The sequence below is a fragment of the Microtetraspora niveoalba genome (genome assembly GCF_001570405.1).
Lineage (GTDB): Bacteria > Actinomycetota > Actinomycetes > Streptosporangiales > Streptosporangiaceae > Microtetraspora > Microtetraspora niveoalba.
Window position 1 is genome coordinate 1 of the sequence record NZ_BBYM01000033.1, and the last position, 114960, is coordinate 114960.

Here is a 114960-nt window from a genome sequence, read left to right on the forward strand (position 1 = left end):
CGTCGCCGGCCTGCCGCCCGGCGTGGCGCCTCGCCGCCAGGGCCCGCCGCCGCCCGCCTCCCAGTCGCCCGTCGCGCACCTGCCGCAGGGGCCGGCCGGCCCGGCCGGCGGCGGTCTGGGCACCGACCTGTTCGCCATGCACAACACGCCGGCACCCGACCGGGGCGGGCGGATCCGCGTGCTCCTTCTGATGGGGCTCGCGGTCGTCGCGTTCCTTGTCCTGGTCGTCGTCGCCATGACGGCGCTGCGCGGCTGACCAGGGAGTGTCCGGCAGCCGCCGACCGGGGTGTCGTCCCCGGCCGGCGGGTCGAGGGCCGGGGCGGCCCGTGACAGGCGGCACCATCCGGGCCGCGTCGCCGTGGAACGCGGACCCGCCGTTCAAGCCGAACCGCGTGGCCCGTCGGGCTCGTAGGGGGAACCGGATCAGCGGCGTGGCGGAGGCGAGGTCCGCCGCGTGGCGGAGACATATCCGTCTCATCTCACCGTTTCCGGGGATATCAATATCTCGCCGATCTCGTACCTTTACGCTGTAGTCCTGCGGAGAGACCGGAGACTCGAGTGACGATCAGGCTGGTCATCGCGGACGATCAGGCGATGATCCGTGCCGGACTGCGGCTCGTCGTCGAGACCGCGCCCGGCATCGAGGTCGTCGGGGAGGCGGCCGACGGCCGCGAGGTTCTCGGCATGGCCCGTCTACTGCGGCCCGACGTCCTGCTGATGGACATCGCCATGCCGGGACTGGACGGGCTGAGCGCCGCCCGGCGGCTCCTTCAAGACCCCGAACCACCCAAGATCATCATGTTGACCACCTTCAACACGGACGACAACCTGCACGCCGCGCTGCGCGCGCGGGTTCACGGCTTCGTCCTCAAGAGCTCGCCCGCCGAGCAGCTGATCGAGGCCGTACGCGCGGCGGCGGCCGGAGGAGCGATCATCGACCCCGCGGTCGCCCCACGCGTGATCGACTCGTTCGCGGCCCAGCCCCGGCCGGCCCCGGCGCCCGAGCTGGCCACGCTGACCTCGCGCGAACTGGAGGTGCTGCGGCTGCTCGCGGACGGGATGTCCAACCCCGAGATAGCGCAGGAGCTGCGCATCGGCGAGGCGACCGTGCGCACGCATGTCGCCCACATCCTGCACAAACTCAGGTTGCGCGACCGCGTCCACGCGGTCGTGTTCGCCTACGAGGCCGGGATCGTACGGCCCGGGCAGCGGCTGCGAGAGGGCCCACGGGACGGTGTGCGGGACGAACCATGCTGACGCGGCTGTTCCGCGACTGGCGGCCCACCTGGCCGGACCTGCTGCTCTCCCTCGCCGTGACCGTCGCCGGGCTCGTGGAGTCCATCGGCCGCCAGGGGGTCGGGGACGACCAGATCGAGAACCCGACGCCGATGATCGCGGGAGCGATCCTCTCCGGGACGCTGCTGCTCTTCCGGCGCAGATTCCCGATGACCGCTCTTCTGCTGCTGACCGGGCTCGGTTTCGCTGTGCAGAGGATGACGAACGCGGAGTACTACGCCGCATGGCATTTCTACTCGACCCTGATCCTGCTGCACAACGTGGCGAGCGCGGCCGACCTGCGCAGCCGCCGCGGGATCGCCGGAATCGGCTGCCTGCTGATCGCGTACGGCCACCTGCAGACCCTGCGACACATCGACATCCCCGAAATCCTGATAACCGCCATCTTCGTGGGGGTGGCGTACACCAGCGGCGTCCTGCTGCGCCGGCAGATACAGCGGACGGCCCGGCTGGCCGAGCACGCCACCCGCCTGGAGATGGAACGCGAGGAGCGGGCCCGCTGGGCGGTGGCCGCGGAGCGGGCGCGGATCGCCCGCGAGCTGCACGACATCGTCTCCCACAACGTGAGCCTGATGACCCTGCACGTGGGCGGGGTGCGCAGGATGCTCGGCGACGGTCCCGAACAGGAACGCGAACGCGTGTTGCTGTCCGGCGTCGAACAGGCCGGCCGGGAGGCCATCGGCGAGCTCAGGCTCATGCTGGGGATGCTGCGGTCCTCGGGCGACGGGGACTCCCCCGTCTCCCAGCCCGGCCTGGACCGTCTGGACGAGCTGATCGCGCAGATCCGGGAGGCGGGGCCGCAGGTCGACCTGCGGGTCATCGGCACCCCGACCCCCCTGTCGTCCGGGCTCGATCTTTCCGCCTACCGCCTGATCCAGGAGGCTCTGACCAACGTGCTGAAACACGCGCGCGCCTCCGGGGTCGACATCACCATCGCGTACGGCCCCGCCGAGCTGAGCATCGTGGTGATCAACGACGGAGCGGGACCGGACGAAGGCGCCGCCGAGCGCACACCGGACGGCGGGCACGGCCTGATCGGGATGCGGGAGCGGACCGAGATGCACGGCGGTGAGTTGACCGCCGGCCCCATCGCCGGCGGGGGTTACCGGGTGTTCGCGAGGTTCCCGCTCGGCGACCCGGTCGAGGTCGGCTGAGCCGTGGGCTGGACCGGCTCGCCCGACCACTCGTCGTCGCTCATACGCAGCATCCTGAGCCCGATCACCCCGGCGCCGGCCAGATAGAGCGCCCCGCCCCCGATCGTGCCGAACGGGAAGATCGGCCCCACCAGGATGCCGGCCAGCATCGCGAAGGGAGCCCACCACGGCCCGCGCCGGGCGTAGGCCAGGGCCAGGCCGAGCAGGAACAGTCCGAGCAGCCCGATGAAACCCGGGATCTGGAAGCCGAACCGGGCCCCGGGGTCGGCGAACGCCTGATCCGCCAGAGCGGCACCCTCAGCGGCGGGGAGGGCTCGTTCGAGGCGTGAGTAGAAGAAGTCGCCGAGCATCAGCCCGGAGAAGTTCACGATGCCGAGGAAGGCCAGCCCTCCGGCGATGTGCCCGAAGATGACGCCACGCCCCCGAATCAGGTGGATCATCCCGATGATGCCGGGGAGCAGCAACACCCAGCTCCAGTGGAGCACCGAGGCGCTGACCGAGACCTGCTCCGGAAACTCGCCGTAGACACCGACGGTGTCATCGCCCCGTCCCTGTCTGAGCGCCGGGTCGAAAAGGATGCCCGCCACATAGACGAGCGGCGCGATGATCAGGCAGAGTCCGGCTGCCGTTCGACGAAATGTACGCGGATCCGCGAGCACCGACATTGATCTTTCCCTTCCATGGAGTCCGCCACGAACCGGGCGGTCGGGTTGGGAAGGTAGGTGTCGGCGCCGCGGCGCGTCGTCCCCCGGAGGACTGGTCGGCGCTCCTCGGTCGAGCGGAGCCGGGCCCCGGCCGGGTCGTCGTTCCACCGTAGACGGCCTCCACCCGACTGCCGGGGCGTTCCGTCGCCGTCGCCGCCGAGCCGGCGCCTCCGTCCGGCCGTCGACCAGGCGATCTAGCCCCGTGCCGTGGCCGCGGCGACCTCGCGCTCGAAGAAGTCCGTCAGCTCCTCGCCCCGGTCGAAGAGCGAGGACACCACGTCCCGCGCGCACTCCACCACGCCGGGGTCGGTGATGCGCCGCGCGCCCGTGTGCACTCCTCCCTCGTCGTAGAGGACCTCGTACATCCGGTCCGGCCGGAGGATCACCAACTCGGGCAGCGGGCCAGAACGTTCCATATCCGCCACGTCGGGGCCGGGGAGCACCCTGATCCGCTCCCCCGCCGCCACCCGCTCGACGAACGCGTGCAACTCCCACCGCATGTACGGCGTCAGCGGGCTGTCGACGATCCGCACCCGCCGGAACTCCGCGTGCCGGCGGTAGTACTCGACGAGCGGCTCCCGAGTCTCTCTCAGGAGCGCGAGGGAGCGGTTCCAGTCGCCCTCCAGGAACGCGACCCAGCTCGGGAAGTCCTCCTCGTCGAAATGCTGGGCCCGCTCCAGCTTGAGCGCCGGCTCCGTCAGCGACGCGTAGACCTCGGCGAACTCGGCCTGGTATTCCTCGACGGGAAGCGTCAGCGCCGGCGCGTTCCGCACAGTGTCGACGAAATCCATGTCTCCCTTTCAGGTCGGCGGCTCAGCGTCCCGGCCGGCCGTCCCGTCGCCGCGCCGCGTCCGGCGCTCGGCACGGCGCTCGGTGCGGCGGTCCGTCTCCGCGCCTCGATCCGGTCGAGCACGCGGTCGGGATCACGCACCTCGCGCCGGCCTCCCGCAGGTCCTGGAGGTCGGGGACGACGTCGTCCGGGCGGCCTTTCTCTGGGATGTGGTCAAGAGTCACGATCAACAAATTCCACAAACCAGTCAAGAACGAGTTCCGGCGGCGGGCGCGGGCGGTGGGCGGACCGAGTCCCGGACGGCGAACGAGCCGGGGCACAGGCGGGCGCGGGACGCAGGCGAGGCCGGGGCCGGTGGGCGGGCGGAGACCGGAGCACGGGCGGGTGGGCCCGAAATCAGGGACGGGCGCGGGGGTCGGGCGGGCGGAGGCGGCCCGACGCGTTCTTGATAGGACTGGAGCATGGACGACTTCCGGATCGAGCACGACTCCATGGGTGAGGTTCGGGTGCCCGCCTCGGCCAAGTGGGGGGCGCAGACGCAGCGGGCGGTGGAGAACTTCCCCGTCTCCGGGCGGGGCCTCGAACCCGCCCACATCTCGGCACTCGGGCGCATCAAGGCCGCCTGCGCCACCGTCAACGCCCGGTACGGCGTGCTCGAACAGGACATGGCGCGGGCCGTGCGCGAGGCGGCGGACGAGGTCGCGGCCGGGCGATGGGACGACCAGTTCCCCGTGGACGTGTTCCAGACCGGCTCGGGCACGTCGTCGAACATGAACGCCAACGAGGTGATCGCCACGCTGGCGTCGGAGCGGCTGGGCCGCCCGGTCCACCCCAACGATCACGTCAACGCCGCGCAGTCGTCCAACGACGTGTTCCCGTCGTCGATCCACGTCGCCGCGACCCAGGCGGTCACCCACGACCTGACCCCCGCGCTGGAGCACCTGGCGACCGCGCTTGAGGAGAAGTCGGTCGAGTTCGCCGACGTCGTGAAGTCCGGGCGCACCCACCTGATGGACGCCACGCCGGTCACGCTCGGCCAGGAGTTCCGCGGGTACGCCACGCAGATGGAGCTCGGCATCGAGCGGATCCAGGCGGTGCTCCCCCGGCTCGCCGAGTTGCCGCTGGGCGGCACCGCCGTCGGCACCGGCATCAACACCCCCGCCCTCGGCTGGGCCGCGGCCGTGATCGAGGAGCTGAGCCGTACGACCGGCCTGCCGTTCACGGAGGCCAGGGACCACTTCGAGGCGCAGGGAGCGCGGGACGCCCTGGTCGAGCTGTCGGGCGCGCTCAAGGTCGTCGCCGTCTCCCTCAACAAGATCGCCAACGATCTGCGCTGGATGGGCTCCGGCCCGCGCGCCGGACTCGGCGAGATCAACCTGCCCGACCTCCAGCCCGGCTCGTCGATCATGCCGGGCAAGGTGAACCCGGTGATCCCCGAGGCGGTCACCATGGTCGCCGCGCAGGTCGTCGGCAACGACGCGACCGTCACGATGGCGGGCGCGTCCGGCTCCTTCGAGCTCAACGTGATGCTTCCGGTGATCGCCCGCAACGTGCTGGAGTCGATCCGGCTGCTCGCGAACGTCTCGCGGCTGCTCGCCGAACGCTGCGTACGCGGGATCACCGCCAACGTGGACCGGCTCAGGGAGTACGCCGAGTCCTCGCCGTCGATCGTCACCCCGCTCAACCGCTACGTGGGCTACGAGGAGGCGGCCAGGATCGCCAAGCAGGCGCTCGCCGAGCGCAAGACCATCCGGCAGGTGGTCGTCGAGCGCGGGCACGTCGCGAACGGCACGATCAGCGCGCAGCGGCTGGACGAGGTCCTCGACGTCCTGTCCATGACGCGGCCCGAGCAGCCGGCGGACGACCCGACCCGCGATCGGGATTAGGAGGCTTCCGGGAATCACCGCCGTCGACGAACACCGACGGGAACGCCGGCGCGGCCGACGGCACGGGTGAGGGGAAGCCCGCGTCGCCTGCGGCCCCGGGCGGTGGGCGCGACGGAGCCACATAGAAAGGGCCGCATATATGTCCACGGCCACCATGGGCCGGTCGCCCCGCGATTCCTAGGGTTGGTCGGCATGACGAGCCTTGAGGGGCGGACGGCCCTGGTCACGGGTGGGGGCAGTGGCATCGGCAGGGCGTGCGCGCTCCGGCTCGCCGCGGCGGGGGCGCACGTGGTGGTCGCCGACATGAACGCCGAGAGCGCCGCCGCGGTGGCCGCCGAGACGGGCGGCGTCGCGGTCGCGGTGGACCTGTCCGACCCCGGTTTCCCGGACGCCTGGGCCGACGCCGTGCCGGACGTCTCGGCGGACATCGTCGTGAACAACGCCGGGTTCCAGCACGTCGCGCCGATCGAGGAGTTCCCGCCCGAGATCTTCGCCAAGATCCTCAAGGTGATGGTCGAGGCGCCGTTCCTGATCGCCCGCGCCGTCCTGCCCGGCATGTACGAACGCGGCTGGGGGAGGTTCGTCAACATCTCCTCCGTCCACGGACTGCGCGCCTCGCCGTACAAGTCCGCGTACGTGACGGCCAAGCACGCCCTGGAGGGGCTGTCCAAGGTCATCGCGCTCGAAGGCGCGCCCCACGGGGTCACCTCCAACTGCGTCAACCCCGCGTACGTGCGGACCCCGCTGGTGGAGAACCAGATCGCGGCGCAGGCGCGGACGCACGGCATCGGCCCGGACGAGGTGGTCGAGCGGATCATGCTGGCACCGGCGGCGATCAAGCGGCTGGTGGAGCCGGACGAGGTCGCCGAGCTCGTGGCCTATCTTTGCGGTCCACAGGGCTCGTTCATCACCGGAGCCTCGATCCCGCTCGACGGAGGATGGAGCGCGCACTAAGTGAACCCCTATCTCGAACTCCTCGCCCGTGAGGCCTCGGCCGTGGAGTTCGAGGGCCCGGTCCTCCAGGCCCGCGCGGCCGGCCTCGACACGGCTGAGCTCGAAGAGGACAAGGTCGCGGCCCTGAAGGTGCGGGCCATGCTGCGCAGGAGGGCCAGGCGGGAGGCCGAGCTGTCGGCCCTCTTCGACACCGCGGGCGACCTGGCCGGGCTGACCGACCTCGACGCCGTGCTGGCGGCGATCGTGCAGCGCGCCAGGCGGCTGCTGTCCACCGACATCGCCTACATGACGTTGCACGACGCCGAGCGCGGCGACACCTACATGCGGGTCACCGACGGCTCGATCTCGGCGCGTTTCCGGCGGCTGCGGCTCGCCATGGGCGCGGGGCTCGGCGGGCTGGTCGCCCAGTCGGGCACGCCGTACAACACCGCGGACTACTTCGCGGACGAGCGGCTGCGGCACACGAACACCATCGACGAGGCCGTGCACGAGGAGGGCCTGGTGGCCATCCTCGGCGTGCCGCTGCGGCTCGGCACCCAGGTCATCGGCGTGCTGTTCGCGGCGAACCGCAGCGCGCGCCCCTTCGTCCAGGAGGAGGTGGCGCTGCTCTGCTCGCTGGCCGCGCACGCCGCCGTCGCGATCGACACCGCGCGGCTGCTCCAGGAGACCCGGGCCGCGCTCGCCGAGCTGAGCGAGGCCAACGGCGTGATCAGCGCGCACAGCGAGGCGATCGAGCGCGCCGCCGACGCCCACGACCGGATGACCGGCCTGGTGCTGCGCGGCGGCGGCGTCGAGGACGTCGCCGCGGTCGTCACGGAGGTCCTCGGCGGCACGGTCACCGTGCTCGACGACGAGGGGCGCCCTCTCGTGGGCCGGGCCGCCGACGTCGACGCGGGCGTGTCCGACGCCGCCCGGTCCTCACGCGCGCTCGGCCGTACGGTGAAACGCGACGGCGCGTACGTCGCCTCGGTGGACGTGGGGGCGGCGCCGGTCTGCACGCTGGTGCTGCGCACCGGGCAGCAGGTCGCCGCCGCCGACCAGCGCATCCTGGAACGCGCGGCGATCGTCACCGCGCTGCTGCTGCTCTTCCGGCGCAGCGTGGCCGAGGCCGAGGGACGGGTGCGCGGCGAGCTGCTCGACGACCTGATCTCCCGCCCCGACCTGGCCGGGCTCGGGGAGCGGGCGCGCAGGCTGGGCGTGGACCTCGACCTGCCGCACGTGCTCGTCGTCGCCCGCCACGAGGGGCAGCGGGAGCGCGCCGCCTTCTGGGCGTCGTCGCACGCCGCGCTCGCCCACGGCCTGGCGGCCGCGCGCGGGGACGACGTCGTACTGCTGCTGCCGGGAGACGGACCGGGCGCGGTCGCGCGCCGCGTCGCCCGGGAGCTGAGCGTGTCGCTCGGCCGCCCCGCCACCGCCGGGGCCGCCCGGGCCGCCGCCTCCGGAATCGCCACCGGGACCGCCGCCTCGGGGGTGCCCGACGCGTACCGCGAGGCGCAGCGCTGCGCCGACGCGCTGCTCGCGCTCGGACGGGCCGGTGACGGCGCGAGCGCGGACGAACTCGGCTTCGTCGGCCTGCTGATGGGCGAGGGGCGGGACGTCTCGGGCTTCCTCACCTCCGCGCTCGGCCCGGTCCTGGACTACGACGGGCGGCGCGGCACGGCGCTGATCAGGACGCTGACCGCCTATTTCGGCGCGGGCGGCTCCCTGTCCCGTACGGCCGACGCCCTGCACATCCACGTGAACACGGTCACCCAGCGGCTCGACCGGGTGGCCCAGCTCCTCGGGGCCGACTGGCAGGAGCCGGAACGCGCCCTGGAGATCCAGCTCGCCCTGCGGCTGCACCGCCTGCGGAGCCACACAACCGACGCCTGAGGTATGTGCGAAGCGGCCATAGGAGTGATATTCGTCACAGCATATGTTGGCCGGACCCCCCAACCTAGGAGTTCCCCGTGGCCAACGAAACACGGACCCCGATCGGCAAGGTGGTCGGCGCCAGCCTGATCGGCACCACGATCGAGTGGTACGACTTCTTCCTCTACGGCTCGGCCGCCGCGCTCGTGTTCAACAAGCTCTTCTTCCCGGCCGAGACCGCACTGACCGGCACGCTGCTCGCGTTCCTCACGTACGCCGTGGGCTTCGTCGCACGGCCGCTCGGCGGTCTGGTCTTCGGGCACTACGGCGACCGGCTGGGCCGCAAGCGGCTGCTCGTGGTCAGCCTCCTGATGATGGGCGGCGCGACCGTCCTGATCGGCTGCCTGCCGACGTACGCCACGCTCGGCGCCGCGGCGCCGCTGCTGCTCACCGCGCTGCGGCTGGTGCAGGGCTTCGCCCTCGGCGGCGAGTGGGGCGGCGCGGTCCTGCTGGTCTCCGAGCACGGCGATCCCGCGCGGCGCGGCCTGTGGGCCTCCTGGCCGCAGGCGGGCGCGCCGGGCGGGAACCTGCTGGCGACCGCGGTGCTCGCGCTGCTCGCGGCGATCCAGTCCGACGAGACGTTCCTCGCCTGGGGCTGGCGCATCCCGTTCCTGCTCTCCGGCCTGCTGGTGCTGGTCGGGCTCTGGATCCGGCTCACCGTCACCGAGTCGCCCGTGTTCAAAGAGGCGCTGGCCAACCAGCCTCCCTCGCAGAAGGCCCCGATCCGCGAGGTGCTGCGCCATCACCGCCGCGACGTCCTGGTGGCGATCGGCGCGCGGCTCGCCGAGAACGTCTCGTACTACGTGATCACGGCGTTCGTCCTCGTCTACGCCACCACCGCCGCGGGCATGACCAAGGAGACGGCGCTCAACGCGGTGCTGATCGGCTCCGCGGTCCACTTCGTCACCATCCCGATGTGGGGCGCGCTCTCCGATCGGCTGGGCCGCCGCCCCGTGTACCTGATCGGCGCGGCGGGCATCGGCCTCTGGGCGTTCGCGTTCTTCCCGCTCGTCGACAGCGCGTCGTTCGCCCTGGCGACGGTGGCGGTCACCGTCGGCCTGCTCTTCCACGGAGCGATGTACGGTCCGCAGGCCGCGTTCTTCTCCGAGCTGTTCGCCACGAGGATGCGCTACTCCGGCGTGTCGGCCGGCTACCAGCTCGCCTCGATCGTGGCCGGCGCTCCCGCCCCTATCATCGCGGTCGCGCTGCTCCAGGGGTTCGACTCCGGAGTCCCGATCGCCCTCTACGTCGCCGTCTCGGCAGTGATCACGGTGATCGCGGTCGTCGCCGCCAAGGAGACCCGCGATCGCGATCTGACCGCCATCGAGCCGACCTCCGGTCCCCGCGACGCGTCCACGACCGACGCCGTCCAGGAGTCCTGAGGAACACGACGATCCGACCCTCCGACCCCATCCACCTGGAGCCGCACCATGATCTCAGCCGAGCGGATCGGCACCGCGCGTACGACGCTCAACGTCCTCTCCGTGCCGGGAACGACCGGCGACCCCGTGCTGTTCGTCCACGGGAACGTCTCGTCGAGCGCCTTCTGGCGCCCGACCATGCTGGCGCTCGCGGAGTCGCCGGACGCCGCCGGCCTGCGCCCGCTCGCCGTCGACCTGCGCGGGTTCGGCGACTCCGACCCGGCGCCGGTGGACGCGACGCGGGGCCTGCGCGACTACTCCGACGACGTCCTCGCGCTCCTCGACCTGATCGGCCCCGCCCACCTGGTGGGCTGGAGCATGGGCGGCGGCGTCGTCCTCCAGGCGCTCCGCGACCGGCCGGGGGCGGTCAGGAGCGCCACTCTGGTCAACCCGGTCTCGCCGTACGGGTTCGGCGGCACGACCGGGCCGGACGGCGTCCTGACGCACCCGGACGGCACCGGCGCCGGAGGCGGGACGGCCAACGCCGACTTCGTGGCCGCGCTCCGGGCCGGCGACCGGTCGGCGGACTCGCCGGTGTCGCCGCGCAACGTGCTCCGCACCGCGTACGTGGTGCCGGGGACCGATCTCGGCGAGGACGAGGACGCCTACGTCGAGTCGATGTTGTCCACCCGGCTGGGCGAGGACCACTACCCGGGCGACACCGCGACGGCGGCGGCCTGGCCGGGCGTCGCGCCGGGCGAGAGGGGCGTGCTCAACACGATGGCGCCGACCCGCTTCCGGATCGACGACCTGCACACGATCGAGCCCAAGCCGCCCATCCTGTGGATCAGGGGCGAGGCGGACGTGATCGTCTCCGACACGTCCCTGTTCGACCTGGCGCATCTGGGGGCGATCGGCACGGTGCCCGGATGGGACGGCACGCCCGCCCAGCCGATGGTCACCCAGACGCGCGCCGCGCTCGAACGCTACGGGAACTTTCACGAGGTCGCGCTCCCCGGCTGCGGCCACAGTCCCCACATCGAGAAGCCGGCCGAGTTCCGCGCGGCGCTCATCGCCCACCTCGCGAAGGCGTAGCCCCGCCGCCGGGGTCCCGCTCAGCTCAGCGCGGCGTAGCCCGGGATCCTGGCGGCGATCCTCCGCAGCAGCGACGGCGTGGCACGCGTGCCGGCCGGCCGCACCCGGACGTGCCCCCGCAGGCCCACCTCCAGCGTGAAGCGGAGATCGACGTCCCTGCCCTCGGTGCGCAGCCCCGGCCGCCACGCGCCGGGGCCGAGGCAGCCGTCGCCGCCCATTCGCCGTACGGGCACCTTGGCGACGAGCTGGCCGGCCACCCGGCCGGGGACGCCGGGCTCGACGATCGCGGGGACGGCCATGCCCCTGCCCCTGCCGTCGAGCCGGCGCAGCACCAGCTCGACCGCCGGGCCCCCGCTCGGCGGCACGTACGGCACCGGCATGACGACGTAGACGTCGTCGTCGCTGTGGGTGACCGACGCCCGGGGCGACACCAGCGCGATCGACTCGGAGAAGGACCTCGGCTCCACGCACACGCTGAGCTCGCCCCGGCCGGACCAGCACGGCACGACCAGCCGCCGGGGATAGTCGGCGAGGACGCCCGCGCAGTTCATCGGCGACTGGGCCCGCGCCACCCGGGTGCGGGCCGGGTGCACGCCGCGCATCCGCACGTGGACCTCCCACACGCCGGGGCGCAGCGGCCGTCCGAGCGCGGCGGAGCCGACGTCGAGCCGGGCCTGGCCCGCGGCCCACACCCGGACGCCGTCGCCGTCACGGGCGTGCTGGACGGTGCTGGTCACCGGCAGGAAGTAGGCGACGCCCGACTGCGCGTCGCGGACGTAGACCTCCATGCGCGCCCGGCGGGCCGCCTCCGTCACGTCGGCCATCTCCGGGGGGAGCAGGCCCTCGATCGGGGTCGGCGGCCGCCAGTACAGGCGGCCGTTCTCGGCGTTGAACCGCAGCGGCGCCCCGCCCGCGTCGACGATCTCGACGGCCAGGTCCATGGTGAGCACGCTCTGGTCCCAGCGCACCTCCTGCAGCTCGGCGCTCAGCCGGGTCCCGCGCGAGGCGGCGACGAGCCGGGCCAGGTCCTCCCGCCGGCCGGCGCGCAGCAGCGCCGCACGCGCCCGCAGGTGGACCGGCAGGTACGCGTCGAGCCGGGCGGGCAGCCGTTCGGCGGCGAGCTCCCTCAGCCGGGTGAACAGGACGGCCCGGCGGTGCTCCCCCTCCGCCTCCGACCGGGCGCCACCCAGGCGGCGCAGCCCGAGCACCCGGAACCAGTGCGCCTGGATGCGGTCGCGCCGCTGCCCCGGCCGCGTGTACGCCTCGACGATGTCGAGGATGGTCCGCAGCCCGGCGACCAGAGCGGCCGGGTCCTCCGGCGCCTCCTCGCGGGGGGTGGCGACGCGGCAGCAGATCTGTCCGGCGTGGATGGCGATGGCGCCCGCGGCGAGGTAGGCGTGGGTGACGAACGCCTGTTCGGCCAGCGGCCGGTCGGGGAACCTGATCCCGTGCTCGGCGAGGAACCCGGTCCGGAACAGCTTGTGCGCGGTCGGCAGCGCCAGCAGGCGGTCGCGGATGACGTCCGCGCGCTCCCGGCTCCCGGTGAACGCGGAGAGCGGCGTGCCCTCTCCCACCAGCCGCCCGACGAGCACGTCCGCCCCGGCCCGTACGGCCATGCCGTACATGTTCTGCAGGGCGCTGTGCTCCAGCCGGTCGTACTGGTTCACGAAGTAGACGTAGTCGCCGCGGGCGAGGGACAGGGCGACGTTGCGGCCGCGTGTGGGGCTGCCGCTGTGGTCGAGGTGCAGCACGCGGACGTTGGACCGCGTGGCGGCCACGGCGTCCAGCCGCTCGCGGGTCCCGTCCGTGGACCCGTCGTCCGCGAAGATCACTTCGTACTGCTCGGCGGGCAGCGACTGCTCCGTCAGGGAGCGCACGCTCGCGTCGAAGGCGTCGTCCGCCGGTCCGGCGTCGCACACGGAGACCACAACACTGACCTTCACACCCATGTCGCCAAGGGTGCCCGGCCGATGCGACGCTCTTCCCCGACTTGCCGAAAGGTCGACCAAACCTGACCCGGTCTAGGGGTGTCCGCCCCGCTCAGGGGGCGGCCCGGTCAGTACCAGCCGACGGACTGGGAGTGGCCCCACGCCCCGCAGGGGGTCTTGTAGCGGCCGGCGATGTAGCCGAGCCCCCACTTGATCTGGGTGGCCGGGTTGGTCTGCCAGTCGCCGCCCGCGCTGGCCATCTTGCTGCCCGGCAACGACTGGGGGATGCCGTACGCGCCGCTGTAGCGGTTCATGGCCCGCTCGTTCCAGTGGCTTTCCTTGTCCCAGAGGCGTTCGAGGCAGCCCCACTCGGAGTCGCCCCAGCCGCGTGCGGCGGCCATCTCCCTGCCTATGGCCTTGTTGCTCCCCGGGTCGGGCTTCGAGCCGGGCGGGAAGTCGGCGGGGTTGAACCCGCCGCCGCCGGGCGCCTCGCGCACGATCTTGACGGGGTCGAGATCCCCCGGCTTGAGGCCGTCGCGGGCCTCCTTCAGCTTGTCGGCCTTGAGCGACTGCGCGGCCTGCGCCTTCATCGCGTCGAGCGCCGGGTCGGCGAAGGAGGGGTCGGCGGCGAGGAGATCGGGAAGCGCCAGCGGCGCGGGCGGCGCCTTCGCGTTCTCGATGGCCGTACGGACGACATAGGTGGTGCCGGCGCCGACCAGGACCAGGGAGACGCCGAGGATGATGACGCGCTTGGGGGTCAGCAGTCTCGGACCCGACCGGCGCTTGGAACGGGAGCGCGACGGGCGCTCCTGCAGCTGCTGACCTGACCTCACGACCTATGAGCTTGCCGTGTCCCATGGGGTACCGCGCAACCGGAACAAGGAAGTCCGTTGGCGAATTCTTTGCCCTAACCGCCCGGAAATGGGCTTTCCTCCGTTGTGTGATTTTGCTCACAGGGTCCGCCCCTCGGACCCCCGCACCGAAGGGAGGACCCCTCGCGAGCATGCACAGGCTTTCGTCGTGGCCAGGTGCGTGCCGCGTCACGGTTTCATGACACCCAAAGAAATTCCCGACATTCAGTCCATAATGTCCGCGTGGCTGGCATCCTCCTGGTCGAAGACGACCCCTCCGTCCGTACGGGGCTCGAACTCGCGCTCACCCGGCAGGGCCACTCCGTGACCGCGTACGCGACCGGAGAGGAGGCCCTGGCGCACGTACGCGCGCGACGTCCCGAGATCGTGATCCTCGACGTGATGCTGCCCGGCATCGACGGGGTCGAGGTGTGCCGCCGCATCCGCAAGCTGGACTCGCTGCCGGTCATCCTGCTCACCGCGCGCGGCGACGACCTCGACGTGGTCGTCGGCCTGGAGGCGGGCGCGGACGACTACGTGGTCAAGCCGGTCGAGCCGCGGGTGCTCGACGCGCGCATCCGCGCGGTCCTGCGGCGGATGGAGTCCGCCTCGTCCGACCGGATCAGCTTCGGTGACCTGCTCGTGGACCGGGGCGCGCTGAAGGTGACGCTCAAGGGACGCGAGATCCACCTCACCCCGACGGAGCTGCGCCTCCTGCTCGAACTGGTGCGCCACCCCGGCCAGGTGCTCAACCGCCGCTATCTGCTGCGCACCGTCTGGGACCACTCCCACGTGGCCGACTCGCGCCTCGTCGACGCGTGCGTCCAGCGGATCAGGGCCAAGATCGAGCCGGTGCCGGCCGAGCCGGTCTTCATCCACACCGTCCGCGGCTTCGGGTACCGCTTCAGCCCCCCATGAGCTGGGTTCCCACCGGCCTGCGCGGCCGGCTGGTGGTCACCTTCCTGCTGGTGGCGATCACCGCCTCGGCGGCCGTGGCCGGGCTCGGCTACCAGCTCGTACGCAGGGAGCTGCTGGACAGGGTGGAACGCATCTCGGTCTCGGACGTGCGCGAGACGCTGTCACGGGTCACCCTCCCGGCCGGCGCGAGCGACGTCGTGTGGCCCAGCGACTCCACCGTCACGGACGAGGACCTCGGCGACCTCGTCAACACGCTCAACGGGCCCGACCGCGTGGTGATCGTCGCCTACGGGGGCCACAGCCAGGCCAGCCGGGGCGCGCCCTTCACCATGGACGACGTGCCCGACCAGCTCCGCTGGCAGGCCACGCGACGCCTGGTCGCGCAGCGGCTCCGGCTGAAGGACCGTCCGTGGCTGCTGGTCGCCACCCAGATCCACCGCGCCAACCAGAACGGCGTCGTACGCGGCACCGGGCTGAACGCCTACGTCTTCGTCTCCCTGAGCGACGAGGAGGGCGTGCTCAACCGGCTGCGCGGCTCGCTCCTCCAGGCGGCCGGGATCACGCTGGCCATCGCGCTCACCGTAGCGCTGCTGTCGGCCTGGCGGGTCCTGCTGCCGGTGCGCAGGCTCGGGACGGCCGCGCGGATGCTCGGCGCGGGCGAGCTGCACATCCGGCTCCCCGTACGCGGGAAGGACGAGCTGGCCGAGCTCACCGCCATCTTCAACGAGACCGCGGAGGCCCTTGAGGAGAAGGTGTCGGAGCTGCGCACGCTGGAGGCGATGTCCCGGCGGTTCGTCGCCGACGTCTCGCACGAGCTGCGCACCCCGCTCACCGCGATGACGGCGGTCACCGACATGTTGTCGGAGGAGGCGGAGGGCCTGCCGGAGGACGCGGGCGAGGCGGTGCGCATCGTGCTGCGCGAGATCGACCGGCTCAAGATCCTGGTGGAGCACCTCATCGAGGTCAGCCGCTTCGACTCCGGCGCCGCCGTCCTGCGCCGCGAGAACGTGGACGTGGGCGACACGCTGGCGGACTGCCTGGAGGTGCGCGGCTGGAGCGACCGGGTGAAGCTCACCGTCCCGATCGGGCTGACGTTCTCCCTCGACCCGCGGCGCTTCGACGTGATCGTGGCGAACCTCGTCGGCAACGCGCTGCACCACGGGGCCCCGCCGGTGCTGGTGAGCGCCAGGGTGCGCCCCAGCGGCCTCCAGGTGACCGTACGCGACCACGGGGAGGGCATCCCCGAGCGATCCCTCCCCCACGTCTTCGAGCGCTTCTACAAGGCGGGTGCGGGCCGGGCGCGCAGCGTCGGCAGCGGCCTGGGCCTCGCCATCGCCAAGGCGAACGCCGAGCTGCACCGCGGCACCATCGAGGTCAGGCGGTGCGAGCCCGGCACCCTCTTCACGCTGTGGATCCCGGCACCATGACCCGCACCCTCTCTCCGCACCCGCTCACCCGCGCCGTGGCGGCCGTCCTGCTGGTCGCCGCGATGGCGGCATGCGGGGTGGACCCGACCAGGGTCAACGACAAGGGACCGCCCCCGGTCATCAGCGGGAACTCGACGCTCGTGCGCGTCTACCTCGTCCGGTCCGGACGGCTGGAGCCGGTCAGCGTGGCCGCGGCGTCCAACCGCGTCAACGACGTGCTCTCGGCGCTCTTCGGCGCCGGCCGGCGCCCGCCGAGGGGCATCGGCACGTCCCTCTCCCGGATGCGGCTGGCCCAGGTGCAGCTCGTGCGGTACACGCCGGACCCGAGCACGCGCAACGACCCCGACAGCGCCGGGCTGCGGCTGCGGGTGTTCGTCAGCGGGCCGCGGATGTCCAGGATCGCGATGGCCCAGATCACCTGTACGGCACGGCTGCGCCCGGAGATCTGGGCCGTGGAGATCGCCCAGGGCGACGGCGGCACGCTGAAGATCCACACCTGCCGGGAGTACTGGGACCTCGCCCCGCGCAACGGCCACCTCCCGCCCTGACCCGCCGGGGAGGCGGGCGGCCTCCCCGGCGAGAGCGGGTGTCAGAAGGTGATGTCCTCCAGCATCTCGGTCACCAGCGCGGCGATCTGCGACCGCTCGGACCTGGTGAGCGTGATGTGGGCGAACAGCGGGTGCCCCTTGAGCTTCTCGACCACCGCGACCACGCCGTCGTGCCGTCCCACGCGCAGGTTGTCACGCTGGGCGATGTCGTGGGTGAGCACCACCCGCGAGTTGGCGCCGATGCGCGACAGCACGGTGAGGAGCACCCCGCGCTCCAGCGACTGGGCCTCGTCCACGATGACGAACGCGTCGTGCAGCGACCGGCCGCGGATGTGGGTGAGCGGGAGGACCTCCAGCATCCCCCGGTCCAGGACCTCCTCGATCACCTCGGGCGTGGTCACCGCGCCGAGGGTGTCGTAGACGGCCTGGGCCCAGGGCCCCATCTTCTCGTTCTCCGAGCCCGGGAGGTAGCCGAGCTCCTGGCCGCCCACCGCGTACAGCGGGCGGAAGACGATGACCTTGCGGTGCTGGCGGCGCTCCAGGACGGCCTCCAGGCCCGCGCAGAGGGCCAGGGCCGACTTGCCGGTGCCCGCGCGTCCCCCCATGGAGACGATGCCCACCTCGGGGTCCATGAGGATGTCGAGGGCGATGCGCTGCTCGGCCGACCGGCCGTGCAGCCCGAACACCTCGCGGTCGCCGCGGACCAGCCGTACGGACTTGTCCGGCATGACGCGGCCGAGCGCGGAGCCGCGGCTGGAGAGCAGCCGCAGGCCGGTGTGGCAGGGGAGGTCGCGCGCCTCCTCCAGGTCGGCGCCGCCGCTCTCGAAGAGAACCTCGACGTCCTCGTCGGTCACCTGGAGCTCGGCCATGCCGGTCCAGCCGGACTCGACGACCATGCCGGCGCGGTACTCCTCGGCGGCGAGGCCGATCGCGGCGGCCTTGACGCGCATCGGCAGGTCCTTCGAGACGAGCACCACGTCGCAGCCCTCGGCCGCCAGGTTCTGGGCGACCGTGAGGATGCGGGTGTCGTTGTCGCCGAGCCGGAACCCCGCGGGGAGCACCGACGGGTCGCTGTGGTTGAGCTCGACCCGGATGGTGCCGTCACCTATCGGCATGGGCTCGTCGAGACGCCCGTGCCGCACCCTGAGGTCGTCGAGGAAGCGCAGCGCCTCGCGGGCGAAGTAGCCGAGTTCGGGATGGTGCCGCTTGGCCTCCAACTCCGTGACGACGACGACCGGGATGACGACCTCGTGCTCCGCGAAGCGGCTCATCGCCGCCGGGTCTGCGAGCAGGACGGAGGTGTCAAGGATGTAGGTGCGGGATGGGTTACTCGAGGACTGTGCCACGCGTTCTCCCCCGGGCGCCTGGGAGGGGCGCCCTGCCGTGAATGGTGGTGAACGGACCGGACCCGTGCCCCGCGGAAGCGGACCGGGCTCCCGGCCCCCCTCACGATCAAGGACAGGCCCTCTCCCATTACGGTACGTAACGTTCCCTTTGATCCCAAGAGTGAAACTGTGACCGAAAGGGAGCGTTCATGTGCCGTTTCAGGAACCGTACCGACGATGCCGCGCGGCGTACGAGCGGAGCGCCCGCAGGAAGTCGACTCTGCGGAAGTCAGGCCAGTAGGCCTCGCAGAAGTAGAACTCGGAGTGGGCGCTCTGCCAGAGCAGGAATCCGGAGAGCCGCAGCTCTCCCGACGTCCGGATGACGAGGTCCGGGTCGGGCAGTCCGCGCGTGTAGAGATGCTCCGCGATGTGCTCGACGTCGAGGACCTCGACGAGGTCCTCGATGCTCGCGCCCTTGCTTGCGTGCTCCTGGAGGAGAGAGCGCACCGCATCAGCGATCTCACGTCTTCCTCCATACCCAACGGCCACGTTCACAATCAGGCCAGGGCGGTGCGATGTGGCTTCTTTTGCATCTTTCAGGACACGAGCGGTGTGATCGGGCAGCAGGTCGAGCGAGCCCATGGGATTGACGTGCCATCCCTGCTCGACGAGGTCCCGCACCAGGCCCTCGATCACCTGGAGCAGCGGCTGGAGCTCGGCCTGGTCCCGTGACAGGTTGTCGGTGGAGAGCAGCCAGAGCGTCACGTACTCGACGCCCGCCTCCCGGCACCACCCCAGGAGCTCGCTGATCTTGTCGGCGCCCTTCTGGTGCCCGCGGTTCACGTCCCGCAGGCCCATGGCCCTGGCCCAGCGCCGGTTGCCGTCGACGATGACGCCGACGTGCCGGGGGATCTGCGCCGTACTGCCGGGTCCGGAGAGCTTACGCTCGAGCCTGCGCTCGTACAGCTTGTACACGAGATCGCGCACGCCCATGCAAGCCCTCTTCCTTAGCGACCCGGTGGCTCCGGTCAATTATCGGGGCCGCGAGACCCTGACCGCTCCGTTCACGAGGTTGCTGTTGGGTTCCATCTCGAACCCGGAGCCCAGCCGCTCCTCCGCGTCGCCGACCAAACCCTCGACGAACGCGGACAGACGGCCCGAGGTCAGCTCGGCGCGCATGCCGACGCCGCTCGTGCCCCACGCCTCGAGGAAGGCGCGGCGCACCACGCGCCACTCGCCCAGCGGGGGACGGCCGCCGCGCCGCCGGCGCGCGGGGATCCACGACGGCAGGGTGCGCACCTGGCAGCGCAGCTCACCGCCGCCGGCCACGTCACCCCTGCCGCGATGGCGGAAGGCGAAGAGCTCGCCCTCGCCTCCGGGGAAGCGGTCCTCCGGATCCGGCCAGGCGACGGCCTGGGGACCGGCGTCCGCTCTCGCGTCCGCGATCACCCTGGCCAGTCTGGCCAGAAACCAGCCGCACCGCTCCCCGACCGTCCCGTACGGCAGGCCGTCCCGGTACAGCTCCAGCGTCACCTCGTACGGGACGCCGAGCCTGTCTCGGCATGGCACCGGATTAACGGTAAGGTATGATCCGTCCACGCACCGTAGCCCCTGCACGTTTCACACGCTATCCGCGACGCCCCGCCGCTAACATCCCAAAACGGGCAATTCAGAGTTAGCCGAGGCGCGCGACGAGGGCGCGGTACTCGTCCCAGAGCTCCTTGGGCATGTGGTCGCCGAAGGTCTCGAAGAAGCCCGGCACCAGCGCGGCCTCCTCACGCCAGACCTCCGGGTCGACGCTGAGCAGCTCCGCCATGTCGCTCTCGGAGACGTCCAGGCCCTCGGTGTCCAGCGCGGCGGGCAGGTTGCCGATCGGGCTCGGCACCGCCTCCTCCTCGCCGTTCAGCCGGCCGACGATCCACTTGAGCACCCGGCTGTTCTCGCCGAACCCCGGCCACAGGAAGCGGCCGCCGGCGTCCTTGCGGAACCAGTTGACGTAGTAGATGCGCGGAAGCTGCGCTCCCGCCCGCTTGCCGATCTCGATCCAGTGGGCGAAGTAGTCGCCCATGTTGTAACCGCAGAACGGCAGCATCGCGAACGGGTCGCGGCGCAGCTCGCCGACCTTGCCCTCCGCCGCCGCCGTCTTCTCCGAGGCCACGTTGGCCCCGAGGAAGACGCCCTGCTGCCAGCTCAGCGACTCGGTGACGAGCGGCACGGCCGTCGCCCGGCGCCCGCCGAACAGGATGGCCGAGATCGGCACACCCGCCGGGTCCTGCCACTCCGGCGCGATGGTCGGGCACTGCCCGGCCGGGGTGGTGAAGCGCGCGTTCGGGTGCGCGGCCGGCTCGCCCGACTCGGGCGTCCACGAGCGGCCCTTCCAGTCCGTGAGGTGGGCCGGCGGCTCGTCGGTCAGGCCCTCCCACCACACGTCGCCGTCGTCGGTCAGCGCGACGTTCGTGAAGATGCTGTTGCCCCAGAGCGTCTGGACCGCGTTGGCGTTGGTGGTCTCACCGGTCCCGGGCGCGACGCCGAAGAACCCGGCCTCCGGGTTGATCGCGTACAGCCGGCCGTCGGGGCCGAACCGCATCCAGGCGATGTCGTCGCCGATCGTCTCGACCTTCCAGCCGGGGATCGTCGGCTGGAGCATCGCGAGGTTGGTCTTGCCGCACGCCGAGGGGAAGGCCGCCGCGACGTACCGCGCCTCGCCCTTCGGCGGCGTGAGCTTGAGGATGAGCATGTGCTCGGCCAGCCAGCCCTCGTCCCTGGCCATCACGCTGGCGATGCGCAGGGCGTAGCACTTCTTGCCCAGCAGCGCGTTGCCGCCGTAGCCGGAGCCGTACGACCAGATCTCCCGGGCCTCCGGGAAGTGGCTGATGTACTTGGTGTCGCTGCACGGCCAGGGCACGTCCTCCTGGCCGGCGGCCAGCGGGGCGCCCACGGAGTGGACGGCCTTGACGAAGTCGCCGCGCTCCTCGATCAGGCGCAGCGCCTCCTCGCCCATGCGCGTCATGATCCGCATCGAGACCGCCACGTACGGCGAGTCGGTGATCTCCACGCCGAGCTGGGAGATGTTGCCGCCCAGGGGGCCCATGCAGAACGGCACGACGTACATCGTGCGACCGCGCATGCAGCCCTTGAAGAGCTCGCCGAACGTGCGGCGCATCTCGTCGGGGGCGATCCAGTTGTTCGTCGGTCCCGCGTCCTCGGGCCGCTCCGAGCAGATGAACGTGCGGTCCTCGACCCGGGCGACGTCGCCGGGGTCGGAGGTCGCGAGGAAGCTGTTGGGCCGTTTGGCCAGCCGCGTGAGAGTGCCCTGTTTCACGAGCAGGTTCGTCAGGCGAGTCCACTCGGCCTCGGAACCGTCACACCATTCGACCCTGTCGGGCTGGGTCAGCTCGGCGATCTCCCTCACCCAGGCGGCCAGCTCGGCGTGAGTCGTCGGGACGCGTACCTCTGCTGATACGGACACGGAACCGGCTCCTTTTTCTCGAAGGACCAAATCATCATTGACGACGAATGGCCGCGGAATCCAATTGGCATAGACCACGGTCCATAAGCGGCGGCATTCAGGTCCTCACAGCCCCGGAATGGATGTTTGTCCAGGCAGGGGCCGTGACGGTTCGTGGAGCCTACCCACATGGGAGCACATTAAAGAAACAAGTTCCGGGCCCTCGATCAACTCCGTCGGGCGATATTGGTATAGGCCACGGGGAGTGGTCCAGACCATTTCCGTTATTGGTTTAGTCCACGCGATCCGGCCCGGCGGCGCGGACCCGGTCCACATGCCGGAGGGCATCCCGCAGGTCAGCGAGCCAGGTGTCCGTGTGCCGTCCCACGAGACGGACGCACCAGGCCAGCGCGTCGCTGCGGCTGCGGGCGACTCCCGCGGCGACCAGAGTGTCGAGGACCTGCCGCTCAGGCTGCCGCAGGCGGGTCATGACGGGCACCGACAACGTGGTGAACATCACTCTCCTGCCCTCGGCGACGACCCCCCAGGAGACCTTCCGCCGGAACCGGTTCTCGGCCTCCCGGGCGATCTCGATCCGGCGCTCCCTCGTCTCCTCGCGGAACCGCTCGATGTAGCCCTCCACCGCGGCGGTGCGCTCCGGCTCGGGCAGGCCGCCGGCGCCGGTCAGCGGCGGCACCGCGCCGACGACGGCGATCTCCTCGCGGTCGAGCACCACCTCGGGCGCTCCGGTGAACCAGCCCTCGGGCAGCCGCCCGGCGAACCAGCCTCGTACCTGCTCATCCGTATCCATGTAATCGAGATTACATGGGCATCCATCAGAGGGCGAGAGATTGACAGTTCCCCTCAAATGAGAGTTACTTTCAATTCATGGCGACTTTCACTTCCGCGCGCTGGTGGGCCCTCGGCGCGCTCGTACTCAGCGTCCTGGTCCTCGGACTGGACGCGACGATCCTCAACGTGGCCCTGCCGACGCTGGCCACCGAGCTGCGCGCCACGACCGGCGAGCTGCAGTGGATCATCGACGCGTACATGGTGCCGTTCGCGGCGCTGATGCTCCCCGCGGGCGCGTTGGGCGACCGGTTCGGCCGCAAGCGCGTCCTTCTCGTCGGCCTCGCCGCGTTCGGCGTCGCGTCCGTGCTCGCGACGTCCGCGGAGGGCACCGGCGCGCTCATCGCCGCGCGGGCGCTCATGGGGGCGGGCGCGGCCCTGATCATGCCCCTGTCGATGTCGATCCTGCCGAGCGTCTTCGGGCCCGAGGAGCGCGGCAGGGCGATCGCCGTGTGGAGCGCCGCCATGGCGCTCGGGCTGCCGCTCGGCCCCGTCGTCGGCGGCTATCTGCTCGACCACTACTGGTGGGGCTCGATCTTCCTGGTCAACATCCCCGTCGTGCTGGTCAGCCTGGTCGCGGCGGCCGTCCTCCTCCCGGAGTCCCGCGGCCCGTCCGGCTCACGGCTCGACCTCCCCGGGGCGCTGCTCTCCGTCGCCGGCCTCGCCGCCCTCGTGTACGGCGTCATCCAGGCGCCGGTCGACGGCTGGAGCGACCCGGCGGTGCTGGTCAGCCTGACCTCCGGCGCCGTGCTGCTCGCCGTCTTCGTCGCCGTCGAACGCCGTACCGCCGCGCCCATGATGGACCTCGCGTTCTTCCGCAGCCGCGTGTTCCTGTGGGGCGCGATCGGCGCCACCTTGGTCAGCCTCGTCATGTCCGGCCTGCTCTTCGTGGTGCCGCAGCACCTCCAGGCCGTCCTGGGACACGACGCGTTCGGCACCGGCGTACGGCTCATCCCCATGGTGGCCGGGCTGATGGCCGGCGGCCTGGCCGGGGAGCGCCTGGTCGAGCGCCTCGGGCTGCGGACCGTCATGACCGCCGGCCTGCTGCTCCTCGCGGCCGGTTTCGCCGCCGGAGCCACCACCTCGACCGCCTCGTCGTACGGCTTCGCCGCCACCTGGCTGACGGTGGTCGGCGCCGGGATCGGGCTCACGATGGTCCCCGCGATGGACGGCGTGCTCGCCACACTGCCCGAGGAGCGTTCCGGCTCCGGCTCGGCCACGCTCCAGACGATGCGCCAGGTCGGCGGGACCATGGGCGTCGCGGCGCTCGGCAGCCTCCTCTCCGCCGTGTACGCGGGCGGCCTGCCGTCCGGGGCCCCGGCGGCGGCCCGGGACTCGGTCACGGCGGCGGTGGCGCTCGGCGACCCGGTTCTCCTGCGCGCCGCTCGCGAGGCGTTCGTCTCCGGCATGGACGTCGTGATCCTGCTGTGCGGCGCCGGCTCCCTCGTCGTGGCCCTGCTGGTGATGATCTTCCTTCCCGGGGCCCGCCGGAAGACGGCAAAATCAGTGCATGAGCTCACCTCAGCGCGCTGACCGGGCCGCGGACTCGCCGGAGCGGGCCGTCCCGAGCCTGCGCGAGCGCAAGAAGGCCAAGACCCGCCGGGCGATCCAGGAGCACGCCCTCCGACTGTTCGCCGAACAGGGATACGAGGCCACCACCGTCGAGCAGATCGCGGAAGCGGCCGAGGTGTCCCCCAGCACGTTCTTCCGGTACTTCCCGTCCAAGGAAGACCTGATCATCCAGGACGACTACGACCCCCTGCTGATGGCGGCGGTGCGCGCGCAGCCCCCGGAGCTGCCCCCGCTCGCCGCGATCCGCAGGGGCGTACGCGCGGCCTTCGCGCAGGTTCCCGAGGCGGAGGTGGAGGAGGTCCGGGTGCGGATCGGCCTGATGATGAGCATCCCCGCCGTACGCGCCCGCAGCCTGGACAACCTGCTGACCACGGTGGACCTGCTGGCCCAGGTGATCGCGGAGCGCACCGGCCGGGACCGCACCTCGCCCGCCGTGCGGACCCTCGCCGGCGCGGTGCTCGGCGCGCTGCTCCCGGCGCTTTACAGCTGGGGCACCGCGGACGGCCCGCGATCCCTGCCCGACGTGGTGGACGAGGCCCTGGCGCTCCTCGAAAGCGGCCTCCCCGTCTGACTCCCCCGCCCGAGCCCCCTGTCCGAGTCGCCCTGTCCGAGCTGTCCGATTCGCACCGCCGGAACCGCCCCTCGCCCGAGTCGCGCTCTCCGAGTCTCGCTCGCTCGAACGAGCGCGTCGGAACGCAGCCTCCGAACCGCGATCCCACCCACCAATTACGAAACTTGAGTTGCGCAATTGGCTCGCGAGGCGTAGCTTTTATTTCGCTACACGGGTTTCGAAATAGGGGGGGTCGCCATGGCGCCTCGCGGACGACCACGCGACACGCAGGTGGACGAGCGAGTGCTGCGGATCGCCGCCGCACTGATCTTCGAACGCGGCTACGCCGGCCTGTCCATCGACGAGGTGGCCGAGCGGGCGGGAGTGGCCAAGACCACGCTGTACCGCCGCTGGCCGACCAAGGACCACCTGGCCGTCGCGGTGGTGGCCCGGCTGCAGGCCGACGACGAGATCACCGACACCGGCGACATCCGGACCGACCTCGTCGACTACATGGACAAGATCGCCGCGGGCCTCAACCGCATGCGCGCGGCAGGCGGCCGCGAAGGCCCGTCCGCAGGGGCCGTCGGCGAACTCGTGGCGGCCGCGGCCAGGCACGAGGACATCGGCCGGATGACCCGTCAGCAGTACGTCGAACGCAACACCATCGCGCTGGCCCTGATCGAGCGCGCGCGTGTACGCGGCGAGCTGCGCGCCGACCTTGACGCCGAGGCGCTGTTCGACCAGCTGGCCGGCGCCCTCTACTACCGAGTAATGATCACAGGCGCACCGGTCGACCGAGCCTACGCAGAGCGGCTCGTGTCCTCCGCGCTCGAAGGGAGCCTGGCATGTCACTGATCACGGAAACGGCCATCGTCCGCGAGGTCGACGCCGAGACCATCATCTCGCCCACGGCCACGGGGCGGCTGCTGCTCGACTCCAGCGACACCGGCGGCGCGCTGAGCACCGTCAGGATGACGCTCGCCGAAGGCGCGGACGGCGCCGTGCCCCACCACCACGCCACGTCGACCGAGCTCTTCTACATCTTGGAGGGCAAGGCCCGCATCCTGTCGGGCGAGGAGATCGTGACGCTGACGGCGGGCGATGTGGCGGCCGTGCCCCCGCTGACACCTCACGCTTTCGCCGCCGCCCCCGGCCACACCGCCGACCTCCTCATCGTCGTCGCCCCCGGCATTCAGCGCTTTGAGTACTTCCGCCTGCTCGACCGCCTCCGCAGGGGCGAGGCCACCCTCGAGGAACTGCTGGCCGCCCAGGGCGTCTACGACAACCACTTCCTCGACAGCCCTGCCTGGACACGCGACCGCCAGGCGTCCTGATCCCCACTGGCCTTGATCTTTCCTGCCCCCGGCGTTCCAGTCCGGCGGGGGCGGCGGCCCGCCCGCCCGTCCCGGGCCCCCGCCCGAACAAGCGCGTGCGAACGTGGCTCCCGCCCCGAGATCCGGCGACATCGTGACTCGCCGGATCGTGACCAAGTCGCGCCCATTGTCAGGAGCAGGGATCCGCTTCCCGCCCCTAATGTGATCTACCGGTTTTGGACCGGAATTTCACCATTGGAGGCCAGAAATGTCTCGTCGGAGACTCGCCGCCGTCGCGGCCCTCACCCTGCTCCCCGGCGCGGCCCTGGCCGGCACGGCGCGGGCCGACAACGCCACGGAGATCGTCGTCGGAACCTGCCAGCCGTACGACGTCTCGAACGTCGGCACCGTGGACGCCTGCGGCTCCGAACCGCTGGACGCGCTCTTCACCGGTCTGACCGAGTACGTGCCCGGCACGTCCCGGTCCCGTTACGCGGTCGCCACGTCGATCATCACGAAGGACAACCGGGTCTACCACGTCACCCTGCGTAAGGGCTGGAAGTTCCACGACGGGACCGAGGTCAAGGCGCGCAACTTCGTCGAGGCATGGAACCAGGCCGCCTCGACGAAGACGGACAGTTCCTTCCTCTTCGAGGAGATCGAGGGGTACGGCAAGCGGAAGATGTCCGGACTCAAGGTGACGGGCGACCACACGTTCACCATCACCCTGTCCGCGCCGCTCGGCGTCTTCGTGAAGCGGCTCAGCCTGCCGGCCTTCTCCCCGCTGCCGGACTCGATCCTCAAGAGCCCGGCGAGCTTCCGGAAGAAGCCCGTCGGCAACGGCCCGTTCCGGGTCGTCTCGTGGTCGCCCTCGTCGGAGAGCGTGGTGGAGCGGTTCGACGGCTACCCCGGGGCCAAGCCGGCCGTCCAGAGAATCGTCTACCGGGCCTACCGCGACGAGGACGTGCTCTACGCCGACCTGCGCTCCGGCGACGTCGACTTCACCACCCTGATCCCCTCGACGAAGATCGCGACGTTCAGGAAGGATCTGGGCGGGCGGGTGATCAGCCGCGCGGGTCACGTGAACCAGGTGGTCACCTTCCCCGCGAAGGTCGCGGCGAACAGCGACTTCCGCAAGGCGCTCTCGATGGCGATCGACCGGGAGACGATCACCAGGGAGGTGTTCGGCGGGGGTCGCGTCCCGGCCCGGTCCTTCGTCCCGCCCACCGCCGAAGGCAGCAGGCGCGACTCCTGCGGGCAGGTGTGCACGTACAACCCGGCCATGGCGCGCAAGCATCTGGCGAAGGCCCTGGCGTCGGGCTTCCGGCCGCCGGCCGTGCTCCCGCTGTACTACAACGCCGACAGCGCGCACGGCGACTGGGTCAAGCGCGTCGCGGCGAGCGTGAACAAGACGCTCGGCGGCAAGGTGAAGGTCGTCGCCAAGTCGCTGCCGACCTTCAGCGCCTTCCGGGACGCCGTGACCGGCGGACGGCTGGACGGCATGTTCCGGGCGGGCTGGCAGCTCGACTACCCGCACATCCAGAACGTGCTCGCCCCCATGTACTCCTCGGGCGGCGTGTCCAACGACGGCGACTACCGCAACCCCCGGTTCGACGCGCTGCTGCGCTCGGCCGACCGGCAGCGGTCCTCGGCAAAGGCGATCAGGCTCTACCAGCAGGCCGAGGCGCTGCTGGTCAGGGATCTGCCCGCCATCCCGCTCTGGAACTACGGCCAGCAGGCAGGATTCTCCGAGCGCATCGCCAAGGCCGGGCTCACCCCGACCGGCTGGCTCGACCCGCTGACCGTCAAGCTCGCCTGACGCGTTCCCCGGCCGGGTTTCCGTGAACGGCCGGGGTCACGGCGTGGGGCGGCCGCCGGTGGCCGCACGGGCGCATCGCACCACCGCCACCGGGTCCGTCGACGGCCCGGGTCAGCGGACCCGCGCGGCGACCCAGGGACTGACCCGGACCACCCCGGCCAGGTTCCGGGTGTAGATCGGAGCGATCTTGACGACGTCCCCCGTACGCGGCGCGTGCAACATCTTGCCGTTGCCCCAGTAGATCGCGACGTGCGAGATGTAGTTGGGGTTGGTCGGGTCGTTCCGCCAGAACAGCAGGTCGCCCGGCTGGGCCTGGGACAGGGGCACCTGCGGCCCGGTCGCCCACTGCTGATGCGTGACCCGCGGCATCCGCACCCCGGCCTGCCCGTACGCCCACTGGACCAGGCCCGAGCAGTCGAAGCTGTTCGGCCCCTCCGCGCCCCACACGTACGGGCGGCCCAGCTTGCCGACCGCGGCCTGGAGCGCGACCTTGAGCTGGTCGACCGACATGAACGCCGTCACCGGCCACGTCTTCTGCGACCTGGTCCGGCCCGGCGGCAGGACGACGACCGGGTTGATCGTCGCCACCTGGCTGCCCTTCGGCAGGACCTTCAGCAGCTTCTTGCGCAGCTTGCCCGAGTCGACCTTGGGAGCGCTGACGACGAGGGCGTTGCCCTCGGGGATGCCGAGCGACCGCGCGGTCTGCCGCGACACCACCGCCGAGATCGACCCCATGCCCATGGTGGCGTACGCGCCGACCCGCAGCCGCAGCCGCCCTCCCGTGACGGTCGAGCCGAGCTTGATGCCGCCGTCCTGGCCCAGGTCGAAGGAGATCGCGACCTCGCCGGAGGCGACGTTGTTCCACAGGGCGTCCGACCTCGCCGTCGTCTTCGGCGTGAAGGGGCGGAACGTCGACGGGTCCACCCCCAGGGTCTGCACCCGCTTGCCGTCCACCATGACGTCGGCGGCGTCGGTCACCTCGGCCGCCGCCACGCCCTTCACCGCGCGCACCTTCGCCACCGCGTCCGGGGGGAGCGGCTTGCGGGCCACCACGAACAGGTGCGGGTCGCGCAGCTTCTTCAGCGGCGCCACCGACGGCGGCGTCGCCTTGACCTGCTCGGCCGAGGCCACCCGCTGGTCGCGCTCCTCCGCGCCGGCCCGCGCCGCCTCACGCCGTACGGGGGCGGGGGCGGGGTCGCGGCTGAGGACCACCAGGTCGGCGGTGAACACGGAGACGAGGAGCGCCGCGATCACGGGGACGGCGGCGCGGGGCATGCGCCGGCCACGGGACACCCGGGGGCGGTAGGCGAGGTCCTGCCGGGTCTCCGACACGACCCGGGCGACGCTCGTCCGCAACGAGGACCGCGGCCGCCGGTCGAGCACCGTCCCACCCCATCTCCGCCCCGAAGGCCCGCTCCAGGAAGGGATCAGCGAGCCCGATCAACGAGACTGCCGTACGGGGGCGAATACCGCAATCGCCGCACATGCCGAAACCCGCCGGTACGAATACGTACCGGCGGGTCGAAACGCGTGAAAGCGGGACCGTCCTCTAGTTGCCGACGTACGGGACGGCGTCGAGGATCTCCACCTCGTTCTGGCGGCCGTTCGGCAGCGTGTACATCGCCTTGTCGCCGACCTTCTTGCCGTTGATGGCGGAGCCGAGCGGCGAGTTCGGCGAGTAGACGTCGATGGGCGCTCCGCTCTCCTCACGCGAGGCGAGCAGGAAGGTCACCTCTTCGTCGTCACCCACGAACCGGATCGTCACGGTCATACCGGGACCGACGACACCCTCGGCGCGGGGTGCCTCGCCCACCTTGGCGCTGTCCAGGATCTGACGCAGATGGAAGATCCGGGCCTCCATCTTGCCCTGCTCGTCCTTGGCGGCGTGGTAGCCGCCGTTCTCCCGGAGGTCGCCCTCTTCACGGGCGGCTTCGATCTTCTTCGCGATGTCCGTGCGACCCGGGCCGGAAAGGTACTCGTACTCCTCCTTGAGGCGGTCGTACGCCTCTTGCGTCAGCCAGGTGACGTTGTCGTTCTGGGAGACGGCCACGGGCTCTCCTTGATTCCTCTAAGTGACTCGAAAGGCATACAAGTTAACGCCTTCGAACGCTTCCCCAAAGATTCCACTATACGAGATCGCAGTACTGGACGACCACGCTCGTGGCCTGCGCACTCGTCTTCAACCGCTCGGTGAGCGTGAGGTCCGACCGGCCCGCCGGGAGGGCGACCTCCTTGCTGCCGACCTCGGTGTGGTAGACGTCCACCGCCCGCAGCCGGCAGCTCGCCTCGCTGTCGGCGGGCTTGTGGACGGTGAAGGTGACCTCGGCGGAGTCGGACACGCTCGCGTCGTAGGTGATCACATCCGCCCGCACGTCGGGGTTGCCCCGCGCGGCCATCATGACGTACCCCCAGCCGCCCGCCATGACGGTGACGAGCAGGCCGATGACGACGTTCGCCAGGAGCCGGCGGCGCCCCCGCGCGCGCGGCCGCTCCGGGAAGTCGTCGGGCGTGCCGAGGATGGGAGCGGTCACGGGCGCGCCGGCGCCGTCACCGGTGTCGCCGGGCCTGCTGCTGGTTTCGGCGGCCATCGCGGAATCTCCCTGGGGTCATACGGTGTTGTCCGAAACAATTGTCCAACCCGGGGGTCTCGCCCCCTCCAGAAGCTAACCTCTTCGAGGAGCTGACTGGACACATTGAGGAGAGCCGTGAGTGCACCGCTGAGGCTGATGGCCGTTCACGCGCACCCCGACGACGAGTCGAGCAAGGGCGCCGCCACGATGGCCCGCTACGTGCGAGAAGGTGTGGAGGTCCTCGTCGCCACGTGTACCGGCGGCGAACGCGGTTCCGTCCTCAACCCGAAGATGGACCGGCCGGAGATCGTCGAGAACATCGGCGAGGTTCGCCGGCTGGAGATGGAGCGCGCGAGGGAGATCCTCGGCGTGGAGCAGCGTTTCCTCGGCTTCGTCGACTCGGGGCTCCCCGAGGACGAGTCGGAGCCGCTCCCCGACGGGTGCTTCGCCGTGCAGTCGCTGGAGACGGCCGCCGCGCCGCTGGTCGCGCTGGTCCGCGAGTTCCGCCCGCACGTGATCCTGACCTACGACGACAACGGCGGATATCCCCACCCCGACCACATCATGACCAACCGGATCTCCATCGAGGCGTTCGAGGCGGCGGGCGACCCCGACAAGTACCCCGGCGCCGGAGAGCCCTGGCAGCCGCTCAAGCTCTACTACCACATGGGGTTCAGCAAGGAGCGGTTCGAGGCGCTGCACGAGGCGATGAACGAGCGCGGCATGGGCTCGCCGTACGCCGACTGGATCGCCCGCTGGGAGGACCGCCCGCAGAAGTGGGAGGTCACCACCAAGGTGCCCTGCGCCGAGTACTTCGAGATCCGCGACCTCGCGCTGATCGCGCACGCCACCCAGGTCGACCCCGACGGGTTCTGGTTCGTGTGCCCCAGGGAGATCCAGCAGGAGATCTGGCCGACCGAGGACTACCACCTCGCGCGGTCCCTGGTGGACACCACCCTGCCCGAGGACGACCTCTTCACGGGGATCCACGCGGAGGTCACCCCTGCCTGCTCGTAAGCTGGAACCGTGAATCCAACCACCGCAGCCGGCTCCGCGATCGGTCCCGGGCTTCTCGGCTTCATCATCGTCGCCGCCATCGGCTTCGCCCTGTTCTTCCTGGTCAAGTCGATGAACAGGCAGATGTCGAAGATCGAGCTGCCGTACGAGCGCGAGCAGCCCTCCATTCCCGTGCGCGAGGCTTGAAGAGTGTCCGAAGTCGTCGACGATCCGGCGGCCTCCCGGTACGAGCTCCGGCTCGACGGCGAGGTCGTCGGCTTCGCCGAGTACGTCCTGCGTGACGACACGGTCGTCTTCACCCACACCGAGATCCGCGACGAGTACGAGGGCCGGGGCCTCGGCAGTCGTCTCGTCGGGGGCGCCCTCGACCAGGTGCGGGAGGCCGGGCGGACCGTGGAGCCCCGCTGCTCGTTCGTCGCCCGCTACATCGAGCGCCATCCGGAGTACCGCGACCTCCTGGCGGAGTGACCGGCCCGGGACGGGTCAGTCGTCCGACGACCAGGCGCGGTCCAGCGCCTTCGGCAGGCCCCACCAGCCGAGCGGGGTGAACACCTCGGCCTTGTCGACGATGCCGAGGTGCGCCCACAGCGGGGTGACGGCGGTGAACAACATCTCCGTCGCCTCCAGATCCTCGGGCTCGGTCAGGACGTCGTCGACCTCCGCGGCGACGTCCTCGGAGTCCGCGATGAACCGGGCGATCCGCTCGGGCGAGGCCAGCACACCGGGGCCGTACCTCGCCAGCGTGGTGACCGCGGCCAGCCAGTCGGCATGGTTGATCGCGCAGAGCGAGGCGAGGATCGAGTCCTCGTGGCTCAGCTCCCCCTCCATGTCGAAGAACCGCGCGGCGTCCTCCTCGTCGGGCAGATCGGACACCGGCGCGGCGATGCCGGCCGCCACCGCGAGCCACAGGTCCTCGTCGCGGTCCGGGAGCCCGCCGTCGTCGAAACCGGCGCAGGCACGCAGCACGTTGCCCGGGTAGCCGTCCTCGGTCAGCGTGACGCGCAGCCGCAGCGCCGCGGATCGCAGATCCCCCGCGGGCAGCGGCGGCTCGGGCAGCTCGGACAGGACCCGGCGCAGCTCGGCCAGCGCGTACGCCTCCTCCTCGTCCCAGGCGGCGTACAGCTCCTCGTCCTGCTCCTCGGTGACCACCGTGCCCGGCACCCGGCCGTCCGGCAGCGGTGTGCCGAGCCAGCGCTCCTGCAGCTCCTCGTACGCGTGCCGGGCGTCCACGTCACCGGCCGCCAGCGCGTCCACGTCGATCTGCCCGGACGCCACACGCTCTTCGAGGAACGCCACCATGCGGGCGTACATCTCGGTCGCGACCGGCCCGCGCTCGCCCTCATCGGGCCAGACGAAGTAGCTGCGGGTGAGCAGGATCGGCTCGCTGCCCGTCGACTCGAGCCAGCGCTGCACGTCGCCCACGGTCGCGACGCCGGACTCGATGCTCGACAACGTCGCCCTGGCGGACTCCCAGAACGGGGCGGACAGCGGATTGCCCGCGGCCAGCAGCTCGCGCCTCAGATCCGGAATGGCGACGAGGGCCTGTCCGGACGGCACCGCCAGCAGCACCCGCGCCACATCGCGGCGCGTCAACTCGCCCGCCGGCCGGCCCGCGTGCCGGACGGCGAAATCCAAATCCACGCTCACGCCCAGTGAGCCTACGCCGTGCCGCCCCGGGAACACATCCCCCGCTCCTCGCGCGGATCTTCGCGTCGGAGGTCCCGCACGACGGCCTCCCGGCGGGCCGGTGGAACGGCCCGCGGCGCGCCCGGCCATGAACCCGGCGTGCTCGGAGGCTGTTTTACTGGGCAGGAGACGGTCTGGACGCTCAAGCCGGGGAGATGCTCATGAATCGGCTCAAGGACGCCACAAGCCCCTATCTGGCGCAGCATGCCGACAACCCCGTCGACTGGTTCGAGTGGGGCGCCGACGCCTTCGCGGAGGCCCGCGGACGTGATGTCCCCCTGCTGGTCAGCGTGGGCTACTCCGCATGTCACTGGTGCCACGTGATGGCGCACGAGTCGTTCGAGGACCGGGCGACCGCCGCGCTGATGAACGAGCTGTTCGTGAACGTCAAGGTCGATCGGGAGGAGCGGCCCGACGTCGACGCGGTCTACATGACCGCCACACAGGCGATGACGGGTCAGGGCGGCTGGCCGATGACCGTCTTCGCCACTCCGGACGGCCATCCGTTCTACGCCGGGACGTATTTCCCGCGTGCGCAGTTCCAGCGGCTGCTGCACGGCGTCTCACAGGCGTGGCGCAACGACCGCGACGCCGTGGTGCGGCAGGGGTCGAAGATCGTCGAGGCGCTCAACGAGCAGACCTGGCTGCCGTCCGGCCCACTGCCCACGGCGGCGACCCTGGAGCAGGCCGTACGCGACCTGGCGGGCGGCTTCGACCCGCGCCTCGGTGGTTTCGGCGGGGCGCCCAAGTTCCCGCCGTCGATGGTGCTGGAGTTCCTGCTCCGGCACGGGACTCCGGACGCGATGGCCATGGCCGACACGACCATGGAGGCGATGGCCAGGGGCGGCATCTACGACCAGCTCGGCGGGGGCTTCGCGCGATACTCCGTCGACGCCGGATGGGTCGTCCCGCACTTCGAGAAGATGCTGTACGACAACGCCCTCCTGCTGCGCGTGTACACGCACTGGTGGCGGGCGACCGGCGCGCCGCTCGCCCGCCGCGTGGCCCTGGAGACGGCGGAATGGCTGCTCCGCGAGATGCGCACGCCCGAGGGCGGGTTCGCCTCGGCGCTCGACGCGGACAGCGAGGGGCCGGACGGGCGGCACGGTGAGGGCCTCTTCTACGTCTGGACGCCCGACCGGCTCCGAGAGGTGCTCGGGGACGACGACGGCGCCTGGGCGGCGTCCGTCTTCGAGGTCACCGGCACGTTCGAGCACGGCGCCTCCGTCCTCCAGCTCCTCGCGGACCCCGATGACCGGGCCCGCCTCGACCGGGTCCGTACGGCGCTGCTGGAGGCGCGCGAGCGGCGGCCGCGCCCCGGGCGGGACGACAAGGTCGTGGCCGCGTGGAACGGGCTGGCCGTCGCGGCGCTGGCGGAGACGGGGGCGCTGTTCGGGCGGCCCGACCTCGTCGAGGCGGCCGGGGCCGCGGCCGACCTCCTCGCCCGGGTGCACGTGAACGACGGGCGGCTGCTGCGCACGTCGCGGGACGGCCGGGCCGGGCGGAACGCGGGCGTGCTGGAGGACTACGCCGACGTGGCCGAGGGTCTGCTGGCCCTCTACGGGGTGACCGGCGAGACCCGCTGGTTCGGCCTGGCCGGGGAGCTGCTCGAAACGGTGCTCACCCGGTTCGCCGACGGGTCGGGCGGGTTCTTCGACACGGCGGACGACGGCGAGCGGCTCTTCCAGCGCCCGCAGGACCCGACGGACAACGCGGTGCCGTCCGGCCGGTTCGCGGCGGCCGGAGCGCTGCTCTCCTATGCCGCGCTCACCGGTTCGTCCCGGCACAGGGAGGCCGCGGAGGCGGCGCTCGGCACGGTCACCGTCCTCGCCGGAAAGTACGCGAGGTTCGCGGGCTGGGGGCTGGCGGTGGCCGAGGCGGCGCTGCACGGCCCGGCGGAGGTGGCGGTCGTCGGCCCGGCCGGTGACCCGCGTACGGCGGAGCTGCACCGCGCCGCCCTCATGTCCACGGTTCCCGGGCTGGTGGTCGCGCTCGGGGAGCCCGCCGACGGCGGCGCCGCCCGCACGGAGGTTCCGCTGCTGGAGGGGCGGCCGACCGTGGACGGCGCCCCGGCGGCGTACGTGTGCCGCGGGTTCGCCTGCCGCGCGCCCGTCACCACCCCGGCCGAGCTGAAGGCGGAGCTGGCCCGGTGACGCTCACGCCATAGCGCCGCCCCGGCGGACGCTCACTGGACCGGCTGGTCGGGTGGCGCCTCGGTGTCCCCGGTGTTCCCCGGCGGCTCCGTCGTGCCGCCGCCGCCCGTGCCGCCGCCCGTGTCTCCAGTGCCCGGGCCGCCGTCGCCTCCGTTGCCAGGACGATCCGGACGGCCGGGGCCGGTGGTCTCGCCGCCTCCGGGGTTCCCCTCGCCCGGAGGGCGCGGGTCGGTGGCCGACGGCTGGGGGTTCGGCGAGGGGGTGACGCCGTCGCCCCTGTCGAAGCGGTCGCCGTACCCGTTCCCGAAGCGGTCGCCGTATCCGTTGCCGTAGTCGTTGCGGGAGCCCCACGGGTCGTAGGAGTTGTATCCGCCGTAGTAGTACGACGCGGGTCCCGGGAACTCCTTGACGGGCTTGCCGTCCATCGCCTCGCTCATGAAGCGCTTCCAGATCTGCGTCGGCAACGTCCCGCCGTACAGCGCGCCGTATCCGGGGACCTCCACGGGCTTGTTGTCGTCGCGGAACATGTTGACCGCGACGGAGAGCTGCGGGACGTAGCCGGTGAACCAGGCCGCGGCCGACTTGTCGGTGGTGCCGGTCTTCCCGGCGACCGGGCGGTCCGGAAGCTGCGCCGCGGTGCCGGTGCCGCCGCGCACCACCTGCTGCAGCGCGTACGTGGTGTCGGCGGCGGTGTCCTCGCTGAAGGCCCGCCTGCCCGGTGCGCTGATCTTCCGGGTGTTCCCGTCCGCGTCGGTGATCGACCTGATCACGTGGGCGTCGTGGTGGACGCCCTCGGCCGCGAACGTGCCGAACCCGGACGCCTGCTGCACGGCGCTCACCGAGGCGACGCCGAGAGGGAACGTGGCGGCGGCCTCGTGCTGTGCGAGCTGGCTCTCGGGGATGCCCGCCGCCTCCGCCGCCTTGGCCACCTTGGCGAGGCCGACCTGCTGCCCGAGGTCCACGAACGCGGTGTTCACCGAGTTGCGGGTGGCCTGCACCAGGTCGATGGACGAGCCGTACGACTGGCCGCCCGAGTTGGGGATGGTGGCCGAGGCGATGCGCATCGGCGAGTTGCCGTTGACCCGGTTGGTCAGGCCGAAGCCGCTCTCCAGCGCCGCGGCCAGCGTGTACGGCTTGAAGGTCGAGCCGGCCTGGACCTTGGCGGAGAAGGCGTTGTCGTACTGGTTGGAGGCGTAGTCGCCGCCGTAGAACGCGAGGACCTCGCCGGTGCGGGGATCGACGGCGGCGAGACCGGTGCGCACCTTCTTGGGCGTGTTGTCGGGCAGGACGGCCTTCACCGACTCCTCGGCGAGCTTCATCAGCTTCTTGTCGAAGGTCGTGGTGATCTTGAGGCCGCCCTGGTTGATGTCCTCGTCGCTGTAGCCCAGCCGGCGCAGCTCGGCGATGACCTGGTCGACCATGTACCCGTTCTTGTCGTTACGGGTGAGCGGGGCCTTCTGCTTGGCGAGAGTGGGGAAGGTGAGCGCCCCGGCCTGCTCGGCGGTCATCGCCCGGGTCTGCACCATGCCGTCGACGACCGCCTGCCAGCGCGCCTTGGCCGCGTCGAGGTCGTCGCCCTTCGGGTCGGCGAAACGGGACGGCTGCTGGATCACGGCGGCGAGGTAGGCGCCCTCGGCGGGCGTCAGGTCGCGCGTGTCCTTGCCGAAGTACGCCTGGGCGGCGGCCTGGATCCCGTACGCGCCGCGGCCGAAGTAGATCGTGTTGAGGTACTGCTCCAGCACCCAGTCCTTGGACTTGGACCGATCCACTTTCAGGGAGATCATGATCTCTTTGAGCTTGCGCTCGACGGAACGCTCCTGGCTGAGCCCGCTGTAGTAGTTGCGGACGAGCTGCTGGGTGATCGTCGAGCCGCCCTGGATCTGCCGGCCGGTGACGGTCGACCACAACGCCCGGGCGGTGCCCGACAGGGAGACGCCCCTGTCGCTGTAGAAGGTCCGGTTCTCGGCGGCGATGACGGCCTGCCTGACCGGCTCGGGCACCTCGCCGAGCGGGACGTTCTTGCGGTTCGTGCCCTGGGTGGCGAGGACGGTCTTGCCGTTCCGGTAGTAGATCACCGACCCCTGCGCGGTGGCGTCGTCCTGCGTCGAGTCGGGGATCGGCGTCATCACCCAGACGACGGCGAACAGGCCGACCACCGCGGCCACGCAGGCTCCGACGGCGATCAGGGAGATCCGGAGGAGGCGCCGCCTCGGCCGCCCGCGTTCCGGCCCTGACGGGGGCCCGGACGGCGGCTCGGACGGCGGCTCGGACGGCGGCTGGGACCCCGACGCCTTCCCGGGCGCCTTCTCGGGCCCCGGCGGCTGCTCCGGAATCTCCTCGGTCTCCACGTACTACCCCCGGTGGCTCACGCTCTCGCTGCCCTCGCGAGACCTGGGCGAACCATTCAACGGTAAACGAAGAATAACGATGGTGCGGCGCCCGGTTCCTGCGCCTCGGTTCCGGTTCGCGTCGGTTCCGGTTCGCCTCAGTTCCGGTTCGCGTCGGTTCCGGTTCGCGTCGGTTCCGGTTCGCCTCGGTTCCGGTTCGCCTCAGTTCCGGTTCGCGGCCGCGACGAGCGGCAGCGTCCGGTACGGCACGGGCGTGTCCAGCGCGATCACCGACGACGTGCGCACCACCCCGTCCACGTCGACGATGAGATCGATCACACGCTGGAGGTCGGCGTTGCTGCGCGCGACCACCCGGCACAACATGTCGCCGCCGCCGGTGATGGTGTGGACCTCCAGCACCTCGGGCACGAGCGCGAGCCGGTCGGCGACCGGGCTGTGCCCGCTCACCTGCCTGATCTGCAGGGTCACGAAGGCCGTCACCCCGTAGCCGAGCGCGGTGGGGTCGATGTCGGGGCCGTACCCTTTGATCACCCCGCGCGCCACCATGCGGTCGAGCCGGGCCTGGACGGTGCCGCGCGCGACGTTGAGCCGCCTGGAGCATTCGAGCACCCCGATCCGCGGCTCGGCGGTGAGCATGGAGATGAGCCGCACATCGAGCTGATCAATCGTCACGACTTTCTCCCAGAATCGAGGGGAACCGCTGGGCAGATTGTCTATCGATTTTTCCATGTGTTGCACACCTTGACCAGAGGTTCCGAGTGACGACAAGATCCATATGTTCCCCGGCCGCCGGGCGCGAGCAGGCGTCACACGGAAACCTTTGGCGATTTTGCGCGGAACGGGCTTTCGGGTAGACGGCGCCTGGTGACCAAAACGTCATGGAGCCACCGTTTCCGCCTGAGGGCGAACCGCGACCCGAGCCGCGGACTCCGTGGGAGCCGCCGCCCCTCGGGCCGGCGGCTCCCTCGCTCGCCGGCCGCTGGCGCCGCCTGTTCGCCGGCATCTTCGACTTCGTCGTCGTGGCGATCATCTCGTCTCCGGTCGTGTGGACGTCGTGGCGGATCGTCACGCACCCGGGGACCGGCACGGTCACGCTGGTGGACGTCACCCACACCTACCTGGCGAGCATCATCGGCTTTCTCTATTTCTGGCTGTTCACCGCGTTCTGGAACGGCCAGACCCCGGGCAAGAAGATCTTCGGGATGCGCGTGGTCCGCGAGAACGGCGAGCCGGTCCGCGTGGGGCAGGCCGCGATCCGGCAGCTCACGGAGATCGTGCTGGCGTGGCTGTGCTGCCTGTGGATCCTGGACCTCGGCTGGATCCTGTTCGACGGGCGAAAGCAGGCGCTGCACGACAAGACCGCGGGCACCCTGGTCGTGAACGTCTGACGGCCCGCGACGCCGTCGCCGCACACCGGTCACTCCCCGCACTCGCTCCCTCGCATAGGCTGGCTCGATGATGGCCGCACGCCGACTGACCACGATGTTCGCCGCGCTCGCCCTGATCTCGGTGATCGGGTGCGCGCCCTCCGAGGGAGCCGTGGCCCCCGCGAGCCGGGCGTCCGACGGCGGGAGCGCGACCTCGCCGGGACAGGCCGGCTCGGCCTCGCCCGGCTCCCGCCTGGATCGTTCCGACACGACGGGCGCCCCCGGGATCGGCGATCCCGCGTTCCCTCTCGACGGAAACGGCGGGTACGACGTCGGGCACTACACGCTGAAGCTGTCCTACGACCCGGCGTCCAAGCTGCTCGCGGGCAGCGCCGCCATCCAGGCGAAAGCCGTACAGAACCTGTCGCGGTTCGACCTGGACCTGCACGGCTTCACGGTGAGCCGGGTGACCGTGGGCGGCTCGGAGGCCGGGTTCGCCCGCGAGGGCGACGAGCTGGTCGTCACCGCGCCCAAGATGATCGCCAAGGACGCGCCCTTCACCGTCACGGTGGACTACTCCGGCGTGCCCGACCCGGTCCGCAACTCCTCCAACCTCGGCACGTACGGGTTCATCCCCACCACCGACGGGGCGTTCGTGACCTCCGAGCCCAACGGGGCCAAGACGTGGTTCCCGTCCAACGACCACCCCGCCGACAAGGCCACGTACGACTTCGAGATCACCGTGCCGGAGGGCGTGACCGCGATCGCCAACGGCGAGCAGGCGGCCCCGCCGAAGACGAGCGGCGGCAGGACGACGTTCGTCTGGCGCGAGAAGCACCCCATGGCGAGCTACCTCGCGACCATGACCACCGGGAAGTTCGACGTGCGCACCGGCACCTCCCCCGGCGGCATCCCGGTCTACGCGGCGACGGACCCGAAGTACCGCGACGCGCTCGACCTCCTCTACACGAAGAGCGCCGAGATCACCGACTACTGGACGACCGTCTTCGGGCCGTACCCGTTCTCCTCGACCGGCGGCGTGATCGACGACTTCAACGCCGGATACGCCCTGGAGAACCAGACCAAGCCCATCTACGGCGGCTTCGCGCCGGACTCCGGCATCATCGCGCACGAGCTGGCGCACCAGTGGTTCGGCGACAGCCTGACCATCAAGCGCTGGCAGGACCTGTGGCTCAACGAGGGCTTCGCGACGTACGCCGAGTGGCTGTGGTCGGAGCACACGGGCGGCGCGACCGCCGAGCAGATGTTCCGTACGGCCTACGCCGACAAGAACAACACGATGTGGACCTACCCGCCCGGCAAGCCGCAACCCGGCGACCTGTTCAACGACGCGGTCTACACCCGCGGGGCCCTGGCGCTGCACGCGCTGCGCCAGAAGATCGGCGACACCGCGTTCTTCGACCTGATCAAGAAGTGGGCGGCGACCTACAAGTACGGGAACGTCACGACGGACGAGTTCGTCGCGATGGCCGAGCAGACGTCCGGCAAGGAGCTGCGCCCGCTGTTCGACGCCTGGCTCTTCCAGCCCACCCGTCCCGCGCTCAACTGACCCTGGCGTCCCCTCCGGCCGGGGCGGTGAACCACCCGGCCGGGGGCGCGCGGTCCCCTAGCCGAAACTGAGCTTGTAACCGTCGCGGCGCAGGGCGCCGAGGACCTCGTCGCAGTGCGCGGGGCCCCGGGTCTCCACCTGGAGCAGGACCTCGGCCTCGTCGAGGTGCAGGCGCGGCGCGACCCGCTCGTGCACCACGTCGAGCACGTTCGCGCCGAGGTCGGCGAGGCGGGCCAGCAGCGCCGCCAGGGCGCCGGGCCGGTCGGTCAGCCGGATGCGGAACGCGAGATAGCGGCCCGCCGCCGCCAGGCCGTGCCGCAGCACCTTCGCCAGCAGCAGCGGGTCGATGTTGCCGCCCGACAACACCGCGACCACCGGCGGCTCGAACGCGTGCGGGTGGTCGAGCAGGGCGGCCACCCCGGCGACCCCGGCGGGCTCCACGACCAGCTTCGACCGTTCGAGGCAGAGCAGCAGCGCCCGGGAGAGCGACTCCTCCGACACCGTGACGACGCTGTCCACCAGGTAGTGGATCAGCTCGAACGGCAGCTCCCCCGGGCGGCCGACCGCGATGCCGTCGGCCATCGTGGACAGGGGCTCCACCATGACCGGGTGGCCGGCGGCGAGGGACTCGGGGTAGGCCGCCGCCCGCTCCGCCTGCACGCCGACGATCCTGATGCCGGGGCGGAGCGACTTCACCGCGAGCGCCACGCCCGCCGCGAGGCCGCCGCCGCCGATCGGCAGCACGATCGTGCCGACCTCGGGGAACTGCTCGAGGATCTCCAGGCCGATCGTGCCCTGTCCGGCCACCACGTCGGGGTGGTCGAAGGGGTGGATGAACACCGCCCCCGACCGGTCCGCGTCCTCCTTGGCCGCCTGGAGCGCCACGTCCACCGTGTGTCCCGCGAAGACCACGTCCGCGCCGTACGCCCGGGTGGCCTCGACCTTGGGCAGCGGGGCGCCCTCCGGCATGTAGACCACCGACTTCGCCCCGAGCAGCCCCGACGCGAACGCCACCCCCTGGGCGTGGTTTCCCGCGCTGGCCGCGACCACGCCCCTGGCCCGCTCCTCGTCGGTCAGCCGCGCGATCCGCACGTACGCCCCGCGCACCTTGAAGGAGCCGGCGCGCTGGAGGTTCTCGCACTTGAGACGGACCGGGCCGCCGAGCATCTCGGAAAGCACACGGGACTGCACGACCGGGGTCTGCACGATCACCCCGTCGAGGACCTGGCGTGCGGCGACGACGTCGTCGTACGACACCTGTGGGACACCCATGGCGGAAGTCTCCCACTCGGCGGGCCCTCGCATCGCCGCCCACCCTCCGCCATGTCGCGCGGGCGCGCGCGATCAGCTCCCGGGCGGCGGGGTGGCGTCGCCGATCTCGGACGCCCCGGGCTGGTCGACGATCTGGCATGGCTCGGGGGGACCCGCCGACAGCATGCCGCGCATCTGCCAGCTGACCCCGGGGTTGTCCACGGTGGGCTCCACCGGGTTCTCCGCCACGTCGATCACCACGACCTGTCCGGGCTTGATGTACTCCGGATGGATCGTGATGCCGTTCCGAGGCTCGATCGCCTTGTAGGAGATCGAGCTCTCCAACCTCTTCCGCATCCTCGCCTTCACTGCCGGGTCCTTGCTGGCGATCTCCTCCGGCGTGAACGAGAAGTTGTCGCCTTGCACCGGCGTGATCCGGAGATTGCCGCACCACTTGCCCAGGGGCAGGTAGGTGATGTCGGCGGTCACTCCCATGCCGGCCAGGTCCCGCTCGACCTGGTCCGGATCACGGAACTCACGGATCTTGAGGTTGATCGAGCCGTCGGCGTTCTTCGTCAGCGCGTACGCGGGGGTGTCGGCGCCGATCGCCATCGGCACGGCAACCGCCGCGGCGGCCGCGACCCCGAGGACGCCGGCGGCGGCGAAGAGCCGGCGGCCGGTCACCCGGCGCGGAGCGGTGGCGCGGGCGGGCCGGGCGGCCATGTCGGCCTTGAGCGCCGCGAGCAGGCGGTCTTCGAACGTGTCGTTCATCGTTGTCCTTCCATCACGAGGGGCGGCACGACGCCGGGGATCCGCTGGAGCGCGCGGCGCGCGCGGTGGAGCCTGACCCTGGCCGTTCCCTGGCGGATGCCGAGCGCGGCGGCGGCCTCGGCCGGGCTGAGGCCGTCCACGGCCACCAGCTCCATGAGGGCCCGCTCGTTCTCCGGCAATCCGGCCATGGCCTCCATGGCCCGCCTGGCGGGGGACTCCGCGTCGATCCGGTCCTCCAGGCGTGCCACGTCGTCGCTTTCGAGCAGCCGGCGCCCCGCCACCCGGCTGTTCGCGCGCAGTTCCCTGGCCGAGCGGCGCCGCTCGGCCAGCAGCGTGTTGCGCGTCACGCCGTACAGCCAGGCGATCTCGCTGCCCTTGCCGGGCCGGTAGGTGTGCGCGGAGTCGAGCACCGCGAGGAACACCTCGGCCGTGAGATCGGCCACCGCGTGCGGGTCCCCGACCCGCCGCGCGAGGAACCGGGTCACCGCGTCGAAATGGCGCCGGTAGAAGGCTTCGAATGCCTCGGGGTCATCGGCGATGCCCGCCGGCCCCTTCTGTTTCAGGCGCACCAGCGTCGCTCCCTTGGTCGTCCGTCCGAATACACCCTTGCTTGGACGAACCCCAACCGACCGTTACAAGCACTCCCGTTTTCTCGGCGCCGACGCGCTCACGCTGTACGGCAAGGCCCTGCACGCCGCCCGCCGCCTGAACGACCCGGTCGGCGAGGGCCGGGCGCTGACCGATCTGGGCTGGGTCCACCAGGCGCGGGGCGACCACGGGCCGGCCGGCGAGCACTTCGAACAGGCCCTGGCGGCGTGCCGCGCGGCGGGCGACCGGCGCGGCGAGGCGCGCGCCCGCGAGGGCCTCGCCGATCTGGCGCACCACATCTGACCTGTGAGAACGGCAGCCGTCGGCATCGCCATCGCGGGCCCATCGCGAACGCATCGCGACTGTGTCAACGGCACACCCGACGCTGGTCCCAGCTCACCTCACCGGTGGGCAGGCAAGGGAAAGCGAAGATCATGGACTTGCGGTGTGCCATCTCCGGCCCGGTGTACCTTCCCGGGGACACCGGTTTCGCCGAGGCTGCCAAACCCTGGACGACCGGGGTGCGCCAGCCGGTGGTCGCGGTCGTCGAGGCGGACGACGCCGACGACGTGGTGACGCTCGTGCGGTACGCCCGCACCGCCGGCTTGACGATCTCCGCCCAGCCGTACGGCCCTCCGGGGACGTGGCGGGAGCGGTCCTGCTGCGCACCGGCCGCCTGGACCACATCGAGGTGGACCCCGCTCGACGGGTCGCCCGGGTGGGCGCGGGCACGCGGTGGCGGCCGCTGCTGACCCGGGCGGCGAAGCACGGCCTGACCGGGCTCGCGGGGAGCTCCCCCGCGGTCAGCGTGGCCGGCTTCCTGACCGACGGCGGACTGTCCTGGTTCAGCCGCGGGTATGGCTGGGCCGCCGACTCGGTGCGCGCCTTCGAGGTCCCCAGGCTCCGGGAGATCAAGAAAGCACGCGACCCGCACCGGGTGTTCCGCGCCAACTTCCCCGTTCTGGGCTGACAGCCCGATTCACCACAGATGACAGGAGAATCTCCAATGTCGACCGCTTACGTAGTAGTCACGATCCTGGCCGCGGCGTGGGTCGGTTTCTCGGCCCTTTCGGTCTTCATCCGCGCCAAGTGGGTGGTGGGGCCGCTGGCCGAGTACGGCGTACCCCAGGCCGCCTGGCCCTGGCTGGGCGTCGCCAAGGCCGCGGGAGCCGCCGGCCTGGTCGTCGGCCTGGCCGTCCCGCCGATCGGCCTCGCCGCCGGCATCGGCCTGGTGATCTATTTCGCCGGCGCCGTCATCACCGTGCTCCGCGCCCGTTCCTACAAGCACGTCCCCTTCCCACTGCTGTACCTGGCACCGGTCGCCGTCGCCATGGCGCTCGGCGCGTAGCGGCCGGGTGCGGCTAGGAGGAGAAGACCAGGATCGATGCGGTGAAGCCGTGGACGTGGTTCTGCCCGGCGACCGGGCCCAGCTCTCCTGCGGCGAAGAATCCGGCCACGCCGATGGGCCCGAGCGTGTCCCGTACCGCGAGGGCGTCGTGGTCGGCCGAGCCGAACATGGCAGATCCCCGGCCGTTGCAGGAGAACAGCAGAGCCCCGTCCACCCGGCCGCCCGCGTTCACGTGCTCGTCGAGCAGGTGGTAGAGGTCCTCGTCGGCGGTCTCGGCGTCCCTGACCTGGAAGCGGACGGTCCGGCCGATGTCCACCACGTCCCCGATGGCGACGGCCTCCCGCTCGGGGTCGATGCCGAGCACGCCCCTGATGAGGAAGTCTCCGCGTTCGTGGCGTTCGGCGTACTCGTCCATGGCGAGGCCGATCTGCAGCCCGGACGCGACGAGCTCACGGTCCGCCTCGCCGAGCCCGCTCACGATGTCCTCCAGGCGGGCGAGCGCGGGCTGGCCGGCCAGTTCGAGCAGCAGGTTGTCCTCGGCGCGGGTGACGACCATCGTCGGTCCGATCGGGCGGCAGCCCTGGCTCACCACGGTGCTCACCTTCAGCGCCCCGCCGAGGACGACGCCGATGGCGCCCTCCGTGTACGTCTCGCCGTCCGCGAAGAGCCGTACCGAGTCGCGGCCGGCGAGCGCGTTGGCGAGGCCGCCGATGATCGGCAGGTTGCCGAGCACCTCGGAGGAGTGCTCCACGAACGCGTCCGTCGGGAACGTGTACGGGTCGGCGAGCAGGATGGCGACCCTGTCCTCCGGCCCGCGTTCCGGCAGGCCGATGACCACGAAACGATCCTCGGTGCGGAGCGTCTCAAGCGCGAAGGTCGTCACCTCGGCGTCGCCGAGCGTGGCGGCCCAGGCGCTGACCGACGGCCGGAGCTCCACTCCCTGCGCGTCCCCGATCACGCCGGTGGCGCTGCACCCGATCACGTGCGCGTCGGGGGACACCATGGACATGGCGCGCTGCCCGGCGCGCGTGACGTCGTCGGCATCGTCCCCGCAGATGAAGAAGCACACCAGGTCGGGCCGTCCGGACAGCCCGGCGAGGGCCTGCCGGATGGCGGCCTCGGCCGTCTCCACGAGATCCGTGCCCACGGCGAGACCATCGGCGAATCGGCTTGTCAAAACCGCCATCGTCTCGCCTCCTCCTGTCGACCTGCTGGGCCACTGATGTGTCCCGAATTGCCCTCTTGCCCGATTCTCCCCACTAATAGGGGAACGACGCACAATAGCCGTCACGCAATAGTCAAGATCACAATGCGTATCGAGGTGCCGGATCTCCCGGCCTGGACGTAGTCTCGACTGCGTGCACAAATCGCCCGCACCCGCTCTGAGCACTCTGCGCGAGCTGCGCGAGAGTGGACACGTCCATCGGACCGTGAAGGCCGAGATCCGCGAGAACCTCCTCGGCCGGCTGCGCTCGGGAGAGCCCCGGTTCCCCGGCATCGTCGGTTTCGACGACTCCGTGCTCCCGCACCTGGAGCGCGCGCTGATCGCGGGCCACGACCTGGTGCTCCTGGGTGAGCGCGGGCAGGGCAAGACCCGGCTGATCCGCACCGTCGCCGGCCTGCTCGACCAGTGGACGCCCGTCGTCGAGGGCTGCGAGATCAACGACCACCCGTACGCCCCGGTCTGCGTCCGGTGCGTACGGCTGGCCGCCGCGCGGGGCGACGACCTGCCGGTGGCCTGGCGGCACCGCGACGACCGCTACAGCGAGAAGCTCGCCACGCCGGACACCTCCGTGGGCGACCTCATCGGCGACGTGGACCCGATCAAGATCGCCGAGGGCCGCACGCTCGGCGACCCCGAGACCGTCCACTACGGCCTGGTGCCGCGCACCAACCGGGGCGTCTTCTCGGTCAACGAGCTGCCCGACCTCGCCGAACGCATCCAGGTCTCGCTGCTCAACGTGCTGGAGGAGCGCGACATCCAGGTCCGCGGGTACAACCTGCGCCTGCCCCTCGACATCCTGCTGATCGCCAGCGCCAACCCCGAGGACTACACCAACCGCGGCCGCATCATCACACCGCTCAAGGACCGGTTCGGCGCGGAGATCCGCACGCACTATCCGCGCACCGTCGCCGACGAGCTGGTCCTCATCCGGCAGGAGGCCGCGCTGCGCGAGCTCGGCGCCGACCTTCCCGACCACCTCGTCGAGGTCATCGCCCGGTTCACCCGGCTGGTACGCGAGTCCACCGCCGTGGACGGCCGCTCCGGCGTCTCCGCGCGGTTCTCGATCGCCGCCGCCGAGACCGCCGCCGCCTCCGCCGTACGGCGGGCCGCGCTGGCCGGCGAGGAGCGGGCCGTGGCCCGGGTGTGCGACCTGCCCGGCGTCGTCCACACGCTGCGCGGCAAGGTCGAGTTCGAGGTGAGCGAGGAGGGGCGTGAGGTCGAGGTCCTCGCCCACCTCCTGCGCCGGGCGACCGCCGAGACGTTCCGCGGCGCGCTGGGCGGGGCCGACCTGTCCGCGCTGCTCGCGCGGTTCTCCGAGGGCGCCCGGGTGGAGTCCGGCGAGCTGGTGCCGGCGACCGAGCTGCTGCGCCGCGTCGGCCGGGTGGACGGCCTGGCCCGGATCATGTCGAGCCTGGGCATGGGCGAGGGCGACGAGTCGCCCGGTCACGCGGCGGCGGCCCTGGAGTTCACCCTCGAAGGGCTCTATCTCATGCGCCGCCTCTCCAAGGACGAGCTGGCGGGAGGCAGCGTCTACCGGACGTGACCTCCTCTCCCTCCGAAGGCTCCCTCCGAAGGCTCCCTCCGAAGGCTCCTTCCGAAGGCCGGGGCCTCCTCGGACGCGTCCCGATGACCGGATCGTGACCTTCTCCGGACAACCTTTCCGGCGATGGGGACATCTCAACCAGCGCATCGATCGCTACGTGACAGAGGTACCCATCATGATCATCAGAGGTCGCGTCCCGCTCAGCGTCGCCGCCCTGGTCACGGTCGCCCTCGCCGGGGGCGCCCAGGCGGCCCAGGGCGCGACCGCGCAGCGGGCGACGAGCGGGACGGACGCCGCCCGCGCCGCGCAGACGCGCACCGTGTACGGCTTCGCCCGCCCCGACGGCGCGGGCGCGATGATCGTCAGCCCGCGCAAGGCGACGCGCAAGGGCAAGCGGTACCGGCTCACGCCGATCGCCTCCGCCAAGGAGGTCCGGGTGACGTTCGACGCGTCCGTCGACTACCGCCGGGTCACCACCGCCTGCGACCTCAAGGAGACCGAGGGCGCCGTCGCGGTCGACGCCAAGGGCCTCGGCACCACGCGCTGCACGGACGAGGACCTGGAGTTCACGCTCGGACTCGGCCCCGTACCGGTCATGGTGACGTACGACCCGTCCACCGGCGCCGCCACCCGGGCCCGCGAGTTCCTCTACCCGCCGGACGACCCGGTCGCCGCGTTCGGGACGGCCTCCCTGGGAGGGCGGGGCGTGGTCACGTTCACGCCGTACAAGGTGCGGCGGGTCCCGACCATGGGCTACGCCTTCGGCAAGAAGGCGGGCGCCCCGATCACGCTGCCGTACAACGGGAAGGTCGTCTTCTACCGCACCGGGCGGTCCTGCAAGGACAACTCGCAGCAACCCACCAGCGCCGACCGGAACGGCCTCGGCACGCGGCCCTGCACCGCCGCCGACCTCACCCGCGCGCTCCGCGCCATCAAGCCCATGCAGGTGAAGGTGGAGTACCTGACGGCGAGCCGGGAGCTCATGGAGATCCGCGAGGTCTTCCCCTGCCAGGGCGATATCTGCGGGTGACGCCCTCCTCGCCCGGAAGGCCGGAGCCCCGGCCCGCGTTGCGGGTAGCGTTGTGACGTGGCTTACCTGTACGGGGAGTATCACGACGGGCCCGATCCACTGGCTCCGCCGTACGACGTGCGCGCCGCCCTCGACGAGATGGGCGACGCCGTCCTGTCCGGGGCCACGCCCCTGGACGCGCTGCGCGACCTGCTGAGACGCGGCCTGCCCGGCGCCCCGGACCGGCGCGGCCTGGACGACCTGCTCCGGCAGGTACGGCGGCGCCGCCGGGAGCTGCGGTCGGGCACCCGGCTCGACGGGACGCTGGAAGAGGCCCGCGCCCTGCTGGACAAGGCGATCGGGCAGGAGCGGGCCGAGCTGCGGCGGGAGGCGGACGGGCGTCCCGGTGAACCCGGCCCGTCGGACGACGCGCGGTTCCGCGAGTCGCTCCTCGACGCGCTGCCCTCCGACACGTCGCGCGCGATCCGCGAGCTGGCCTCCTACGACTGGCGCTCGGAGCAGGCGCGGCGCACGTTCGAGGAGCTGCGCGACCTGCTGCGCAGGGAGGTCCTCGACAGCCGGTTCCGCGGCATGCGGGACGCCCTCGCGAACCCCGACCCCGCCGCCATGGAGCGGGTCCGCCAGATGATGGCGGACCTCGACGAGATGCTCGAACGGGACGCCCGCGGCGCGCACACCCCCGACGACTTCGCCGACTTCATGCGGAAATACGGGGACATGTTCCCGGAGAACCCGCGCAACCTCGAAGAACTCGTCGACCAGCTCGCCCGCCGGGCCGCGGCGGCGCAGCGGCTGCTGGCGTCGCTGACCCCCGAACAGCGGGCCGAGCTGGCCGGGCTGATCGAGCAGACCCTGGAGCAGGCCGGGCTGGCCGAGCAGATGCGCCGCCTCGGCGAGAGCCTGTACGCCCGGCGGCCCGACCTCGCGTGGGAGACGCCCGAACGGCTCTCCGGCGAGGACCCGACCGGCATGGGCGACGCCGTCACGGCCCTGGAGGAGCTCGCCGACCTCGGCGAGCTGGAGTCCTCCCTCCGGCAGGACTACCCAGGAGCCCGGCTCGACGACATCGACGAGGAGGCCGTACGCCGCGCGCTCGGCCGGTCCGCGGTGGACGACCTGGAGGCGCTCCAGCGCATCGAGCGCGAGCTGGAGTCCCAGGGATACCTCCGCCGCCACCGCGGCAAGCTCGAACTCACCCCCAAGGCCGTACGCCGGCTCGGCGAGACCGCGCTCCGCCGCGCCTTCTCCTCCCTTGAGTCCAGCCGCCGCGGCGACCACGACCAGCGCGACGCCGGAGCGGCGGGCGAGCTGACCGGCTCCACCCGGCCCTGGCGGTTCGGCGACGAGCAGCCGATCGACGTCGTCCGCACGATCGTCAACGCCGTACGGCGCGGCGGCGGAACGCCGATCTCCCTCTCGGTGGACGACTTCGAGATCGTGGAGACCGAGCGCAGGTCGGCGGCGGCGGTCTGCCTGCTGGTGGACCTGTCGTACTCGATGGCCCTGCGGGGCACCTGGGCGGCGGCCAAGCAGACCGCGCTGGCGCTCCAGGCGCTGGTGACCTCGAAGTTCCCGCAGGACGCCGTACAGATCATCGGGTTCTCGAACTACGCGCGGGTGCTGCGGGCCGACGAGCTGGCCGGGCTGGAGTGGGACATGGTCCAGGGCACGAACCTGCACCACGCCCTGCTGATCGCCGGACGCCACCTGGACCGGCACCCCGACTTCGAACCGGTCGTGCTGGTCGTCACCGACGGCGAGCCCACGGCCCACCTGATGCGCAACGGCGTCCCGCGCTTCGACTGGCCGCCGTCGCCGGAGACCCTCGAACTCACCCTCGCCGAGGTGGACAAGATGACCCGGCGGCGGGCGACCATCAACGTGTTCATGCTGGCCGCCGACGAGCGGCTGCGCGACTTCGTCGACGAGCTCGCCCGGCGCAACGGGGGCCGGGTCTTCTCCCCCAGCGCCGAACGCCTCGGCGAGTACGTCGTGAGCGACTTCCTGCGCAGCCGCCGCGCCCGTTAGCGCCGCCGGGCGCGCGACGCCGGCAAGTCAGACGATGATCGGGGCGATACCGGCGAGCGCCCGGGGTGCAATCCACCGGCGAGCGCGGCAGTTCTCCCGTGGGATCAATGAGGGGATAACCTCAGGCGCATGTCGCTTCTCGGCAAGGTGGTGCTGTGGCTCCACATCGGCTTCGCGATCTTCGCCATCGGTCCGCTGACCGCGGTGACCAGCGCCGTCCCGCGCTACATCCGCACGCGGGACGTCGCCGTCCTGCGCTATCTCCAGCGGGCGACCCGGATCTTCGGGGTGCTGACCCTGGGCGTCTTCGCCACCGGGCTGGTCCTCGGCGGCGGCAAGCTCGGCGCGCCGTACCTCTCGGCGTCGATGACGCTGTTCGTCGTCGCCCTCGCGCTCATGGTCTTCATCGAACGCGACGAAGGCGCCGCCATCCGTGCTCTCTCCAGTGAGAGCACGGAGGACGACGCCAGGGTCCAGATCGGCAGGATCGCCGCCATGGGTGGCATCGCCGCCGTGATCTGGCTGGTGATCCTGTTCCTGATGGTCTTCTTCGACCCGACGTCCTGACCCGTCAGCCGAGCGCCTGGGACAGGTCGGCGAGCAGGTCGTCGACCGTCTCGATGCCGACCGACAGGCGGACGAGGTCGCCGGGCACCTCAAGCGGCGACCCGGCCGCCGACGCGTGGGTCATCCGTCCCGGATGCTCGATCAGCGACTCGACGCCGCCGAGCGACTCGCCGAGCGTGAACAGCCGCGTCCGGTCGCAGACGTCCACCGCGGCCTGCTCGCCCCCGGCCACCCGGAACGACACCATCCCGCCGTAACGCCGCATCTGCTTGGCCGCGACCTCGTGCCCCGGGTGCTCGGGCAGCCCCGGATAGAGCACCTGGGTCACCTTCGGATGGGACGCCAGCAACTCGACCACCCGCTCGGCGTTGTCGCAGTGCCGCTCCATCCGTACGGCGAGCGTCTTGAGCCCGCGCAGCGTCAGCCACGCGTCGAAGGGCCCGGCCACCGCGCCCATGGCGTTCTGGTGGTAGGCGAGCCGCTCGCCCAGCTCCGCCGACGCCGCCACCAGCGCGCCGCCGACGACGTCCGAGTGCCCCCCGACGTACTTCGTCGTCGAGTGGACCACCACGTCCGCGCCGAGCGCGATCGGCTGCTGCAGGTACGGCGAGGCGAACGTGTTGTCCACCGCCAGCAGCGCGCCCGCGTCGTGCGCGACCGACGCCAGCGCCGCTATGTCGGCGATGCCGAGCAGCGGGTTGGTGGGCGTCTCGACCCAGATCACCTTCGTCTCGGGGCGCACCGCCGCGCGGACCGCGTCCACGTCGCCGAGCGGCACCGGGTCGTAGGACACGCCCCACCGCTCCAGCACCTTGGCGAACAGCCGGAACGTGCCGCCGTACGCGTCGTCCGGGATCAGCACGTGGTCGCCGGGGGCGCACACCGTACGCAGCAGGGTGTCCTCGGCGGCGAGCCCGGAGGCGAACGCCAGCCCGCGCGCGCCTCCCTCGACGGCGGCGAGGCACTCCTCGAGCGCGGTCCTGGTCGGGTTGGCCGACCGGCTGTACTCGTAGCCCGCGCGGAGCCCGCCCACGCCGTCCTGCTTGTACGTGGACACCGCGTAGATGGGAGGAACGACCGCGCCCGTGTGCGGATCGGCCTCCTGGCCCGCGTGAATGGCCAGCGTCTCGAAACCTTCGTTCATGGCGAACGCAACCTTCCCCAAGTGATTTCGTTCCGGCGTCAGTTCGACGCGAGGAACGCGAGCAGGTCCTGGCGGGTGAGCAGGCCGACCGGCTTGCCGTCGTCGAGGACCACGGCCGCGTCCGCCTTCTCCAGCGCCTCGACCGCGCGCGAGACCGGCTCGCCGAAGCCGATCATCGGCAGCGGCGCGGACATGTGGTCGCCCAGCGGGTCCTCGGCGGCGACCTTCCCCCGGTAGAGGCCCTCGAGCAGGTCGCGCTCGATGATCGAGCCGACCACCTCGGCCGCCATGACCGGCGGCTCCTCCTTCATCACCGGAAGCTGCGAGACGCTGTACTCCCGCATGATCGAGATGGCCGTGCCGACCGACTCGTGCGGGTGGACGTGCACGAACTCGGGCAGGCCCGCGCTCTTGCGGCCCAGCACGTCGCCGACCAGGCCCTCCTCGCTCGACGTGGTGAGGAAGCCGTAGTCGGCCATCCACTCGTCGTTGAAGATCTTGGACAGGTAGCCGCGGCCGCCGTCCGGCAGCAGCACGACCACGACGTCGTCCGGCCCGGCCTCGCGCGCGACCTTCAGCGCGGCCACCACGGCCATGCCGCAGGAGCCGCCGACCAGCAGCGCCTCCTCACGGGCGAGGCGGCGGGTCATCCCGAAGGAGTCCTTGTCCGAGACCGCGATCACCTGGTCGCAGATCGTCGTGTCGTACGCGGCGGGCCAGATGTCCTCGCCCACGCCCTCGACCAGGTACGGCCGCCCGGTGCCGCCGGAGTAGACGGAGCCCTCGGGGTCGGCTCCGATGACCTTGACCCGGCCGCCGGAGACCTCCTTGAGGTAGCGGCCGGTGCCGCTGATCGTGCCGCCCGTGCCGACGCCGGCGACGAAGTGGGTGATCCGCCCCTCGGTCTGCTCCCAGATCTCCGGGCCGGTCGAGTGGTAGTGGCTGGCCGGGTTGTCCGGGTTGGAGTACTGGTCGGGCTTCCAGGCGTTCGGCGTCTCCCGCGCCAGCCGGTCGGACACCGAATAGTAGGAGTCCGGGTGCTCGGGCGAGACGGCCGTCGGGCAGACCACGACCTCGGCGCCGTACGCCCGAAGCACGGCGATCTTGTCCTGGGCGACCTTGTCCGGGCAGACGAAGAGGCACTTGTAGCCCTTCTCCTGCGCCACGATGGCCAGGCCGACGCCGGTGTTGCCGGAGGTCGGCTCGACGATCGTGCCGCCGGGCTTCAGCGCGCCGCTCCTTTCCGCGGCCTCGACCATCCGCAGCGCGATCCGGTCCTTCACCGAGCCGCCGGGGTTGAAATATTCCACTTTGGCGAGCACCTGGGCGGGCAGTCCCGCCGTCACCTTGCGCAGCCGTACGAGCGGCGTGTCACCTATGAGCTCGATCAGGGAATCATGTACGCGCACCGCGAAGACCGCCTTGGTTTACCGAAGCTTTGTCAGCCTGCCTGCAGCCGTCATCCCGAGGGGGTGGCCGGAACTGGGCTAGTTTCTCTACCAAAAGGTACCGTCACAACGGGGAGAGCAGGTGATCTGGACGCCGGGAGCCGCGCGCGCCGCGCGCCGGATCGCCACAGCGGCCGCGATGGGCGGCGGGGGCATCACCGCACTGGGTGTCGCGACGTACGGCCTGCTCATGGCGGAGGCGTTGATCGCCCGCCGCATCGTGGGCAACCCGCACGGCATGGACGGCCCCGACTCCGACGGAGTCTACGGCGACTTCGAGGGTGAGCCGATCCGGATGGTCATGCTGGGGGACTCGACCTCCGTCGGGCTCGGCCTGACGCTTCCCGCGAACACCCCGGCGGTCAACCTCGCCAACGGCCTCGCGGAGGTGGCCGAACGCCCGGTGCGGCTCACCGTCGTCGGCGAGTCGGGCGCCGCCTCCGCCGACCTGGGCCCCCAGGTCGACCGCGCGCTCGCCGCCGAGCCCGACGTCGCGGTCATCTTCATCGGCGCCAACGACGTCACCACCGCCACCCTTCCCGCCCACGCCGTACGGCACCTGCAGAAGGCGGTGCGCCGGCTGCGCGAGGCCGGGGCGGAGGTCGTGGTGGGGACCTGCCCCGACCTGGGCACGATCCGGCCGATCCCGCAGCCTCTGCGCTGGGTCACACGGCGGTGGTCCCGCCAGCTCGCCGCCGCCCAGACCGTGGCCGTGGTCGAGGCGGGCGGCCGCACGGTCGCCTTCGCCGACCTGCTCGGACCCGAGTTCGACACGAACCCTGCCGAGATGTTCGGCCCTGATCGTTATCACCCATCTGCCAGAGGTTACCTACAGGCCGCGTACACAGTGCTACCGTCTGTATGCGCCGCGTTGGGATTGTGGCCCGAGCCCGAGCCCCAGCGCGTCGAAGGTTCGCAATACCTGTTGGCGGCAATGGCCGTGGAAGAACCCGGCACCGAGGTCAGCGCGACCCGGGTCGCCGGCCGGGCGGTCGGCCCCCAGGGACGGTGGGCGGCACTGCTCCGCCGGCGTCCCGGGCCGGTATCCAAGAGCGCCTGAGGCCGGTCACCTTTCGCGACCCGGCCGTCACCCCCAGTAGGAGTGATATGACCCGGCCCCACGCGAAAGTCACCCTCACACTCGCCTCCGCCGCCCTGCTGACCAGCGGGGCCCTGGCCGGCTGCTCCCAAAGCGACGCCGCCGCGAAGAAGTACCCCACCTGGCAGAACACCGAGGTGAACGCGGTCAGCCGCACCACCAACGGCGCGGGCGTCGCCGCGACCACCTCGATGAAGGCCGACGGCACCCTGGAGACCGTCACTCTCGACGAGGCGACGGGAAGGAAGCTCTGGTCGGCCCCCGCGACGATGACCGGCCGCCTGCCCGGCATGGGCGTCCAGCCCCCCGCGGTCGTCGACGCCGGGAGCGGCCAGGCCGTCGTCGCCGCGATCGACCCCGTCAAGCAGGGCCAGTGGAACGCCACCCTGGTCACCAGGGACGCCCACACCGGCCGCCAGAAGTGGACCCGGCCGGTCCACTCGACCTTCGGACCCCAGCGTTGCGGGCCGTACATCTGCCTGTCGGAGCACACCGCGCTGAGCACGGCCAGGCTCGTCGTGCTGGACGCGCTGACCGGCAAGACGATCTGGCGGCTCCCCGGCATCGCCGAGGTGGAGTGGTCGGACCCGACGCGGGTCGTGCTGCTGCGGCTCGCCTCCCACCCGGTGCTCGAGGCGCACGACCTGAAGACCGGCAAGACGCTGTGGCAACTGCCGATCGAGCAGGCGCTCGGTGCCGGGGTCGACATGTCCGGCGGCTGGGCCTTCGGCTCCACCGCCACCAACCTGGTCGGCTACGTCGCTCCGTACACCGACGCGCGCACCAAGAAGACCTCGGCGTTCGGGCTGTTCTCGCTCCGGCTCGCCGACGGCGTCCTCGAATGGATGCGGCCGTCCGTCGTGCGCGTCTACCCCAGCGGCAACCCGGCGCTCGCCCCCGTCGTCCGTCCCGTCGACGAGCAGGGCCAGTACGGCGGCTTCGCCCGGCTGGACGGCGGGTCCGGGCGGGTGGTCGGGCAGATCACGGCGGCGCAGGTGCCCGGCTCCGGCTGGTGGCTCGCCTTTCCCCAGAAGATGGACCGGCTCGACTTCCTCAAGCACAGCGCCTCCGGCACGGCCTTCGACCTGATCAGCGGCCAGCAGGCCGAGGTGAAGGGCGCCAAGGGGTGGTCGTTCTGCGTGACGGACCCGCAGCCGCTGAAGCTCACCGGCGTCTCCCCCGGCTTCTACTCGATCGCGGCGCTGTGCGAGTTCGACCTGGCCACCGGCAAGCGGGTCACCTCCACAGACGCCCCGCCCGCGTGGTTCACCGGCAGCCAGGGCGGCTGGCGGATCTGGCGGGACGAGAAAGGCGCGCTGCACGCGATCAAGGACGGGACCGCCACGTCGCCCGGCATGTACGGCTGACCGTAGAAAGTTCTGTTTTGTGGCCCCCCGGGGATGGCGTCCGCTCTACCCCGGGGTAACCTCCGCAGAAAAGGACTAGGGAGCGTCGGACGAATGCTGCCCGTAGCGCAGCAGGGCGTGATTCGTCCGACGCGACGCAGGCAGGAGAGCCCCATGCCCGAGGCAGTCATCGTCGCGACGGCCCGCTCGCCGATCGGACGCGCTTTCAAGGGATCGCTGAAGGACATCCGTCCCGACGACCTCACCGCCCAGATGACCCGCGCCGCACTGGCCAAGGTGCCCCAGCTCGATCCGAACGACATCGACGACCTGATGCTCGGCTGCGGGCTTCCGGGCGGCGAGCAGGGGTTCAACATGGCACGCGTGGTCTCGACGCTGCTCGGGCTGGACGGCGTGCCGGGCACCACGGTGACCCGCTACTGCTCCTCGTCCCTGCAGACCACGCGGATGGCGATGCACGCGATCAGGGCCGGCGAGGGCGACGTGTTCATCTCCGCCGGCGTCGAGTGCGTGTCCCGGTTCGCCAAGGGCAACTCCGACAGCCTGCCCGACACCCAGAACCCCCTCTTCCAGGACGCGGCCGCCCGTACGGCCAAGCTGGCCGAGGGCGGGCAGGCCTGGCACGACCCCCGCGAGGACGGGGCCCTGCCGGACATCTACATCGCGATGGGCCAGACCGCGGAGAACGTCGCCGGCCTCAAGGGCGTCTCGCGCCAGGAGCAGGACGAGTTCGGCGTCCGCTCGCAGAACCTCGCCGAGAAGGCCCTCGCCAACGGCTTCTGGGAGAAGGACATCACCCCGGTGACCCTGCCGGACGGCACCGTGGTCAGCAAGGACGACGGGCCGCGCCCGGGCACCACGTACGAGGCGGTCTCGCAGCTCAAGCCGGTCTTCCGCCCCGACGGCACCGTCACCGCGGGCAACTGCTGCCCGCTGAACGACGGCGCCGCCGCGGTCGTCATCATGAGCGACACCAAGGCCGCGTCCCTCGGGATCACGCCTCTCGCGCGGATCGTCTCCACCGGCGTGACCGGCCTGTCGCCCGAGATCATGGGCCTCGGCCCGGTCGAGGCGTCCCGGCAGGCGCTCGCCCGGGCCGGGATGTCCATCGACGACGTCGACCTCGTCGAGATCAACGAGGCGTTCGCCGCCCAGGTCATCCCGTCCTACCGCGAGCTCGGCATCGACATCGACCGGCTCAACGTGAACGGCGGCGCGATCGCGGTCGGCCACCCCTTCGGCATGACCGGCGCCCGCATCACCTCCACGCTGCTCAACGGTCTCCGGTTCCACGACAAGACGATCGGGCTGGAGACCATGTGCGTCGGCGGCGGCCAGGGCATGGCCATGATCGTCGAGCGGCTGAGCTAGCGCCCCTCCGGGCACACCGGCTATCCCTGGAAGTCGGGGCCGGCGCGGTCGATCGCGATACGGATGATCACCCGCCGGTCCCGCACCATGGCGGCCCGGTAGTCGTCCCAGTCCGGGTGCTCGCCGCTGATGTCGCGGTAGTAGTCGACCAGCCGCTCCATCGCGTCGGGGAGCGAGATGATCTCGGCGGTGCCCTCGATCTGCACCCATTCGCCGTAGAAGGCATCGGTGGTGACGGTGAGGAACACCTGCGGGTTCCGCCGCAGGTTCCGGGTCTTCACGGCCGTCTCACGGCTGCTGACGATCGCGTACCCGTCGCCGTCGAGGCCGACGGTGACGGGAGACATCTGCGGCCGTCCGTCGGCGTGCCAGGTGAGCATCACCGCGCGGTGGTTGTTCCTGAGGAACGCGCGCGCCTTGTCCAGGTCCATGAACACAATGATGCGCCCGCGCCGGAAGTGGCGCGGGCGCGGGCGAGGTCAGATCAGAAGTTCCGGCCCCTGCGACGCCGCTCGTGCTCCAGGACGATGGCGACCGCGTAGCCGTGCGTGAGCCCGTGCTCGTCGGCGAGCCAGTTGGCACGCTCGTCGCATCGCAGGAACGACGGGCCGTTGTCGATAGTTTGGAACCACTCGGGGAGGGCGCGTCCGGTGATGGTGGGGACGCGGGCGATGAGCTTGGTCTGGGTCTCCGGTGAGTGGTTCAACGTCATGAGCACCTCCACGGATATGGCTCCTGTTGGGCTCGACACTGCCTCACCCGTCCCGGCTTGACAAGACCCCGACGGACATCGTTTCGTTATTAAATCTTGATCATATGGATTAGTCACTGTCCGTGAAGTAGCTGATGAACCTCAGGATCTCCAGGTAGAGCCAGACCAGGCTCAGCGTCAGGCCGAAAGCCATCAGCCAGGAGTACCTCGCCGGGACACCCGCGCGCACCCCGCTCTCGATCTCGTCGAAGTCGAGCAGCAGGAAGAAGCAGCCGAGCAGGATCATCGCGATGCTGAAGATCCAGCCGAGCGGGTTGTCGGCCCGCAGGCCGAGGCCGCCGGGCTCGAAGAAGCCGACGATCCAGTTGACGAGCATGAGCCCGACCGCGGCCAGGGCGGCGCCGACGACGAACTTGGTGAACTTCGGCGTGGGCCGGAAGATCTTCAGCGTGTAGACCGCGAGCGTGCCGCCGAAGGCGAGCATCGTGCCCAGCACGGCCTGCAGTACGACGCCGTGGAAGAGGTCCTCGTACCTGTGGCTGAGAACGCCGATGGCCACGCCGTAGCTGAGGGCGTATCCGAGGATGAGCGCCGGGTTGGTGCTCTGCCGGAACGAGACGATCAGCCCGAGGATCAGGCCGACGATCATCGCGGGGGCGGCGAGGGTCCAGCCGAGGTTCAGCTGCCAGGCCACCGCCGCCGAGAGGACGAGCGTGCCGAGCGTCATGAAACCGCGCACCACGACGTCGTCGACCGTCATCGGACGCTCCGCCGCCGGCGTGTGGGCGGGCGTGTAGGACGGCGCCGTGTACATCTCGTTCAGCTGCTGGACGCTGGGCGTCGGGCCCGCCCAGGCCCGCTGTCCCCCTGGAGCGCCCCGCTGGCTGAATATGGGGTTTCTGCTCTCCACCTCTGCCTCCGACTCTCGATCAGCGTGCGCCGCCAGCATCTCAAGCGGGCGTCACGCCAGTCCACTGGCGTAATCAACGATCGTCTGGCGAGGGGAGTTCCCCACCGGGGTTCCCGGAAAACGGAACCCCGGTGGGCGGCGCCGGCCCGTCTCCCGATCAGCGGGTCGGGCTGAAGGCGCGCAGCTCGGCGGGCCGCTTGCCGAGCACGATCTGCTCGGCGAGCAGCTTCCCGGTCACCGGGCCGAGGGTGACTCCCCACATGCCGTGGCCGCCGGCGATGTAGACGCCGGGCACCCGGCTGGCGCCGATCAGCGGCAGGCCGTCGGGGGTGACGGGACGGGGGCCGACCCAGGTGTCGGTCCGGTGCTCCCAGTCGACGCCGGCGAGCAGCGGCCGGGTGTTCTTGATGATGGAGGCGACTCGGCCGGTGTCCAGCGGGTGGTCCGGCGAACGGAACTCCATGGTCCCGGCCACGCGGAGGTTGCCCTGGTACGGCGTGCAGGCCACGCGGATGGAGGGGAAGTAGATCGGGCACGGGACGGTCTGCTCGACCGGCACGGTGAACGAGTACCCGCGGCCGGCGCGGACGGAGGTCCGGACGCCGAGCGGACGGGCCAGGTCGTCCAGCCACGCGCCGGTCGCGATCACGACCGCGTCCGCGTGCTCCGGCTCCCCCGCGTACGCCTCGACGGTGACGCCGCGCGGGCCGTGGCGCAGGTTCCGCGCGGTGAAGCCGGTGCGGAGCCGGCCGCCGCGGGCGACCACGGCGTCGGCGAGCGACTGGGTGAAGGCACCGGGGTCGATGTAGCGCTGGCCGTCCAGCCGGATCGCCAGCTCGACGTTGGACGAGATCTGCGGGACCTCCGCGGCGATCTTCTCGCCGGGGATCTCGGTGAAGCTGATCTCCTGCCCGGAACGCAGGATCAGCTCCAGCTCGCGGCGCAGGTCGTCCGCCTGGGCGGCCTTCTCGAAGGCGGCCATGATCGGCGCGTCGATCGTGGGGGCCTCGACACCGTTCTTGGTCAGGATGTCGAAGGCGTCCAGGCACTGGGCGTTGATGGGGCGGTAGGCCTGCATGCCGCGCTCCCACTGCCGCATGGTGCAGTGCGTGGCGAACTTGGTGAGGAAGGCCCACAGCCGCGGGTCCGGCTTGGTCGGAATGTACAACGGCGCGTCACGGTCGAGCATCGACCGCATTCCGTACCGGAGAACGCTGGGCTCGGGCAGCGGGATGGTGAGGCCGGGCGACAGCCAACCGGCGTTGCCCCAGGACGCACCGGCGGCCACACCGGCCCGGTCGACCACCGTGACCTCGACTCCCCGCTCCTGGAGGAACCACGCCACCGACAGGCCGACCATTCCGGCCCCCACCACCACGACACTGCGCGGTGACTTCTCCTCCGCCACGACAGCTCTCCCTTTCTTGAGACGACCCTTCGAGCATGTACGCCGCGGAAGAGGTCGGAGCTGCCAAATTCGGACAATGGATCTGCCTGCGGTTGTCCTATCCGGACATGGCCGCGCCGACTTCGAGTGCGATCATCATCGCCAGGCGCTTGCGCGGGTCGTCGAGCTCCAGCCGGGTGGCCTCGGACATCTTCCGCAGCCGGTACCTGACCGTGTTGGGGTGGACCGCGAGCCGCGCGGACGCCTCCCGGAGGTCTCCCTGCGCGCGGAGCAGGGCGCGCAGGGTCGGGACGTACTCGGTGCCGTGCTCGGCGTCGTGGCGGGCCAGGTCCACGACGGGGCCGCTGGTGGGCATCCGGCCGGCCGCCGCCGCGCCGGCGAGGCGGCGCAGCAGGATCCGGTCCCATACGGCGTCGTACGTGACGGGCAGCTCCGCGTCCGGGTCGGACATGTGGACGGCGAGGCTCTCGTCGGCCTCGCTCCGGCTGGCCGGGAGCTGCGAGACGTCGGCGGGACCGCCGACCCCCGCCCACACTCTCGCGTCCGACGGCAGGTCGCGCGCGAGTGAGCGCACCCACTCGCAGGCGGCGTCCGCGTCCTTGCCTCCGGCGAGGACGGTGTACAGCACGTCGCCGACGAGGGCGCTGCGGCCGGGGCGTGACCAGGTGAAGCCGACGGTCGCGTGCCGCGCGGCGAGCAGCACCGCGTCCGCGCCCCCGTCGGCGCGCAGCGCGACGACCCGGAGGTCGGTCGCGGGCAGGCCGAGCCGCAGCAGCGCGGCCGGCGCGTCGGCGGCTCCCTCGATCAGGCTCTGCACCAGGTCGGCCTCGACCCGGCGCTCCAGGTCGGCGCTCGCGCGGGTGGTCAGCAGGTGGGTCGCGGCCACACGGGCGCCGGCCACGAGCGCCGCGTTCTGGCCCGGGGTGAGGGGGCCGTCGACCTCCACCCACACCGAGCCGAGCAGCTCGCGTCCGGCGCGCACGGCCACGACCACGCGCGCGGTCAGCTCGGAGCTCAGCTCGGGCACGAACAGCGGCTCGTCCGACTCGTCCAGATGGGCGAAGACGCCCTGGCTGCGCAGCGCCTCCAGCGTCTCGTCCGGGACGCGGCGGCCGAGGATGGTCCGCAGCCGCGCCTGGTCCACGTCCTGCTGGCGGTGGGAGTAGGCGAGCACGCGCGCCTGGACGTCCTCGATCGTCACCGGTCCGTCGACCGCTCCGGCGATGGTGTCGGCCAGGTCGAACAACCCTCCCGGCGCCGCCGCCTTCGCCGCCGCGCGTTCACCGAACACCAGCGTGTGGATCACCGCGACGAGCTGGCCCCAGGACACGCCCGGATCGACGAGGACGGCCGGGGCGCCGGCCTCGCGCGCCGCGCGGGCGACCCCTTCGTCCAGTGAGAAGGACCCGCGCAGCACCAGGACGGCGGCGTCGGTGCCGGCCAGCAGGCGGGCGGCACGCTCAGCGCTGTCGATCCCGACGCCGAGCATGACCTGGCCGCCCGCCGCGGCCTGGGGCTCGGACGGGTCGTACAGGGCCAGGCCGCGCAGGTTGGCGCCCCGGTCGACCGGTCCCCGGCACTCGCAGGTGCCGAGGGTGCCGAGGATGTCCAGGAGCTGCCCCAGGACCACCATCGTTCACGCTCGCAGAGTCACCGGATGCCGACAATTCCCTCCAACGGTAACCCAGTTCGGACCTTTAACTTGTTTGACAGGTAGATATAATTGCACTGGGCACAGTCCGTACCGGGCTGTGTCTTTGTGTTGTGTGGAGAAGGGAGGCGTGACATGACCAGCACGCAGCGGACATGGCTCACCCAGAACGCGTACGACCGGTTGCGAGAGGAGCTGGCGGGGCTGCTCGCGCACCGCGCGGGCGAAGGCGACGGCGCGCCGCCGCACGACCCCGACAGCAACGAAGAGATCATGGAGCGGGAGCGCCGGCAGGCGCGCATCCACCAGATCGAGGACCTCCTCAAGAACGCGGTGGTCGGCGAGGACCCGCCGGACGACGGCGTCGCCGAGCCGGGCATGGTGCTGACCGTCCGCTACGACGGCGACGAGGAGACCGAGACCTTCCTCATGGGGCTCAGGGACGAGTCCGTGGGAGGCGACATCCCGGTCTACTCCCCCAACTCGCCGCTGGGCCTGGCTCTGACGGGGGCCAGGGAGGGCGAGCAGCGGACGTACGAGTTGCCCAACGGCCGGACGATGCGGGTCACGCTGGTGAAGGCGGTCCCCTACGGGCATCACTCGGCCCACTGAGAAGATCGGTGTCGACGCCCCCGGGCCGCCCACGAAATTGTCGTACCCCGGGGGCAGAATCATGCCCGGCACCGAAACCGACGTCAGGAGGGCAGCCGTGGCCGAGCGCAAGTACGGCAGGCCGGCGGCGCCGACCTCCACCACCGTTCACGGCGCCGACTGGGACAGCGAGGACCTGTCGGGCCACGAGCACGCCCAGGTCCTCTTCGTCGACGTCGACATGACCGAGGCGTTCGGGCACGGCGCCGTCTTCTCCGAGTGCACCTTCCGCAACGTCAAGTTCAACGCGTCCTCGCACACCGACGCGGCGTTCACCAACTGCACGTTCGTCCGGTGCTCGTTCTTCGACACCACCTTCACCGGCTGCAAGATGGTGGGCAGCATGTTCGACGGCTGCTCCTTCGACCTGCTCAAGGTCGAGGGCGGGGACTGGTCGTTCGCCGGGCTCCCGGGCGCCGATCTGCGCGGCGCCGCCTTCACCGACGTACGGCTGCGCGAGGCCGACCTCACCGGCGCGCGGCTCGAAGGGGCGACGTTCCGGAGGGTGGACCTGTCCGGCGCCTGGCTGCGCGCGTGCAATCTCTCCCGGTGCGACCTGCGCGGGAGCGATCTGTCCTCCGTGGACCCGCTCTCCGTCGACCTCAAGGGCGCCGTGATCGACTTTCAACAGGCCGTCGTCCTCGCCACCGCCCTCGGCCTCGACGTGCGCGCCGAGTAACCCGCGCCCGGACGGCTCGTCGTCCGCCGCCCTTTCATCGACACATATCGGGGTCCGCGACGGCACCGGGTGCCTGGATCGCCGTGAAGATCCCGCTGTCGCACCGATGCCGCGACCTCATCCGGCGGCGCCAGGACGAAGCGGCCTCCCGATCACCCCCTCGGAGAAGCGGGGTTCCCCGCAGTGCCCACCGGTAGCCGGACGACCACCTCCCATCCGGTGGCCGTGGGGCCGGCCGCGGCCGACCCGCCGAGTTCTTCGGCGCGATCGGAGATGGAACGCAGACCGAGCCCCGGGCTCCAGGTGTCCGGAGGGACGCCGTCGTCCTGGACGGTCACGACGAGCTCGCGATCGCACGAGACGCTGACCCGGCACCGTGTCGCACGGGAGTGCCGCAGCACGTTGGCGAGCGCCTCGCTGGTGATGCGGTAGGCCGCGAGTTCGACCGCCGCCGAGAGCACGGGAAGCCGTGGGGGCGCCTGGACGTCAATGGCGACGCGCTCGCCGTGGTCGCCGCGCAACGCGGCCACCTGCTGGTTGATCGCGCCGAGGAGACCGAGGTCGTCCAGCTCGATGGGACGCAGGCCGTAGACGACGCGCCGGACATGGTCGAGGGTGGCGCGCAGATCGGCGCGCACCTCACCGAGCAGGCGCACGGCCTCGTCGGGGACGGAGCGGACGAGGTTGGACGCGGCGTCGGCGCGGAAGGTGACGCTGGCCAGCGTGGGCCCGAGCCCGTCGTGAAGCTCCCGCTGCAGCCTGGCCCGTTCCGCCACGGCGGCCTCGACGGTGGCTGTGCGGGCGAGCTGCACCTGCTCCCGCAGGGTTATGGCGTGCAGGGCGACGGCCAGCGGGGTGGCGATGAGCTCCAGCGTCCTGCGGTCGGCCTCGTGAAGCTGTGACTCGCCGCGACGCAACCCCACGACGAGGGTGCCGACGACGTCTCCGCGATACCCGAGGCCGATCTCGGCCGCCGGGCCGCCGTCCGCCGTGCCGGTGGCGGCGAACCGGTCGCCCTGTGGTTCCCGCCGCAGGGCGAGCCACGGCAGGCGCAGCGCGGAGCCCGTCCTCTCCAGCACACCCGCGAGATCGTCGTCGTCTCTGAGCCCCTGTCCGATCCGCCATGCCGTACGCGCCGGGTCGGATCGGGTGCCGTGGAAGGCCCGGTCCACCAGGCGCTGCAGGAACAGCCGCAGCGGCGTGAATCCGATGGCCACGACGATCGCCGCGGCGACCGACGCGCCGCGCAGCGCACCCTCCGGGACGAGCAACGAGAATCCCGCGACGATCCCCGCATACATGGCGATGATCACCGCGATCGTCATGCCATAGAGCAGCGTTCTGGAGAGCGCCAGCCGGATGTCGAACAGCTCGTAACGGACGATCGCGATCCCGATCGCGACCGGGATCAGCACGAACGACAGCAGGAACAGGATCGGCCCGTCACCGGTGATCCAGCGCTGCCCGTTGAGTATCAGCATCGCCAGAACGGCGAGGATCAACCACAGCAGCCGCCGGCGGGTGCCCTCGTCACCGCGTACGTAGCGCAGCACGAGAGAGGCGATCACCAGCAATGTGGTGGCGACGCCGGCGACGGCCACACCGATTTCGACGGACTCGGGGACGACGAGCTCCGCAGAGAGGATCGAGGAGACATCACGCCCATCCCCGAAGGGCGATCCATCGGAGAGCACTCCGGTGCCGAGCTGGTAGACGCCGTTGACCGTGATGAGCCAGGCCACCAGCCGCCAGCGCCGGCTCGGCAGGCGGCCGTCGGGGAAGAGCAGCAGCGCCAGCAGGAAGAGCCACCCGATGCCGACCTGCCACGCCGCCGTGTACACGGTGGACAGGCCGCGCACCAGCGGCGTCGGCGCGCCCGAGCGGATGGCGTACAGCTCGGCCATGCCCGCGGCCGCGGTCGTCAGGTGACCGAGCCCGCTCACCAGGAACAACACCCCGATGACGTTGCGGGGGCGGAACCACGCGACGAACCCGCCCGAAGCCAGGAAGCCGAGCCCGATGGTGAGGTTGGTCAGCGTGTACGACTGAACGAAGATCGGCCAGGTGGTACGCGCGGCCGCGGCGAAGACGGCCGCGCACAGGGTGAGGCCCGTTCCGGCCGCCAGCGCGCCGCCCACGCCCCACCGCGCACGGCGCGGCCCCGTTACGTCCGCGCCGTGGAGATCCGCCACGCCGGACGCGTCCGGCGACGGGGCGTCACCGTCAGGCACGGCGGCCGAGCCCGGCGTCCTTGGCGATCACGATGGCCTCCGCACGGGAGGCGACCCCGAGTTTGAGAAAGATCGCCGAGATGTGGTTGCCGATCGTCTTCGGGGACAGCCCCAGCCGATGGGCGATCGCCCCGTTCGTGGCCCCGGTCGCGATCAGGTCGAGCACCTGCCGCTCACGCGGGGAGAGCGCGGGCAGCGCGGGTTCGTCCCCGCCCGCGGCGATCCTGCCCAGCACCGGCCCCGCCACGGCGCCGCTGAAGATCGCACCGCCCGCGGCGACGGCCCGGATGGCCCGCTCGATCTCGTCCTGCTCCGCCGACTTCAGCAGGTAACCGCGGGCGCCCGCCTTCAGTGCGTCGGCCACCAGCGTGTCCTCCTGGAACATGGTGAGTACGAGGACGGCGGTACCGGGGTACTCCTTGCTGATCCGGCGCGTCGCCTCCACGCCGTCCAGGACGGGCATGCGCAGGTCCATGATGACCACGTCCGGCCGGTTTATCCCGATCTCACGCAGCGCCTCGCGGCCTGTACCAGCCTGGGCGACGACCTCCATGCCCGGGAGGGTGGCCAGCAGCGCGGCGAGGCCGCGCCGGACGACCGGGTGATCGTCGGCGAGGAGCACCCGGATCGACGGGGTCTCGCCGACGGCGGGGGAGGTCATGCACGCATTATCGGCATCGGCCCGGCGCTCCGGTCCAGGGGCGTGACCCTACTGTCGCCGGGAAGTTTTCCCGGCCACCCCTGAGCGAGAAAGGGGGATCGCCTCAAGCGGCGCCGGCGGCCGAGATCGGACAGTGGCACCGGCTGCGATCGCAGCGTACGCGCCCCGATAGAAGGAGCATCCCCATGTCCACCGCCGAAGCCGCCGCACCGACCCGTCGCGCCGGCCTTCCCCTCCGCATCGGCCTCGTGCTGGGCGGACTGCTCGCCGTCGGCGACATCGTCACCTCGATCCCGCAGCTGGCCGACGACCCCGTCGTCCCCGTCGCGTACATCGTGATCAGCGTGGTCGCGCTGGCGCTGACCCCGTTCGCGTGGGGCGGCGCCGCCTGGGCGCGGTTCACCGTCATCGTGACCCGGGTGCTCTCCGCCCTGGGCGCGGTGCCCGCGTTCCTGTATCCGGGCGTGCCCGCGGGCTGGGTCGTCGCGGCCGCGGTCGGGATCGTCTTGGAACTCCTGGTCGTCGTGCTCCTGCTCGCCCGGCCGAGGTCGGCGCGATGAGCGGCCCGGCTCTCGTCGCCCGCAGCGCGGGGCGGGACACGCGTACAGCGACCAGGATCTGCTCCGCCGTCCTCATGCCGGTCGGCCCCGCGTGCGTGGCCGTCATCCGGCTGATCATCCCCGGCGGGTCGGGCGACGTCGGCGCCGAGGTCGCGGCCGACCCCGGCGCCCAGCGGCTCGTGCTGCTCCTCGGCATCCCGGCGCTGTTCACCCTCCTGCCCGGGGCGTTCGCGGCGCTACGCCTGGGGCGAAGGCACCGTCCCACGCTCACCGCGTGGACCGCCGCGTTCCTGATCCCCGGCTACCTGGCCATGACGGTGCTCGCGGCTGGGGACACCGCCGTGCTGGCCGCCACCGACATCGGCCTGGAGCCGGCGACCGTGACCAGGCTGAGCGACGAGATCCTGGGCCTGACGATGTTCGAAGGTCTCGTCTTCGTCGTCGGCCACATCGTCGGAACCGTCCTGCTGGGAATCCTCGCCTGGCGGGCGCGGCTCATGCCCCGCTGGGCCGCCATCCTGCTGCTGGTGTCCCAGCCCACGCATCTCGTGGCCATCGTCGTCGTCAACCCATGGCTCGACCTCGTCGCCTGGGGATGCACCGCGCTGGGGATGCTCTTCCTCGGCGTCCGGACGCTGCGCACCTCGAACGACGAGTGGGATCTTCCGCCGCTGCCCTCCTCGCTCACCGGCGAGCCGGCGGACGCTCGCAGCACGTGAGCCGCGGTCACAGGCGGCCGCGATCATGCTCCCGCAGGTCGTGGGGACACCGCCGAAGGGCCGTCACCCGGAGCAGACAGAAGTGCCCCCGGTGGGACTCGAACCCACACCGGAGCCCTTTTAAGGGGCTTGCCTCTGCCATTGGGCTACGGGGGCGCCGCGATCATACGTCACGGATCGCTCATCTGTAACTGGTTGGACCTTACGCCGCTTCTCCTTCTTCCGGACATGGAACGCCGAACGGCGCGCGTCCCCAGGTGGGGGCGCACGCCGTACGGGAGAGCGGGTTTACTTCTTCTTCGGCATCGTGGCGGCGGCGGCCCTGAAGTCGTCGCGCGGGTGCTCGATCTCGCCGAGCGACACCGTCTCCCTCCGGAAGAAGAGGGACAGGGTCCAGTCGGCCACGACGCGGACCTTCCGGTTCACCGTGGGCACCCGGGACAGGTGGTAGGTGCGGTGCATGAACCACGCGGGGAACCCGCGCAGCTTGACGCCGTAGACGTTGGCCACGCCCCGGTAGAGGCCGAGTCCGGCGACCGATCCGGCGTACCTGTGCCGGTAGTCCTTGAGCTGCCCGCCCCGCAGGTACGCGGTGATGTTGTCGCCGAGGACCTTCGACTGCCGTACGGCGTGCTGGGCGTTCGGGGCGCAGTACTGGCCGGCGTTGGTCATGTCGGGCACACCCGCCACGTCGCCCGCGGCGAAGGCGTCCTTGGTGGCGGCGACCGTCAGCCGGGTGGTCGTCTTGATCCGGCCGCGCTCGTCGACGGGCAGGTCACCGGAGTTGACCACCGGGCTCGGCTTGACACCCGCGGTCCACACGATCGTGGCCGACTCGAACTCGTCGCCGTCCGAGGTCTTGACCAGGCCGCCCTCGCACGACTGGAGGAACGTCTCCAGCTTGAGCTCGATGCCGCGCTCGCGGAGCTGCTCGGCGGTCCACTTGCCCATCTCCGGGCCGACCTCGGGCAGGATCCGGTCCGACGCCTCGATGAGGACCCACCTCAGGTCCTTCTTCTCGATGCTCGGGTAGTACTTGATCGCGTCCTCGGTCATGTCCTCGAGCTCGGCGAGGGCCTCGATGCCCGCGAAACCGCCGCCGACCACGACGAAGGTGAGCGCGCGGCGGCGCACGTCCTCGTCGTCGCTGGTCTCGGCCCGGTCGAGCAGCGCGATCACGCGGTTGCGCAGCGCGATCGCCTCACCGACGGTCTTGAAGCCGATCGCGGCGTCCTCGAGACCGGGGATCGGCAGCGTCCGCGAGATGGAGCCGGCCGCCATGACGATGATGTCGTACTCGATCTCGCGGGACTGGCCAGCGGCGGGCTCGAACGTCACGGTCCTGGCCTCGTGGTGGACCTTGGAGACCAGTCCGTTGAGGATGCGGATCTTGGGCAGGACCCGGCGCAGCGGCGCGACGACGTGGCGGGGGGAGATGTTCCCGGCCGCCGCCTCCGGAAGGAACGGCTGGTAGGTCATGTACGACCGGGGGTCGATGAGCGTGATCCGCACTGTCCCCTCGCGCAGCTCACGACGGAGCGTTCGCTGGAGCCGCAGGCCGGTATAAAGACCCACGTATCCACCGCCGACGATGAGGATGTGCTTTGACTTGCGGTTCACCACGGGTGCCCTTCGTGTGTAGATCGCTTGTGAAAGCATTCACAAGGCTACGTCACGCGGCCCGATCGAGACCAACCCGACCCCCTGATAACTTGTCCAGTTTTTCCGATTTTGAGAAGATCGTCGAGGTCTTCTTCTGGGAAAATCGCGTGAAATTACAGGCGTGACCGAGTTCACATTCGTGAAAGCGTTCACAAGGCCAGAGTGGCCGCCCGTGAGAACACCGCGTCGAGCATCTCGGCCGTGACTCGGCCGGTAAAGGTGTTCTGCTGGCTGGGGTGGTAGCAGCACAGGAGGTGCACCGGGCGCTCGCCGTAGGACACGACGGACTCCTCCCCGTGGCCGAACCGCGGCCTGCTGCGCGGCAGGGCGTACCCGGCCGCGCGCAACGCCGGCCACATCGCCTGCCAGGCGAACCCTCCCAGCGCGACGATCACGCGGGTGGACTCCGCCACCAGCGCCAGCTCCCTGGCCAGCCATGGGGAGCAGGTGTCGCGTTCCTGCGGCGTCGGCTTGTTCGCCGGAGGCGCGCAGCGGACCGCCGCCATCACCCGCGCCCCGATCAGCCGCTGCCCGTCCCCCGCGTGCGTGCTGGTTTCCTGCGCGGCCAGGCCCGTCCGGTGCAGCGAGGCGAACAACCAGTCCCCGCTGCGGTCCCCCGTGAAGATCCGGCCCGTACGGTTCCCCCCGTGCGCGGCCGGGGCCAGCCCGACGATGAGGATCCGGGGCTCGTCGTCGCCCCACCCCGGGACCGGCCGCCCCCAGTAGGTCTGGTCGGCGAAGGACTTGCGCTTGACGTCCGCGACCTCCTCCCGCCACTTCACGAGTGAGGGGCAGGCCCGGCAGACCGACTCCCGCGCCGTCAGCTCCGCGACCGTACGGCTCTCGCCCGCGAGCCGTACGACGTCGGCGGCGTCATGGGCGACCGGCGTGCCGGGCGCCGCCGGGTCGCCCGGCCAGCCGGATCCAGGGGGTACGAAGCTCATGCCATCGATCGTGCCAGCTCCGTGCCCGTGCTCGGGACGTCATCCCCGGTCAGGACCGGTCCGAAGGACGCGCCGACGACTCGGCGGCCTTCTTCGCGGGCTTGCCGGACGGCTCAGGAGACGGGTCCGCCGACGGCTCGGGGGACGAACCGGCAGACGGCACGGGGGAGCCCGACGCAGTGGCGGACGGCTCGGCGACTCCCTCGGGGGACGCCGGCGACGCGGACGGCGACGCCATGGCGGGATCGCAGGACATCGGGCGGCCGTTCCCGTCGTACGCGGTCTCGCCGACGTCCCGCAGCCGCAGCGGATAGGAGTTGGCCATCGGCGGCTCCCCCAAGCAGGGCCGGACGATCCGCCTGCCGTACATCTCCGGTTCGAGGGTGATCGGCCTGCCGTCCTGGTCGTAGAGCCGGACGTCGGTCAGCGCGGTGCCGTCCGCGGCGTACGGCAGGATGTTGTAGATCCCGCCGCCGTCGAACGTCGCCACGTTCCTGACCTCGACCGGCGAAGGTCCGCCCGCGTCGTATCTGACCCTGGTCTCGTACACCCCCGTGTGGTCGGCCGCGGCGACGCCGACGAGCACCGCCCACGCCGCCGCCGCGTTGGCCACGATCAGGGGCGTGCGCCGCCAGCCCGGCCCGACCCCCGCGACGGTGCGCCGGCCGAGCCAGACCGACGCCCAGATCATCAGGAGCGCGAACACCCAGCCCACCGGGTCGCCGGGGACCACGCCGCCCTCGCCGACGGCCGACAGCACGACCAGGGCCAGCGCGTAACCGCGGACCGCCCACCAGGCCGGGCGCAGCTCGGGCAGGAACGTCACGAGCTGCCGGTACGGCGTGAGCCCCAGCAGCCGGCCGTGCGCCGCGCCCAGCGCCGCGCCGGCCCGGCCGGTGAGCGACCTTCGCGTCCGGGCGGGACGGCCCCCGTAGGCGGCCCGCAGCTCGGCCGCGTACGCCTTCGGAGAACCGAGCCGCTCTTCCAGCGGCGTGTCCGACTCCGCCGCCACCTCGGCCAGATGGTCGTCGAGGTCCTCAAGCAGCTCGTCCCTGTCCTTCGCGGGCAGGTCGGCGAGTTCCGCGCGAACGGCGCGGGCGTACTCGTGCGGATCCGTCCGGGGGGTCATCCGGCACCTACCTCCTTGAGCAGGCCGTCCATGGTGGCGGCGAAGGACGTCCAGGTCCTCGCCGAGTCGGAGAGAAGCGTTCGGCCCACGTCGTTCAGGCCGTAGTACTTGCGGTGCGGCCCCTCTTCGGAGGCCACCACGTAGGAGGTGAGGGCCCCGGCCTTGAACAGCCGGCGGAGCGTGCCGTACACCGACGCGTCGCCGACGTCGTCGAGACCGGCCTCGCGCAGGCGGCGCACGACGTCGTATCCGTAGCTGTCACGGCCGTCGAGCACCGCGAGCACGGCCAGATCGAGGACGCCCTTGAGTAGCTGGCTACTGTCCACGCACCGCACAGTACTGTGCAATGCGGAATAGTCGCAACAGCGTCGCCCCGATTCCCGGAAGGGCGGGGGCGGCCGGAAAGAGCCCACGGCGAGACGGGAGCGCCCGGCCGGCCGCCCCACCGCCCCCCGGCCGGGCGAAGAGCTGCCGGGCGCGGCCGGGGTGAAGAGCTGCCGGGCGCGGCCGTTCAGGAAAGCGCGCGAGAGGAAGCGGAGGGGAGGCCCGTGAGAGGAAGCGCGGCGGAGGAATCGCCTGGCAGGAAGAGGCTCAGACGAGCGACCAGGCGATGCCGTCGAGGATGTCGTGCTCGCTCACCACGACCTCGGCGAAGCCGTACCGGCGGACGATGCGGTCCAGGATCAGCGCGCCCGCGCCGATGACGTCCACCCGGCCCGGATGCATCACCGGGATCGCCGCGCGCTCCGCGTGCGTGGAGGCGAGCAGCGCGCCCGAGACCTCGTGCACCCGCGCGGACGGGATCCGCGAGTGGTGGATCACCGTCGAGTCGTACGCGGGAAGGCCGAGGGCGATGCCCGCGACCGTGGTGACCGACCCGGCCAGGCCGACCAGGCTGCGCGCCTCGCGCACCGGCACGGCCTCCTCGACCCGGTCCATCGCCGCCTCGATGTCGGCGATCATCGCCTGTACGGCCGGCTCCTCGGGCGGGTCCCGCCGGATGTGGCGCTCGGTCAGCCGTACACACCCGATGTCGACCGACAGCGCGCCGTCCACGGCCTCCGCACCGACGACGAACTCGGTGGAGCCGCCGCCGATGTCCACGACGAGGTAGGGCGCCTCGGGGCCCAGCGCGGCCAGCCCGCGCGTGGCGCCGGTGAACGACAGACGGGCCTCCTCGGCTCCGGTCACCACCTCGGGGTCGACCCCGAAGATCTCGCGGACGCCGGCGACGAACTCGTCGCGGTTGGACGCGTCCCGCGTCGCGCTGGTCGCCACGACCCGCACCGGCATCACGTCGGCCGGGCGGGCTCCCGGCCCGCCGCCGCCGTGCTCCACGATCAGCTTCGCGTAGCCGCGCATCGCGGCGAACGTGCGCTCCAGCGCCTCGGGCGCGAGCCTGCCGGTGCGGTCCACCCCCTGGCCCAGCCGCACGATCTCCATCAGGCGCTCGACGTCGACCGGCTCCCCCGAGGCGTCCGCGGGCAGGTCGGCGATGAGCAGACGCACGGAGTTCGTGCCGCAGTCGATCGCGGCGACCCGGGTCATGACCCCTCCTCCGCGCACACGCAGGGCCCGTCCGCCCACCAGTCGGGGAGCGCGTCGAGCGCCTCCCGCCCGAACGGGTTGGCCCCCGGCACCGCCAGCTCGTGGCCGACCAGGGCGTGCAGGCACTTGACCCGCTCGGGCATGCCGCCGGCGCTCTGCATGTCGCGGGGAAGCGGCTCCAGGCCCTCCTCCTCCGCCGCCTTGTCCCGGCGCGCGACGTAGTCCTCGTGCGCCGCACGGTACGCGGCGGCCAGATCCGGGTCCTCCGCCAGCCTGGCCTGCATCCGGCGCATCAGCCCCGACGACTCCAGGGTCCCGATCGCGGACGCCGCCCTGGGGCAGGTCAGGTAGAACAGCGTCGGGAACGGCGAACCGTCGGGCAGCCGGGGCGCCGACTCCACGACGTCGGGCAGGCCGCAGGGGCACCGGTGCGCCACCGCCCGGACTCCACGCGGCGGGCGCCCGAGCTGCGCCTCGACGGCCGCCAGATCGGCCGGATCAACCACCCTCGAAACTCCTTCAGGAAGCGGCCTTCTGGCCGTCGCCGGCGTCCGCCGCCTGGACGGACTTCCAGATCGTCTCGTACCACGGGGCGACGCCGGCCTGCTTGCGCTCGGCCTTGGCGGGCGTGGTCCCCTCCTTGCCGTCGAGCAGGACGTAGCACTTGGCGCCGGGCTCGCAGTAGTGCAGCCGCTTCTTGGCGAGCTGCTTGATGTACTCCGGGTCCTCCAGCTTGCGGCGCTGGTCCTCCAGGTTACGCAGGTGCTGGAGCGCCCGCGCCTGCTCCTGCTCCAGCTCGGCGATCTGCCGGCGCTGCGCGATGTACTCCCGGAACGGGTAGGCCAGGCTCATCGCGATCGCGCACACGACGACCGCGAGGATCGCCGCGCGTCCCGTGAGCTGCGGCCGCTTCGCCAACTCCAGCCACCTCCCCGAACGCCCCGGAGGCGGGGCACCGTCCCGACGTGGGCCTCCATGCCGAACGCCGCCCGCCCCGCGCCCGAAACGCGCGTACGGCCGGCGGCGTCCGCCTGGAGACGACCTTAGCCCTGGAACCGGGGGAACGCGCCCCGGCCCGCGTACCGGGCGGCGTCATCGAGCAGCTCCTCGATGCGCAGGAGCTGGTTGTACTTGGCGACCCGGTCGGAGCGGGCGGGCGCGCCGGTCTTGATCTGGCCGCAGTTCGTCGCGACCGCGAGGTCGGCGATCGTGGTGTCCTCGGTCTCGCCGGAACGGTGGCTCATCATGCAGCGGTAGCCGCTGCGGTGGGCCAGCTCGACCGCGTCGAGGGTCTCGGACAGGGTGCCGATCTGGTTGACCTTGACCAGCAGGGCGTTGGCCGCGCTCTCGCGGATGCCGCGCCCGAGCCGCTCGGGGTTGGTGACGAACAGGTCGTCACCGACGAGCTGGACCTTCGAGCCGAGGGCGGCGGTGATGGCCTGCCAGCCGTCCCAGTCCTCCTCGTTCAGCGGGTCCTCGATGGAGACCAGCGGGTACGAGCGGACCAGGTCCTCGTAGAACGAGATCAGCTCGGCGGCCGACAGGCCCTTGCCGTCGATCGTGTAGACGCCGTCCTTGTGGAACTCGGAGGCGGCCACGTCGAGCGCGAGGGCGATGTCCCGGCCCGGGGTGTATCCCGCCTTCTCGATGGCCACGAGGATCAGGTCGAGCGCGTCGCGGTTGGACGGGAGGTTCGGCGCGAAGCCGCCCTCGTCGCCGAGGCCGGTGGCGTAGCCCTTCTCCTTCAGCACGCTCTTGAGCGAGTGGTAGGTCTCGGTGCCCATGCGCAGGGCCTCGGAGAACGTCTCGGCGCCGATCGGCGCGATCATGAACTCCTGGATGTCCACGTTCGTGTCGGCGTGCGCGCCGCCGTTCAGGATGTTCATCATCGGCACGGGCAGGATGTGCGCGTTCGGGCCGCCGACGTACCGGAACAGGGGCAGGTCGGCGCTGTCGGCCGCGGCCTTGGCGACGGCGAGCGAGACGCCGAGGAGGGCGTTGGCGCCGAGGCGGGCCTTGTTGGGCGTGCCGTCCAGGTCGATCATCGTCTGGTCGATCAGCCGCTGCTCCTCGGCGTCGAACCCGATGATCTCGTCGGCGATCTCGTCGGTCACACCGAGGACGGCCTTCTCGACGCCCTTGCCGAGATAACGCCTCTTGTCGCCGTCACGCAGCTCGACGGCCTCGAACTGGCCCGTCGAAGCGCCGCTCGGGACCGCGGCGCGGCCGGTGCTGTGATCGTCGAGAAGGACTTCGACCTCGACCGTGGGGTTGCCACGGGAGTCCAGGATCTCGCGGGCGGTAACGGCCTCGATGGCAGCCACGGATCGCTCCTAGCAAAGTCGCGGGCAGTTTGCCTCACGAGCCTATCGGCCCTTACTACCCGGTACGGCTACCGCCCCTTACGCCCGCTATGCGCGGGTCTCCCACTCCTCCACGCGGGCACGGTACGCCCTGGCCGCCGCGCGCAACTCGGCCTCCGCGTCCAGGCCGCGCTCCCCCGCGAGACGGACCAGGTCGAACAGCCGCGCGCCCAGCTCGGACGGCAGGTCGGCGGCCAGCTCGGCGGGGGCCCCGGCGCGCTCGGCGCGGCGCAGGAGCTGGGCGGCGAGGGAGAGCGCGGGCTGCCCCATCGGCACGCCGGCCACCGCCGACTCGCTGGTCCCCTTCGCCGCGCGCTCGGCGGCCTTGATGACCTCCCAGTTGTCGCTCACGTCCTCGGCCCCGGACACCCGGGTGTCCGCGAAGACGTGCGGGTGGCGGCGGACCAGCTTCTCGACGATGCCCGCCGCGACGTCGTCGATGTCGAAGCCGTCGGCGTCCGGCAGCCGCTCCTGGGCGAGCCGGGAGTGGAACATGACCTGCAGCAGCAGGTCGCCCAGCTCCTCGCGGAGCGCCGCCCGGTCGCCCTCCTCGATCGTCTCCAGGACCTCGTACGACTCCTCGACGAGGTAGGGCACCAACGACTCGTGCGTCTGCTCCCGGTCCCACGGGCACTCGCGGCGCAGCCGGTCCATCACCCGGACCAGGTCGAGCAGCCGCGCCCCGGGCAGGTCGTACGACCCGGGGAGCACCTCGATCACCGGCGGCTCGTCGAGCGCGAGGGCCGCCTGCCCGAGCGCCCGCATGAAGTCCTCCTCGCCGTCCTGCGCGGCCAGCCACACGATCGTGTCCGTACGGCCGTCGCGGGCGAGGGCGGCCGGGTCGGGCGTCACGGTCTCGACGCGGACGCCCGCCTCGGCGAGGAAGGGCAGGTAGGGGTGGTCGGCGGAGGCGGTGCGCACCGGGTGCCGGCCCAGCGCCGCCCACGCCTGCCCGGTCAGCAGCCCCGGGGCGACCCGGGGCGACGTCGTCAGGATGATCAGCGCCATGCGGTGGAGAGCCCCGGTCTACTGCCCGGCGGCGGCGCTCGCGACGGCGCCGAGACGGTCGTCGGCGACGAACCCCCGCTGCGGGTCGAACTTGCCGTACCGCGGGCTGAAGGTGACCGGAACGGCCGCCTCCGCCTCCTGGCTGACCTTGACCAGTGCGGCCTGCACGCTCTGCTCGTCGTTGCCCGCGCCCGCCTGCGCCATCAGCTTCTGCTGGATGATCAGCGCCCGGATGGTGTCGCGGCCCATGGAGAGCGGGACGCCGCCGGACAGCAGCATCTCGTCCACCTTCGCCTGGCCGCCGCGCCCGGCGATGTAGCCGTCGATCTCGCTCTCGGAGGCCGAGACGCCCTTGCGCCGGCCCAGCTCGGCGTACTGCTTCGCGTTGGCCGTGTAGTAGAGGACGACCTGCGGCACCGACATGCCGAGGTTCAGCTGCTCCTCCGCCAGCTTGTGCGCGGCGAGGTCCGCCCGGAAATCGCGCACCTTGGCGTCCAGATCGCTGGAGGAGATGCGCTCCTTGCCGACGATGGCGGCGGCGCCCGCCTGAACGGGCCCGCAGGCGCTCAGGGCGAGGCCCGCGACCGCGAGACCCGCGGCGACGGCGATCCGCACACGATACGACTTCACGTTCCGATCCTCCCGACGTTTGGGATCCTCCCGGCGAGCGGGCCAGGGAATTGTGCCGATTCTCACAGATCCGCGGGTCACTGTACCCGCAGGGGCTCGAGGAACATGGCCTCGACCAGGTCACCGCACCATTTGAGCAGGTCGAGGTCCCGCAACGGCTGCCCGCCGATGGGCTTGGTCTTGGGCACCGGCACCAGCAGCGTCTCCGTCGCCTGCTTGACGATCGACTTGGGGTAGAGGCGCTGGAGCCGCACCTGCTGGGAGTCCTTCAGCGCCACCGGGGCGAACCTGATCTGCTGCCCCTGCAGGGTCACGTCGGTGAGCCCGGCCTTGCGCGCCCGGATCCGGAAGCGCGCCACCTCCAGCAGGTTCTCGACCTCCTGCGGCGGCCGGCCGTACCGGTCGGTGAGCTCGTCGCGCACGGCCGCGATGTCGTCCTCCGAGCCGATCGCGGCGATCCGCTTGTACGCCTCCAGCCGCAACCGCTCGGACGTCACGTACGCGTGCGGCACGTGCGCGTTGATCGGCAGCTCGACCTTGACGTCGGGGCGCTCCTCCGCCTCGGCCTGGCCGGAGAGCTTGGCCCGCTGCTCCTGCACGGCCTCGGCCATCATCCGCACGTACAGGTCGAACCCGACGCCGGCGATGAAGCCGGACTGCTCCGCGCCGAGGATGTTGCCCGCGCCGCGGATCTCCAGGTCCTTCATGGCGACGTACATGCCGGCGCCCATCTCGGTGTGCTGGGCGATCGTCGCCAGGCGCTCGTGGGCGGTCTCGGTCAGCGGCGACTCCGGCGGGTAGAGGAAGTACGCGTACCCGCGCTCGCGGCCCCGGCCGACACGCCCGCGGAGTTGGTGGAGCTGCGACAGGCCGTAGTTGTCGGCCCGGTCCACGATCAGCGTGTTGGCGTTCGGCACGTCCAGCCCGGACTCGACGATCGTGGTGGAGACGAGGACGTCGAAGTTCCGCTCCCAGAAGTCCACCATGATCTTTTCGAGCTGCTGCTCGTTCATCTGGCCGTGGGCGACCGCGATGCGCGCCTCGGGGACCAGCTCGTGCAGCCGCGCCGCGACCTTGTCGATGCTGCGCACCCGGTTGTGGACGAAGAACGTCTGCCCGTCGCGCATCAGCTCGCGCCTGATCGCCGCCGCGATCTGCTTCTCGTCGTACGGCCCGACGAAGGTCAGGATCGGGTGCCGCTCCTCGGGCGGGGTGAGGATCGTGGACATCTCGCGGATGCCGGTGAGGCCCATCTCCAGGGTGCGCGGGATCGGCGTCGCGGACATGGCGAGCACGTCCACCTGCGTGCGCATGTGCTTCATGGCCTCCTTGTGCTCGACGCCGAACCGCTGCTCCTCGTCCACGATGATCAACCCGAGGTCCTTGAACCTGACCTCGGGCGAGAGCAGCCGGTGGGTGCCGATCACGACGTCGACGCCGCCGGCCTTGACCCCTTCGAGGGTCTCCTTGACCTCGGCGTCGGTCTGGAAGCGGGAGATCGGCCGAACGCTGACGGGGAAGCTCGCGAAGCGCTCGCCGAATGTGGACAGGTGCTGCTGGACGAGCAGCGTCGTCGGGACCAGCACCGCCACCTGCTTGCCGTCCTGCACCGCCTTGAACGCGGCGCGCACCGCGATCTCGGTCTTGCCGTAGCCGACGTCGCCGCAGATCAGCCGGTCCATCGGGACCGGGCGCTCCATGTCGCGCTTGACCTCGTCGATCGCCTCGAGCTGGTCGGCGGTCTCGGCGTACGGGAAGGCGTCCTCCATCTCGCGCTGCCACGGGCTGTCGGCGCCGAACGCGTGGCCCGGCGAGGCCATGCGGGCGGAGTAGAGGCGGATCAGCTCGCCCGCGATCTCCTTGACGGCCTTCCTGGCCTTGGTCTTGGCCTTGGCCCAGTCGGCGCCGCCCATGCGGTTGAGCGTGGGCGCCTCGCCGCCGACGTACCGCGTGACCTCGTCGAGCTGGTCGGTCGGCACGTAGAGGCGGTCGCCCTTGGCGTACTCGATCACCAGGTACTCGCGGGTGGCGCCCTGGACTGTCCGCTGGACCATCTCGACGTATCGGCCCACGCCGTGCTGCTCGTGCACGACGTGGTCGCCGACCTTGAGCTGGAGCGGGTCCACCATGTTGCGGCGGCGCGACGGCAGCCGCCGCATGTCCTTGGTCGACGCCTTCTGGCCGACCAGGTCGAGGTGGGTCAGCACGGCCACCTCGTCGGTCACGAACCCGTGCTCGACGCGGCCGGTCGTCACCTGGACGAGGTCGCGTACGGGCGGGCCGTCCAGGGACGGCACCAGGCGGGCCGGGACGTCCACGCCCTTGAGCAGCTCGACCATGCGCTCGGCCGGGCCGTGCCCCTCGCTGAGGAGCACCACCGCCTTGCCGCCGCCGAGCCAGCCCTTGATGTCGGCGAGCGCGCGCTGGGTGTCGCCGCGGTACGCCTCGACGTCCTGGGCGCCGACCACGGCGCCCTCGCCGAAGGGGGCGATGCTCCACCAGGGCTGGCCCAGCTCCCGCGCGTGCTCGTGAACCTCTTCCAAGGTGCGGAACGCCGCGGCCGCGAGGTCGATCGGGGCCTCGCCGCCCGCCGCCGCGTTGACCCAGGACGCCTCAAGGAACTCCTGGCTCGTGTGGACCAGCTCGGCGGCCCGGCCGCGGATGCGCTCGGGATCGCAGACGAACACCGCCGCCCTGACCGGCATGTGGTCGATCAGGAGGTCCATGCCCCCGGCGAGCACCGGGGCGAGCGCCTCCATGCCCTCGACCGGCGTCCCCTCGGCGAGCTGGTCGAGGACGTCCTTCAGCGCCGGATGTTCGTCGGCCAGCTCGCGGGCGCGGGCGCGCACCTCGGGGGTGAGCAGCAGCTCGCGGCAGGGCGGGGCGAACAGGCCGTCCTGCGCCGCCTCCAGCGAGCGCTGGTCGGCCACCCTGAACCAGCGGATCTCCTCGATCGTGTCGCCCCAGAACTCCAGGCGGAGGGGGTGCTCCTCGGTCGGGGGGAAGACGTCGAGCAGGCCGCCGCGCACGGCCACCTCACCGCGCTTCTCCACCATGTCGACGCGGTGGTAGCCGTTCTCCACGAGCCGCGCCACGATGTCGTCCAGCTCGGCGTCGTCCCCGGCGCGCAGCCGCACCGGCGCGAGGTCGCCGAGGCCGGACACGATCGGCTGCAGCAGCGACCTGACCGGCGCCACGACGACGCGCAGCGGCCCCGCCGTCGGGTCGCCCTGCACCGGGTGGGCCAGGCGGCGCAGTACGGCGAGGCGCTGGCCGACGGTGTCGCTGCGCGGCGAGAGCCGCTCGTGCGGGAGGGTCTCCCAGGCGGGGAACACGGCGACCGACGTCTCGTCGAGGAGGCTCGTCAGCCCGGCGGCCAGATCCTCCGCCTCGCGTCCGGTGGCCGTGACCGCGAGCACCGGCCGGGCGCGCGAGAGCGCCGCGACGGCGAACGGCCGCAGCGCGGCGGGCGCGACCAGGTCGGCGCCGAGGTCGGACCGGTCGAGGGCCGCCGCCAGGGTCGGTTCCGCGGCGACCAGGTCGAGCAAGCCGGAAAGTGACATGAAAAGCCCCACGATGACACGGGAACCCCCGGTCGGTGCGAACCGGGGGGCACGTGCTCAAGGCTACGCCCGCCCGGCGACGTGCCCGGACGAACCGCTGAGCCGCACCCGGATCCGCGACCGTCCGAGCAGGCACGATTACTATCTGTGACATGACCGATGTTCGTTCGCCGTCGGCCGGCCAGGACGACGTTTTCAGCAAGAAGATCCGCGAGCAGTGGACCGAGCAGCTCGGGCGGAGGCTCGACATCCTCGTCGCCGGCTGCGGCCGCGCCAGCACCTCGATCTTTGGCGACGGCGACATGGAACGGCTCGGCTCCAAGGTCAGCGGGATCGACGAGGAGCTGCCGGAGCTGCGAGCCCACGCGAAGTCGCGCAAGGACCTGGACTCCTGGACGCTCGGCGACCTGCGGCACGTGCCGATCCCGCCGCGCTCCTACGACGTGATCCTCGTGGACTTCCTGCTCGAACGCATCCGCAACGCGGAGCTCGTGATGGACCGCATGGCCGCCGGACTGCGCCCCGGCGGCCTGCTGCTGATCAGGCTGCGCGACCGCAGCTCGGCGTACGGCTTCTGCGACCGGAAGACACCCGCCTGGCTGCGCCGGAGGTTGTGGAAGCGGTTCGTCCCCGCCGAGACCATCGGCCCGCTGCCCGCCGTCTACGAGCGGATCAGCTCGCGTGAGGGCATCCAGGCGTACTGCCTGATGCGGGGCCTGATGATCACGGAGGACTACGCGGGCACGAGCGGGGCCGCCTGCCGCGGCCCGCGGGCGGCCCTGGCGCGGAAGGTCTGCCGGATCGTGGACCGGCTCTCCAGCGGGCGGCTGCCATCCGGCCACGACGAGGTCATCGTGGTCGTGCGCAAGCCGCAGAACCACTTCGCCCGCCTCATCTGACGGGTCCCGTCGCGGCCGCGGGCCGCGGGCGCGCACGGGACCCGGCTCACCGATCGAAGTGGCCTGCAGCCCGTCCCTCCCGGCGAGCAGCGTGCCGTCGGGTGAGACTCCCGCCTCGGACTCCGTCACCACGTAGTCGGACGGGGCGTCGCGCGGGGGCCCGTCGAGGTCGTAGAAGACCTTGTGCCGGGGGGACAGGTCCCATTCGTAGATCAGCGCGCCGTCGTCGCTCCAGCCGAAGTCAGGCGCCCGTTCCGGTTGTCGACGGAGCCGAGGGGCATCCGGTGGAACTCCCCGGCGGTGGCGGTTGCCACGTCGATCACGTAGAAGCCCGTCCTGCTTCCATCGCCGGCGTCCGCCCCCTTCCCCGGCGCTCCGCGACACCACGCAGGCGGGCGAGCGAGCGGTGCGCCGTGCTGCGCACGGTGCCGACCGAGCAGGTCAGCAGGAAGCCCAATCTCATGAGCGCCGGGGACGACTCCGATACGAACTCGCGGAAACGTCGCTCGTCCGCGGCGTCCACGACCACCTCCAGGGGTTAATGTCACCTTCTTGGACGCCCCGGCAAGGGCTGCGCTATGCCCTGGTCGCGGGATAAGGTAGGTATCCGACTAATTCGATCGGAAATGGAAGCTATGACCGAGTGGATCCCCGACGCGCGTGAGCTCGCCGACCTGGAACTGCTGCTCTCAGGCGCGTACGCGCCGCTCGACGGCTTCCTCTCCGCCGCCGACGTCGCCGAGGTGATCGACCACGGGCGGCTCGCCGACGGCACCCCCTGGCCCGACCCGATCACCATCGCGCTGCCCGACGACATCCCGGTGGGCGCGCGGGTCACGCTCAGGGACCCCGAGGGCGCGGCCGTCGCCGTCATGACGGTGCGCGAGCGGGACGGCCACCACGCCGCCGGTCCGGTCGAGGCGCTCGACGCCCCCGCGTACGGGCCGTTCGCCCGGCTCCGCCGTACGCCGGAGGATGTCCGCAAGGAGCTGCCGGACGGCGAGATCCTCGCGGTCACCATGCGGGGACCGCTCGACGCCGCCACCCTCGACGACATCGCCGCCAATGCCGAGGAGCTGGAGGCGGCCGTGCTGCTGCTCCCCCTCGTGTTCGGCGAGAGCGGCCCGGCGGTGGTCCGCGCCGCGCTCAAGGCGTCCGCCGCGCTGCCCGGCTCGTCCGTGGTCGCGGTGCCGCTCGCGCCGCGCGAGGACGCCGAGATCGACCTGGAGTTGCGCGAGCACGTGGCGCGGAACTACGGCGCGACCGAGCACTACGCGGGTTCCGCCCCGGTCGTCATCCCCGGCCCGCCGCACCGCCGCGGCCTCGTGGTGTTCTTCACCGGCCTGTCCGGCTCCGGCAAGTCCACGATCGCGCGCGGGCTGCGCGACGCCCTGCTGGAGCGGGGCGGCCGCACGGTCACCTATCTGGACGGCGACGTCGTCCGCCGGCTGCTGTCCGCCGGGCTGACCTTCTCGCGCGAGGACCGCGACCACAACATCCGGCGGATCGGCTTCGTCGCCTCCGAGGCGGCCAGGCACGGCGGCCTCGCCATCTGCGCCCCCATCGCGCCGTACGCGGCGACCCGGGACGAGGTGCGGGCCATGGCCGAGGAGGTCGGCGCCGACTTCCTGCTCGTCCACGTGTCCACGCCGCTGGAGGAGTGCGAGCGCCGCGACCGCAAGGGCCTGTACGCCAAGGCCCGCGCGGGGCTCATCCCGGAGTTCACCGGCGTCTCCGATCCGTACGAGGAGCCGGAGGACGCCGATCTGACCCTGGACACCACCGGCATGACCGTCGAGCGGGCGGTGTCCGCCGTGCTGAACGTGCTGACGTCCGGAGGGTGGGTGCGATGAACGTCCACGACCACGCCGAGATGAACGAGGAGCGGTGAGGGACCCATGGAGATCGATCCGGCGCTGGTGGCGGGCTCGTTCCTGGTGGCGATCATCGTCGGGCTGACCGGCATGGGCGGAGGCGCCCTGATGACGCCGATGATGATGCTGTTCTTCAACGTGCCGCCGCTCGCGGCGGTCTCCAGCGATCTCGTCGCGTCCGCGGTCATGAAGCCGGTGGGCGGCCTGGTCCACCTGCGCAACGGCACGGTCAACCTGCGCATGGTGGGCTGGCTGTGCCTCGGATCGGTGCCCATGGCGTTCGCCGGGGTGTTCGCCGCCCGGCTGTTCGGCGAGGGCGAGCAGATGCAGCAGGCCGTCAAGTACGCGCTCGGGGTGGCGTTGCTGCTCGCGCTCACCGGCCTGCTGGCGAAGTCGCTGCTGAGCCTGCGTCAGGGGGTGGGCGCGATCTCCGCGCGGGATGTCGTCGTGCGCCCAATACCGACTGTACTGATCGGTATGGTCGGCGGCCTCGTCGTGGGGGTGACCTCGGTCGGGTCCGGCTCGCTCATCGTCGTCGCGCTGGTGATGGTCTATCCGGCGCTGCGCGCCAACCAGCTCGTCGGCACGGACCTCGTCCAGGCGGTGCCGCTGGTCGCCTCGGCGGCCGTGGGCCACATCCTCTTCGGCGACTTCAAGCTCGATCTCACCGCGTCGCTGCTGCTCGGGTCGGTCCCCGGCGTCTATATCGGGTCCCGGATCTCGGCCTGGGCGCCGGACCAGGTGATCCGGCTGGCGCTGGCCGTCGTGCTGCTCGCCTCGGCGCTCAAGCTCCTCGGCGTGGGGAACGTGCCCCTGCTGGTCGTCGTGGCCTGCTTCGGCGTCGCCGCCGCCGTCACGTGGCGGATGGCCAGGGCGCGCGCCGTGCGGGAGCGGCCGATCAGCGCGTGGGAACCTGCGTCCCACTGAAGTACGGCCCCCCGGCCAGGCTGGAGAACGCCCGGTCCGCGGCGGTGGTCGCGTCGAACCGCGTGTCCCCGCGCGGCGCGGCCGGCGAGTCGAAGTAGACCAGCGCCTTGATCTGCGGGTAGTCGCCGATCTGCCGGGCGACCGAGGCGAAGAACCGCGGCTTGAACTGCGGCATGTGCGGCCGTTCGAAGGCCCCCCACTCCGAAAGCATGATCGGCTTTCCCGGGAAGCGCGACTGGATCCAGCGGTAGAACCCCGGCCACTGCGGATGGTCCGGCCGGGTCTTGTTGACGAGGCTGGCGAAGTCGTGGACCCGCGCGTCGGCGTACGGGTCGAGCCCGATCCAGTCCACCACGTCGTCGCCCGGATACAGCTTGTCGAACCACGGTTTGGTGGCCCAGTTGGGCGCGCCCATGTACGTCATCACGGTGACGGCGTTCGTCACCCCCTTGCTGCGCAGCCGGGAGACGACGTGGCGGAACATCGCGACGTAGTCCTCGGCGGAGTAGCCGCCGTCGAGCCGCACGTCGTTCTCCGGCTCGTGGTGGATCGTGAGGAAGAACCGGCCGGGGAAGGTCCGCCTGATGTACGCCGCGAGCGCGTCGATGCGGTGGTCGACGGCCCCGCTCGCGACCTCGGCCCAGCTCGCGGTCATGGACGGCTTCCAGTTGATCAGCAGCAGCCGCCGCCCGTTGGCGAGCTCGCGCTCGAACGGCGTGGGGAACAACTCCCCGCCCCGGTGGTAGACGTGCACGATGTCGACGCGGCGTCCCATCCGCCGCTCGGCCCGCAGGGTGGCCTCGTCCACCCGCCGGCCGGTGAAGATGTCCGGCGCGATGCCCCACCAGGCCCCGCAGGTCGGGATCAGCTTCGCGGTGACCGTACAGGACATGGCCCCGTGCGTGCCGAGCCTGCTGTCGTGGTCGGTGCGCGCGCCCCGCACCGGCGCTCCGGGCGCGGGCGAGCATCCCGCCAGCAGTGCCGTCAGTCCGATCAGCGCTGTTCGCCGCACGTTTCCCCCTTCGTTTGAACGACTTCGGGTGCTCACCTTGCCATTACTCGAGGGAAGATCGAGGGGAACTTTGTGATATCGCACCATCGGACATGTCGCATCAATGATCGCTATTGCCGGGTAATTCTGCGGAAGAAAATCTTTCAATATCCGATGGGGAAAACCACAACCGCGCCTATAGTTCGTGGGCATGGTGAGATCTTCTTTTCCGCCGCCGCACACCAGGGATCTCGCCGACTACGGTTCGGTTCTCCGCCGCCGTCGGCTGCTCGTCGCGTCATGCCTGATGGCGGGCATCGCGGGCGGCGTCGGGCTGCTGGTCGTCACCCCCAAGGAATACGCGGCGGTCGCGCAGGTCCAGGTGCTTCCGACCGGCGTGCAGGATCAGGTCAACCAGGTCACCTCGCGCCAGCGCGAACCCCTCAATCTTGATACGGAAGCACAAATCGCCCACTCTGCGACAGTTGCCGCCAAAGCCGCTGAAATTTTGAAAAAGACTGATTCGGAGGAATTGCGGGAGCAGGTCACCGTGGACGTGCCGCCCAATTCCGCGATCCTCTCCATCTGGTTCACCGCCGGCGACCCCATCTCGGCCGCCGCCGGCGCGCAGGCGTTCGCCGACGCGTACCTCCAGAACCGCTCTCTGTCCGCCGCCCGCACCCTGGCCGCCCAGATGAAGGCGCTGACCACCCAGCTGCACGAGGTGGACGGCGACCTCGGCAAAGCCGCGGAGAGCGTCGCCACCCTGCCCCGCGGCTCCGCCGCCCGCGTGGTCGCCGAGCACCAGCAGTCCGTGCTCGGCCGCCAGGTCTACAGCCTCACCCTCAAGTACGACGCGCTCAAGACCGTCGCCATCACGCCGGGAGCGGTGATCAGCCAGGCCCGCCCCCCGTCGTCCCCCAGCGCCCCGAGCGCCCCGCTGTACCTCGGCAGCGGCCTCTTCCTCGGCCTCCTCGCCGGCACGGGCGCCGCGTTCGCCCGCGACCGCCTGGACACCCGGCTGCGCGCCCCGGCGGACGTCGAGCGCCTCACCACGCTGCCGCTGCTCGCCGACATCCCGCTGCGCGCCGATCCGGGGGCCTTCCGCTCCCTGGCGGCCGGCGTGGTCGCCGCCCTCGGCGAGGGCTACCACCGCCTGCTGGTCGCCGAGCTCGGCACGGTCGCCGGACCGCCGGTCGCCGAACGCCTCGGCGCCGCGCTCTCCCACCTCGCGCCGGTCACCGTGGTCACCGACCCCGCCGACCGGCCCGGCGCCGCCGTGCTGCTCCTCGGCCTGCGCCGCACCACGTCCACCGAGGTCGCCCAGACCGTACGCCGCCTGAACAGGCAGGGCACGACCGTGCTCGGCGCCGTCACCGTTCCGCCCACCCTGCCCATGCCGCCGCGCTCGATGAAGCAGAACGCATGAGACCGGCGGTGTGGCCGATCGCCGCCCTGCTCGCCGGCTATCCGATCTGGTGGGCGCTCGGCCTGGGCGGGCTGTCGATCGTCGTGGTCGCGATACCGATGGCCGTGGTGCTCTGGCGCAGGCGTCCGATCAAGGTGCCGACGGGCATGGGCCTGTGGATGCTCCTGCTGGCCGGATACGCGGTCAGCGCGCTGGCCCTGGCCGAGAACCCGCCCGGCACGTACGGCGACCTGTCCACCGGCCGGATCCTCGGCTATCTGATGCGCTTCGCCGTCTACCTCGCGCTCGCCGTCATGGTGCTCTACCTGGGCAACCTCACCCTCGACGAGCTTCCCCAGCTCGCCCTGGTCCGGCTGCTCGGCGTGCTGTTCCTCACCACCGTGGCGGGCGGGCTGCTCGGAGTGGTCGCCCCCGGCTTCCACTTCACCGCCCCCGTCGAGATGCTGCTCCCCGACTGGATCGGCGGGAACTCCTTCGTCAGCAACCTCATCCACCCGACCGCCGCCCAGATGCAGCACGTGCTCGGGCACGCCTCACCCCGGCCCGAGGCGCCGTTCGAGTGGGCGAACGCCTGGGGCAGCAACATCTCGGTGCTGCTCGTCTGGTTCGTGGTCGGCTGGTGGACGTACGGCGGGCCGTGGCGGCGGGCGGCGGTCGCCGTGCTGCTGCCGCTGGCCGCGATCCCCATCGTCTACTCGCTCAACCGCGGCCTGTGGATCGGGCTCGGGCTCTCCGCCGCCTACCTCGCCTTCCGCTGGCGGCCCCTCGTCGTCGGCACCGCCGTGGCCCTCGCCGGCGCGGCGCTGCTGCTGTCCCCGCTCGGCGCGATCGTGGGGCAACGGCTGGACAACCCGCACAGCAACGACATCCGCGCCTTCACCGTGGCGTCCACCGTACGCGCCGCCGCCGCCTCCCCCGTGATCGGCTACGGCAGCACCCGCAACGCGTACGGCAACTACTCCACGATCACGACGGGCAAGACCGCGTGGTGCCCGACCTGCGGCCATCCCCCGCTCGGCAGCGACGGCCAGCTCTGGCTCACGCTCATCACGCAGGGCTTCGCCGGCGCGGCGCTGTACGTCGGGTTCTTCCTCGGCGCCGTACGGCGCCACTGGCGCGACAGGTCGCCGATCGGGCAGGCCGGGACGCTCGTCATGATCCTCGTGCTCTTCTACATGTTCGTCTACGACGGCATGGTCAGCGCCCTGAGCCTCTACCTGATCTCCTTCGCCCTGCTGTGGCGCAACGCGGCCCAGCGGCGGCGGACGCCGCTGAACGGGAGGTGGGCGCATGGGTGACGCCGAAGCCCGGTTGCGCTACCTCCACGAGGTCATCGGCCTGCTCTATCCGCCCTCGACGACGGCGACCGCGCGCACGGTCCTCCCGCACCGGCTCGTCCCCCGGCGGCTCGTCCCGCGTACCCGCTGGCACTCCGTCCTGGGGCGCCGCGGGCGGGTGCTGGTGCCCGACGGCCCCGACACGATCGAGACGTACCTGAGCGACGTGTTCGGCCGCCCGGTCCGCACCGTGCTCCGCGTACGGCCGGCCCGCCGCGCCAACCGCAAACCGATCCTCACCGCGCACTCCGCCCCGGACGGCTCGGGACGCGGGCCGGGCGACCTGCTCGGCTTCGTCAAGATCGGCGACTCGCCGCGGGCCGCCGCGCTGGTCCGGCACGAGAGCGACACCCTGCGCATGCTCGCCGACCGCCCGCTGAAGACGGTCTCGGTGCCCGTCATCCTGCACCACGGCCGATGGCACGGCCTGGAGGTGCTGGTCCTCACGCCGCTGCCGGTCACGTCGGCGGCGGTCCCGCCCGGCCTGCTCGACGCGGCCGTCGCCGAGATCGCCTCCCTCGGCGACCACGCCGAGGACGCCCAGACGCGCTCCGGCGGATCGCACGCCTGGCACGGCGACTTCGCCCCGTGGAACATCGCTCCCGGCGCCGACGGGCGGCTCCTCGTCTGGGACTGGGAGCGGTTCGGCACCGGCGTCCCCCTCGGCTTCGACGCGCTCCACCACTTCCTGCACCGAGTGCTCAAACGCATGGGCCCGGTGGACGCCACGCGCGCCTGCCTGGCCCGGGCCGTGCCCCTCCTCGCGCCGTTCGGGCTCTCGGCGGCGGAGGCCAGGCGGACCGCCGCGCACTACCTGATCACGCTCGCCGACCGGCACGACCGAGACGGCCACGAACCACTCGGGCCGGCCGCCACCTGGCTCAACCCACTCGTCGACCATCTGGAGCCCCTGCTGTGAAGTCCACCCTCAAGCGCTCGGCGCACGCCGTCTCCTTGACCACGGGCAGGCTCACCGTGGGAGGCAGGATGTTGCCCTCGTTCCTGATCGTCGGCGCGCAGCGGTGCGGCACCACCTCGCTGTACCGGGCGCTCTCCCGCCACCCGCTGATCATGAAGCCGGTGCTGCGCAAGGGCGTCCACTACTTCGACATGGCCTACGAGAAGGGCCTCACCTGGTACCAGGCGCACTTCCCCCGCAGGGCCGCCGCCCGGCGGCTGGAACGCCGCCACGGCCACCAGGCGCAGGCGTTCGAGTCCTCGCCGTACTACCTGTTCCACCCGCTCGCTCCCGCGCGGATCGCCTGGGACCTGCCGGGAGCCAAGCTGATCGTGCTGGTCAGGGACCCGGTGGAGCGCGCCTACTCCGCGCACGCGCACGAGCTGGCCCGGGGTTTCGAGACCGAGGCGTCCTTCGAGCGCGCCCTGGACCTGGAGCAGGAGCGCCTCGCCGACGAGGCGCACCGCCTCCGCGTCTCCCCCCACTCGGCCAGCCACAGCCACCGCCACCACGCCTACGTCGCGCGCGGCCGGTACGCCGAGCAGCTCGCGCGCCTCGAACTGCTCGTCGGACGCGACCAGGTGCTCGTCCTGGACAGCGGGCAGTTCTTCCGCGACCCCCGGCCCGTCTACGACCGGGTCGTCGACTTCCTCGGCCTGCCCCGGCTCGGCGACCCGCTCTTCGAACGGCACAACGCCCAGCCGCGCGCCGCCGACATGCCCCCGTCCGTACGGCGCCGCCTGTCCGAGCACTTCGCCCCGTGGGACGCCCTGCTCACCCCCTGGCTCGGCGCCGAGCCGTCCTGGCGGTCCGGCCGGGACGCGCTCCGGTGACCCGGCGGCGGGACCTCCCGCTGGCCCGCAAGAGCGCGGCCGGGCTGCTGTGGGCCGCGACCGGCGCGGCGGCACAGTTCCTTCTCGCCCTGGTGGTGACCCGGTCGCTCTCCCCCGCCCACGCGGGGGCGTTCTTCGCCGCCACGGCGCTGTGCCTGATGCTGGCCGGGATCGTCCGCCTGGACACGGGGAACGGCCTCGTCTACTTCCTCGCCGGGCAGGCCGACGACCCCGCGCCCGCCGGCCGCCCGGTGCTGCTGGTCGCGCTCGCCCCCGTCGTGGCCCTCTCGCTCGTCGTCGCCGTGGCCGTCGCCGCCTTCGGCGGCCTGCTCGCCCCGCTCGTCGGCGTCCCGGCGGGCGTGTGGCCGGTGCTCGCGGCGGCGCTGCCCGCGGTCGCCGTCGCCGACGTCCTGATCGCCGCCACCCGCGGGCTCGGCAGCATGCGCCCCACCCTGTTCCTGAGCGGCGTCGCGCAGCCGCTCGGCCAGGTGGCGCTGCTCTCCGGCGGGCTGCTCGCCGGGGCGCCCGTACCCGTCCTGACCGCCGCGTGGGCGTTGCCCGCCCTCCCGGTCGGCGCGGTCGCCGCCCGCCGGCTCAGGGGGCGCACCATGACCGTCCGCTGGGGCCGCTTCTGGCGGTACACCGGGCCGCGCTCGGCCGCCGCCGCGATCCAGGCCGTCTTCCAGCGGCTCGACGTCGTGATCGTCGCCGCGCTCGCCGGGCCCGCCCCCGCCGCCGTGTACACGGCCGCCACCCGGTTCAAGGTGGTCGGCCAGCTCGCCGGGCAGGGGCTCGCGCAGGCCGTGCAGCCGGGGCTGGTCCGGGCCCTCTCCCAGGGCGACCTCGACCGGGCCAGGCAGCTCTACCAGACGGCCACGATGTGGCTGGTCATGGTCACCTGGCCGGTCTGGCTCGGCTACGCGGCGCTCGCCCCGTGGCTGCTGCGGATCTTCGGCACGTCGTACGCCCGGGGCACGTCGGTGGCGCTCGTGCTCTCCGCGACCATGATGATCGCCAGCGCGTGCGGCATGGTCGACGTCATGCTGATCGCCTCGGGGCACACCACGGCCAGCCTGGTCAACACCGCCTGCGCGGTCAGCGTGACCGTCGTCCTCGACGTGCTCCTCGTCCCCGGGCACGGCGCCCTCGGAGCCGCCCTCGGCTGGTCCGGCGGCGTCCTGGTGAAGAACCTGCTGCCGCTCGCCCAGATCTCCGTCCGCTACGGGCTGCGCCCGTTCGGCCGGCACAGCCTGGCGGCCTTCGGCCTGCGGGTGGCCGCGTGACCGGGGACGGACCGCCGCTGCTCGTGACCGGGCTGCCCCGCAGCGGCACGAGCTGGGCCGGGAAGATGCTCGCCGCGAGCGGCCGCCTCGTCTACGTCAACGAGCCCCTCAACCCCGAGCACCCGCCGGGACGCTGCCCGGGCGTGCTCGACGCGTCCGTGACCCACCGCTTCCAGTACATCTGCCCGGACGACGAGTCGCCCTGGCTTGCGGCGTTCTCCCGCACGGTGGGGCTGCGGTACGGCCTCCTCGCCGAGCTGCGGCGCAACCACCGCCCCCGCGACCTCGCCCGCACGGCCAAGTACGGCACGGCCTTCCTGGCCGGCCGCCTTCTGGGACGGCGCGCCCTCCTGGACGACCCGTTCGCGCTGTTCTCCGCCGCCTGGTTCTCCCGGCGGCTCGGCTGCCGGGTCGTCGTCATGGTCAGGGACCCGGTGTCGTTCGTCGGGAGCTGGCGGCGGCTCGGCTGGTCGGTCGACTTCCACGAGCTGCTCGAACAGCCGCTCCTCGTCCGCGACCACCCCTGCGTCGAGGAGCTGCGCCCGCTCGTCGGCTCGCGGGACCCCCTGGCCAAGGCGGCGGCGCTGTGGCGGGTGGCCCGACGGGTGACGGCCGACCTGACCGCCGCCGATCCCGGCGTCCGCGTCGTCGGTTACGAGTCGCTCGCCTCCGCTCCGCTGGACGGCTTCCGCGACCTCTACACCTGGTGCGGCCTGCCCTGGTCGGAACGGGCGGCCCGGCGCGTGGCCGCGGCCTGTACGGCTCCCGCCGCCGCTCCGGCCTCCGGCTTCGCCTGGACCGGCCTGTCCAGGACCGCGTTCCGCCCCATGGACTCGCGGGCGGCGCTCGGGACGTACCGGGAGCGGCTCACCCCCGGCGAGGTGTCCCGGATCCGCGAGCTGACGTCGGCTCCGCTCTGACCGCGCTCCACTCCGGCCCCGGACCGAGGCCCCCGCGCGTGAGCACCGCGCGCCTGTGGACCGTGCGCTCGTCGGCCGGGCGCTTGTGTGCTGTGCGCTTGTGTGCTGTGCGCTTGTCGACCGGGCGCTCGTCGACCGGGCGCCTGTGGACCGCGCGCCGCAGCAGGCACCCGGCGAGCAGCCGCGACGCGAAGGGCACGTCGTCCACGAGATAGCGGCGGCCCAGCCGGGCCGGCTCGGACAGCAGCCGGAACAACCACTCCAGGCCCGCGCCGCGCATCCACTCCGGCGCACGCCGTACGGCGCCGGCGGCGAAGGCGACCGCGGATCCGCAGCCGACGAACCACGCGCCCGGCAGATCGGCGCGCAGCGCCTCGATCAGCCGGTCCTGCTTGGGGAACCCCAGCCCGACGAAGACCAGGCCCGGCGCCGCCGCCCGCAGGGCGTCCCCGATCGCCGCCACGCCTCCCGGCGCGGTCTCGAACCCGTACGGCGGGGCGTCAGTCCCGGCGACGACGAGGCGCGGGCAGCGCGCCCGCAGCGCCACCGCCGCCGCCTCCGCCACGCCGGGTGGGCCGCCCAGCAGGTAGACGGGGACGCCGTGACGCGCCGCGGCCTCCGACAGCGCCCAGATCAGATCGGCGCCGGTCACCCGCCCGGGGAGCGGTGTGCCGAGCAGCCGCGCCGCCCACACCAGCGGCATGCCGTCCGCGACGGCGATGTCCGCCCGCCGGACCAGAGCGCGCAGCCCGGGGTCGCGCGCCGCCTGCCGGCAGATGTCCACATTGGGAGTGAGCAGGTGGCCGCCCCGGCCACGACGCAACTCCTCGAACACCCGCGTCACGACCTCGTCCTCGGTGAGCGGGTCCAGCTCCACCCCGGCGACGCGCACCCGCGTGGGCGGCATCAGATGCCCCGGCCGCGGGTGTGCAGCAGGCCGAGCACGACCCGCGCGGGCACCAGCCCGGTGGCGACCGCCAGCGCCACGGCGGCGCGCGGCTCGCGGCGGTGCGCCGAGAACGCCTTCCACGCCCAGCGGCCGGCATCCCTGCGGCGGCCGAGCGCGGCGTGGTGGAACGCCATCTGGCCGTAGATCCGGGCCGCGCCCCGCGGGTCCGCCTCCAGGTCGGCGTGCCGGGCCAGCATCCACTCCAGCCCCGCGATCCGATCCGCCCATCTGGCGACATATCCGGATCTGCCCCAGCGCACCCGGACGAGCGGCCGGTCCACATGCACGATCGGGTGCCGGGCCGCCGCGCGCAGCGCGAGATCCCAGTCCTCGTTCTGCCCTCCGGGGGCGCTCTCGTCCGCCCGGTACCCCGCCGACGCGCGGAACAGGAACGTCGAGGAGTGCACCATCACCATCCGCGACCGTGCCAGCTCCGCCCGGGTGACCCGCTCGGTCCCCGCCTGCCGGGGCACCAGGCGCGAGCCGTACTCGACCTCGATCGAGCAGCTCGCGAAGTCGGCCTCCGGCTCGCGCTCCAGCGCCTCCACCTGCGCGGCGAGCTTGCCGGGCAGCCACAGATCGTCGTCGTCGCAGAACGCCACCAGATCGGTGTCCAGCTCGTCGATGCCGGTGTTGCGGGCCCCCGGCAGCCCGGCGCCGCGCCGGTTCGCGACCACCCGGACGTTCCCCCGGGCCGCCGCCACCACATCCGCCACCTGCTCGGCCGGGCCCATCACGTCACCGCCGCCGTCGACCACCACGACCACCCGGAGCCGCCGGCCGTACTCCTGGTCGAGCACCCCCGCGACCGCCGCAGCGAGCAGCTCCGGCCGCTCTCCCCGCGTCGGGATCACCACGCCCACGGACGGCTTCACGCCGCGGCCCCCGCCCGCGCCGCCGGGCGATAGCCGTACCGCAGGAGCAGCGGCCAGGTCAGCGCGGTGACCAGCAGCCGGTGGGCGGGCGGCAGGGCGACCCGGCGCTCGCTGAACCGCACCCGCCCGACCGCGAACCGCATGGGGTTGCCGGACACGGTGTGCGCCACCCCGAGGAGCGCCTCTCTGCCGTCGAGGAACGGCAGCGCGCCGGGCGGCAGCGGCAGCCCCAGCTCGGCGGCCAGCTCCCGCAGCGTCTCGGCCGGGCGGAGCAGCAGGTCCTCGTACCGGATCCGGACGACGGGCACGCCCCTCCGGCGCAGCAGCTCGAACGCGAGGTTCTGGGCGAGCCAGTGGACCGCCGTGCGCCCCGGCGCCCAGCGGGCCATCGGGCGTCCGTCCTCGGGCCGGGTCACGTCGCTGCGCCACGACGCGGCCACCGCCCGCGGATCGCGTACGACGTGGACGACCCGCAGCCGGGCCCGCGTCCCGCCGGCGGCGGCCAGGCAGCACGCCAGGGAGGCGTGCTTGCTGGAGTCGATCACCCAGTCGCCGTCGGCGACCTCGGCCGCCGCGGCGTAGATCGAGGCATAGGCCGACACGTACGCGCGCAGCTCGGCCGCCCGGCGGCCCCTCCCGAAGGCCGGGAACCCGCCGAGGGCGAGCAGCGGGAGACGGCGGGTGCGGTCCACGCCGGCCCGCAGGCGGAGCACACGGTCGGCCTCGCCCGCCGTCCAGCGCCCGAACGCCAGGTCACCCACCTTGCCCCAGAAGGGGCAGCGCGAGAAGGGCTCTCCGCACCCGCACGGCTCGTCGGCGTGGACGCCGCGCGCCCAGAGATGGACGACCTCTCCGAGCGGCACGGCCCCGGGGAGCTCGCCCAGCAGCCGCTCCAGCAACGTGGTGCCGCTGCGGCCGAGCCCACCCACGAAGATCACCGGCTGAGCCTCAGTCACGAGCCCCTCCACCATGTGGATACGGAACGTGACGACCCTAGCGCTTCAGGTAATCAGCCGTTCATGGAACGGCCGAGGATCTACCGCGCGTCGACGATCATCCCGGCGCCGACCGTGCCGTTCGTGGCCTCGTCGATGAGGATGAACCCGCCGGTGAGCCGGTTACGGGCGTAGTCGTCCACGAACAGCGGCTGCGTGACCCGCAGCGACACCCGGCCGATCTCGTTGAGGCCGAGCGACGTCGCCGCCTCGTCCCGGTGCAGCGTGTTGACGTCCAGCCGGTACTGCAGGTCCCTGACCAGGGCCCGAGCCGTACGCGTCGTGTGCTTGATGATCAGCTTGGACCGGGGCTGCAGCTTGACCGAGTCGGCCATCCAGCACACCATCGCGTCGATCTCCTGAGCGGCGGCGGGCTGGTTGTGCGGCCGGCAGATCAGGTCTCCGCGCGAGATGTCGATGTCGTCCTCCAGCCGGAGGGTGACCGACATCGGCGGGAACGCCTCCTCGACCGGGCCGTCGAACGTGTCGATCGCCGCGATCCGCGTCGTCAGCCCGGACGGCAGGTGGGTCACCTCGTCGCCCGGCTTCAGCACGCCGCCGGCCACCTGGCCCGCGTACCCCCGGTAGTCGTGCAGCTCCTGGCTGGTCGCGTTGTGCGGCCGGATCACGTACTGGACGGGGAAGCGCACGTCCACCAGGTTCCGGTCGGAGGCGATGTGCACGTTCTCCAGGTGGTGCAGCAGCGACGACCCCTGGTACCACGGCATGTTCTCCGACCGGGAGACCACGTTGTCGCCGTGCAGCGCCGAGATCGGGATGAACGTGAGGTCCGCCGCGTTCAGCTTGGACGCGAAGGAGGTGAACTCCTCCCGGATCTCCTCGAACCGCTCCTCGGCGTAGTCGACCAGGTCCATCTTGTTCACCGCGAGGACCAGGTGCGGCACCCGCAGCAGCGTCGTCAGGAACGCGTGCCGCCGCGACTGCTCGAGCACGCCCTTGCGCGCGTCGATCAGGATGATCGCCAGGTCGGCGGTCGAGGCGCCGGTGACCATGTTCCGGGTGTACTGGATGTGGCCCGGGGTGTCGGCGATGATGAACTTCCGCTTCGGCGTGGCGAAATAGCGGTACGCCACGTCGATCGTGATGCCCTGCTCCCGCTCGGCGCGCAGGCCGTCGGTGAGCAGCGACAGGTCGGTGTACTCGGTGCCGCGGTCGCGCGAGGTCCGCTCGACCGCCTCCAGCTGGTCCTCGAAGATCGCCTTGGAGTCGAACAGCAGCCGCCCGATCAGCGTGGACTTGCCGTCGTCGACCGAACCCGCGGTGGCGAAACGAAGGATGTCCATTAGAAGTAGCCTTCCTTCTTGCGGTCCTCCATCGCGGCCTCCGATGCCCGGTCGTCGGCGCGTGTCGCGCCGCGCTCGGTGAGCCGCGTCACCGCGATCTCCTCGATGATCTGCTCGACGGTCACCGCGGTGGACGCCACCGCGCCGGTGCACGTCATGTCACCGACGGTGCGATAGCGGACGGTGGCCTCGTACAGCGGCTCGTCCTCGCCGCGGCGCACCACCTCCGCGTCCGGGAGCAGCATGCCGTCCCGCTCGAACACCTTGCGCGTGTGCGCGAAGTAGATGGACGGGATCTCGATCCCCTCGCGCCGGATGTAGTCCCAGATGTCCAGCTCGGTCCAGTTGGACAGCGGGAACACGCGGATGTGCTCGCCCTTGCGGATCTTCGAGTTGTACAGGTTCCACAGCTCGGGGCGCTGGTTCTTCGGGTCCCACTGGCCGAAGTCGTCGCGGAAGGAGAAGACCCGCTCCTTCGCGCGGGCCTTCTCCTCGTCACGCCGGGCGCCGCCGAACACGGCGTCGAACTCGTGCTCCTCGATCGCGTCCAGCAGGGTGGTGGTCTGCAGGCGGTTGCGGGAGGCGCGCCGCCCGGTCTCCTCCGCCACCCGTCCCGCGTCGATCGACGCCTGCACGCTGGCCACCACCAGGCGGGCGTTCAGCTCGGCGGCCCGCCGGTCGCGGAACTCGATGACCTCCGGGAAGTTGTGCCCGGTGTCCACGTGCATGAGAGGGAACGGGATCGGCGCCGGCCAGAACGCCTTCTCCGCGACGCGGAGCATCACGATGGAGTCCTTGCCGCCGGAGAAGAGCAGACAGGGACGCTCGAACTCCGCCGCGACCTCACGCATGATGTGGATCGCCTCGGCCTCCAGGACGTCGAGCTGCGACGTCGTGTAGTCGCGCTGAAGCATAGGGGATTCCTTCGACGGGCTAGCTGTGCAGGTCACGGATGCCGGCGAGCAACGTTGGCGCCAGATCCGGTAGGGAGACCAGGATATCCGGCAACGAGGGGTCGGCTTGGTTGTACACGAGCGGCGAGCCGTCGATCCGGCTCGCGTGCGCCCCGGACGCCAGCGCGACGGCGACCGGCGCGGCGGAATCCCATTCGTACTGGCCGCCCGCGTGGACGTACGCCTCGACCGCGCCCGTCAGCACGGCGGCGATCTTGGCTCCGGCCGAGCCGATCGGCACCAGGTCGGCGCCGAGCTCGTGCGCCAGCTTCTCCACGAACTCCGGCGGCCGGGTGCGGCTGACCGCGATACGGAAACGCCCCCGTCCGTCCTGGGACGAGGACGGCGACAGGGGCGGGGGCGGCAACAGCGGGGGCTCGGCGGTGGTGAGCGTCCTGCCCTGCGCGGGCAGCGCCACCGCGCCCGCCGTCAGCGCGCCGCGCTCCCACAGCGCCACGTGGACCGCCCAGTCGGACCGGCCCTCCTCGGCGAACTCGCGGGTGCCGTCCAGGGGGTCGACGATCCACACCCGCTCGGCGGACAACCTGCGCGGGTCCAGCCGCTCCTCGCGCGTGGCCTCCTCCGACAGGATCGCGTCGCCCGGCCGCAGCCGCCGCAGCGCCTCCATCAGTTGGTCGTGCGAACCCTGGTCTCCGGCGTCCTTCAACGCCTTCGGATCGGCGAAGCCCCGCTCGGCGCGCAGCCGCAGCAGCAGCTCTCCCGCCTCCGACGCCAGCTCTCCCGCCAGGATGTGGTCGTCCCGCATCGTCATTCAGTAAGCTCCCGCCCCGCGTATCACGGCCGACCACGTCTTCCACAGGATCTGCAGATCCAGCATGAGAGACCAGCTCTCGACGTAACGCAGGTCAAGCCGCACCGATTCCTCCCACGACAGGTCCGACCTGCCGTTCACCTGCCACAGGCCCGTCATGCCCGGGCGGACCACGAGCCGCCTGCGGACGTCGTCACGGTATCGCGCGACCTCCTCAGGAAGCGGCGGGCGCGGCCCCACCAGGGACATGTGTCCCTTCACCACATTGATCAATTGAGGCAGTTCGTCAAGAGAGCGGCGCCGCAGCCAGCCGCCCATGGGCGTGACCCGGGGATCCTGGCGGATCTTGAAGAGCACCCCGCCCGCGTCGCTGACCAGGTCGACCTTCCGCGCCTCCGCGTCCTGCCACATCGTGCGGAACTTCAGGATCGTGAACTCCACGCCGTCCTTGCCGACCCGCGTCTGCCGGAACAGCGCCGGCCCCGGGCTCGACACGCGTACGGCGACCGCGAGGGCGGCGAGCAGCGGCGACAACACGACGAGCGCGAGCCCCGCCACCACCCGGTCGAAGACGTTCTTGATGAGCTGCCGGATCCCGGCCAGCTCCGGATGTTCCACGTGAAGCAACGGCAGCCCCGCCACCGGACGGATCGTGGTGCGCGGCCCCGCCACCTCCATCAGGGCGGGCGCCACGACGAGGTCGGTCCGGCTGCGCTCCAGCCGCCACGCCAGCCGTCGCAGCGCCGTGCCGTCCAACTCCGGGCACGCCAGCACCGCCACCGTGTCCGCCTCCGCCTGCTCCACCACCAGCGGGACGTCGGTGAAGTCGCCGAGCACCGGCACCCCCTCCACCTCGCCGGAGGAGTCGTACGGCACGCACGCCGCGACGATCTCCATCCCGTGGTAGCGCTCACGCCGGAACCGCCGCGTCAGGTCGCCGATCGCGGCGCGGTGACCGACCGCCACCACCCGGCGCATGCAGCCGCCGCGCGCCCAGCGGCGATGCAGCCTGCGGCGCAGCGCGTACCGGGCGCAGAGGGTGAGCCCGGTCATCGCGGGCAGGGCGAGCACCACGTAGCCGCGCGCCACGTCGGTCTTCGTCACGTACGCGGCGATCGCGACGGCGGCGGTCAACGTGAAGCCGGACTGGGCGATGCGGCGGAACTCCTCCGACCCCACCCCGATCAGGCGCGGCTCGTACGCCCGGTTGATGCCGACCGAGCACACCCACAGCAGCGGCAGCAACGCGCTCATCACGACATACGGGGCGACGTACGGAGTAACCTCGCCGAACCGGGCCGCCACCGCGGCGGTCCCGGCGAGGAGAGCGCTGGCGACGTCGAGGAGGGCCGCGTGGAAGCGGTACCGCGAGGCCCATCTCGGCGGCCGGGCGACGGCAGACGACGACACCTTCCCCGCCGCGCCCACGGCGGCCGCCAGCTCGCCCTCCTGCACGCCCGCCCCCGCCCGTGGTCGATCCGTCACTGTACGCATACCAAGAGTGACGGAATGCTATCGGCCGTATGGCCGCGCTTGAGGAGAAATTCGTGAAAGCCGAAACGTATATATCCGTCGATATCGAAGCCGACGGTCCCATTCCCGGCCCATATTCGATGGTGAGTTTCGGCATGGCCGTCGCCGGGCGGATGACGGGCAGGACCTTCGAACGGCGCGATCCCGAGTCGGAGACCTTCTACGCCGAGCTGCGCCCGATCAGCGACGACCACGACCCCGCCGCCCTCGCGGTCAGCGGCCTCGACCGTGACACGCTGATCAGGGACGGATGGCATCCGGCCGAGGCGATGAGTGCCGCTGCCGCCTGGGTCCGCGAGGTCTGCGGGGACACGCTGCCCGTCCTCGCCGCGTTTCCGCTCTCCTACGACTGGATGTGGATTTACTGGTATTTCATGAAATTCACCGGGCAGTCGCCGTTCGGACACTCCCGGTGCCTCGACATCAAGACGCTGTACGCGGCGAAAGCCGGCGTCCCCGTCGCCTGGTCCACGAAACGGCAGATGCCGCGCGAGGTGAGATCCACCCGCCGGCACACCCACCACGCCCTCGACGACGCCGTCGAGCAGGCCGAGCTCTTCCAGAACCTCATGCTCTGGCGCGGCGGCGACCGGTCCACCGCCGCGCCGTCGGTCACCGAGGAGGCTTGACCGGGTTCAGGTCGCCCGCGTGGAACGCGTTCTGCGTGGCCTCCAGCCCCGTCCTGACCAGCGACTCCACCATGTCCGCCGCCCGGTCCACCAGGAACGGCAGATCCTTGCGCTCCGCCGTCGCGAAGTCCTTCAGCACGAAAGCCGCCGGATCCATCCGGCCCGGCGGCCGGCCGATCCCGAACCTGATCCGCAGGTAGTCACGCGTCCCCAGCGACTTCGTGATCGACTTCAGGCCGTTGTGGCCGTTGTCGCCGCCGCCCAGCTTCGCCCGCAACGCGCCGTACGGGATGTCCAGCTCGTCGTGCACCACGACCACGTGCGCCGGAACCACCTTGTAGAAGTCCGCGAGCGCCTTCACCGGGCCGCCGGACAGGTTCATGAACGACAACGGCTTCGCCAGCACCGCCGGCGCCCCCGCCAGCCGCCCCTCGACGATCTCCGCCCGCGACCTGTGCACCTTGAACCGGCCGCCGGCCCGCGCCGCCAGCTCGTCCAGCACCATGAAGCCCGCGTTGTGCCGGTTACCCGCGTACTCCGGCCCGGGGTTGCCCAGGCCGACGACCAGCCAGCGCTGATCCTCCATCACCGTCTCCTCATATGGGAAAGTCCCCCACAGGACATCCTGTGGAGGACCATCTCCCGCGAAACGTTCCTTACTCGGCGGCCTCGGCCGGAGCCTCGCCCTCGGCGGCCTCAGCGGCCTCCTCGCCCTCGGCGGGCAGCTCCGCGGCCTGGGCCGCGATCACGTGCAGCACCAGCGCCTCGGGGTCGCCGGCCAGCGTGACGCCGTTCGGCAGCCGCAGGTCGCCGGCGGTCACGGCGAAGCCGACGTCCTTACCGTCGACGTCCACCTCGACGCCCGTCGGAATGTGGGTCGCCTCGGCCTCGACGGACACGGTGACGAGCTGCTGGTCGACCAGGGCGCTGCCGATGACCTCACCGGTGACGGTGACGGGGATCTCGACGGTGACCTTCTCGCCGCGCTTCACGAGCAGCAGGTCGACGTGCTCGACGAAACCCTTGATCGGGTCGCGCTGGACGCCCTTGGGCAGCGCCAGCTCGTCGACGCCCTCACCCTGCACGTGGATCAGCACGTTGGCGGTGCGGAGCGCCAGCAGCAACTCGTGACCCGGCAGGGTCAGGTGCCGCGGCTCGGTGCCGTGGCCGTACAGGACGGCGGGGACCTTGTCGGCGCGGCGGATCTTGCGAGCGGCGCCCTTGCCGAACTGCGTGCGCAGCTCAGCGGCGATGCGAACCTCGGACACGGCACATCTCCTAGGGATGAGTCGACTGACGGATGGCGCGCTCCCCCTCACCCGCCCTAGCGGAAGGCGTTACGAGCGCAACTTGAGCAGACTACCCGAACCGCGGCCCCCGCCACTCCATCGGCGGAGGCCGCGGCTCACGAGACGATCAGCTCTCGCCCTCGAAGAGGCTGGTCACCGAGCCGTCCGTGAAGACCTGCTCGATCGCCCGGGCGATCAGCGGCGCGATCGACAGCACCGTCAGGCTGTCGAACCGCTTGTCCTCCGCCAGCGGCAGCGTGTTGGTGACCACCACCTCGGAGATCCGCGAGTTCTTCAGCCGGTCGACCGCCGGGTCCGAGAACACCGCGTGCGTCGCCGCGACGATCACGTCCGTCGCGCCGTGCTCGTACAGAGCGTCCGCCGCCTTGCAGATCGAGCCGCCCGTGTCGATCATGTCGTCGATGAGGACGCAGGTGCGTCCCTTGACGCGGCCGACCACCTCATGCACCTTGACCTGGTTCGCCACGTCCAGGTCCCGCCGCTTGTGGATGAACGCCACCTGGGTGCCCAGCGCGTCCGACCAACGCTCGGCCAGCCGCACCCGGCCGGTGTCCGGCGAGACGATCGTCGTGGTCGCCGGGTCGAGTTTGTCCCGCAGGTAGTCGATCAGCACCGGGGACGCGAACAGGTGGTCCACCGGCCCGTCGAAGAAGCCCTGGATCTGCGAGGTGTGCAGGTCGATCGACATCAGCCGGTCCGCGCCCGCCTGCTTGAACAGGTCGGCCATCAGCCGCGCCGTGATCGGCTCGCGGCCGCGGCCCTTCTTGTCCTGCCGGGCGTACCCGAAGAACGGCATGATCACGGTGATGCGCTTGGCCGAGGCCCGCTTCAGGGCGTCGACCATGATGAGCTGCTCCATGATCCACTTGTTGATCGGGGCCGTGTGGCACTGCATCACGAACGCGTCGCAGCCCCGGACCGACTCCAGATAACGCACATAGATCTCGCCGTTGGCGAAGTCACGCAGCGCCGTCGGGGTGATCTCCACCCCCAGGTTCGACGCCACCTCCTCGGCCAGCTCGGGGAACGCCCGGCCCGAGAAGAACATCAGGTTCCGCTCGCCCGCCGTCTTCTTTCCACTCACGACGCTCTCCTCGCCGAACATGCGGCCCTCATCCGGCAATCCGTCATCCGTACCCGCGGCACCTCGCTGTGCCCCCTTGCTCGCTCGCTGTGCACGCCCACGGCGGCTGTTTTCCCCTCGGGAAGTTACGCGGTCTCCCGCGCCTCGAACTCTCCCAGCGCCCCTCCCGGCGATCTCCGCCCTATCGGGCGGAGATCGCCGGTCAGCGCACTCGCTGTCTGCTGCGTACGGCTTTCACGCCGCTGGTGGTGGCTCTACTCCTGGTCGGCCTCTTCCTGAGCCGCCAGAGCGAGTCGGGCGGCCTCGGCCGAGGAGGTCCCGGCACGGCGGCGCGTGACCCACCCTTCGATGTTGCGCTGCCTGCCCCGGGCCACCGCCATCGCCCCGGGCGGGACGTCGTTGGTGATCACGGAGCCGGCCGCCGTGTAGGCGCCGTCGCCCACCCGCACCGGAGCGACCAGCATGTTGTCGCTGCCGACCCGGACGTGGTCGCCCACGACCGTGTGGTGTTTGTCGACGCCGTCGTAGTTCACGAACACGCAGGCGGCGCCGATGTTCGATCCGGTGCCGATGGTCGCGTCCCCGACATAGGTCAGGTGCGGCACCTTGGCGCCGTCGCCGATCGCGGCGTTCTTCGTCTCGACGTACGTGCCGATCTTCCCCTTGCGGCCGAGACGGGTGCCGGGGCGCAGGTACGCGTACGGGCCGACCGACGCCTGCGGGCCGATCTCCGCGCCCTCGCAGACCGCGTTGCGCACCACGGCGTCCTCCCCCACGACGGTGTCCGTCAGGGTGGTCGCCGGGCCGACGACCGCGCCGGCCCCCACCGTCGTCGCGCCGTGGATCTGGGTGCCCGGGTGGATCACCGCGTCGGGCTCGATCACCACCCCGGCGTCGATCCACGTGCTGGACGGATCGACGATCGTGACGCCCGCGCGCATGTGGTCCCTGAGGATGCGGTCGTTGAGCACCCGCCGGGCGAACGCGAGCTGGACCCGGTCGTTGACGCCCTCGACCTCGACGTAGTCGGCCGCGACGTGCGCCCCCACCCGGTGGCCGTCCTCACGAAGGATCGACAACACGTCGGTGAGGTACTCCTCGCCCTGGGCGTTGGCCGCGCCCACCCGCTTGACCGCGTCCGCGAGGAGCAGCCCGTCGAAGGCGTAGACGCCGGAGTTCATCTCGGCGACCGCCCGCTGCTCGGGCGTCGCGTCCTTCTCCTCGACGATCTCCAGGACCGCCCCGGTGGTGTCGCGAATGATCCGGCCGTACCCGGTGGGATCGGGCACCACGGCCGTCAGCACCGTGACCGCGTTGCCGTCCTCGGCATGCCGTTCGACCAGCTCGCGCAGGGTCTCCTCGCGCAGCAGCGGCGTGTCGCCGTACGTGACGAGGACCGTGCCGTTGATCGTGCCGACCGCCTCCAGGACAGTGCGTACGGCGTGGCCCGTGCCGTTCTGGCTGGTCTGGACGACGGTCAGCGCGTCCGGCGCGCTCTCGGCCAGATGGGCCTCGACCCGCTCGCGGGCATGGCCGATCACGACGATCAGGCGCTCGGGCCGCAGCCCTCGCGCCGCGCCGAGCATGTGGTCGACCAGGGCGCGACCGCACAGCTCGTGCAGGACCTTGGGGGTTCTCGACTTCATCCGGGTGCCCTCGCCCGCGGCGAGGACGATGACGGCGGCAGGGCGCGGCACACTCACTTGCGGGGGCTCCCTCGGATCCGCGATTGAAACGGGTCGGCCTCGAGGATCACGTACGGCTACCGCCAGGGCGTCGCACGGTCACCCACTCGACAAGGTGAGCTTACCTGCCGTCCCCAAGGCGGAATCCAGCCCCCACCTGGAACGCCGCCCCTCCGGAGGGTCACGGAAAGTGACGGTCGGGCACCCGATCGAGGCGACGTGAAGCACCCTGATGACCGCATCGGGCCCGTGGTCCCGATGTTCACGTTGCCGGACACTTCGGACAGTAATCGTAAACCCCATCTGATCAGCCGAAATCGGGTTCTATGAACGGGTCGCCTCGTAGCCGGGGAGCGCGGCCGGTGCGGTCCGGGTCGCCGGGCGCATGGTCAGGATCAGTGCCGCCAGTCCGGCGAAGATGACCGCGGCGACGACTCCGGTGACGTGCAGCCCGGCGGTGAACGCCTCCCGCGCGGCGTGCAGCAGTTCCGCGCCCTGGCCGGCGGGAAGGCGCCCGGCGGCGGCGACCGCGCCGGCCAGCGAGTCGGACGTCCCGTCCATCCGGCCGCGGTAGACCACCGCGGCCAGCACGCCGACCAGCGCGAACCCGAGCGAACCGCCGAAGTAGTTACTGGTCTCCGACATCGACGCCGCCGAGCCGGCGCGCTCGGGCGGTACGGCTCCGACGACCAGCCCGGTGCCCAGCGCGAACAGCGGGCCGGTGCCCAGTGCCAGCACGGCGATGCCGGTCATCACCAGCGGCAGCGCGCTCGCACCGCCGACGCCGACCAGCAGCAGGCTGCCCAGTGCCGACACCACCAGCCCGCCGGCGATGGCGGTCGTCTGCTTCATCCGCCGGGCCAGCGCCGGCGCGGCCATGGTGCCCGCCGCCGTGCCCAGGCCCATCGGCGCGAACAGCAGCGCCGACGCGACCGGCGAGAAGCCCAGCACGCTCTGCAGGTACTGGGTCACCAGCAGGCCCGTGCCCGCCATGGCGATGCCGGCGAAGACCAGCCCGACGAGCACGGCCGTGAACGGGCGGTTGCCGAGCAGCCGCAGGTCCAGCAGCGGCGTCTCCAGGCGCAGTTGCCGGCGGACGAACACGAAACCGACGGCCGCGCCGGCGACGAGGGCCACCGCCGGGACGACCGGCACGCTCTCGACGGTCAGCTGCTTGATGCCGTAGACCATCGAGAGCACCGCCACGAGGGACAGTGCGACGCTGGCCGGGTCCAGCCGGCCGGCCCGGTCGTCGCGGAACTCGGGCAGCAGGATCGGCCCGGCGAGCAGCAGCACCGCCATCGCCGGCACCGCGGCCAGGAACACCGATCCCCACCAGAAGTGCTGGAGCAGGAATCCGGCGAGCACGGGTCCGAGCGCGCCGCCGGTGAACTGGCAGGTCGCCCAGATCGCGATGGCCTGCCCGCGCTGCCGCTGATCGCGGAACATGTCGGTGATGAGGGCGAGGGTGGACGGCATCAGGGTCGCGCCGGCGACGCCCAGCAGCGCCCGCACGACGATCAGCATCAGCGGGCCGGCCGCGAAGGCGGCCACGACCGACAACACCGCGAACGCCGCTCCGCCGATCATCAGCAGCCTCCGGCGTCCGATGCGGTCGCCGAGCGTCCCCATCGTGATGACCAGGCCGGCCACCATGAACCCGTAACTGTCACTGATCCACAACTGCTGGACATTGGTGGCGCCCAGGTCCGCGCTCAGCTGTGGGAGGGCGAGGAGCAACGCCGTCGCGTCCATCGCGACGAGCAATGTCGGCAACGCCAGGACGACCAGCCCCAGCCATGCCCGGTTGACTCGCATATCGAAAACTCCCGGTTCTCTCGACGTTTCGCCGGGTGGTCGGAGCGGTCGAGCGCTTCTTGACATCGGCTCGGAAGGAAATCTCCCCCGCGTCCGCCGCGGCCGGATGTCACGTGACGACATCGCGGTCCGGGCGGCGGGACGGCGACGACTCGTGAAGAATTTCCGGCGGGGGATGTCAAGACGACATCGGCGGCTCCGACCAACTGGTCGAAGAGCCCACCCGGGGCTCGTGGGTCACGAGGAGTACGACATGAAGTTCCTGATCAGCATGCACATCAACCCGGCCGTGCTGGACGCGCTGACCGACGAGGAGAAGGCGGCGATCGGCGACGGCCACGGCAGGTTCATCGAGGCGCTGAAGAAGTCCGGCGAGCTGATCCTCACCCAGGCGCTGGTCGACCCGTCACAGGCCGCCGTGGTGTCCGTACGCAACGGCCAGCCGGTGGTGACCGACGGCCCCTTCCTGGAGTCCAAGGAGTATCTGGGCGGCTTCTACCTGATCGACTGCGAGAACAAGGCGCGGGCGATCGAGCTGGCGGCGCGGATCCCGGACACCGCGATCGAGGGGCTGGGAGTCGAGGTGCGGCAGGTGATGTTCGCTGACGGACAATTGGAGGCATGACCGCACCGGCCATCGAGGACCTGCTGCGTGAGCTCACGCCGCAGGTCCTCGGTGCGCTGGTACGCCGGCACGGCCAGTTCGAAGGCTGCGAGGACGCCGTACAGGAAGCCGTGCTCGCCGCCACCGTGCAGTGGCCTGCCGAGGGGGTGCCGGACAACCCGCGCGGCTGGCTGGGGACCGTCGCGTCGCGGCGGCTCATCGACCAGATGCGCAGCGACCACGCGCGCCGCGAGCGGGAGTCGGCGACGGCCGTCGAGGTGGCGCCCGAGGACGTACCGGACACCGACGACACGCTCGACCTGCTGTTCCTGTGCTGCCATCCGACGCTGACCCCGGCCTCCCAGACCGCCCTGACGCTGCGGGCGGTCGGCGGCCTGACCACCGCCGAGATCGCCCGCGCGTTCCTGGTGCCGGAGGCGACGATGGCGGCCAGGATCAGCCGGGCCAAGCAGCGCATCAAGGCCGCCGGCAGCTCGTTCAGCCCGCCGGACGACGCGGAGCGCGAGGAGCGGCTGCGGGTCGTCCTGCATGTTCTCTACCTGATCTTCAACGAGGGCTACACCGCCTCCTCGGGCAACGAGCTCCACCGCGCCGACCTCGCGCACGAGGCGATCCGGCTGACCAGGATGGTGCACGCGCGACTGCCCGAGGACGGCGAGGTGACCGGACTGCTCGCGCTGATGCTGCTGACCCACGCCCGCAGGAAGGCACGTACGACGGCCGCCGGCGACCTGGTGCCGCTGGACGAGCAGGACCGCACGAAGTGGGACCGCGGGCTGATCGACGAGGGCACGGCGCTGGTCAAGGCGGCACTGGCCGGCCCGACGCTGGGGCCTTACCAGTTGCAGGCCGCCATCGCCGCCACGCACGACGACGCGGCCACGGCCGCGGCGACCGACTGGCGGCAGGTGCACGCGCTCTACCTGGTCCTGGAACGGATCGCGCCCAATCCGATGGTCACCCTCAACCGGGCGATCGCGCTCGCCGAGACCGAGGACCCGCCGGCCGGGCTGGCCCTGCTGTCCACATTGGACGGCGACGAGCGGATGGCCGGGCATCACCGGCTGCTGTCCGTACGCGCGCACCTGCTGGAGAAGGCCGGCGACACGGCCGGGGCGTACGAGCACTACCGGCGCGCCGCGAGGTCCACCGCCAGCGTCGCCGAGCGGCGCTACCTGGAGTCCCGGGCAAGCCGGGTGAGGACATAGACCCGGAGACGCCCCTGGCGTCGAGAAGGCCGTCCCACGGGGACAAAGAAGGAGCCTGGCCGGTCTCACCATCCGACCAGGCTCCGAACCTGTTCCTACTGCTCCCGGGAGAGGATTCGAACCCCTACATACGACACCAAAAGACGTTGTCCTGCCTGGTTAGACGACCCGGGATGGTCTCGAACCTCCGGTGAAGGCTCGGATCCTCGCCCTAGCTTACCGATCGAGGGCAGGCTCTGCCGATTCGATCGACGCGTCACGGAAGATCCCTTCGACCCAGCCCTCGATCTTTCGGTAGAGCCAGGCGCCACGGCGGACCTCCACCCGGAGACAGCCGTGGTAGTCCTCTCCGACATTGCTCCGCGCGGTCGCGGGCCGATGCCTCTTGATGATGGGGTTTCCGAACCGGTGCGCCGGGCCCCCGGTCTGCTCCAGCCAGAACCTCTCCGCTTCCGCTAGGTCCGCCGTCTCGTGGATGCAGACATGAAAGGCCACATCCTCGGGATCCACCCCGGCCGCGCCCAGGAACCGCAGGAAGAGGCGGATCAGTCCGGGGTCGCTGTTCATGAAGACGACGCGGTCATAACGACGGCCCGGCTTGTTCTTCCCTCCTTCGCACCAATAGGCCACAGCGCCGGCGACGAGGAGATCCTTCTCCGAGAGCGGGCCGACCATCGCGGCCGCCTCGCTGCGAATCGCCCGCCTGCGGGCCTCGCGCTCGTCTCGCTCGGTCTCCCAGTAGCGCCGCACACCTTCGGCGGCGCGCCGCTTGCGCTGCTCCGGACTGAGCCGTGAGGGCTCGGGCAGGTCACGAACCCAGAGCGACACCGAGGACTTGGAAACGCCCAGTGCGCTCACGATCTCGTTGTAGGACCGACCGGCCAGGCGAAGCTCACGGGCGCGCGCTCTCATGTCGTCTTTGGCGTTGGCCCGCAGCGGGGATCCGGGCGGGATCACATCCCGGAGCAATTCGTTGAGAGTGCCGTCGCTGCCGACGTTGAGGAGTTCCTTGATCTGGGCGCGGGACTTGCCGGCGGCTCTGAGAGTAATCGCCTGAGCACGAAGCACCTCAAAACGGGCTAGCTGCTGAGGGGTTCTCGCCATGAGCAGAACATTAGTTCGCATAACTCAAAGTCGCAAATCGATTACAGACAGTACGTACGAGCACCTCGGAGGCACGGCCAGGAGGTCTCCAACGAGGGACAAAGGTTGCCCCGGCGCCCTGGCCTCCCGCCCGCCGAAGGCGCACGCTTTTAGCAGATCGGATGTCACTTCCACAAGGCGTGGATGCGCCACGAGTTGGGGTGGGATTGAGTCACCTTCCCTACATTCGCGGCTTAGGAATTCCTAACTTACGATGGCGTAGGTTACGGTGGCGTAGCCGGACATCTTCCCCACTTCTTCGCGAGGTAGCCCATGACTGTCCTCACCGAACGTCCTGCACGGCAGCCCAAGCCGGAGTTCGAGCCGGAGCCGAAAACGAGAGCAGAACTCATCACCTTCGGGGTGGTGGTCGGGGCTCCCATCCTCGCCATAATCGCCGCTGTGCCGTTCGCCTGGGGATGGGGCCTGGGCTGGAGCGATGTCGCGATCTTCGCGGTCTTCTACGTCGTGTCCGGCCTCGGGGTCACGGTGGGCTTCCACCGCTACTTCACGCACGGGTCGTTCAAAGCCACACGGGCCATGAAGATCGTCCTGGGGATCGCCGGCAGCCTCTCCCTCGAGATGTCCGTCCTCGACTGGGTCGCCACCCACCGCAAGCACCACAAGTTCTCCGACAAGGAGGGCGACCCGCACTCGCCGTGGCGGTTCGGCCCCGGCTTCAAGTCGATGTCCAAGGGGCTGCTCTACGCGCACATGGGCTGGCTGTTCGAGTCCGAGCGCACCAACCGCGAGAAGTACGCGCCGGACCTGATCAAGGACCCGGACATCATGAAGCTGCACAAGTCGTTCGGGGCCCTCGCCGTCACCTCGCTGTTCCTTCCGGCGCTGCTGGGCGGGCTGGTGACCTGGTCCTGGCAGGGAGCGGTCACCGCGTTCTTCTGGGGCACCCTGATCCGCATCGGTCTGCTCCACCACGTCACCTGGTCGATCAACTCCATCTGCCACGTCTTCGGCGAGGAGGCGTTCGAGGTCCGCGACAAGTCGCGCAACGTCTGGTGGCTGGCGATCCCGTCGTTCGGCGAGTCGTGGCACAACCTGCACCACTCCGACCCCACCTGCGCCCGGCACGGCGTGCTCAAGGGGCAGATCGACCTCAGCGCCGGCCTGATCCGCTGGTTCGAGAAGGCCGGGTGGGTCCACGACGTGCGCTGGCCCAGCGAGGAACGGCTGGCGGCGAAACGACTTGGATGACCCAGCCGATATCTCCTCTCGGCGCCCACCGGCTGTCGCCCTGCCTCTCGCTCCGGCGGAGGCGTCGGCGGCAGCCGTACGCAGGCGTCCGGGCGCACTGAAGGACGAGACGGCGGCGACACCGGAATCCGTCGACGCATCCAAACAGGCCATCATGGGACGTGTGAACGACTCCTCCCGATCCCGGCGACGCATGACGGGCGCGGAGCGACGCGAGCAGCTGATCCAGATCGGCCGCGCGCTCTTCGCCGAGAAGGGCTTCGACGGCACCTCGGTCGAAGAGATCGCCGCGAGCGCCAAGGTCTCCAAGCCCGTCGTCTACGAGCACTTCGGCGGCAAGGAGGGCATCTACGCGGTCGTCATCGACCGGGAGATGCAGCGCCTGCTGACCCTGGTCACGCAGGCGCTGTCGGCCTCGCACTCGCTGGTGAAGCTGGAGCGGGCGGCCCTGGCCCTCCTCCAGTACATCGAGGAGAGCAGCGAGGGCTTCCGCATCCTGGTCCGCGACTCGCACGCGGCGTCCGGGACGGGCACCTTCGCGAGCCTGATCAGCGACATCGCCAGCCAGGTCGAGGACGTGCTGGCCGACGAGTTCAAGGAACGCGGCTACGACCCGAAGCTCGCGCCGATGTACGCGCAGATGCTGGTCGGCATGACGGCGCTCACCGGGCAGTGGTGGCTCGACGTGCGCACGCCCCGGCGCGAGGAGGTGGCCGCGCATCTGGTCAACCTCTCCTGGAACGGCCTGACCGGCCTGAATCCGAATCCGCAGCTCACGGCCGCCACCCGCGGCCTGGTGCTGGGCCCCGGCTCGGAGGTCCGTACGGCACGGCCGGCCGAGCGCGACCCCAAGGAGCAGGACAAGGCGCGGGAACGCGACCCCAAGGAGCAGGAGAAGCTCCAGCGCGAGCAGCAGAAGGCCCAGCGGGACCAGGAGAAAGCCCGCGAACGCGAACAGAAAGAACGCGAAAAGGCCCGCGAACGCGAACTCAAGGAGCAGGAGAAGCTCCAGCGCGAGCAGCAGAAGGCCCAGCGGGACCAGGAGAAAGCCCGCGAACGCGAACAAAAGGAACGCGAAAAGGCCCGCGAACGCGAACTCAAGGAGCAGGAGAAGGCCCAGCGCGAGCAGCAGAAGGCGCTGGAGCGGCAGGCGCGCCGGGCGGGCAAGACAGGCGGACCCGAGCAGGCCGACGCGCACTGACTCCCGCCTGACGCCCCTTCTCCCCGGCGCCCTTTCCACGGCGACCTTTCCACGGCGCCCTTTCCCCGGCCCCGCCCCTGTGCTCGCGCCGCCCGCCGGGCCGGACGGCACGCCGCCTCAGACGGCCCGGGCCACGAAGAAGACGCGGCGGAACGGGAAGGCCGTGCCGTACGGGCGACGCGGGTACGCCTCGGCGAGCAGGCGCGCACAGTCGGCCAGGAAGTCCTCGCGGCGGCCGGGGGCGAGCCGGGCGAGCATCGGACGCAGCGCGGTCCCCTTGATCCAGCCGAGCACGGCGTCCTCGCCGGGGAGCACGTGTATATAGGTGGTCTCCCAGGCGTCCACCGCGCAGCCGAGCCCGGCGAGCAGTTCCAGGTAGTCGACGGGCTCGCCGACGGGCGCCTCCCGCACCAGGTCTCCCAGGTCGTCACGCCACTCCGCCGAACCGCACAGCCGGCGGATCAGGGCGTGGCTGGGCGCGTCGAAGTTGCCGGGCACCTGGAACGCCAGCCATCCGCCCGGGGAGAGGTCCTCCACCCAACGGGCGAGCAGGTCGCGGTGCTCGGGGACCCACTGGAGCAGCGCGTTCGACACGATGACGTCGACCGGGCGTCCCGGGCGCCAGTCCCGCACGTCGGCGACCTCGAACCCGAGGCGCTCCGCGCGGGGAGCCTTGTCGATCATCGCGGCGGACGAGTCGACGCCGTGGACCGTGGCGGTGGGCCAGCGTACGGCGAGTTCGGCGGTCAGTTCGCCGGTGCCGCAGCCGAGATCGACGACGTACGCGGGGCTCTCCGCGTCCACCCGGCGGACCAGGTCGTGGAAGGGCCGCGCCCGTTCGTCGGCGTACGTCCGGTAGATCGCGGGATCCCAGATGTCCGCTGCCATGAAGATCCTCTCATTCATCTTGACATCAAGATGCTTCACGCCAAGATACTCTGTGTCTCGGTTTCTCGATGTCAAGAGAGCTAAAATCGACTCCATGTCGCATTCCAGGGCCACCGAGGACGAGGTGGACCGGCTCGTCGCCGCCTGGCAACAGGAACGCCCGGATCTGGACGTCAGCCCCCTCGAGGTGCTCAGCCGGGTGTCGCGGCTCAGCCGTCACCTGGACCGCGCGCGACGGGCGGCGTTCGCCGAGCACGATCTCGAGTCCTGGGAGTTCGACGTGCTCACCGCGCTCCGGCGCTCCGGGAGGCCGTACGAGCTGAGCCCGGGGGCGCTGCTGCGGGCGACCCTGGTCACGTCGGGGACGATGACCAACCGCATCGACCGGCTGACCGCCTCCGGATTGGTCACCCGGAACCCCGACCCCGAGGACCGGCGCGGCGTACTCGTGCGACTGACCCCCGAGGGACTCGAGCGGGTGGACGCCGCCTTCGCCGGGCTGTTGCGGCGCGAGCGCGAACTGCTGGCCGGCCTGGGGGAACGCGAGCAGCGCACGCTCGCCGCCCTGCTTCACACCCTGCTCGTCCCCTTCGACGCCTCGGACGGCGCGGCGCACTAGAACCACCCGCAGCGCCAAATCTTCACTAATCGCAATAAAGCGGACAAACCGCTCTATTCGTCATGCCTCGAATCAGTGAATTATCGGGCCAGAAACTGTGATTTAGGTCACACGAAAGACGGATGGGCGTGCCGCCGCCGGGAGCGCCGGAATCCGGAGACACCCCGGGGCGATCAGCGGAAATACCGCGCCGTACATCTCTGACGGTCCCAGCGGCCCGTCCGGTTCCACTGGTTCACAAGATTTTTTCAGCTTTGACCGCACCGGCCCCTTAGGTAACGTCCGAGACATCCCTTTACTGACGGATGGGACGCACATTGACGTCCCACGACAGACCGAGGAGCAACCCCTCATGAAGCGCACCCTGGCTTTCGGTGGCCTCGTCGCCACCGCCGGCCTCCTGGCCGCCGGTCTGGCCGCCCCGGCCCAGGCGACCAACAACGTCTCCACCGACACCCTGGCGAACACCAACCTGGCCGCCAAGCAGGTCGCCGCGTTCTGGTACGGCGAGGCGAAGGCCAACCTGCTCAACGCCACCCCCTACGGCGTTGAGACCAAGATCGTCGCCAAGCACGTCTCCAAGGGCGGCCCGGCTGCCGACAGCAAGCCCGGCGTCGTGCCCGCCATCGGCGACGAGAAGAAGACGACGTCCAAGTCGAAGAACGTCAACCTGCCCAAGACCTCGGGCAAGGTGTTCTTCATCGGCGCGGACAAGAAGCCGCACTGGTGCACCGCGACCTCGGTGCAGTCGAACTACCGCAACCTGGTCGCCACCGCCGGCCACTGCGTGTACGACACCGGCTCGAACGCCGCCACCATGGACAAGTGGGTCTTCGTCCCGGGTTACTACCAGGGCAAGACCCCGTGGGGCATCTACGTCGGCAAGCAGGCCTTCACGCACTACGACTACGACGTCTACGAGGACGGCGACCGCGACTACGCGTTCGTGACCGTCTACAACGGCGTCCTGCCCGAGAGCGCGAAGGTCGACAAGGAGTACAAGTCCGAGGTCTACGCCACCAAGGCGGAGGCGGACGCCGCGAAGGCGAAGCTCCAGGCCGACAAGAGCACCGTGTGGTCCGACCTGCAGGTCGTCGAGATCCCGGGTGACAGCAGGCCGAAGGCCGCCACCGTGGCCGACTTCCAGGCCCTGAACGAGGGCAAGGACCTCACCGGCAACGGCCCGTGGGCCGCGAACACCGGCGCCAACAGGGCGTACGAGATCAGCAAGTGGGAGTACAGGTCCAACGAGGACTCGTACACCAGCAAGGACGGCAAGACGCTGTACTTCCGGACCAAGGTCGAGGGCAAGCGCCACGACCACGGCCAGGAGTACAAGTACTTCAAGCGGACCTTCTGGACCAAGGCCGCCGCCGGCTACCAGGTCGTCGGCAAGACCTTCTCCATCGGTCTGAAGGACGTCGGTCGTCTCGGCGACAACGTGGGCGGTCAGGGCCTGGCCTACAACCAGAAGGTCGGCAAGAACGTCTTCGTGTTCGGCTACCCGAGCGGCACCCACCCGGACGGCAACAACGCCTTCACCGGCAAGACCCTCAAGTGGACCTACGGCAAGACCTTCGCGGTCCAGGCCCCGTCCATCAAGGGCGAGGAGCTCGTCGGCACCAAGTCGTCGTTCACCGGCGAGGGCGCCATCGGCTCCTCCTGGCTGCTGAACTACAACAACGGCCGCCGTCTCGGCTACCTCAACGGTGTGACCATCGGCGTCTCCGACACCGACGGCAACAACCGTTACGACACCAGCTTCTCCCCGTACTTCGACGGCGAGACCTACGGCGTCTACAAGTCCGCGGCCGCCGTGTGGTCCGGCAAGATCGTCTGATCTTCGATCAACCGATCTGAGCCGAGGTGACGACCTCGGCACCCCTCCGTGACGGAGAAGGGACCCGGCATCCAGCCGGGTCCCTTTTTCGGGTTCCCGTGTCCTCGCGTCAGCGGGACACCGCGGGCGGCCGCTCCCCCGAGGACCGGCGCGGCGTACTCGTGCGACCGCCCCGTCAGGGCTCGATCAGACGGAGGACGCCCTCACCGGGCCGTCGCGGAGCGAGCGCGAACCGCTCGCCGGCCGGGTGAGCGTGGACAACGCACGCCCACCATCCTGCTCCCATTTCTTGCTCGGCCGCTTCGACGCTTCGGACAGCGCACCGCACCGAATTCCTCCTGCCCCTTAATCCCGCTTTTCTCCCACAAAACTGGTCAAATAGGACATCGCGCCATGATGTGGCAGTGAGATTTGCGGATAAAACTGTGATTTAGCTCACAGTCGACTGTGAATGCGTGGCCACTCTGGAACTCCAGGGGGAGCCGATCGCCCCAAGTTGATCAGGGGAAACAACGATCCCTACGGGTCTGACGGCCCCACCCCTCCATCCGGTTCCACCGGTTCGCGACTTTTTCTCGGCTTCCCTCGGAGCAAACCCTCAGCTAACGTCCTTTGTCATCCCTTTACTGACGGATGGGGCGCGA

The 114960-nt window shown here is 71.3% G+C and carries 105 protein-coding genes, 2 tRNA genes and 1 pseudogene; 52 read left to right on the plus strand and 56 right to left on the minus strand.

Annotated features, from left to right (window positions below; translation table 11 throughout):
• The 3 genes and pseudogenes from AWQ70_RS40020 to AWQ70_RS28585 form a co-directional block, all read left to right on the plus strand.
• Positions 1–256 (plus strand): annotated as a pseudogene (locus AWQ70_RS40020) (hypothetical protein); the annotation flags it as partial.
• A 302-nt stretch (positions 257–558) separates the two neighbouring features.
• A complete protein-coding gene (locus AWQ70_RS28580) occupies positions 559–1257 on the plus strand; it encodes a response regulator (protein ID WP_067182601.1) in 699 nt (232 codons plus the stop codon).
• Positions 1251–2450, plus strand: coding sequence for a sensor histidine kinase (locus tag AWQ70_RS28585; RefSeq protein ID WP_067182603.1), 1200 nt, complete (start codon positions 1251–1253; stop codon positions 2448–2450). The genes AWQ70_RS28580 and AWQ70_RS28585 overlap by 7 nt, the downstream gene beginning before the upstream one ends.
• Here the strand turns inward: AWQ70_RS28585 and AWQ70_RS28590 are convergent.
• On the minus strand, positions 2399–3115 hold the full coding sequence (locus tag AWQ70_RS28590; protein WP_067182605.1) for a hypothetical protein: 717 nt from the start codon (positions 3113–3115) through the stop codon (positions 2399–2401). The two genes, AWQ70_RS28585 and AWQ70_RS28590, sit on opposite strands and share 52 nt — an antisense overlap.
• 233 nt (positions 3116–3348) lie before the next feature.
• Positions 3349–3945 carry a DUF6879 family protein gene (locus AWQ70_RS28595; RefSeq protein ID WP_067182607.1) on the minus strand — a complete coding sequence of 199 codons (597 nt, stop codon included), beginning with the start codon at positions 3943–3945 and terminating at the stop codon, positions 3349–3351.
• 460 nt (positions 3946–4405) lie between these two features.
• Here AWQ70_RS28595 and AWQ70_RS28600 point away from each other — a divergent pair, with 460 nt between their 5' ends.
• The 5 genes from AWQ70_RS28600 to AWQ70_RS28620 all read left to right on the plus strand — a co-directional run bounded on the left by AWQ70_RS28600 (position 4406) and on the right by AWQ70_RS28620 (position 11151).
• Positions 4406–5830 carry a class II fumarate hydratase gene (locus tag AWQ70_RS28600; RefSeq protein WP_067182608.1) on the plus strand — a complete coding sequence of 475 codons (1425 nt, stop codon included), beginning with the start codon at positions 4406–4408 and terminating at the stop codon, positions 5828–5830.
• A gap of 192 nt (positions 5831–6022) precedes the next feature.
• Positions 6023–6784, plus strand: coding sequence for a 3-hydroxybutyrate dehydrogenase (locus AWQ70_RS28605; RefSeq protein ID WP_067182876.1), 762 nt, complete (start codon positions 6023–6025; stop codon positions 6782–6784).
• Positions 6785–8656 carry a helix-turn-helix domain-containing protein gene (locus AWQ70_RS28610; RefSeq protein WP_067182609.1) on the plus strand — a complete coding sequence of 624 codons (1872 nt, stop codon included), beginning with the start codon at positions 6785–6787 and terminating at the stop codon, positions 8654–8656.
• Positions 8657–8733: 77 nt separating this feature from the next.
• Complete coding sequence (locus AWQ70_RS28615) at positions 8734–10077, plus strand: MFS transporter (RefSeq protein ID WP_067182610.1); 1344 nt, start codon at positions 8734–8736, stop codon at positions 10075–10077.
• A 48-nt stretch (positions 10078–10125) separates the two neighbouring features.
• Entirely contained in the window at positions 10126–11151 is a 1026-nt protein-coding gene (locus AWQ70_RS28620) for an alpha/beta fold hydrolase (protein ID WP_067182612.1), read from the plus strand.
• 20 nt (positions 11152–11171) lie between these two features.
• On the opposite strand, the gene AWQ70_RS28625 is transcribed toward AWQ70_RS28620, so the two are convergent.
• Together AWQ70_RS28625 and AWQ70_RS28630 are read right to left on the minus strand one after the other, a co-directional pair.
• Positions 11172–13100, minus strand: coding sequence for a glycosyltransferase family 2 protein (locus AWQ70_RS28625; RefSeq protein ID WP_084517912.1), 1929 nt, complete (start codon positions 13098–13100; stop codon positions 11172–11174).
• A gap of 107 nt (positions 13101–13207) precedes the next feature.
• Positions 13208–13912: an aggregation-promoting factor C-terminal-like domain-containing protein gene (locus tag AWQ70_RS28630; protein WP_067182624.1), complete on the minus strand. Its 705-nt coding sequence runs from the start codon at positions 13910–13912 to the stop codon at positions 13208–13210.
• Positions 13913–14173: 261 nt separating this feature from the next.
• Here AWQ70_RS28630 and AWQ70_RS28635 point away from each other — a divergent pair, with 261 nt between their 5' ends.
• Genes AWQ70_RS28635 through AWQ70_RS28645 form a run of 3 tightly spaced genes read left to right on the plus strand, consistent with a single transcriptional unit; the run spans position 14174 to position 16823 of the window.
• Complete coding sequence (locus AWQ70_RS28635; protein WP_067182627.1) at positions 14174–14848, plus strand: response regulator; 675 nt, start codon at positions 14174–14176, stop codon at positions 14846–14848.
• Positions 14845–16275 carry a sensor histidine kinase gene (locus tag AWQ70_RS28640; protein ID WP_067182630.1) on the plus strand — a complete coding sequence of 477 codons (1431 nt, stop codon included), beginning with the start codon at positions 14845–14847 and terminating at the stop codon, positions 16273–16275. Before AWQ70_RS28635 ends, AWQ70_RS28640 begins: the two co-directional genes overlap by 4 nt.
• The gene (locus tag AWQ70_RS28645) at positions 16272–16823 is read left to right on the plus strand and encodes a hypothetical protein (protein ID WP_157530538.1); all 552 of its coding nucleotides are present in this window, start codon (positions 16272–16274) and stop codon (positions 16821–16823) included. The genes AWQ70_RS28640 and AWQ70_RS28645 overlap by 4 nt, the downstream gene beginning before the upstream one ends.
• A 41-nt stretch (positions 16824–16864) precedes the next feature.
• Here AWQ70_RS28645 and phoH2 read toward each other — a convergent pair whose 3' ends face one another.
• From phoH2 to abmR, 5 genes are all read right to left on the minus strand, one after another.
• Entirely contained in the window at positions 16865–18169 is a 1305-nt protein-coding gene (gene phoH2 / locus AWQ70_RS28650) for an RNA 5'-3' helicase PhoH2 (RefSeq protein WP_281197121.1), read from the minus strand.
• 198 nt (positions 18170–18367) lie between these two features.
• Positions 18368–19141, minus strand: a complete 774-nt coding sequence (locus tag AWQ70_RS28655) for an isoprenyl transferase (RefSeq protein WP_066938244.1) — start codon at positions 19139–19141, stop codon at positions 18368–18370.
• A gap of 39 nt (positions 19142–19180) precedes the next feature.
• Positions 19181–19717 carry a hypothetical protein gene (locus AWQ70_RS28660; protein ID WP_245647186.1) on the minus strand — a complete coding sequence of 179 codons (537 nt, stop codon included), beginning with the start codon at positions 19715–19717 and terminating at the stop codon, positions 19181–19183.
• 106 nt (positions 19718–19823) lie between these two features.
• Positions 19824–21617: a phosphoenolpyruvate carboxykinase (GTP) gene (locus tag AWQ70_RS28665; RefSeq protein WP_067182639.1), complete on the minus strand. Its 1794-nt coding sequence runs from the start codon at positions 21615–21617 to the stop codon at positions 19824–19826.
• A gap of 271 nt (positions 21618–21888) precedes the next feature.
• Positions 21889–22407: an ATP-binding transcription factor AbmR gene (gene abmR, locus AWQ70_RS28670; protein WP_067182643.1), complete on the minus strand. Its 519-nt coding sequence runs from the start codon at positions 22405–22407 to the stop codon at positions 21889–21891.
• A gap of 77 nt (positions 22408–22484) precedes the next feature.
• On the opposite strand from abmR, the gene AWQ70_RS28675 reads away from it, so the two are divergent.
• The 5 genes from AWQ70_RS28675 to AWQ70_RS28695 all read left to right on the plus strand — a co-directional run bounded on the left by AWQ70_RS28675 (position 22485) and on the right by AWQ70_RS28695 (position 27702).
• Positions 22485–23978: a DHA2 family efflux MFS transporter permease subunit gene (locus AWQ70_RS28675; protein ID WP_067182646.1), complete on the plus strand. Its 1494-nt coding sequence runs from the start codon at positions 22485–22487 to the stop codon at positions 23976–23978.
• Positions 23956–24588: an acyl-CoA-like ligand-binding transcription factor gene (locus AWQ70_RS28680; RefSeq protein ID WP_067182649.1), complete on the plus strand. Its 633-nt coding sequence runs from the start codon at positions 23956–23958 to the stop codon at positions 24586–24588. The genes AWQ70_RS28675 and AWQ70_RS28680 overlap by 23 nt, the downstream gene beginning before the upstream one ends.
• Before the next feature lie 270 nt (positions 24589–24858).
• Complete coding sequence (locus tag AWQ70_RS28685; RefSeq protein ID WP_218004697.1) at positions 24859–25425, plus strand: TetR/AcrR family transcriptional regulator; 567 nt, start codon at positions 24859–24861, stop codon at positions 25423–25425.
• Positions 25416–25904, plus strand: coding sequence for a cupin domain-containing protein (locus AWQ70_RS28690; protein WP_067182656.1), 489 nt, complete (start codon positions 25416–25418; stop codon positions 25902–25904). The genes AWQ70_RS28685 and AWQ70_RS28690 overlap by 10 nt, the downstream gene beginning before the upstream one ends.
• A 247-nt stretch (positions 25905–26151) precedes the next feature.
• Entirely contained in the window at positions 26152–27702 is a 1551-nt protein-coding gene (locus AWQ70_RS28695; RefSeq protein WP_067182659.1) for a peptide ABC transporter substrate-binding protein, read from the plus strand.
• A 111-nt stretch (positions 27703–27813) separates the two neighbouring features.
• Here the strand turns inward: AWQ70_RS28695 and AWQ70_RS28700 are convergent, their stop codons facing one another.
• The 3 genes from AWQ70_RS28700 to AWQ70_RS28710 all read right to left on the minus strand — a co-directional run bounded on the left by AWQ70_RS28700 (position 27814) and on the right by AWQ70_RS28710 (position 30290).
• Positions 27814–29085, minus strand: coding sequence for a C40 family peptidase (locus tag AWQ70_RS28700; RefSeq protein WP_245647187.1), 1272 nt, complete (start codon positions 29083–29085; stop codon positions 27814–27816).
• A gap of 166 nt (positions 29086–29251) precedes the next feature.
• Positions 29252–29752 carry a transcription elongation factor GreA gene (greA, locus tag AWQ70_RS28705; protein ID WP_067182665.1) on the minus strand — a complete coding sequence of 167 codons (501 nt, stop codon included), beginning with the start codon at positions 29750–29752 and terminating at the stop codon, positions 29252–29254.
• Between the two features lie 76 nt (positions 29753–29828).
• The gene (locus AWQ70_RS28710; protein ID WP_084517914.1) at positions 29829–30290 is read right to left on the minus strand and encodes a DUF4307 domain-containing protein; all 462 of its coding nucleotides are present in this window, start codon (positions 30288–30290) and stop codon (positions 29829–29831) included.
• A gap of 117 nt (positions 30291–30407) precedes the next feature.
• Between AWQ70_RS28710 and mca the strand changes: the two genes are divergently transcribed.
• From mca to AWQ70_RS28720, 3 genes are read left to right on the plus strand one after another with little or no spacing between them, the layout of a single operon-like run.
• Positions 30408–31289 (plus strand): mycothiol conjugate amidase Mca, encoded by an 882-nt coding sequence (gene mca, locus AWQ70_RS28715; RefSeq protein ID WP_067182669.1) that lies wholly within the window; start codon positions 30408–30410, stop codon positions 31287–31289.
• A 9-nt stretch (positions 31290–31298) separates the two neighbouring features.
• The gene (locus tag AWQ70_RS39360; RefSeq protein ID WP_157530540.1) at positions 31299–31475 is read left to right on the plus strand and encodes a hypothetical protein; all 177 of its coding nucleotides are present in this window, start codon (positions 31299–31301) and stop codon (positions 31473–31475) included.
• A 3-nt stretch (positions 31476–31478) separates the two neighbouring features.
• Positions 31479–31757 (plus strand): GNAT family N-acetyltransferase, encoded by a 279-nt coding sequence (locus tag AWQ70_RS28720; RefSeq protein ID WP_067182672.1) that lies wholly within the window; start codon positions 31479–31481, stop codon positions 31755–31757.
• A gap of 15 nt (positions 31758–31772) precedes the next feature.
• Here AWQ70_RS28720 and AWQ70_RS28725 read toward each other — a convergent pair whose 3' ends face one another.
• Entirely contained in the window at positions 31773–32936 is a 1164-nt protein-coding gene (locus tag AWQ70_RS28725; protein WP_067182886.1) for a hypothetical protein, read from the minus strand.
• A 200-nt stretch (positions 32937–33136) separates the two neighbouring features.
• Between AWQ70_RS28725 and AWQ70_RS28730 the strand changes: the two genes are divergently transcribed.
• On the plus strand, positions 33137–35128 hold the full coding sequence (locus tag AWQ70_RS28730) for a thioredoxin domain-containing protein (RefSeq protein ID WP_084517927.1): 1992 nt from the start codon (positions 33137–33139) through the stop codon (positions 35126–35128).
• Between the two features lie 32 nt (positions 35129–35160).
• On the opposite strand, the gene AWQ70_RS28735 is transcribed toward AWQ70_RS28730, so the two are convergent.
• Complete coding sequence (locus AWQ70_RS28735; protein WP_245647188.1) at positions 35161–37293, minus strand: transglycosylase domain-containing protein; 2133 nt, start codon at positions 37291–37293, stop codon at positions 35161–35163.
• 384 nt (positions 37294–37677) lie between these two features.
• Entirely contained in the window at positions 37678–38148 is a 471-nt protein-coding gene (locus AWQ70_RS28740; protein WP_245647189.1) for an Lrp/AsnC family transcriptional regulator, read from the minus strand.
• 206 nt (positions 38149–38354) lie between these two features.
• Between AWQ70_RS28740 and AWQ70_RS28745 the strand changes: the two genes are divergently transcribed.
• Positions 38355–38864 (plus strand): RDD family protein, encoded by a 510-nt coding sequence (locus AWQ70_RS28745; RefSeq protein WP_067182682.1) that lies wholly within the window; start codon positions 38355–38357, stop codon positions 38862–38864.
• A 67-nt stretch (positions 38865–38931) separates the two neighbouring features.
• Positions 38932–40413, plus strand: coding sequence for a M1 family metallopeptidase (locus AWQ70_RS28750; protein WP_157530542.1), 1482 nt, complete (start codon positions 38932–38934; stop codon positions 40411–40413).
• A gap of 57 nt (positions 40414–40470) precedes the next feature.
• On the opposite strand, the gene ilvA is transcribed toward AWQ70_RS28750, so the two are convergent.
• The 3 genes from ilvA to AWQ70_RS28765 all read right to left on the minus strand — a co-directional run bounded on the left by ilvA (position 40471) and on the right by AWQ70_RS28765 (position 43004).
• Positions 40471–41685: a threonine ammonia-lyase gene (gene ilvA / locus AWQ70_RS28755; RefSeq protein ID WP_067182688.1), complete on the minus strand. Its 1215-nt coding sequence runs from the start codon at positions 41683–41685 to the stop codon at positions 40471–40473.
• Between the two features lie 72 nt (positions 41686–41757).
• On the minus strand, positions 41758–42435 hold the full coding sequence (locus tag AWQ70_RS28760; protein ID WP_067182691.1) for a hypothetical protein: 678 nt from the start codon (positions 42433–42435) through the stop codon (positions 41758–41760).
• Positions 42432–43004: an RNA polymerase sigma factor gene (locus AWQ70_RS28765; RefSeq protein WP_084517916.1), complete on the minus strand. Its 573-nt coding sequence runs from the start codon at positions 43002–43004 to the stop codon at positions 42432–42434. The genes AWQ70_RS28760 and AWQ70_RS28765 overlap by 4 nt, the downstream gene beginning before the upstream one ends.
• 37 nt (positions 43005–43041) lie before the next feature.
• On the opposite strand from AWQ70_RS28765, the gene AWQ70_RS28770 reads away from it, so the two are divergent.
• The 3 genes from AWQ70_RS28770 to AWQ70_RS28785 all read left to right on the plus strand — a co-directional run bounded on the left by AWQ70_RS28770 (position 43042) and on the right by AWQ70_RS28785 (position 44371).
• Positions 43042–43326 (plus strand): tetratricopeptide repeat protein, encoded by a 285-nt coding sequence (locus tag AWQ70_RS28770; RefSeq protein WP_067182694.1) that lies wholly within the window; start codon positions 43042–43044, stop codon positions 43324–43326.
• A 340-nt stretch (positions 43327–43666) separates the two neighbouring features.
• A complete protein-coding gene (locus AWQ70_RS41570) occupies positions 43667–43993 on the plus strand; it encodes an FAD-binding protein (RefSeq protein ID WP_245647190.1) in 327 nt (108 codons plus the stop codon).
• Between the two features lie 36 nt (positions 43994–44029).
• On the plus strand, positions 44030–44371 hold the full coding sequence (locus tag AWQ70_RS28785; protein ID WP_067182703.1) for a DoxX family protein: 342 nt from the start codon (positions 44030–44032) through the stop codon (positions 44369–44371).
• Between the two features lie 13 nt (positions 44372–44384).
• Here the strand turns inward: AWQ70_RS28785 and AWQ70_RS28790 are convergent, their stop codons facing one another.
• The gene (locus AWQ70_RS28790) at positions 44385–45557 is read right to left on the minus strand and encodes an FIST signal transduction protein (protein WP_067182706.1); all 1173 of its coding nucleotides are present in this window, start codon (positions 45555–45557) and stop codon (positions 44385–44387) included.
• Between the two features lie 172 nt (positions 45558–45729).
• On the opposite strand from AWQ70_RS28790, the gene AWQ70_RS28795 reads away from it, so the two are divergent.
• The 4 genes from AWQ70_RS28795 to AWQ70_RS28810 all read left to right on the plus strand — a co-directional run bounded on the left by AWQ70_RS28795 (position 45730) and on the right by AWQ70_RS28810 (position 50764).
• Positions 45730–47139: a sigma 54-interacting transcriptional regulator gene (locus AWQ70_RS28795; protein WP_157530544.1), complete on the plus strand. Its 1410-nt coding sequence runs from the start codon at positions 45730–45732 to the stop codon at positions 47137–47139.
• Between the two features lie 175 nt (positions 47140–47314).
• Complete coding sequence (locus tag AWQ70_RS28800; RefSeq protein ID WP_067182709.1) at positions 47315–48169, plus strand: hypothetical protein; 855 nt, start codon at positions 47315–47317, stop codon at positions 48167–48169.
• 57 nt (positions 48170–48226) lie between these two features.
• A complete protein-coding gene (locus AWQ70_RS28805; protein WP_067182712.1) occupies positions 48227–50197 on the plus strand; it encodes a vWA domain-containing protein in 1971 nt (656 codons plus the stop codon).
• 129 nt (positions 50198–50326) lie between these two features.
• Positions 50327–50764 (plus strand): hypothetical protein, encoded by a 438-nt coding sequence (locus AWQ70_RS28810; RefSeq protein WP_067182715.1) that lies wholly within the window; start codon positions 50327–50329, stop codon positions 50762–50764.
• A 4-nt stretch (positions 50765–50768) separates the two neighbouring features.
• On the opposite strand, the gene AWQ70_RS28815 is transcribed toward AWQ70_RS28810, so the two are convergent.
• Positions 50769–51908: a cystathionine gamma-synthase gene (locus AWQ70_RS28815; RefSeq protein WP_067182718.1), complete on the minus strand. Its 1140-nt coding sequence runs from the start codon at positions 51906–51908 to the stop codon at positions 50769–50771.
• A 38-nt stretch (positions 51909–51946) separates the two neighbouring features.
• Entirely contained in the window at positions 51947–53317 is a 1371-nt protein-coding gene (locus AWQ70_RS28820; RefSeq protein ID WP_067182721.1) for a cystathionine beta-synthase, read from the minus strand.
• 121 nt (positions 53318–53438) lie between these two features.
• Here AWQ70_RS28820 and AWQ70_RS28825 point away from each other — a divergent pair, with 121 nt between their 5' ends.
• The 3 genes from AWQ70_RS28825 (at position 53439) to AWQ70_RS28835 (ending at position 57193) form a co-directional block, all read left to right on the plus strand.
• Complete coding sequence (locus AWQ70_RS28825) at positions 53439–54416, plus strand: SGNH/GDSL hydrolase family protein (RefSeq protein ID WP_245647191.1); 978 nt, start codon at positions 53439–53441, stop codon at positions 54414–54416.
• A gap of 47 nt (positions 54417–54463) precedes the next feature.
• Positions 54464–55822, plus strand: a complete 1359-nt coding sequence (locus tag AWQ70_RS28830) for an outer membrane protein assembly factor BamB family protein (protein WP_067182724.1) — start codon at positions 54464–54466, stop codon at positions 55820–55822.
• Positions 55823–55975: 153 nt separating this feature from the next.
• A complete protein-coding gene (locus tag AWQ70_RS28835; RefSeq protein ID WP_067182727.1) occupies positions 55976–57193 on the plus strand; it encodes an acetyl-CoA C-acetyltransferase in 1218 nt (405 codons plus the stop codon).
• A gap of 20 nt (positions 57194–57213) precedes the next feature.
• Here the strand turns inward: AWQ70_RS28835 and AWQ70_RS28840 are convergent, their stop codons facing one another.
• The 5 genes from AWQ70_RS28840 to AWQ70_RS28860 form a co-directional block, all read right to left on the minus strand.
• On the minus strand, positions 57214–57624 hold the full coding sequence (locus tag AWQ70_RS28840) for a PPOX class F420-dependent oxidoreductase (protein ID WP_067182730.1): 411 nt from the start codon (positions 57622–57624) through the stop codon (positions 57214–57216).
• A gap of 53 nt (positions 57625–57677) precedes the next feature.
• Positions 57678–57905, minus strand: coding sequence for a DUF4287 domain-containing protein (locus tag AWQ70_RS28845; protein ID WP_067182903.1), 228 nt, complete (start codon positions 57903–57905; stop codon positions 57678–57680).
• A 109-nt stretch (positions 57906–58014) separates the two neighbouring features.
• Entirely contained in the window at positions 58015–58815 is an 801-nt protein-coding gene (locus AWQ70_RS28850) for a Bax inhibitor-1/YccA family protein (protein ID WP_067182734.1), read from the minus strand.
• 157 nt (positions 58816–58972) lie between these two features.
• On the minus strand, positions 58973–60223 hold the full coding sequence (locus AWQ70_RS28855; protein WP_281197125.1) for an NAD(P)/FAD-dependent oxidoreductase: 1251 nt from the start codon (positions 60221–60223) through the stop codon (positions 58973–58975).
• Positions 60224–60320: 97 nt separating this feature from the next.
• Positions 60321–61856: a PucR family transcriptional regulator gene (locus AWQ70_RS28860; protein ID WP_067182738.1), complete on the minus strand. Its 1536-nt coding sequence runs from the start codon at positions 61854–61856 to the stop codon at positions 60321–60323.
• 153 nt (positions 61857–62009) lie between these two features.
• Between AWQ70_RS28860 and AWQ70_RS28865 the strand changes: the two genes are divergently transcribed.
• Both AWQ70_RS28865 and AWQ70_RS28870 read left to right on the plus strand, forming a co-directional pair.
• On the plus strand, positions 62010–62486 hold the full coding sequence (locus AWQ70_RS28865; protein ID WP_067182741.1) for a GreA/GreB family elongation factor: 477 nt from the start codon (positions 62010–62012) through the stop codon (positions 62484–62486).
• A gap of 97 nt (positions 62487–62583) precedes the next feature.
• Positions 62584–63204 (plus strand): pentapeptide repeat-containing protein, encoded by a 621-nt coding sequence (locus AWQ70_RS28870; protein WP_067182743.1) that lies wholly within the window; start codon positions 62584–62586, stop codon positions 63202–63204.
• Between the two features lie 152 nt (positions 63205–63356).
• On the opposite strand, the gene AWQ70_RS28875 is transcribed toward AWQ70_RS28870, so the two are convergent.
• Positions 63357–65435 carry a sensor histidine kinase gene (locus AWQ70_RS28875; protein WP_084517920.1) on the minus strand — a complete coding sequence of 693 codons (2079 nt, stop codon included), beginning with the start codon at positions 65433–65435 and terminating at the stop codon, positions 63357–63359.
• On the minus strand, positions 65428–66096 hold the full coding sequence (locus AWQ70_RS28880) for a response regulator transcription factor (protein ID WP_157530546.1): 669 nt from the start codon (positions 66094–66096) through the stop codon (positions 65428–65430). The genes AWQ70_RS28875 and AWQ70_RS28880 overlap by 8 nt, the downstream gene beginning before the upstream one ends.
• A 185-nt stretch (positions 66097–66281) precedes the next feature.
• Here AWQ70_RS28880 and AWQ70_RS28885 point away from each other — a divergent pair, with 185 nt between their 5' ends.
• Positions 66282–66656, plus strand: coding sequence for a hypothetical protein (locus AWQ70_RS28885; protein ID WP_067182746.1), 375 nt, complete (start codon positions 66282–66284; stop codon positions 66654–66656).
• Positions 66653–67375: a DUF4386 family protein gene (locus AWQ70_RS28890; protein ID WP_157530548.1), complete on the plus strand. Its 723-nt coding sequence runs from the start codon at positions 66653–66655 to the stop codon at positions 67373–67375. The genes AWQ70_RS28885 and AWQ70_RS28890 overlap by 4 nt, the downstream gene beginning before the upstream one ends.
• A gap of 83 nt (positions 67376–67458) precedes the next feature.
• Here the strand turns inward: AWQ70_RS28890 and AWQ70_RS28895 are convergent.
• The 12 genes from AWQ70_RS28895 to mfd all read right to left on the minus strand — a co-directional run bounded on the left by AWQ70_RS28895 (position 67459) and on the right by mfd (position 80222).
• Positions 67459–67531: transfer RNA gene (locus tag AWQ70_RS28895), tRNA-Leu, on the minus strand.
• 132 nt (positions 67532–67663) lie between these two features.
• The gene (locus tag AWQ70_RS28900) at positions 67664–69034 is read right to left on the minus strand and encodes an NAD(P)/FAD-dependent oxidoreductase (protein ID WP_067182752.1); all 1371 of its coding nucleotides are present in this window, start codon (positions 69032–69034) and stop codon (positions 67664–67666) included.
• Positions 69035–69186: 152 nt separating this feature from the next.
• Positions 69187–69981: a uracil-DNA glycosylase gene (locus AWQ70_RS28905; RefSeq protein WP_067182755.1), complete on the minus strand. Its 795-nt coding sequence runs from the start codon at positions 69979–69981 to the stop codon at positions 69187–69189.
• A 49-nt stretch (positions 69982–70030) separates the two neighbouring features.
• On the minus strand, positions 70031–71110 hold the full coding sequence (locus AWQ70_RS28910) for a DUF1700 domain-containing protein (RefSeq protein WP_067182759.1): 1080 nt from the start codon (positions 71108–71110) through the stop codon (positions 70031–70033).
• Positions 71107–71436, minus strand: coding sequence for a PadR family transcriptional regulator (locus AWQ70_RS28915; RefSeq protein ID WP_067182917.1), 330 nt, complete (start codon positions 71434–71436; stop codon positions 71107–71109). The genes AWQ70_RS28910 and AWQ70_RS28915 overlap by 4 nt, the downstream gene beginning before the upstream one ends.
• 265 nt (positions 71437–71701) lie before the next feature.
• Positions 71702–72658 carry a Ppx/GppA phosphatase family protein gene (locus AWQ70_RS28920; RefSeq protein WP_067182762.1) on the minus strand — a complete coding sequence of 319 codons (957 nt, stop codon included), beginning with the start codon at positions 72656–72658 and terminating at the stop codon, positions 71702–71704.
• Positions 72655–73164 (minus strand): DUF501 domain-containing protein, encoded by a 510-nt coding sequence (locus AWQ70_RS28925; RefSeq protein ID WP_067182765.1) that lies wholly within the window; start codon positions 73162–73164, stop codon positions 72655–72657. The genes AWQ70_RS28920 and AWQ70_RS28925 overlap by 4 nt, the downstream gene beginning before the upstream one ends.
• Positions 73165–73177: 13 nt before the next feature.
• On the minus strand, positions 73178–73576 hold the full coding sequence (locus tag AWQ70_RS28930) for an FtsB family cell division protein (RefSeq protein WP_067182768.1): 399 nt from the start codon (positions 73574–73576) through the stop codon (positions 73178–73180).
• Between the two features lie 125 nt (positions 73577–73701).
• Positions 73702–74982, minus strand: coding sequence for a phosphopyruvate hydratase (gene eno, locus AWQ70_RS28935; protein WP_067182770.1), 1281 nt, complete (start codon positions 74980–74982; stop codon positions 73702–73704).
• Positions 74983–75069: 87 nt separating this feature from the next.
• Positions 75070–76029, minus strand: coding sequence for a nucleoside triphosphate pyrophosphohydrolase (locus AWQ70_RS28940; protein ID WP_067182773.1), 960 nt, complete (start codon positions 76027–76029; stop codon positions 75070–75072).
• 18 nt (positions 76030–76047) lie between these two features.
• A complete protein-coding gene (locus AWQ70_RS28945; protein ID WP_067182775.1) occupies positions 76048–76659 on the minus strand; it encodes a hypothetical protein in 612 nt (203 codons plus the stop codon).
• 77 nt (positions 76660–76736) lie between these two features.
• Positions 76737–80222: a transcription-repair coupling factor gene (gene mfd / locus AWQ70_RS28950; RefSeq protein WP_067182779.1), complete on the minus strand. Its 3486-nt coding sequence runs from the start codon at positions 80220–80222 to the stop codon at positions 76737–76739.
• Between the two features lie 152 nt (positions 80223–80374).
• On the opposite strand from mfd, the gene AWQ70_RS28955 reads away from it, so the two are divergent.
• From AWQ70_RS28955 to AWQ70_RS28970, 3 genes are all read left to right on the plus strand, one after another.
• The gene (locus tag AWQ70_RS28955; RefSeq protein WP_067182783.1) at positions 80375–81121 is read left to right on the plus strand and encodes a class I SAM-dependent methyltransferase; all 747 of its coding nucleotides are present in this window, start codon (positions 80375–80377) and stop codon (positions 81119–81121) included.
• A 626-nt stretch (positions 81122–81747) separates the two neighbouring features.
• On the plus strand, positions 81748–82974 hold the full coding sequence (cysC, locus tag AWQ70_RS28965) for an adenylyl-sulfate kinase (protein ID WP_067182789.1): 1227 nt from the start codon (positions 81748–81750) through the stop codon (positions 82972–82974).
• A gap of 45 nt (positions 82975–83019) precedes the next feature.
• A complete protein-coding gene (locus tag AWQ70_RS28970) occupies positions 83020–83922 on the plus strand; it encodes a sulfite exporter TauE/SafE family protein (RefSeq protein WP_067182792.1) in 903 nt (300 codons plus the stop codon).
• On the opposite strand, the gene AWQ70_RS28975 is transcribed toward AWQ70_RS28970, so the two are convergent.
• On the minus strand, positions 83894–84934 hold the full coding sequence (locus AWQ70_RS28975; RefSeq protein WP_067182795.1) for a glycoside hydrolase family 26 protein: 1041 nt from the start codon (positions 84932–84934) through the stop codon (positions 83894–83896). The genes AWQ70_RS28970 and AWQ70_RS28975 overlap by 29 nt on opposite strands.
• Positions 84935–85124: 190 nt before the next feature.
• Between AWQ70_RS28975 and AWQ70_RS28980 the strand changes: the two genes are divergently transcribed.
• From AWQ70_RS28980 to AWQ70_RS29005, 6 genes are read left to right on the plus strand one after another with little or no spacing between them, the layout of a single operon-like run.
• Positions 85125–86342 (plus strand): Wzz/FepE/Etk N-terminal domain-containing protein, encoded by a 1218-nt coding sequence (locus AWQ70_RS28980; protein ID WP_084517922.1) that lies wholly within the window; start codon positions 85125–85127, stop codon positions 86340–86342.
• The gene (locus AWQ70_RS28985; RefSeq protein ID WP_067182802.1) at positions 86339–87640 is read left to right on the plus strand and encodes an O-antigen ligase family protein; all 1302 of its coding nucleotides are present in this window, start codon (positions 86339–86341) and stop codon (positions 87638–87640) included. The genes AWQ70_RS28980 and AWQ70_RS28985 overlap by 4 nt, the downstream gene beginning before the upstream one ends.
• Positions 87633–88598 carry a hypothetical protein gene (locus tag AWQ70_RS28990; protein WP_067182805.1) on the plus strand — a complete coding sequence of 322 codons (966 nt, stop codon included), beginning with the start codon at positions 87633–87635 and terminating at the stop codon, positions 88596–88598. The genes AWQ70_RS28985 and AWQ70_RS28990 overlap by 8 nt, the downstream gene beginning before the upstream one ends.
• A complete protein-coding gene (locus AWQ70_RS28995) occupies positions 88595–89470 on the plus strand; it encodes a sulfotransferase (RefSeq protein ID WP_067182809.1) in 876 nt (291 codons plus the stop codon). Before AWQ70_RS28990 ends, AWQ70_RS28995 begins: the two co-directional genes overlap by 4 nt.
• A complete protein-coding gene (locus tag AWQ70_RS29000) occupies positions 89467–90753 on the plus strand; it encodes a lipopolysaccharide biosynthesis protein (RefSeq protein WP_245647192.1) in 1287 nt (428 codons plus the stop codon). Before AWQ70_RS28995 ends, AWQ70_RS29000 begins: the two co-directional genes overlap by 4 nt.
• Positions 90750–91673, plus strand: a complete 924-nt coding sequence (locus tag AWQ70_RS29005) for a sulfotransferase (RefSeq protein WP_067182812.1) — start codon at positions 90750–90752, stop codon at positions 91671–91673. Before AWQ70_RS29000 ends, AWQ70_RS29005 begins: the two co-directional genes overlap by 4 nt.
• Here the strand turns inward: AWQ70_RS29005 and AWQ70_RS29010 are convergent.
• The 7 genes from AWQ70_RS29010 to AWQ70_RS29040 all read right to left on the minus strand — a co-directional run bounded on the left by AWQ70_RS29010 (position 91621) and on the right by AWQ70_RS29040 (position 99015).
• Positions 91621–92580 (minus strand): WecB/TagA/CpsF family glycosyltransferase, encoded by a 960-nt coding sequence (locus AWQ70_RS29010; RefSeq protein WP_084517923.1) that lies wholly within the window; start codon positions 92578–92580, stop codon positions 91621–91623. The two genes, AWQ70_RS29005 and AWQ70_RS29010, sit on opposite strands and share 53 nt — an antisense overlap.
• Positions 92580–93497, minus strand: a complete 918-nt coding sequence (locus AWQ70_RS29015) for a glycosyltransferase family 2 protein (RefSeq protein WP_067182820.1) — start codon at positions 93495–93497, stop codon at positions 92580–92582. Before AWQ70_RS29015 ends, AWQ70_RS29010 begins: the two co-directional genes overlap by 1 nt.
• Positions 93494–94453 (minus strand): sulfotransferase, encoded by a 960-nt coding sequence (locus AWQ70_RS29020; RefSeq protein ID WP_245647193.1) that lies wholly within the window; start codon positions 94451–94453, stop codon positions 93494–93496. Before AWQ70_RS29020 ends, AWQ70_RS29015 begins: the two co-directional genes overlap by 4 nt.
• Positions 94454–94533: 80 nt before the next feature.
• Complete coding sequence (cysN, locus tag AWQ70_RS29025) at positions 94534–95796, minus strand: sulfate adenylyltransferase subunit CysN (RefSeq protein WP_067182827.1); 1263 nt, start codon at positions 95794–95796, stop codon at positions 94534–94536.
• Positions 95796–96710, minus strand: coding sequence for a sulfate adenylyltransferase subunit CysD (gene cysD / locus AWQ70_RS29030; RefSeq protein WP_067182831.1), 915 nt, complete (start codon positions 96708–96710; stop codon positions 95796–95798). The genes cysN and cysD overlap by 1 nt, the downstream gene beginning before the upstream one ends.
• Before the next feature lie 19 nt (positions 96711–96729).
• Positions 96730–97521, minus strand: a complete 792-nt coding sequence (locus tag AWQ70_RS29035) for a 3'(2'),5'-bisphosphate nucleotidase CysQ (protein WP_067182834.1) — start codon at positions 97519–97521, stop codon at positions 96730–96732.
• The gene (locus AWQ70_RS29040; protein WP_084517924.1) at positions 97522–99015 is read right to left on the minus strand and encodes a sugar transferase; all 1494 of its coding nucleotides are present in this window, start codon (positions 99013–99015) and stop codon (positions 97522–97524) included.
• 53 nt (positions 99016–99068) lie between these two features.
• Between AWQ70_RS29040 and AWQ70_RS29045 the strand changes: the two genes are divergently transcribed.
• Positions 99069–99683: a 3'-5' exonuclease family protein gene (locus AWQ70_RS29045; RefSeq protein WP_245647195.1), complete on the plus strand. Its 615-nt coding sequence runs from the start codon at positions 99069–99071 to the stop codon at positions 99681–99683.
• Here the strand turns inward: AWQ70_RS29045 and pth are convergent.
• The 5 genes from pth to AWQ70_RS29070 all read right to left on the minus strand — a co-directional run bounded on the left by pth (position 99667) and on the right by AWQ70_RS29070 (position 105580).
• The gene (gene pth, locus AWQ70_RS29050; RefSeq protein WP_067182841.1) at positions 99667–100269 is read right to left on the minus strand and encodes an aminoacyl-tRNA hydrolase; all 603 of its coding nucleotides are present in this window, start codon (positions 100267–100269) and stop codon (positions 99667–99669) included. The genes AWQ70_RS29045 and pth overlap by 17 nt on opposite strands.
• Before the next feature lie 70 nt (positions 100270–100339).
• Positions 100340–100951, minus strand: a complete 612-nt coding sequence (locus AWQ70_RS29055) for a 50S ribosomal protein L25/general stress protein Ctc (protein ID WP_067182844.1) — start codon at positions 100949–100951, stop codon at positions 100340–100342.
• Positions 100952–101099: 148 nt separating this feature from the next.
• The gene (locus AWQ70_RS29060; RefSeq protein WP_067182926.1) at positions 101100–102077 is read right to left on the minus strand and encodes a ribose-phosphate diphosphokinase; all 978 of its coding nucleotides are present in this window, start codon (positions 102075–102077) and stop codon (positions 101100–101102) included.
• Between the two features lie 254 nt (positions 102078–102331).
• Positions 102332–103780, minus strand: a complete 1449-nt coding sequence (glmU, locus tag AWQ70_RS29065; protein ID WP_067182847.1) for a bifunctional UDP-N-acetylglucosamine diphosphorylase/glucosamine-1-phosphate N-acetyltransferase GlmU — start codon at positions 103778–103780, stop codon at positions 102332–102334.
• Between the two features lie 306 nt (positions 103781–104086).
• A complete protein-coding gene (locus AWQ70_RS29070; protein WP_067182850.1) occupies positions 104087–105580 on the minus strand; it encodes an MFS transporter in 1494 nt (497 codons plus the stop codon).
• A 253-nt stretch (positions 105581–105833) separates the two neighbouring features.
• Here AWQ70_RS29070 and AWQ70_RS29075 point away from each other — a divergent pair, with 253 nt between their 5' ends.
• Together AWQ70_RS29075 and AWQ70_RS29080 are read left to right on the plus strand one after the other, a co-directional pair.
• Positions 105834–106205, plus strand: a complete 372-nt coding sequence (locus tag AWQ70_RS29075) for a YciI family protein (RefSeq protein ID WP_067182929.1) — start codon at positions 105834–105836, stop codon at positions 106203–106205.
• A complete protein-coding gene (locus AWQ70_RS29080; RefSeq protein WP_067182854.1) occupies positions 106202–107413 on the plus strand; it encodes an RNA polymerase sigma factor in 1212 nt (403 codons plus the stop codon). Before AWQ70_RS29075 ends, AWQ70_RS29080 begins: the two co-directional genes overlap by 4 nt.
• A 101-nt stretch (positions 107414–107514) precedes the next feature.
• Here the strand turns inward: AWQ70_RS29080 and AWQ70_RS29085 are convergent.
• Positions 107515–107587: transfer RNA gene (locus AWQ70_RS29085), tRNA-Gln, on the minus strand.
• 42 nt (positions 107588–107629) lie between these two features.
• The gene (locus AWQ70_RS29090; RefSeq protein WP_067182857.1) at positions 107630–108517 is read right to left on the minus strand and encodes a hypothetical protein; all 888 of its coding nucleotides are present in this window, start codon (positions 108515–108517) and stop codon (positions 107630–107632) included.
• A 312-nt stretch (positions 108518–108829) separates the two neighbouring features.
• On the opposite strand from AWQ70_RS29090, the gene AWQ70_RS29095 reads away from it, so the two are divergent.
• Positions 108830–109768: an acyl-CoA desaturase gene (locus AWQ70_RS29095; protein WP_067182861.1), complete on the plus strand. Its 939-nt coding sequence runs from the start codon at positions 108830–108832 to the stop codon at positions 109766–109768.
• A 154-nt stretch (positions 109769–109922) separates the two neighbouring features.
• Positions 109923–110969, plus strand: coding sequence for a TetR/AcrR family transcriptional regulator (locus AWQ70_RS29100; RefSeq protein WP_084517925.1), 1047 nt, complete (start codon positions 109923–109925; stop codon positions 110967–110969).
• 117 nt (positions 110970–111086) lie between these two features.
• Here AWQ70_RS29100 and AWQ70_RS29105 read toward each other — a convergent pair whose 3' ends face one another.
• Positions 111087–111857, minus strand: a complete 771-nt coding sequence (locus AWQ70_RS29105) for a trans-aconitate 2-methyltransferase (RefSeq protein WP_218004700.1) — start codon at positions 111855–111857, stop codon at positions 111087–111089.
• A 94-nt stretch (positions 111858–111951) separates the two neighbouring features.
• Here AWQ70_RS29105 and AWQ70_RS29110 point away from each other — a divergent pair, with 94 nt between their 5' ends.
• Both AWQ70_RS29110 and AWQ70_RS29115 read left to right on the plus strand, forming a co-directional pair.
• Positions 111952–112476: a MarR family winged helix-turn-helix transcriptional regulator gene (locus AWQ70_RS29110; protein WP_067182868.1), complete on the plus strand. Its 525-nt coding sequence runs from the start codon at positions 111952–111954 to the stop codon at positions 112474–112476.
• A gap of 352 nt (positions 112477–112828) precedes the next feature.
• Positions 112829–114316 (plus strand): trypsin-like serine peptidase, encoded by a 1488-nt coding sequence (locus tag AWQ70_RS29115; protein WP_067182872.1) that lies wholly within the window; start codon positions 112829–112831, stop codon positions 114314–114316.
• Positions 114317–114960 lie beyond the last annotated feature (644 nt).

Bases quoted from the DNA above. Each gene is read 5' to 3' on its own strand.
- AWQ70_RS28585 (WP_067182603.1), top strand. From the start codon at position 1,251: ATGCTGACGCGGCTGTTCCGCGACTGGCGGCCCACCTGGCCGGACCTG.
- AWQ70_RS28590 (WP_067182605.1), bottom strand. From the start codon at position 3,115: ATGTCGGTGCTCGCGGATCCGCGTACATTTCGTCGAACGGCAGCCGGA.
- AWQ70_RS28595 (WP_067182607.1), bottom strand. From the start codon at position 3,945: ATGGATTTCGTCGACACTGTGCGGAACGCGCCGGCGCTGACGCTTCCC.
- AWQ70_RS28600 (WP_067182608.1), top strand. From the start codon at position 4,406: ATGGACGACTTCCGGATCGAGCACGACTCCATGGGTGAGGTTCGGGTG.
- AWQ70_RS28605 (WP_067182876.1), top strand. From the start codon at position 6,023: ATGACGAGCCTTGAGGGGCGGACGGCCCTGGTCACGGGTGGGGGCAGT.
- AWQ70_RS28620 (WP_067182612.1), top strand. From the start codon at position 10,126: ATGATCTCAGCCGAGCGGATCGGCACCGCGCGTACGACGCTCAACGTC.
- AWQ70_RS28625 (WP_084517912.1), bottom strand. From the start codon at position 13,100: ATGGGTGTGAAGGTCAGTGTTGTGGTCTCCGTGTGCGACGCCGGACCG.
- AWQ70_RS28640 (WP_067182630.1), top strand. From the start codon at position 14,845: ATGAGCTGGGTTCCCACCGGCCTGCGCGGCCGGCTGGTGGTCACCTTC.
- AWQ70_RS28645 (WP_157530538.1), top strand. From the start codon at position 16,272: ATGACCCGCACCCTCTCTCCGCACCCGCTCACCCGCGCCGTGGCGGCC.
- AWQ70_RS28655 (WP_066938244.1), bottom strand. From the start codon at position 19,141: ATGGGCGTGCGCGATCTCGTGTACAAGCTGTACGAGCGCAGGCTCGAG.
- abmR (WP_067182643.1), bottom strand. From the start codon at position 22,407: ATGGATACGGATGAGCAGGTACGAGGCTGGTTCGCCGGGCGGCTGCCC.
- AWQ70_RS28675 (WP_067182646.1), top strand. From the start codon at position 22,485: ATGGCGACTTTCACTTCCGCGCGCTGGTGGGCCCTCGGCGCGCTCGTA.
- AWQ70_RS28680 (WP_067182649.1), top strand. From the start codon at position 23,956: ATGAGCTCACCTCAGCGCGCTGACCGGGCCGCGGACTCGCCGGAGCGG.
- AWQ70_RS28690 (WP_067182656.1), top strand. From the start codon at position 25,416: ATGTCACTGATCACGGAAACGGCCATCGTCCGCGAGGTCGACGCCGAG.
- AWQ70_RS28695 (WP_067182659.1), top strand. From the start codon at position 26,152: ATGTCTCGTCGGAGACTCGCCGCCGTCGCGGCCCTCACCCTGCTCCCC.
- AWQ70_RS28710 (WP_084517914.1), bottom strand. From the start codon at position 30,290: ATGGCCGCCGAAACCAGCAGCAGGCCCGGCGACACCGGTGACGGCGCC.
- AWQ70_RS28730 (WP_084517927.1), top strand. From the start codon at position 33,137: ATGAATCGGCTCAAGGACGCCACAAGCCCCTATCTGGCGCAGCATGCC.
- AWQ70_RS28745 (WP_067182682.1), top strand. From the start codon at position 38,355: ATGGAGCCACCGTTTCCGCCTGAGGGCGAACCGCGACCCGAGCCGCGG.
- AWQ70_RS28750 (WP_157530542.1), top strand. From the start codon at position 38,932: ATGATGGCCGCACGCCGACTGACCACGATGTTCGCCGCGCTCGCCCTG.
- ilvA (WP_067182688.1), bottom strand. From the start codon at position 41,685: ATGGGTGTCCCACAGGTGTCGTACGACGACGTCGTCGCCGCACGCCAG.
- AWQ70_RS28760 (WP_067182691.1), bottom strand. From the start codon at position 42,435: ATGAACGACACGTTCGAAGACCGCCTGCTCGCGGCGCTCAAGGCCGAC.
- AWQ70_RS28785 (WP_067182703.1), top strand. From the start codon at position 44,030: ATGTCGACCGCTTACGTAGTAGTCACGATCCTGGCCGCGGCGTGGGTC.
- AWQ70_RS28790 (WP_067182706.1), bottom strand. From the start codon at position 45,557: ATGGCGGTTTTGACAAGCCGATTCGCCGATGGTCTCGCCGTGGGCACG.
- AWQ70_RS28800 (WP_067182709.1), top strand. From the start codon at position 47,315: ATGATCATCAGAGGTCGCGTCCCGCTCAGCGTCGCCGCCCTGGTCACG.
- AWQ70_RS28810 (WP_067182715.1), top strand. From the start codon at position 50,327: ATGTCGCTTCTCGGCAAGGTGGTGCTGTGGCTCCACATCGGCTTCGCG.
- AWQ70_RS28815 (WP_067182718.1), bottom strand. From the start codon at position 51,908: ATGAACGAAGGTTTCGAGACGCTGGCCATTCACGCGGGCCAGGAGGCC.
- AWQ70_RS28830 (WP_067182724.1), top strand. From the start codon at position 54,464: ATGACCCGGCCCCACGCGAAAGTCACCCTCACACTCGCCTCCGCCGCC.
- AWQ70_RS28835 (WP_067182727.1), top strand. From the start codon at position 55,976: ATGCCCGAGGCAGTCATCGTCGCGACGGCCCGCTCGCCGATCGGACGC.
- AWQ70_RS28840 (WP_067182730.1), bottom strand. From the start codon at position 57,624: ATGGACCTGGACAAGGCGCGCGCGTTCCTCAGGAACAACCACCGCGCG.
- AWQ70_RS28845 (WP_067182903.1), bottom strand. From the start codon at position 57,905: ATGACGTTGAACCACTCACCGGAGACCCAGACCAAGCTCATCGCCCGC.
- AWQ70_RS28860 (WP_067182738.1), bottom strand. From the start codon at position 61,856: ATGGTGGTCCTGGGGCAGCTCCTGGACATCCTCGGCACCCTCGGCACC.
- AWQ70_RS28865 (WP_067182741.1), top strand. From the start codon at position 62,010: ATGACCAGCACGCAGCGGACATGGCTCACCCAGAACGCGTACGACCGG.
- AWQ70_RS28880 (WP_157530546.1), bottom strand. From the start codon at position 66,096: ATGACCTCCCCCGCCGTCGGCGAGACCCCGTCGATCCGGGTGCTCCTC.
- AWQ70_RS28885 (WP_067182746.1), top strand. From the start codon at position 66,282: ATGTCCACCGCCGAAGCCGCCGCACCGACCCGTCGCGCCGGCCTTCCC.
- AWQ70_RS28890 (WP_157530548.1), top strand. From the start codon at position 66,653: ATGAGCGGCCCGGCTCTCGTCGCCCGCAGCGCGGGGCGGGACACGCGT.
- AWQ70_RS28900 (WP_067182752.1), bottom strand. From the start codon at position 69,034: ATGCTTTCACAAGCGATCTACACACGAAGGGCACCCGTGGTGAACCGC.
- AWQ70_RS28905 (WP_067182755.1), bottom strand. From the start codon at position 69,981: ATGAGCTTCGTACCCCCTGGATCCGGCTGGCCGGGCGACCCGGCGGCG.
- AWQ70_RS28910 (WP_067182759.1), bottom strand. From the start codon at position 71,110: ATGACCCCCCGGACGGATCCGCACGAGTACGCCCGCGCCGTTCGCGCG.
- AWQ70_RS28920 (WP_067182762.1), bottom strand. From the start codon at position 72,658: ATGACCCGGGTCGCCGCGATCGACTGCGGCACGAACTCCGTGCGTCTG.
- AWQ70_RS28940 (WP_067182773.1), bottom strand. From the start codon at position 76,029: ATGGCGCTGATCATCCTGACGACGTCGCCCCGGGTCGCCCCGGGGCTG.
- mfd (WP_067182779.1), bottom strand. From the start codon at position 80,222: ATGTCACTTTCCGGCTTGCTCGACCTGGTCGCCGCGGAACCGACCCTG.
- AWQ70_RS28955 (WP_067182783.1), top strand. From the start codon at position 80,375: ATGACCGATGTTCGTTCGCCGTCGGCCGGCCAGGACGACGTTTTCAGC.
- cysC (WP_067182789.1), top strand. From the start codon at position 81,748: ATGGAAGCTATGACCGAGTGGATCCCCGACGCGCGTGAGCTCGCCGAC.
- AWQ70_RS28970 (WP_067182792.1), top strand. From the start codon at position 83,020: ATGGAGATCGATCCGGCGCTGGTGGCGGGCTCGTTCCTGGTGGCGATC.
- AWQ70_RS28980 (WP_084517922.1), top strand. From the start codon at position 85,125: ATGGTGAGATCTTCTTTTCCGCCGCCGCACACCAGGGATCTCGCCGAC.
- AWQ70_RS28985 (WP_067182802.1), top strand. From the start codon at position 86,339: ATGAGACCGGCGGTGTGGCCGATCGCCGCCCTGCTCGCCGGCTATCCG.
- AWQ70_RS28990 (WP_067182805.1), top strand. From the start codon at position 87,633: ATGGGTGACGCCGAAGCCCGGTTGCGCTACCTCCACGAGGTCATCGGC.
- AWQ70_RS29010 (WP_084517923.1), bottom strand. From the start codon at position 92,580: ATGCCGCCCACGCGGGTGCGCGTCGCCGGGGTGGAGCTGGACCCGCTC.
- cysN (WP_067182827.1), bottom strand. From the start codon at position 95,796: ATGGACATCCTTCGTTTCGCCACCGCGGGTTCGGTCGACGACGGCAAG.
- cysD (WP_067182831.1), bottom strand. From the start codon at position 96,710: ATGCTTCAGCGCGACTACACGACGTCGCAGCTCGACGTCCTGGAGGCC.
- AWQ70_RS29035 (WP_067182834.1), bottom strand. From the start codon at position 97,521: ATGACGATGCGGGACGACCACATCCTGGCGGGAGAGCTGGCGTCGGAG.
- AWQ70_RS29040 (WP_084517924.1), bottom strand. From the start codon at position 99,015: ATGCGTACAGTGACGGATCGACCACGGGCGGGGGCGGGCGTGCAGGAG.
- pth (WP_067182841.1), bottom strand. From the start codon at position 100,269: ATGGAGGATCAGCGCTGGCTGGTCGTCGGCCTGGGCAACCCCGGGCCG.
- AWQ70_RS29070 (WP_067182850.1), bottom strand. From the start codon at position 105,580: ATGCGAGTCAACCGGGCATGGCTGGGGCTGGTCGTCCTGGCGTTGCCG.
- AWQ70_RS29075 (WP_067182929.1), top strand. From the start codon at position 105,834: ATGAAGTTCCTGATCAGCATGCACATCAACCCGGCCGTGCTGGACGCG.
- AWQ70_RS29080 (WP_067182854.1), top strand. From the start codon at position 106,202: ATGACCGCACCGGCCATCGAGGACCTGCTGCGTGAGCTCACGCCGCAG.
- AWQ70_RS29090 (WP_067182857.1), bottom strand. From the start codon at position 108,517: ATGGCGAGAACCCCTCAGCAGCTAGCCCGTTTTGAGGTGCTTCGTGCT.
- AWQ70_RS29095 (WP_067182861.1), top strand. From the start codon at position 108,830: ATGACTGTCCTCACCGAACGTCCTGCACGGCAGCCCAAGCCGGAGTTC.
- AWQ70_RS29100 (WP_084517925.1), top strand. From the start codon at position 109,923: ATGGGACGTGTGAACGACTCCTCCCGATCCCGGCGACGCATGACGGGC.
- AWQ70_RS29105 (WP_218004700.1), bottom strand. From the start codon at position 111,857: ATGGCAGCGGACATCTGGGATCCCGCGATCTACCGGACGTACGCCGAC.
- AWQ70_RS29110 (WP_067182868.1), top strand. From the start codon at position 111,952: ATGTCGCATTCCAGGGCCACCGAGGACGAGGTGGACCGGCTCGTCGCC.
- AWQ70_RS29115 (WP_067182872.1), top strand. From the start codon at position 112,829: ATGAAGCGCACCCTGGCTTTCGGTGGCCTCGTCGCCACCGCCGGCCTC.